Source organism: Paenibacillus tundrae (assembly GCF_030812775.1).
Classification (GTDB): domain Bacteria; phylum Bacillota; class Bacilli; order Paenibacillales; family Paenibacillaceae; genus Paenibacillus; species Paenibacillus tundrae_A.
Map to the genome: position 1 here is coordinate 1 of NZ_JAUSTI010000008.1, position 115,343 is coordinate 115,343.

General features: G+C 45.5%; 99 protein-coding genes (1 of these 99 running past the window's edge). 39 read left to right on the plus strand and 60 right to left on the minus strand.

Annotation, left to right across the window (positions count from 1 at the left end; all coding sequences use genetic code 11):
• From J2T19_RS15245 to J2T19_RS15280, 8 genes are all read right to left on the minus strand, one after another.
• Window positions 1-138: transposase (locus tag J2T19_RS15245; protein WP_307217648.1), on the minus strand; the 138-nt coding region annotated here is incomplete at its 3' end.
• Between the two features lie 521 nt (window positions 139-659).
• Window positions 660-1,148: a prolyl-tRNA synthetase associated domain-containing protein gene (locus J2T19_RS15250; protein ID WP_307217141.1), complete on the minus strand. Its 489-nt coding sequence runs from the start codon at window positions 1,146-1,148 to the stop codon at window positions 660-662.
• 37 nt (window positions 1,149-1,185) lie between these two features.
• Window positions 1,186-2,031, minus strand: a complete 846-nt coding sequence (locus tag J2T19_RS15255; protein ID WP_307217143.1) for an EcsC family protein — start codon at window positions 2,029-2,031, stop codon at window positions 1,186-1,188.
• 214 nt (window positions 2,032-2,245) lie between these two features.
• Window positions 2,246-3,229 (minus strand): glycoside hydrolase family 43 protein, encoded by a 984-nt coding sequence (locus tag J2T19_RS15260; RefSeq protein WP_307217144.1) that lies wholly within the window; start codon window positions 3,227-3,229, stop codon window positions 2,246-2,248.
• A gap of 481 nt (window positions 3,230-3,710) precedes the next feature.
• Entirely contained in the window at window positions 3,711-5,132 is a 1,422-nt protein-coding gene (locus tag J2T19_RS15265) for an arabinan endo-1,5-alpha-L-arabinosidase (RefSeq protein WP_307217146.1), read from the minus strand.
• 53 nt (window positions 5,133-5,185) lie between these two features.
• Entirely contained in the window at window positions 5,186-6,028 is an 843-nt protein-coding gene (locus tag J2T19_RS15270; RefSeq protein ID WP_307217148.1) for a carbohydrate ABC transporter permease, read from the minus strand.
• Between the two features lie 27 nt (window positions 6,029-6,055).
• Window positions 6,056-6,946 (minus strand): carbohydrate ABC transporter permease, encoded by an 891-nt coding sequence (locus tag J2T19_RS15275; protein WP_128100633.1) that lies wholly within the window; start codon window positions 6,944-6,946, stop codon window positions 6,056-6,058.
• A 183-nt stretch (window positions 6,947-7,129) separates the two neighbouring features.
• On the minus strand, window positions 7,130-8,473 hold the full coding sequence (locus J2T19_RS15280; RefSeq protein ID WP_307217151.1) for an ABC transporter substrate-binding protein: 1,344 nt from the start codon (window positions 8,471-8,473) through the stop codon (window positions 7,130-7,132).
• Between the two features lie 556 nt (window positions 8,474-9,029).
• Between J2T19_RS15280 and J2T19_RS15285 the strand changes: the two genes are divergently transcribed.
• From J2T19_RS15285 to J2T19_RS15300, 4 genes are all read left to right on the plus strand, one after another.
• Complete coding sequence (locus J2T19_RS15285) at window positions 9,030-9,947, plus strand: ArsR/SmtB family transcription factor (protein ID WP_307217153.1); 918 nt, start codon at window positions 9,030-9,032, stop codon at window positions 9,945-9,947.
• A gap of 288 nt (window positions 9,948-10,235) precedes the next feature.
• Window positions 10,236-11,177 (plus strand): helix-turn-helix transcriptional regulator, encoded by a 942-nt coding sequence (locus J2T19_RS15290; RefSeq protein WP_307217155.1) that lies wholly within the window; start codon window positions 10,236-10,238, stop codon window positions 11,175-11,177.
• Window positions 11,178-11,258: 81 nt separating this feature from the next.
• On the plus strand, window positions 11,259-11,768 hold the full coding sequence (locus tag J2T19_RS15295; protein WP_307217157.1) for a DinB family protein: 510 nt from the start codon (window positions 11,259-11,261) through the stop codon (window positions 11,766-11,768).
• Window positions 11,769-11,789: 21 nt separating this feature from the next.
• On the plus strand, window positions 11,790-11,978 hold the full coding sequence (locus J2T19_RS15300) for a YdeI/OmpD-associated family protein (protein WP_307217160.1): 189 nt from the start codon (window positions 11,790-11,792) through the stop codon (window positions 11,976-11,978).
• A gap of 145 nt (window positions 11,979-12,123) precedes the next feature.
• Here the strand turns inward: J2T19_RS15300 and J2T19_RS15305 are convergent, their stop codons facing one another.
• Complete coding sequence (locus J2T19_RS15305) at window positions 12,124-12,990, minus strand: helix-turn-helix domain-containing protein (RefSeq protein WP_307217162.1); 867 nt, start codon at window positions 12,988-12,990, stop codon at window positions 12,124-12,126.
• Between the two features lie 204 nt (window positions 12,991-13,194).
• Between J2T19_RS15305 and J2T19_RS15310 the strand changes: the two genes are divergently transcribed.
• Entirely contained in the window at window positions 13,195-14,715 is a 1,521-nt protein-coding gene (locus tag J2T19_RS15310) for a glycoside hydrolase family 43 protein (protein WP_307217164.1), read from the plus strand.
• Window positions 14,716-14,823: 108 nt separating this feature from the next.
• On the opposite strand, the gene J2T19_RS15315 is transcribed toward J2T19_RS15310, so the two are convergent.
• The 3 genes from J2T19_RS15315 to J2T19_RS15325 form a co-directional block, all read right to left on the minus strand.
• Window positions 14,824-16,599 carry a SulP family inorganic anion transporter gene (locus J2T19_RS15315; RefSeq protein WP_307217166.1) on the minus strand — a complete coding sequence of 592 codons (1,776 nt, stop codon included), beginning with the start codon at window positions 16,597-16,599 and terminating at the stop codon, window positions 14,824-14,826.
• A 196-nt stretch (window positions 16,600-16,795) separates the two neighbouring features.
• A complete protein-coding gene (locus J2T19_RS15320) occupies window positions 16,796-17,125 on the minus strand; it encodes an ArsR/SmtB family transcription factor (protein WP_307217168.1) in 330 nt (109 codons plus the stop codon).
• 199 nt (window positions 17,126-17,324) lie between these two features.
• Window positions 17,325-18,257, minus strand: a complete 933-nt coding sequence (locus J2T19_RS15325) for an S-layer homology domain-containing protein (RefSeq protein ID WP_307217170.1) — start codon at window positions 18,255-18,257, stop codon at window positions 17,325-17,327.
• 379 nt (window positions 18,258-18,636) lie between these two features.
• On the opposite strand from J2T19_RS15325, the gene J2T19_RS15330 reads away from it, so the two are divergent.
• The 3 genes from J2T19_RS15330 to J2T19_RS15340 all read left to right on the plus strand — a co-directional run bounded on the left by J2T19_RS15330 (window position 18,637) and on the right by J2T19_RS15340 (window position 22,806).
• The gene (locus tag J2T19_RS15330; protein WP_307217172.1) at window positions 18,637-20,379 is read left to right on the plus strand and encodes an ABC transporter ATP-binding protein; all 1,743 of its coding nucleotides are present in this window, start codon (window positions 18,637-18,639) and stop codon (window positions 20,377-20,379) included.
• A gap of 79 nt (window positions 20,380-20,458) precedes the next feature.
• A complete protein-coding gene (locus J2T19_RS15335) occupies window positions 20,459-22,207 on the plus strand; it encodes an ABC transporter ATP-binding protein (protein WP_307217650.1) in 1,749 nt (582 codons plus the stop codon).
• Between the two features lie 80 nt (window positions 22,208-22,287).
• Window positions 22,288-22,806 (plus strand): DUF5381 family protein, encoded by a 519-nt coding sequence (locus J2T19_RS15340; RefSeq protein WP_307217174.1) that lies wholly within the window; start codon window positions 22,288-22,290, stop codon window positions 22,804-22,806.
• Between the two features lie 66 nt (window positions 22,807-22,872).
• Here J2T19_RS15340 and J2T19_RS15345 read toward each other — a convergent pair whose 3' ends face one another.
• Window positions 22,873-23,298 carry an Lrp/AsnC family transcriptional regulator gene (locus J2T19_RS15345; protein ID WP_307217176.1) on the minus strand — a complete coding sequence of 142 codons (426 nt, stop codon included), beginning with the start codon at window positions 23,296-23,298 and terminating at the stop codon, window positions 22,873-22,875.
• Window positions 23,299-23,429: 131 nt separating this feature from the next.
• Between J2T19_RS15345 and J2T19_RS15350 the strand changes: the two genes are divergently transcribed.
• Window positions 23,430-24,182 carry an MBL fold metallo-hydrolase gene (locus J2T19_RS15350; protein WP_307217178.1) on the plus strand — a complete coding sequence of 251 codons (753 nt, stop codon included), beginning with the start codon at window positions 23,430-23,432 and terminating at the stop codon, window positions 24,180-24,182.
• A 779-nt stretch (window positions 24,183-24,961) separates the two neighbouring features.
• Here J2T19_RS15350 and arfA read toward each other — a convergent pair.
• A complete protein-coding gene (arfA, locus tag J2T19_RS15355) occupies window positions 24,962-26,467 on the minus strand; it encodes an arabinosylfuranosidase ArfA (RefSeq protein ID WP_307217180.1) in 1,506 nt (501 codons plus the stop codon).
• A gap of 179 nt (window positions 26,468-26,646) precedes the next feature.
• Between arfA and J2T19_RS15360 the strand changes: the two genes are divergently transcribed.
• A complete protein-coding gene (locus tag J2T19_RS15360; RefSeq protein ID WP_307217182.1) occupies window positions 26,647-27,555 on the plus strand; it encodes an ArsR/SmtB family transcription factor in 909 nt (302 codons plus the stop codon).
• A gap of 159 nt (window positions 27,556-27,714) precedes the next feature.
• Here the strand turns inward: J2T19_RS15360 and J2T19_RS15365 are convergent, their stop codons facing one another.
• From J2T19_RS15365 to J2T19_RS15385, 5 genes are all read right to left on the minus strand, one after another.
• Window positions 27,715-28,509, minus strand: a complete 795-nt coding sequence (locus J2T19_RS15365) for a C40 family peptidase (protein ID WP_307217184.1) — start codon at window positions 28,507-28,509, stop codon at window positions 27,715-27,717.
• A 477-nt stretch (window positions 28,510-28,986) separates the two neighbouring features.
• Window positions 28,987-32,262, minus strand: a complete 3,276-nt coding sequence (locus J2T19_RS15370) for a glycoside hydrolase family 48 protein (RefSeq protein ID WP_307217186.1) — start codon at window positions 32,260-32,262, stop codon at window positions 28,987-28,989.
• 73 nt (window positions 32,263-32,335) lie between these two features.
• Complete coding sequence (locus tag J2T19_RS15375) at window positions 32,336-35,329, minus strand: glycoside hydrolase family 9 protein (RefSeq protein ID WP_307217652.1); 2,994 nt, start codon at window positions 35,327-35,329, stop codon at window positions 32,336-32,338.
• 327 nt (window positions 35,330-35,656) lie between these two features.
• The gene (locus tag J2T19_RS15380) at window positions 35,657-37,396 is read right to left on the minus strand and encodes a methyl-accepting chemotaxis protein (RefSeq protein WP_307217188.1); all 1,740 of its coding nucleotides are present in this window, start codon (window positions 37,394-37,396) and stop codon (window positions 35,657-35,659) included.
• A gap of 251 nt (window positions 37,397-37,647) precedes the next feature.
• A complete protein-coding gene (locus tag J2T19_RS15385; protein ID WP_307217189.1) occupies window positions 37,648-38,199 on the minus strand; it encodes an undecaprenyl-diphosphatase in 552 nt (183 codons plus the stop codon).
• Between the two features lie 183 nt (window positions 38,200-38,382).
• On the opposite strand from J2T19_RS15385, the gene J2T19_RS15390 reads away from it, so the two are divergent.
• On the plus strand, window positions 38,383-39,387 hold the full coding sequence (locus J2T19_RS15390; RefSeq protein WP_307217191.1) for an LCP family protein: 1,005 nt from the start codon (window positions 38,383-38,385) through the stop codon (window positions 39,385-39,387).
• Between the two features lie 133 nt (window positions 39,388-39,520).
• Window positions 39,521-40,780 carry an acyltransferase gene (locus tag J2T19_RS15395; protein ID WP_307217193.1) on the plus strand — a complete coding sequence of 420 codons (1,260 nt, stop codon included), beginning with the start codon at window positions 39,521-39,523 and terminating at the stop codon, window positions 40,778-40,780.
• A gap of 133 nt (window positions 40,781-40,913) precedes the next feature.
• Here J2T19_RS15395 and J2T19_RS15400 read toward each other — a convergent pair whose 3' ends face one another.
• From J2T19_RS15400 to J2T19_RS15410, 3 genes are all read right to left on the minus strand, one after another.
• A complete protein-coding gene (locus tag J2T19_RS15400; protein ID WP_307217195.1) occupies window positions 40,914-41,648 on the minus strand; it encodes a hypothetical protein in 735 nt (244 codons plus the stop codon).
• Window positions 41,649-41,801: 153 nt separating this feature from the next.
• Entirely contained in the window at window positions 41,802-43,703 is a 1,902-nt protein-coding gene (locus J2T19_RS15405; RefSeq protein WP_307217197.1) for an ATP-binding protein, read from the minus strand.
• 173 nt (window positions 43,704-43,876) lie between these two features.
• A complete protein-coding gene (locus tag J2T19_RS15410; RefSeq protein WP_307217199.1) occupies window positions 43,877-44,158 on the minus strand; it encodes a hypothetical protein in 282 nt (93 codons plus the stop codon).
• 22 nt (window positions 44,159-44,180) lie between these two features.
• Between J2T19_RS15410 and J2T19_RS15415 the strand changes: the two genes are divergently transcribed.
• The 3 genes from J2T19_RS15415 to J2T19_RS15425 all read left to right on the plus strand — a co-directional run bounded on the left by J2T19_RS15415 (window position 44,181) and on the right by J2T19_RS15425 (window position 45,251).
• Complete coding sequence (locus J2T19_RS15415) at window positions 44,181-44,465, plus strand: hypothetical protein (RefSeq protein WP_307217680.1); 285 nt, start codon at window positions 44,181-44,183, stop codon at window positions 44,463-44,465.
• Between the two features lie 160 nt (window positions 44,466-44,625).
• Entirely contained in the window at window positions 44,626-45,000 is a 375-nt protein-coding gene (locus tag J2T19_RS15420) for a hypothetical protein (RefSeq protein ID WP_307217201.1), read from the plus strand.
• A gap of 62 nt (window positions 45,001-45,062) precedes the next feature.
• Window positions 45,063-45,251: a hypothetical protein gene (locus tag J2T19_RS15425; protein ID WP_307217203.1), complete on the plus strand. Its 189-nt coding sequence runs from the start codon at window positions 45,063-45,065 to the stop codon at window positions 45,249-45,251.
• A 188-nt stretch (window positions 45,252-45,439) separates the two neighbouring features.
• On the opposite strand, the gene J2T19_RS15430 is transcribed toward J2T19_RS15425, so the two are convergent.
• Window positions 45,440-46,660, minus strand: a complete 1,221-nt coding sequence (locus tag J2T19_RS15430) for an MFS transporter (RefSeq protein WP_307217205.1) — start codon at window positions 46,658-46,660, stop codon at window positions 45,440-45,442.
• Window positions 46,661-46,920: 260 nt separating this feature from the next.
• On the opposite strand from J2T19_RS15430, the gene J2T19_RS15435 reads away from it, so the two are divergent.
• From J2T19_RS15435 to J2T19_RS15445, 3 genes are all read left to right on the plus strand, one after another.
• Entirely contained in the window at window positions 46,921-47,562 is a 642-nt protein-coding gene (locus J2T19_RS15435; RefSeq protein WP_307217207.1) for a peptidylprolyl isomerase, read from the plus strand.
• A gap of 521 nt (window positions 47,563-48,083) precedes the next feature.
• On the plus strand, window positions 48,084-48,341 hold the full coding sequence (locus J2T19_RS15440) for a YqkE family protein (RefSeq protein WP_307217209.1): 258 nt from the start codon (window positions 48,084-48,086) through the stop codon (window positions 48,339-48,341).
• Between the two features lie 207 nt (window positions 48,342-48,548).
• On the plus strand, window positions 48,549-49,343 hold the full coding sequence (locus tag J2T19_RS15445; protein WP_307217212.1) for an SDR family oxidoreductase: 795 nt from the start codon (window positions 48,549-48,551) through the stop codon (window positions 49,341-49,343).
• Window positions 49,344-49,432: 89 nt separating this feature from the next.
• Here the strand turns inward: J2T19_RS15445 and J2T19_RS15450 are convergent, their stop codons facing one another.
• A complete protein-coding gene (locus J2T19_RS15450) occupies window positions 49,433-50,194 on the minus strand; it encodes a YwaF family protein (protein ID WP_307217214.1) in 762 nt (253 codons plus the stop codon).
• 301 nt (window positions 50,195-50,495) lie between these two features.
• Here J2T19_RS15450 and J2T19_RS15455 point away from each other — a divergent pair, with 301 nt between their 5' ends.
• Window positions 50,496-51,470 carry a ring-cleaving dioxygenase gene (locus tag J2T19_RS15455; RefSeq protein ID WP_307217216.1) on the plus strand — a complete coding sequence of 325 codons (975 nt, stop codon included), beginning with the start codon at window positions 50,496-50,498 and terminating at the stop codon, window positions 51,468-51,470.
• Between the two features lie 30 nt (window positions 51,471-51,500).
• Here J2T19_RS15455 and J2T19_RS15460 read toward each other — a convergent pair whose 3' ends face one another.
• The 3 genes from J2T19_RS15460 to J2T19_RS15470 form a co-directional block, all read right to left on the minus strand.
• Window positions 51,501-51,755 (minus strand): hypothetical protein, encoded by a 255-nt coding sequence (locus J2T19_RS15460; RefSeq protein ID WP_307217218.1) that lies wholly within the window; start codon window positions 51,753-51,755, stop codon window positions 51,501-51,503.
• A gap of 69 nt (window positions 51,756-51,824) precedes the next feature.
• Window positions 51,825-52,673 (minus strand): hypothetical protein, encoded by an 849-nt coding sequence (locus J2T19_RS15465; protein ID WP_307217220.1) that lies wholly within the window; start codon window positions 52,671-52,673, stop codon window positions 51,825-51,827.
• A gap of 200 nt (window positions 52,674-52,873) precedes the next feature.
• Entirely contained in the window at window positions 52,874-54,151 is a 1,278-nt protein-coding gene (locus J2T19_RS15470) for a methyl-accepting chemotaxis protein (RefSeq protein ID WP_307217222.1), read from the minus strand.
• A 362-nt stretch (window positions 54,152-54,513) separates the two neighbouring features.
• Here J2T19_RS15470 and J2T19_RS15475 point away from each other — a divergent pair, with 362 nt between their 5' ends.
• Entirely contained in the window at window positions 54,514-55,935 is a 1,422-nt protein-coding gene (locus tag J2T19_RS15475) for an aspartate ammonia-lyase (RefSeq protein WP_307217223.1), read from the plus strand.
• 174 nt (window positions 55,936-56,109) lie between these two features.
• Here the strand turns inward: J2T19_RS15475 and rpoN are convergent, their stop codons facing one another.
• Both rpoN and pruA read right to left on the minus strand, forming a co-directional pair.
• The gene (rpoN, locus tag J2T19_RS15480) at window positions 56,110-57,417 is read right to left on the minus strand and encodes an RNA polymerase factor sigma-54 (RefSeq protein WP_307217225.1); all 1,308 of its coding nucleotides are present in this window, start codon (window positions 57,415-57,417) and stop codon (window positions 56,110-56,112) included.
• 157 nt (window positions 57,418-57,574) lie between these two features.
• The gene (gene pruA / locus J2T19_RS15485) at window positions 57,575-59,122 is read right to left on the minus strand and encodes an L-glutamate gamma-semialdehyde dehydrogenase (protein WP_307217227.1); all 1,548 of its coding nucleotides are present in this window, start codon (window positions 59,120-59,122) and stop codon (window positions 57,575-57,577) included.
• A gap of 459 nt (window positions 59,123-59,581) precedes the next feature.
• On the opposite strand from pruA, the gene J2T19_RS15490 reads away from it, so the two are divergent.
• Complete coding sequence (locus J2T19_RS15490; RefSeq protein ID WP_307217230.1) at window positions 59,582-60,505, plus strand: proline dehydrogenase family protein; 924 nt, start codon at window positions 59,582-59,584, stop codon at window positions 60,503-60,505.
• 529 nt (window positions 60,506-61,034) lie between these two features.
• Window positions 61,035-62,885, plus strand: coding sequence for a sigma-54 interaction domain-containing protein (locus J2T19_RS15495; protein WP_307217232.1), 1,851 nt, complete (start codon window positions 61,035-61,037; stop codon window positions 62,883-62,885).
• Between the two features lie 306 nt (window positions 62,886-63,191).
• On the opposite strand, the gene J2T19_RS15500 is transcribed toward J2T19_RS15495, so the two are convergent.
• Window positions 63,192-65,261, minus strand: coding sequence for an nSTAND1 domain-containing NTPase (locus J2T19_RS15500; RefSeq protein ID WP_307217234.1), 2,070 nt, complete (start codon window positions 65,259-65,261; stop codon window positions 63,192-63,194).
• Between the two features lie 256 nt (window positions 65,262-65,517).
• Here J2T19_RS15500 and J2T19_RS15505 point away from each other — a divergent pair, with 256 nt between their 5' ends.
• Window positions 65,518-65,799: a hypothetical protein gene (locus tag J2T19_RS15505; protein ID WP_307217236.1), complete on the plus strand. Its 282-nt coding sequence runs from the start codon at window positions 65,518-65,520 to the stop codon at window positions 65,797-65,799.
• 53 nt (window positions 65,800-65,852) lie between these two features.
• Here the strand turns inward: J2T19_RS15505 and J2T19_RS15510 are convergent, their stop codons facing one another.
• Complete coding sequence (locus J2T19_RS15510; RefSeq protein ID WP_307217238.1) at window positions 65,853-67,523, minus strand: PucR family transcriptional regulator; 1,671 nt, start codon at window positions 67,521-67,523, stop codon at window positions 65,853-65,855.
• Window positions 67,524-67,712: 189 nt separating this feature from the next.
• On the opposite strand from J2T19_RS15510, the gene ald reads away from it, so the two are divergent.
• Window positions 67,713-68,846: an alanine dehydrogenase gene (gene ald / locus J2T19_RS15515; RefSeq protein WP_307217240.1), complete on the plus strand. Its 1,134-nt coding sequence runs from the start codon at window positions 67,713-67,715 to the stop codon at window positions 68,844-68,846.
• A gap of 11 nt (window positions 68,847-68,857) precedes the next feature.
• Here ald and J2T19_RS15520 read toward each other — a convergent pair whose 3' ends face one another.
• Together J2T19_RS15520 and J2T19_RS15525 are read right to left on the minus strand one after the other, a co-directional pair.
• Window positions 68,858-69,040, minus strand: coding sequence for a hypothetical protein (locus tag J2T19_RS15520; RefSeq protein WP_307217241.1), 183 nt, complete (start codon window positions 69,038-69,040; stop codon window positions 68,858-68,860).
• Window positions 69,024-69,941, minus strand: a complete 918-nt coding sequence (locus J2T19_RS15525; protein WP_307217243.1) for a PD-(D/E)XK nuclease family protein — start codon at window positions 69,939-69,941, stop codon at window positions 69,024-69,026. Before J2T19_RS15525 ends, J2T19_RS15520 begins: the two co-directional genes overlap by 17 nt.
• Window positions 69,942-70,757: 816 nt before the next feature.
• On the opposite strand from J2T19_RS15525, the gene J2T19_RS15530 reads away from it, so the two are divergent.
• Window positions 70,758-71,441 (plus strand): protein kinase family protein, encoded by a 684-nt coding sequence (locus tag J2T19_RS15530; RefSeq protein ID WP_307217245.1) that lies wholly within the window; start codon window positions 70,758-70,760, stop codon window positions 71,439-71,441.
• Between the two features lie 147 nt (window positions 71,442-71,588).
• Here the strand turns inward: J2T19_RS15530 and J2T19_RS15535 are convergent, their stop codons facing one another.
• Window positions 71,589-72,485, minus strand: coding sequence for a helix-turn-helix transcriptional regulator (locus J2T19_RS15535; RefSeq protein WP_307217247.1), 897 nt, complete (start codon window positions 72,483-72,485; stop codon window positions 71,589-71,591).
• A gap of 197 nt (window positions 72,486-72,682) precedes the next feature.
• Here J2T19_RS15535 and J2T19_RS15540 point away from each other — a divergent pair, with 197 nt between their 5' ends.
• Both J2T19_RS15540 and J2T19_RS15545 read left to right on the plus strand, forming a co-directional pair.
• Window positions 72,683-73,570 (plus strand): sugar phosphate isomerase/epimerase family protein, encoded by an 888-nt coding sequence (locus tag J2T19_RS15540; protein WP_307217249.1) that lies wholly within the window; start codon window positions 72,683-72,685, stop codon window positions 73,568-73,570.
• 90 nt (window positions 73,571-73,660) lie between these two features.
• Window positions 73,661-74,728, plus strand: coding sequence for a Gfo/Idh/MocA family protein (locus J2T19_RS15545; protein ID WP_307217251.1), 1,068 nt, complete (start codon window positions 73,661-73,663; stop codon window positions 74,726-74,728).
• Between the two features lie 271 nt (window positions 74,729-74,999).
• On the opposite strand, the gene J2T19_RS15550 is transcribed toward J2T19_RS15545, so the two are convergent.
• From J2T19_RS15550 to J2T19_RS15560, 3 genes are all read right to left on the minus strand, one after another.
• Entirely contained in the window at window positions 75,000-76,589 is a 1,590-nt protein-coding gene (locus J2T19_RS15550) for a DUF4179 domain-containing protein (protein WP_307217253.1), read from the minus strand.
• Window positions 76,570-77,142, minus strand: coding sequence for an RNA polymerase sigma factor (locus J2T19_RS15555; RefSeq protein ID WP_307217255.1), 573 nt, complete (start codon window positions 77,140-77,142; stop codon window positions 76,570-76,572). Before J2T19_RS15555 ends, J2T19_RS15550 begins: the two co-directional genes overlap by 20 nt.
• Window positions 77,143-77,285: 143 nt before the next feature.
• Complete coding sequence (locus tag J2T19_RS15560) at window positions 77,286-77,792, minus strand: mismatch-specific DNA-glycosylase (RefSeq protein WP_307217257.1); 507 nt, start codon at window positions 77,790-77,792, stop codon at window positions 77,286-77,288.
• A gap of 86 nt (window positions 77,793-77,878) precedes the next feature.
• Here J2T19_RS15560 and J2T19_RS15565 point away from each other — a divergent pair, with 86 nt between their 5' ends.
• The 6 genes from J2T19_RS15565 to J2T19_RS15590 all read left to right on the plus strand — a co-directional run bounded on the left by J2T19_RS15565 (window position 77,879) and on the right by J2T19_RS15590 (window position 83,817).
• Window positions 77,879-78,799, plus strand: a complete 921-nt coding sequence (locus tag J2T19_RS15565) for an AEC family transporter (RefSeq protein WP_056694398.1) — start codon at window positions 77,879-77,881, stop codon at window positions 78,797-78,799.
• Window positions 78,800-79,116: 317 nt separating this feature from the next.
• Window positions 79,117-80,184: a WXG100 family type VII secretion target gene (locus tag J2T19_RS15570; RefSeq protein WP_307217259.1), complete on the plus strand. Its 1,068-nt coding sequence runs from the start codon at window positions 79,117-79,119 to the stop codon at window positions 80,182-80,184.
• A gap of 16 nt (window positions 80,185-80,200) precedes the next feature.
• Window positions 80,201-80,683 carry a hypothetical protein gene (locus tag J2T19_RS15575; RefSeq protein ID WP_307217261.1) on the plus strand — a complete coding sequence of 161 codons (483 nt, stop codon included), beginning with the start codon at window positions 80,201-80,203 and terminating at the stop codon, window positions 80,681-80,683.
• Window positions 80,684-80,750: 67 nt separating this feature from the next.
• Window positions 80,751-81,230, plus strand: a complete 480-nt coding sequence (locus tag J2T19_RS15580) for a hypothetical protein (protein ID WP_307217263.1) — start codon at window positions 80,751-80,753, stop codon at window positions 81,228-81,230.
• Window positions 81,231-81,245: 15 nt separating this feature from the next.
• The gene (locus tag J2T19_RS15585) at window positions 81,246-81,710 is read left to right on the plus strand and encodes a DUF5381 family protein (protein ID WP_307217265.1); all 465 of its coding nucleotides are present in this window, start codon (window positions 81,246-81,248) and stop codon (window positions 81,708-81,710) included.
• 1,264 nt (window positions 81,711-82,974) lie between these two features.
• A complete protein-coding gene (locus tag J2T19_RS15590; RefSeq protein WP_307217267.1) occupies window positions 82,975-83,817 on the plus strand; it encodes a YfjC family protein in 843 nt (280 codons plus the stop codon).
• Window positions 83,818-83,956: 139 nt separating this feature from the next.
• On the opposite strand, the gene J2T19_RS15595 is transcribed toward J2T19_RS15590, so the two are convergent.
• The 6 genes from J2T19_RS15595 to J2T19_RS15620 form a co-directional block, all read right to left on the minus strand.
• The gene (locus J2T19_RS15595) at window positions 83,957-84,208 is read right to left on the minus strand and encodes an RNA-binding protein (protein ID WP_307217269.1); all 252 of its coding nucleotides are present in this window, start codon (window positions 84,206-84,208) and stop codon (window positions 83,957-83,959) included.
• A gap of 231 nt (window positions 84,209-84,439) precedes the next feature.
• Entirely contained in the window at window positions 84,440-85,924 is a 1,485-nt protein-coding gene (locus J2T19_RS15600; protein WP_307217272.1) for a methyl-accepting chemotaxis protein, read from the minus strand.
• 68 nt (window positions 85,925-85,992) lie between these two features.
• Window positions 85,993-86,571 carry a GNAT family N-acetyltransferase gene (locus tag J2T19_RS15605; protein ID WP_307217273.1) on the minus strand — a complete coding sequence of 193 codons (579 nt, stop codon included), beginning with the start codon at window positions 86,569-86,571 and terminating at the stop codon, window positions 85,993-85,995.
• Window positions 86,572-86,887: 316 nt separating this feature from the next.
• A complete protein-coding gene (locus tag J2T19_RS15610) occupies window positions 86,888-89,569 on the minus strand; it encodes a polynucleotide kinase-phosphatase (protein WP_307217275.1) in 2,682 nt (893 codons plus the stop codon).
• Window positions 89,566-91,056 carry a methyltransferase domain-containing protein gene (locus J2T19_RS15615; RefSeq protein ID WP_307217277.1) on the minus strand — a complete coding sequence of 497 codons (1,491 nt, stop codon included), beginning with the start codon at window positions 91,054-91,056 and terminating at the stop codon, window positions 89,566-89,568. The genes J2T19_RS15610 and J2T19_RS15615 overlap by 4 nt, the downstream gene beginning before the upstream one ends.
• Window positions 91,057-91,306: 250 nt before the next feature.
• Entirely contained in the window at window positions 91,307-92,098 is a 792-nt protein-coding gene (locus J2T19_RS15620) for a nucleotidyltransferase domain-containing protein (protein ID WP_307217278.1), read from the minus strand.
• A 237-nt stretch (window positions 92,099-92,335) separates the two neighbouring features.
• On the opposite strand from J2T19_RS15620, the gene J2T19_RS15625 reads away from it, so the two are divergent.
• Window positions 92,336-93,691, plus strand: coding sequence for a helix-turn-helix transcriptional regulator (locus J2T19_RS15625; RefSeq protein WP_307217280.1), 1,356 nt, complete (start codon window positions 92,336-92,338; stop codon window positions 93,689-93,691).
• Window positions 93,639-94,505 carry a WYL domain-containing protein gene (locus tag J2T19_RS15630; protein WP_307217282.1) on the plus strand — a complete coding sequence of 289 codons (867 nt, stop codon included), beginning with the start codon at window positions 93,639-93,641 and terminating at the stop codon, window positions 94,503-94,505. Before J2T19_RS15625 ends, J2T19_RS15630 begins: the two co-directional genes overlap by 53 nt.
• Before the next feature lie 258 nt (window positions 94,506-94,763).
• Here the strand turns inward: J2T19_RS15630 and J2T19_RS15635 are convergent, their stop codons facing one another.
• The 6 genes from J2T19_RS15635 to J2T19_RS15660 form a co-directional block, all read right to left on the minus strand.
• On the minus strand, window positions 94,764-95,255 hold the full coding sequence (locus tag J2T19_RS15635) for an LURP-one-related/scramblase family protein (RefSeq protein ID WP_307217284.1): 492 nt from the start codon (window positions 95,253-95,255) through the stop codon (window positions 94,764-94,766).
• Window positions 95,256-95,417: 162 nt separating this feature from the next.
• Window positions 95,418-96,158: a hypothetical protein gene (locus J2T19_RS15640; RefSeq protein ID WP_307217286.1), complete on the minus strand. Its 741-nt coding sequence runs from the start codon at window positions 96,156-96,158 to the stop codon at window positions 95,418-95,420.
• Complete coding sequence (locus J2T19_RS15645; RefSeq protein ID WP_307217289.1) at window positions 96,155-96,853, minus strand: ABC transporter ATP-binding protein; 699 nt, start codon at window positions 96,851-96,853, stop codon at window positions 96,155-96,157. Before J2T19_RS15645 ends, J2T19_RS15640 begins: the two co-directional genes overlap by 4 nt.
• Window positions 96,846-97,259, minus strand: coding sequence for a GntR family transcriptional regulator (locus J2T19_RS15650; protein WP_307217291.1), 414 nt, complete (start codon window positions 97,257-97,259; stop codon window positions 96,846-96,848). The genes J2T19_RS15645 and J2T19_RS15650 overlap by 8 nt, the downstream gene beginning before the upstream one ends.
• A gap of 231 nt (window positions 97,260-97,490) precedes the next feature.
• Window positions 97,491-98,357 carry an aldo/keto reductase gene (locus J2T19_RS15655; protein ID WP_307217293.1) on the minus strand — a complete coding sequence of 289 codons (867 nt, stop codon included), beginning with the start codon at window positions 98,355-98,357 and terminating at the stop codon, window positions 97,491-97,493.
• A gap of 37 nt (window positions 98,358-98,394) precedes the next feature.
• On the minus strand, window positions 98,395-98,958 hold the full coding sequence (locus tag J2T19_RS15660) for an STM3941 family protein (protein ID WP_307217295.1): 564 nt from the start codon (window positions 98,956-98,958) through the stop codon (window positions 98,395-98,397).
• A 318-nt stretch (window positions 98,959-99,276) separates the two neighbouring features.
• Here J2T19_RS15660 and J2T19_RS15665 point away from each other — a divergent pair, with 318 nt between their 5' ends.
• Window positions 99,277-101,280 (plus strand): S9 family peptidase, encoded by a 2,004-nt coding sequence (locus J2T19_RS15665; protein WP_307217297.1) that lies wholly within the window; start codon window positions 99,277-99,279, stop codon window positions 101,278-101,280.
• Between the two features lie 554 nt (window positions 101,281-101,834).
• Here the strand turns inward: J2T19_RS15665 and J2T19_RS15670 are convergent.
• Window positions 101,835-102,521 carry a stalk domain-containing protein gene (locus tag J2T19_RS15670; RefSeq protein WP_307217299.1) on the minus strand — a complete coding sequence of 229 codons (687 nt, stop codon included), beginning with the start codon at window positions 102,519-102,521 and terminating at the stop codon, window positions 101,835-101,837.
• Window positions 102,522-102,932: 411 nt separating this feature from the next.
• On the opposite strand from J2T19_RS15670, the gene J2T19_RS15675 reads away from it, so the two are divergent.
• On the plus strand, window positions 102,933-104,126 hold the full coding sequence (locus J2T19_RS15675; protein WP_307217302.1) for a MalY/PatB family protein: 1,194 nt from the start codon (window positions 102,933-102,935) through the stop codon (window positions 104,124-104,126).
• Between the two features lie 329 nt (window positions 104,127-104,455).
• Here the strand turns inward: J2T19_RS15675 and J2T19_RS15680 are convergent, their stop codons facing one another.
• From J2T19_RS15680 to J2T19_RS15695, 4 genes are all read right to left on the minus strand, one after another.
• Window positions 104,456-105,460 carry a hypothetical protein gene (locus J2T19_RS15680; RefSeq protein ID WP_307217304.1) on the minus strand — a complete coding sequence of 335 codons (1,005 nt, stop codon included), beginning with the start codon at window positions 105,458-105,460 and terminating at the stop codon, window positions 104,456-104,458.
• 352 nt (window positions 105,461-105,812) lie between these two features.
• Window positions 105,813-107,840, minus strand: a complete 2,028-nt coding sequence (locus J2T19_RS15685) for a hypothetical protein (RefSeq protein ID WP_307217306.1) — start codon at window positions 107,838-107,840, stop codon at window positions 105,813-105,815.
• Complete coding sequence (locus tag J2T19_RS15690; protein WP_307217308.1) at window positions 107,815-108,717, minus strand: ABC transporter ATP-binding protein; 903 nt, start codon at window positions 108,715-108,717, stop codon at window positions 107,815-107,817. The genes J2T19_RS15685 and J2T19_RS15690 overlap by 26 nt, the downstream gene beginning before the upstream one ends.
• Window positions 108,710-109,099, minus strand: a complete 390-nt coding sequence (locus J2T19_RS15695) for a GntR family transcriptional regulator (RefSeq protein ID WP_056694484.1) — start codon at window positions 109,097-109,099, stop codon at window positions 108,710-108,712. Before J2T19_RS15695 ends, J2T19_RS15690 begins: the two co-directional genes overlap by 8 nt.
• Window positions 109,100-109,417: 318 nt before the next feature.
• On the opposite strand from J2T19_RS15695, the gene J2T19_RS15700 reads away from it, so the two are divergent.
• Together J2T19_RS15700 and J2T19_RS15705 are read left to right on the plus strand one after the other, a co-directional pair.
• Window positions 109,418-110,290: a futalosine hydrolase gene (locus tag J2T19_RS15700; RefSeq protein ID WP_307217655.1), complete on the plus strand. Its 873-nt coding sequence runs from the start codon at window positions 109,418-109,420 to the stop codon at window positions 110,288-110,290.
• Window positions 110,287-111,129, plus strand: coding sequence for a 1,4-dihydroxy-6-naphtoate synthase (locus tag J2T19_RS15705; RefSeq protein WP_307217310.1), 843 nt, complete (start codon window positions 110,287-110,289; stop codon window positions 111,127-111,129). The genes J2T19_RS15700 and J2T19_RS15705 overlap by 4 nt, the downstream gene beginning before the upstream one ends.
• A gap of 198 nt (window positions 111,130-111,327) precedes the next feature.
• Here J2T19_RS15705 and pcp read toward each other — a convergent pair whose 3' ends face one another.
• The 6 genes from pcp to J2T19_RS15735 all read right to left on the minus strand — a co-directional run.
• On the minus strand, window positions 111,328-111,957 hold the full coding sequence (gene pcp / locus J2T19_RS15710; protein ID WP_307217312.1) for a pyroglutamyl-peptidase I: 630 nt from the start codon (window positions 111,955-111,957) through the stop codon (window positions 111,328-111,330).
• 73 nt (window positions 111,958-112,030) lie between these two features.
• The gene (locus tag J2T19_RS15715; protein ID WP_307217314.1) at window positions 112,031-113,032 is read right to left on the minus strand and encodes a Gfo/Idh/MocA family protein; all 1,002 of its coding nucleotides are present in this window, start codon (window positions 113,030-113,032) and stop codon (window positions 112,031-112,033) included.
• Between the two features lie 294 nt (window positions 113,033-113,326).
• Window positions 113,327-113,749 carry a macro domain-containing protein gene (locus J2T19_RS15720; RefSeq protein WP_307217316.1) on the minus strand — a complete coding sequence of 141 codons (423 nt, stop codon included), beginning with the start codon at window positions 113,747-113,749 and terminating at the stop codon, window positions 113,327-113,329.
• Window positions 113,750-113,776: 27 nt separating this feature from the next.
• Window positions 113,777-114,745, minus strand: a complete 969-nt coding sequence (locus tag J2T19_RS15725) for a TIGR02452 family protein (protein WP_307217317.1) — start codon at window positions 114,743-114,745, stop codon at window positions 113,777-113,779.
• Window positions 114,738-115,229: a riboflavin biosynthesis intermediates N-glycosidase gene (gene ybiA, locus J2T19_RS15730; protein ID WP_056694496.1), complete on the minus strand. Its 492-nt coding sequence runs from the start codon at window positions 115,227-115,229 to the stop codon at window positions 114,738-114,740. Before ybiA ends, J2T19_RS15725 begins: the two co-directional genes overlap by 8 nt.
• A gap of 108 nt (window positions 115,230-115,337) precedes the next feature.
• Window positions 115,338-115,343, minus strand: partial view of an NUDIX hydrolase gene (locus J2T19_RS15735; protein ID WP_307217658.1) — the 3' end only. It continues 867 nt past the right edge of the window; only the last 6 of its 873 coding nucleotides appear in the window; the start codon falls outside the window, past its right edge; the stop codon is at window positions 115,338-115,340.

The following is a 115,343-nucleotide window of genomic DNA, read 5'->3' on the forward strand; positions in this document are numbered from 1 at the left end:
GCCCATCCACTGGTGTAATGTACTTTTTGGAATGTTGAGTTCTTCTGCCAAGTCTCCGAGTGTCTTGGTCTGTTCTTGAATAAATTTTACCGTTTGTTTCTTAAATTCTTCATTGTATCGTTGCCGCTGTTCTCCCATGTGGACACACCTCCGTTAGCCTTATTATCCTTCTGTCCGTTAACGGGTGTCCACTTTTTATTCTAGTTCCAGGTCAACCACATTAATTGTCTCTAAATCCGTCCGTCCATGTTCTAACGAACTTGACAACTCTTATATTCACAATTACCGCTTATTTCCCGATCTAACGAACCTGAGTGTCGTTATTTCAGAATATCGAGTAGATAATCCTTCATAACAAGGTTCAATATGCACAATAAAGCCTCTGAGATTCGTTAGAATTCATAGATAGGTAGGGGATAGATAGAATGGTGGCTATTTAGTAATACCATTAGTAAAGGGTTCCTGCTACTCTGTACATACAGAGCGTTAGGAACCCTTTTCTTATGTTTGTTGGTTACGTTTGTTGTTTTGGTTAAGCTGGTTGGTTACTTCTTACGTTTTGCTTCCAACTTATTCATTATACTGCTTACCTTACTCCCCATGTGGCAACCACCCTTGTCATGAGTCAACGGGAAACAGCAGGCCGAACTTCATACATTCTAGTCAACATCACACATGACGATGCTACTGCCATGAGCTGTAATCAATGCTTTAACATCTTCAAATTCAAGGAATACAGTCGCTGTATTTTCCATGGGATGAATCCCCATTTTTTGACCGACTAAATCCTTGTCAAAGACTACGGTTACGTTTTGCTGAGTATTATTGAAGACTCCCATCGGATTTACATGTCCTTTTTCCAGTCTGAGAAGTTCCAACAAATCCTTCTCACTAGCAAAACTCAGTTTGCGGCTAGGAATCGTTTCGCTTAAACTCCTCAAGTCAACCGACTTCGTTCCAGCTATAATCACCAGATAATAGTTTCTTTTTTTATCATCACGTAGAAATAGATTTTTCACGATATGCTCTGTATGCGGAATTTGAAAAGAGAAGATTTCCTCCATCGTATATACTGCTGGATGTTCAATACTTTCGTAATTTATATTATGGCTATCTAATAACTGATAGAAGCCTTGTTTGTCTAACATATTTGTTCCTCTCTTTCAGGCAGACCATCTAACCATTTCACTTCAAACGTTGCAGAATCAGCCGTTTTTTGTACAGCATTTTACCCGTCTCAGCTACATCCCGAATCGTGTTTTTATTGCTCACTGAACCAAAGATCATACCTGCAATCGGAATGAGTTGAAATAACTTTTTCCATCCAAAGGATTCACGATAGGATTCAAACACTTCTCGCCAACCCTGCATTTGCGACATCACCTCAACCTGTTTATCAGGATTCTCGTAGTCTGCCAATTCATCAAGGATTGCCTTCTTGCCTACGATATCCGCCGATGTAAATTGCAGACACTTCACAATGAAAATCCGCTCCTGTGGCTCATCCGGATCATAACCGTAACATAACGCCATCTCTTGTAACACTTTCAAAGAAAGTCCCATCACCATCGGAATATCCGCTGCAATCGTCACAATTCCACCAATGCCTGTTGCCGCTCCTTGTGCTGCTGCAAACTTGGTACGACTCTCAGCGATATTATCAGCTACACGATCCAACACTTCAAGTGGCAGGTTCTCGACACTGTGAATTTTCGCTGTACTCTCTTCCTCAGCTTCCCGTTCGAGACGATCCGTATGACCTAACATCGAATAACCTGATCGCTGAGCTTCATCCTGTAGCAGCTTCGCTACCTTCTTCTTCTGAACGAGAAATTTACCACCATACTGTACATACTGTCCTACTTCATTAAGCGAGTTGCCGATCTTGTCTTTCAATGCCTTCGGCATAACTTTGTCCAACATAGCAAAGGGCAGACGACCAATTTTGTCCCAAATGAACAAGTCCTTCTGCTCTTTCTCCCATGTATGAATCTGTTGCAGTCCCTGATCCAAAGTTTCACGCGAATCCATATATTGTCCTCCTAGTATGATATCAATCGAACTATAGCAAGAGCTGTTCTATTTACATATTAACTTCATCTATACGTTGTATACGTGAAAGGTGCAAGAACGGATTCAATTCATGCGTTATGTTAGATCTGCCTATTCCTTCATTAACGAGAAAAGCCTTTAATCAGCTATTATACTGACTAAAGGCTATTTCTATCGTTCACATTCTATCTAATTATTGTTCCACTTCAGCTACAGCTTTACCATCCGGAACAGGAACACCAAAATCAGGTGTACCATCCTCTCTCCAATGGATTACTTGAGCACGGGCATGACGGTTAGGATCGTAGAGTGGATCTCCCTCGATCTCTTTGTAGTTACGAGCGTGATAAATGAGGATATCCGTCTGCCCATCTGGTGTTACGGTAAAGCTGTTGTGTCCCGGGCCATACTGGCCGTTCTCTTCACATGTCTGGAATACCGGTTCAGGCGATTTCACCCAGCTTGCTGGATCGAGCAGATCGGCATTCTCATCTGCCGTTAGTAATCCCATGCAATAGTTATAATCTGTGGCACTGGCTGAATAACCAATGAAAATACGTCCATTCCGGTTCAACACAGCCGCACCTTCATTGACCTTGAAGCCGATGATTTCCCAATCATACTCTGGTGTGGAGATCATGACCTGTTCACCGCGCAGTGTCCACGGATTCTCCATCTCGGAGATATATAGGTTAGAGTTACCTGGAATATCCGGATCTTTCTGTGCCCAGACGAGATAGCGGATGCCTCGATGCTCAAACGTCGTAGCGTCCAAAGCAAAGGTCTCCCAGCGTGTCCGCGTCTGCCCTTTCTCAACCCACTCACCCTCAAGTGGATTCGCAGATTCATTTTCCAGTACGTACATCCGGTGATCAAACAGACCCTCATTCGTCTCACTGGTATGTGCTGCGGCAAAATAGATATACCATTTCCCGTCGATATAATGAATCTCAGGCGCCCAGATGTTAGCGCTCATCGGTCCAGTGTCACGCTTGCGCCAAGCCGTCACAGGCTCGGCATCCTTCAGTTCCTCAATTGTGCGTGCACGTCGAATTTCGATCCGGTCGAATGCAGGCACAGAGGCGGAAAAATAATAGTAGCCATCCGTATGGCGGTACACCCACGGATCGGCACGCTGTTCCAGAATAGGATTAGTAAATGAAATGGATTGTGTCATAAGATTACTTCCTTTCTATTTGGCATTGGTGTAAAGAGAACGATATAAGCTGGTGTAAATGAACAAAGCAGATCGTGAGGGGTAGCGCGGACGTTTCGGGGAATGATGGGCCTGCGTCGCTTTCTTGTCCTCTGATTTCCCTCAACCTGCTCTCCAGCAGTTGAAATCCGATGACAAACACGCTCCTTCGGCTCCTTCCTTCCCCTTCACTGCTTGATGCCCCTTCAAGGTGCAGCTTTGCGCTTATTCATGCGCGCTTCTATAAGGTTCTCATCGAACCACTCGTGTGGCTCGATGTGGCACCGTCGACCAATTGCCTGGTCGACTGCATTTCAAGCACAGAGCAAATCTCAGGGCAGCGCGGACGTTTCGGGGAATGATGGGCCTGCGTCGCTTTCTTGTCCTCTGATTTCCCTCAACCTGCTCTCCAGCAGTTGAAATCAGAGGACAAACACGCTCCTTCGGCTCCTTCCTTCCCTTACTACTCCTGCTCTTCGCTCAGTTGTTTTCCCCATACGGCAATGCCGCGGTCATTCAGACCTGTGGCCACAAGAGCTGGCTTGCTCAGTTCCCAGTCCCACGACGGGAGCAGTTGTAGCTCCTCTGTGGATGCTCCATTTGAGTTACGTTCCTTCCACTCAATCGTGAGTGTGTGTTTTCCATCGAATGTCCACGTACCTGAATCGTTTTCGCTTGTGACTTTGCCGTTACGCTGTAAGGTGAATGGAGACGCTTGAACCTGTCCGTCAACGGATGGATCGAGCTCCATCCCTTCCCATTCCCCAGCAATCATAGACTTCGGAATGTCCTGTACCGTCTCGCCAGCGTAACGTTCGGGTGAGACGACTGGCCAGCCATCCTTCGTCCATAACATTTTGCGCACATGCAGATATGGCCAGTTTTTATCCGTCTCACCTCTTGCATGGTGAACGATGTAATAATTGTCACCGTCTTGCAAAACTGAATTATGACCTGGGGCAACCCAGCCTTCGCCCTCTGTAAAGCGATAACCACCTACTACCTTAGTTCCAATCTCGTATTGTGGTAGATGTTCTGTATCCAGCATGTTCATGCCGTTTATATCCGTGTATGGGCCTGTAATTGAATCAGCACGCGCGACCCTTACATTGTAATCCTCGAACAAAGAGTCATATGAGACAAACAGATAATACTTTTTGAATTCAGGATGGTAAACAATGTACGGCCCCTCTACTGCACCCTCTTCAGTTGCCCGATCACGTGCGGCAATGCGAGTACCATAACCCTCATCCTTGAACTTCCCCGTATCTGGATCAAGTGGCGCAATATAAATTCCATCGAAGAATGAACCGTACACCATCCACGGATTGCCGTCGGCATCCAACACAGGATTCGCATCAATGGCATTTAGCTTATCCTGTTCGTTCTCTGATGTGCGCACAACAAGTCCTTCATCTTTCCAAGGTCCCTCTGGAGAAGTGGATGTCTGCAAACCAATGGCTGACCGCGTGCTGCCAAAAGATGAAGCCGAGTAATACATGCGGTACGTATCTCCTACCTTCGTAACATCCGGTGCCCATAAATTCACGGCTCCTGTCCAATCCAATGCTTCCTTCGGAATGCCTGGTAGGGCTTGACCAACCCATGTCCAGTTGATGAGATCCTGTGATTTTCGCACCATCACACCAGGTTTAGGTTCTCCCGCAACACGAACGTCTGTGGAATATACATAGTAACCCTGATCTGTTTTGATAATCGCTGGATCGTGAGCATTATTTACTGTCCAACGAGACTCATCATCCAATATGGAAGTATCGTAAAGCACGGTATCTTGTGGTTCCTCAGGGAAGGTCGGGCGAGGCACCTCTGCCTCCGCCCCCTCTCCAGAACAACCCGTCGCACCAATCAACATAAGCAACAGCATTGAAGCAAACACTCCTCTCTTGTTTATGTTCCAGCCACGCCTTTTCAAGCTAATCATCCTTTTACTCCAGAGATCGCAACAGATTCAATAATCTGCTTCTGGAAGATCAAGAAGACAATGAGTACTGGGAGCAACGCAACGATAGACGCAGCCATAATAAGCGGATAATCAGTCTGTATCGCATAGGTCGCATTGAAATTGGCTATTACAAGCTGCAAGGTCTGCTTCTCTGGCGAGTTCAGATAGATGATTGGAGCCAGATAATCATTCCAGATCCCCATGAACCACAGAATTAACTGTGCTGCAATCGCAGGTTTGATCAATGGGAAGGTGATGCTAGAATAGAGCCGGAAATACGAGCTTCCATCAATTTTGGCTGCTTCTATAATTGCATCTGGAACACTAAGCAGATATTGCCGCAGGAAGAAAATCATAATGACGTTACCGAACAACCCAGGTACAATGAGCGGTAACAGCGTATCTACCCAACCAAGCTTCGAGAACATCATGAATTGTGGAATCATGACGGTTGGATAAGGAATCATCATGGATGCAAGTAGAGCAAGAAACAGTTTGTTTTTATGCGGAAATCTCAATTTAGCAAAAGCAAAAGCGGCGATACTGGACGTAAACGTACCTATCACAGTGACACTGACTGCCACGATCAAACTGTTTTTGATCCCGCTGAGCAGCGGACCAGCTTCCCAAATTTCTTTATACTTTTCAAATTGGAACACTTCTGGAATCCACACAGGAGGAAGTGCAAATACATCCTGTTTCTCCTTCAACGACGTGGACAGCATCCAGATCAATGGGGCAACCATCGCAATAGCGCCAATCGCGAGTACGATAAAAATAATAGAGTTCGTTACTTTCCTTCTTTGACTGTAAGACATCTCCGGTTCACTCCTTTCCCTTGACCATCAATCCCCATCATAGGCTGATCTTTCGTTTAATTTGAATTGCACCAAAGTAATGACAAAGATGAACACACCAAGAATCATGGCCATTGCTGAGGCGTAACCCATTTGCAGGTTGCTGAACGCTTTTTGCCAGATGTAGAAGACGATCGACGCCGATGAATACTCAGGACCACCCGTAGGGGTCATAATGTTCATCTCGGTAAAGATCTGGGAGCCACCAATAATATTGGTAACCACGAGGAAGAAGGTCACTGGCTTCACCATCGGCCAGGTGATGTTACGGAAGATCTGGAACCCGTTCGCTCCATCCAACTCAGCCGCCTCGTAGTATGTACGAGATACACTTTGTAGAGCAGCCAGATACAGTAACATCGTGTATCCTAGACCTTTCCACACCGTCATAATAATGAGAGCTGGTTTGACCGTGTCTTTGTTAGCCAGCCAGTTAGGCCCTTCAATACCGAAGAGCGCAAGGAACTGGTTAACCAATCCGTAATCTCCGTTGTACGCCCAGTTCCACATGATGGATACTGCCGCAAGCGAAGAAATAACCGGAATATAATAGATCACACGGAACGTTGTTGTACCGGGAATTTTGCGATTCAAGCCCATTGCGAGCAAGAGTGCAAGCAACAATCCAATTGGAATCCCCAGCATCAGATAAAAGGTGTTAAACATCGCTTTGTAAAACAGATCATCTGTAAGCAAATCCTTGAAATTGGCTAAACCGATAAAGTTCATCTGTCCCAAGCCATCCCAATCCGTGAACGAACCGTACAACGAATATAGGAAAGGGAACAGAACAAAGATCAGCAGACCGAGAATCGGAGGTGTAATAAACAAATATCCGTACAGCCTCTCTTTGCGATACAAGCTAGACTTTGTATTCACTGCGCTCACCCCTGTTTCTAATATCAAGTATGGAATCGAAAAATGATGCCAGCAGCGTGATAGCAGGCTGCTGGCATCGCTTTTCTATGCAATACGAAACTACTATCTTAACTCTGATCCACTTTGTGCAGGTCGCTTCTATGCTTCTTGTTCGAAACGCCTCACATTCTCTCGTTGATTAACTTATTTCTGAGATTTCTTCTCTTGCTCTATCGCTTTGTCTAACAGCTTCTGCATTTTCGGCTGTTGCTGTTTCACATAATCTGCGGCTGTAATCTTGCCATCGAGCACAGGCTGAATATCTGTGAAGAACAGATCATACCACTCTGCGTTATACGTGTAGTTTCCTGGAAGAGAGCGACCATAGTCTTCAACGATATCAATGAATTCCTGTTTATTAGCTGGCTTTGTTGATGTGTCTTCAGCCCATTCATCAGCCATATCGAGCAAGTTCGGAATCTGTACTTTGGCATCGACAAGCTGCTTCATTGCTTCCTTAGAAGCGGTAAGGTAATTCACCAGTTTAGCTGCTTCTTCAGGGTGTTTCGATTTAGCAGAAACCCCAATACCCAGGGAACCAATCCACGTTGCAGACTTACCACTGGAACCCGCCGGGAATGGCAGCAGATCATATTCAAAAGGTAGTGTTTCAAACGTACTCATATCCCACGGACCTACAGGGAAGAATGCCATTTCCCCTTTCATCCAACGTTGGTACGTATCCAGAGTTTGTGCCTCTTCAATTGAAGGTGTGATTTTGTATTTGTTCTGCATGTCTGCGAAAAATTGTAGCGCTTCCGCAAATTTCGGATCATCAATCGTTACTTTCGTTTTGCTCTCATCCAACCAGTCAGCACCATTACTCCATACGAAGGATTGAAGTGCCCAGTTCACGTTGAAACCTGTACCAAATACATCCGGTTTGCCGTCTCCGTTCGTATCCTTCGTTACTTGCTGATTCACTTGAATGAACTCATCCCACGTATATGGCTTGTCTTTGTCTGGGAGTGGAATGCCTTCTTTTTCAAATAGTGTTTTGTTATATCCAAGTGCGAATGGTCCCAAATCTTTCGGCATACCGTAAAGGTCTCCTTGTCCTGCCATTTGGCCATCATAACGATATAAATCCAAACCATATTTCCAGATATTATCCAAGTCTACATCCGGGTTATTTTCAACATAAGGAGTCAGATTCATCAATACATTACTGTTCACATACGCTTTCACGTCACCAGGGTTAAAATAAAAAATATCTGGCAAGCTATTGCCCGTGATCGCTGCTCTCAGCTTGGTAGCATATTGATCCGCAGCCGTTACAATCAATTTAACTTTGATGCCAGGATTCTCTTCTTCAAACTTTTTGACGACCGCTTGATAAGCCTTCTGTTCATCTGTACCGCCTCGGAACATAAATGTCAGTTCTTTATCACCACTTGCCCCTCCGCTATCTCCACCGCAACCTGCTAAGACAAGTGCAGTAACCAGCATAAGAAGCATAAACGTGACCCAACTCTTTTTCTTTAACATCTGAACCCCTCCTGATCTGAATTTGTAACCGTATTCAATTGCGTGAAATAAGATTTCTGTTGATAAATTTATCAAATAACAATCCCTTTAGTCAATACTTTATTAAAACATTTTATATTTTTTTAAAATAAAATGAGTTTTGGGGTATTCTTTAGGGTTTGTAATCGTGGATTCACCTGCGATTTTCTTCATTTGAAATTTGGACACCGGGGAGGTGATAGAGGGAAGTTTCGAACTTTTCTTAACCAAATGGTCAATTTGATTCATGAAGGATTAAATTATTTTAGGTATAATAGGATTATAAAAGCGGTTACAGTATTTTTCAACGGTTTATTTCAAAGATTAATGAAACAATTTAAATGTTTTTATGGAATACTATATTGAGAAATGTACCTTCATTTTAATAATGAATCGTACGATATTAAAGAAGATAGGCTCTCTGTCTCTGCCCTTCCCATCTATCTTATAATCATTTATACTTATCTAAAATAAAATATAGAAATGTGCACTAACTACTTAACAGTGCGTGTTCAGAACGGGGAAAGGACCAACACATATGATATATATTAAGGATCTGAAGTCGGGTGTGAACATCTTCAAAGCCCTCAGTTCGGAGATTCGGATACAGATCATTGAACTACTGGCGAAGAACCAGAGCCTTAATCTCAATGATCTTGCGACCAAGCTGGGACTTAGCAATGGAGCAATTACAATGCATATCAAAAAGCTGGAGGAGAGCGGTTTAATTGAAATAAATACGGCTGTGGGCAAGCACGGAATCCAGAAAATTTGCTATCTCAATGAGGAGAAGCTGATGGTGGATCTGCGTTCGCAGGAGATTAGCAACCGTTATGAGGTAGAGATTCAAGTGGGACATTACAGTGATTATCAGGCTGCTCCTACTTGTGGACTTGCGACGCGGGACAGTATCGTTGGGGAATTCGATGACCCACGTTATTTCGCAGATCCATTACGCATTGATGCGGAGATGATTTGGCTTGCGGAAGGTTATTTGGAGTATCGCATTCCTAATTATCTGAAACCGAATCAGTCATTTAGTGAGATTCAACTCTCTATGGAGCTTGGTTCGGAATCACCTGGCTATTGCGATAACTACCCTTCGGATATTTACTTTTACATCAACGGTATCGAGATTGGTTGCTGGACGAGTCCAGGTGATTTTGGCAATACACGCGGGACGTTTAATCCAGACTGGTGGCCGCCTCACCTTAATCAGTACGGCATGCTGAAGTTGATCCGTATCACGCAGGAAGGTAGCTATATCGACGGCTGTCGCATTTCGGATGTTACGTTAGATGATATTGGGCTGGACTACAAAAGCGACATCCTCTTCCGCATTGCGGTGACAGAAGAACCTGTCAACAAACGGGGTCTTACGATCTTTGGCAAACATTTCGGAAATTACGGCCAAGGTCTACTCGCCCGGGTGCTCTATAACGTACATGAAGACTAGCACAAGTTTGAAATAACGCTAATATTCTAAGCAACCAAGCTTCTTAACATCACTGCTAGGATATTACCGCTTCACATTACTGTTTGGCGTAATAATATCGCGGCTTAGAAAGAGTGCGGATCAGCACTCTTTTTTGTTTTTTCATCTCACGTTATAGCTGCGTAACTATAAGCACCATAATTAATGACTTACCTTGAGATATTTATAGGGCAATACCCTTGTTGTTCAATTCACTGTGATATAATATGGCCTGCACTAACAAAAATGAGGTACTGGGCGGGATACAAGATGAAATTGGAACGTTTAATCTCAATCATATTCAAGCTCTTGAACCATGAAGTATTGTCGGCTTCTACACTAGCGGAAGAGTTTCAAGTTTCTCCAAGAACGATCTACCGAGACATTGATGTGATCTGTGCAGCCGGCTTCCCCGTCGTCTCTCATCAAGGACTTAAAGGCGGGTATGGCATCATCGATGGATATAAAATGGATAAAAGCTTGCTTGGCTCATACGATGTGAATTCCCTCATTACCGTTCTCAGCAGTCTTTCCACTGTCTTTGATGACGGACGAGTACAGGGAACGATTGAGCGACTACAAACGATTGGGTCGGAGCATCAGTCCCCAAGTTTATCCATAGATTTGGAAACACGCCGCACGGAACCTGATGCCCTTCCCTATCTGCGAACAGGAATCACAGAATATCGGATTATCCAATTCGATTATATTAACACCAAGAATGAACGCACCTCTCGTCGCATAGAACCTATTAGACTCCACTTTAAATATCGCAATTGGTATGTATATGGATTCTGTCTGGCACGCCAGGATTATCGGGAGTTCCGACTGTCCCGGATGATGAACGTAAGCTTAAGTTCTGACACATTCCAACCCCATACCACTAGGATTGAACCGATAGTTGAATCAAGGATTCAATCGGACACCACACTTCACAGTCAGACAACCGAAGTTGTATTTAAGGTTAATCCGGAGGCACTTTCGGAAGCCATGGATCATTTCCAACAAGCCGATAAACAATTTCATAATGATGGAAGCATGACGATGCGAATCGCAGTTCATCAGCCATTGAAAGCCCGTTGGTTGTGTTCGTTTCTGTTAAGTTTAGGTAGTGGTGCAGAGGTGCTTGAACCTGTCGAGCTGCGAAATATCCTGCGAGAAGAGCTTCAGAACGCGCTTAAACCTTATCAAAAAACCATTGAAGAAGTATGACATGCTGTTGTCATACTTCTTTTTTTATAATCATCTCAGTAAGTTAGTTGCACTTCACGACTATTCTAAGGAGATGATCGCTTGAACCATCCAGAAGAAATGTATTCGTATCACACATGGGCTACACAAACCATTTTAGGGAGAATTCAAGAATTGCCAGACAGCGTTTTGCACCAAGAGGTGAATAGTTCTTTCCGCTCCATCGCTCACGCATTAAGTCATATGTATGCAGTTGATCAAATGTGGTATCTGGTATTAACGGGGGTTAGTATGCCTGAAGCGCTACAAATGTGCATGCCCCGCAATGAAGAGATTTATGATTCTGTGGAGGATTATAGCCGGCGATATATGGAGTTATCAAAACAATATGCAGCTTGGTTTCAAGAGCACACCGATCTGGAACAAACAATTCTGCTGGACAATCCATTCGCGGGAATTCGAAATACTAGTCTTGCGGAGATCATCTTCCATCTGATCAATCATGGAACGTACCATCGGGGGAATATTTCTACGATGCTACGTCAATTAGGCCATGCTTCTGTCATGAATGACTACAGTCTTTTCTGGTATACAAAACCTGCTATAGATTAGATGATGGTATGAACTGTGGAAATGAAAAATCATTTGGCTGTTACAACGAGAAAAGAATTAAGATTTTGGCTACATGAGCATGGTCGAACCGAGACGTGTTGCTGGGTAACCATTAGTCTCAAACCAAGCCCAGACACTCTGTTGTACTTGGATGCCGTAGAAGAGTCGTTATGTTATGGTTGGATTGATATTCCAGCACAGATTGGATAAATTGATCGCCCATACGGCAGCAAACCAGATGTACGGTCAGTGGCATGATCATGGACGGCTTTTCAATTATCACGATGAAAATTCCACCGATATCACGAAAATAGAATAAGAGGATCTCCCATGTGAGGGGGATCCTCTTATTCGCTCAGCTCAAATTTTGCCTGTAGTTCTTAGGGGACACACCGTAGGCTTTCTTAAACTGGCGCGTAAAATAATTACTGTCATTAAATCCGCAATCATATGAGATTTGAGTAATGGATAGATTGCTATTTTTCAGTAAATGACACGCCTTCTCCAGACGCAGCTTATGCACATAGGAAATAGGCGTCATCTGATAATAGGATCGAAAAATCCGATTGAGATGCCTGATCGATATATTCGATTTTCCCGCAATATCCTCCAGCGATAATGGCTTAAGATACTGATCTTCGATATAAGAGATGGCATTGGCTAGATGCAACAGATTATTCCCCCTACCGCCTTTCTCCCTGGTATCATACTGTCTCGACAAATACACTGCCATCTCTGTTAGACGTGCAATCAGCATCGTCTGATACCCTTGCTGCTTCGTCTCGTATTCTTTAACCATGAATGAAATCAGCGCTTCAATATACTCCAGGTTAGCAATGGATAGGGCAAGTACACTGGGGAACGAGTGAATATTACGATAAAACGGTTCCAACACAAACAATGCTTGAAACCCATTTGATTTCCTCAGATCAGGACCGGTCGATGAAAGCATGTCAGGTCTGAACATTATATTACATATTTTAAAATCATGAGGGTCGATATACGCATGATGTGTTTCGCCATTGATCACAAATACATTTCCCTTTTTGATAAAAAACTCCTCGTTATTCACAACATGAGTCGCATGACCATTCAAAACAATCACGAGCTCTGTAAAATCCATATGATTGTGAAGCTCCATATCTGTCTCATGCCCACCATATTGAATGAAAAACGGGAATTCCTCATCTGACGTAAACCATCTCAAATATGCATTACTCAAAAGCAGTCCCTCCGAACAATGTTGGGTTCGTATGTCTATATCATGCTACTCCAAGTCCGAAAAATCAAGGTAAAGGACGGTTGTAACCACTATACTTTCCCTTGTAACAAGGCACAGCGAATAAAGAGTGCACGCCAGACGGTAGCTCAAAATCGCAAATTCGCCTTAATTCATCCCTAACTTTCATATGAACAGGAGCCTAACATGACAAAATATACGAACCCCGTGATTCCAGGTTTTTACCCCGATCCGAGCATTTGCCGCGTAAACGAAGACTACTATCTGGTAACGAGTACGTTTGAATACTCTCCGGGTGTGCCTGTTTTCCATAGCAAAGACCTCGTACATTGGCAACAAATTGGACATTGTCTTACTTCCGAAACACAGCTTCCACTAAGTAAAGCCTCAAGTTCCGCCGGTATATATGCACCGACCATCCGTTACCATGAAGGCTGGTTCTATATGACAACGACTAATATCGGTGCGGGTGGAAACCTGATTGTTCGTACCCAAGATCCAGCAGGCTCATGGTCTGAACCGATTCTCATCGCACAGGGGGGCATAGATCCTTCTCTGCTCTTCGACGATGATGGACGTGTGTATTTCCAATCCGCTCAAAATGGCAATGAAGGCGAAGGAATATATCAGTGTGAGATTGACATTACTACCGGGAAGCAGCTTACAGATAGCAGACTCATCTGGCGTGGAACAGGCGGAGCTGCCCCAGAAGCACCCCATCTATACAAAATTAACGATCTGTATTATCTCATGATTGCCGAAGGTGGTACGGAGTACGGTCATATGGAAACCATCGCACGCAGCACCGATCCATACGGCCCATTTGAACCATGTCCTCACAATCCAATTCTATCCAACCGCAGTATGAAGAGCAGTATCCATGCCGCTGGGCACGCAGATCTGGTTCAGGCACAGGATGGAACGTGGTGGGCTGTCTGCCTTGGTATTCGCCCCCCTTCTTATCCGATGCGCCATCACTTGGGACGAGAAACATTTCTTGCACCTGTGACTTGGACGGATGAAGGCTGGCCGATTATTGGTGACAATGGGAATGTCAATCCTGTTATGGATGCGCCTAAGCTACCACCAGTACAATGGAATGCACCAAGCGTGCGGGATCATTTTGACGGAGCAACTCTTGGTTTGGAATGGATGTTCTTGCGTAACCCCGCACCCGGAAGCTGGTCGCTAGAGGAACAGCCAGGTCAGCTTGTACTGCGTGGAAACTCCGTTTCCCTTGATGACGTGAGTAATCCTGCTTTTGTTGGTCGCCGGTTGAAACATTTCACCGCCCGTATCGCAACCGAGTTAGCCTTTGAGCCACAGAAAGACGGAGAAGAAGCTGGCTTAACGCTGTATATGAATCCTAAATATCATTATGATCTGGCAATTAAGCAGGTCAATGGACGCAAAATGATCTTACTTCGTCGCACAGTTGGCTCCCTAAGAACCGAGCAATGGGTTGCTTGTGAAGCAGGGCCAGTAACCTTGAAAATTCATGCACAACCTGACCAGTTCCTTTTCTCCATTCAGCAAAATTCAGCTCCAGAACTGGAGGTTGGCTCAGGTGAGACTCATCTGCTCTCCACTGAAGTAGCAGGCGGATTCACAGGGGTCATTGCTGCAATGTATGCCACCAGTCCATCAGGAAGTGGCACACCTGCACGATTCGATTGGTTCGATTATGAACCATTGGATGAAGTATAATAGCCGTTAAATTCGTTAATCAAGTGCACAGTTTCAACTCAAAAAGCTGCCGTCTGTACAATGCAGACAGCAGCTTCAACGTGCCATAGCTTCCTCTAGCTTCAGGGATTACATGGAGCTATTTGCTTCGACTCGCTTTCCTGATTTCAGCATACTCATACGCTCTGAATCGGTTCCAGCGCTTGACAATGCAGCACATTCATGAAATGCAAAATGCTTGCAACCCTTGCATTTCTGATCATCTAGATGCGCTAATGCATAATTGATAGCTTCACCCGTGTGCTCAAACATATGATCAGGATTAATCCGTTCTATCAAGCCTGTTTTCTTCAGCATCTCCAATGGTTGTGCCTGAATACCCGAAAGTAAAACCGTCCCCCTAGATCTCTCCATATGTTTAACAACATGAGCCAGATTGGATTCACCTGTCGTATCCATAAAAGGCACCTTGCCCATGCGCAACAGCAAAATACCTGGTCGCCGATGAAGCGAATCCATGACTGACTTCTCGAATCGATCTGCTGCACCAAAGAATAACGGCCCTTCAATCGAATACAGGTTTATCTGTGGACAATCATGCCCTTCGCGAACCATGTAGTCCATGACTTTCTCATGTTTATGATTGGGATCAGGCAGCACTTTGGCAACCTTCAACATCTCACTCATCCGTTTAACAAATAAAAGGACAGCCATAATCAACCCAACCTCTACAGCCGTCGTTAAACTTGTAAATACGGTCAATAAAAAGGTAATGAGCAGAACGAGCGAATCACTCGTTTTGGTTTTCATAACATGCATGAACGATCTCCGTTCACTCATATTCCAGGCAACCATCATCAGAACGGGAGCCATACTGGCAAGTGGAATATGGGAAGCATAGGGTGCGAACAGAACAATTACCAGTAGGACTACTACGCCATGAATAACCCCAGACAATGGTGACACAGCTCCAGATTTAATATTCGTTGCCGTACGCGCAATTGCTCCTGTTGCAGGAATACCACCAAATAATGGCGTCACCATATTAGCAATCCCCTGCCCAATAAGCTCTCGATTGCTGTTATGTCGACTTCCGGTCATGCCATCGGCAACAACAGCAGACAATAACGATTCGATTCCACCTAACATGGCGATAACAAAAGCGGGTTGCAGCAAATTCATGATTCGCTCCCAAGTAATCTCAGGCACATGAAATTGAGGCAAGGAGCTTGGTATCGCACCAAAGGACGATCCAATCGTAGTCACCTGCCCTTCAAAAAACAACGCTGCGATTACTGTCGATAGAATCAGACCAACGAGTGACGCAGGCACCTTCGGCGCAAATCTCGGCACAAGCAGAATAACAGCCAGACAACTGCCTGCTGTCAGCAAACTATATATATTAACGGTTGAAATATGCATTACGATTTCTTTCATATTAGACCAAAAATCTTCATGTTTCTCGATCCCGCGTAGTCCTAGAAAATTAGCAATCTGCCCACTGAAAATAATGACAGCAATCCCCGCTGTAAATCCGATGGTCACCGGGCGCGGAATGAACTTGATTAACGCCCCAAGCTTAAATAATCCCATCAGTACAAGCATGAATCCGGCCATAATTCCGGCAATCAATAAATTTTCATATCCATACTGCATTACAATGGCGAAGAGGATCGGGATAAATGCCCCTGTTGGTCCGCCGATCTGGAACTTGGAGCCACCCAGCAAGGAAATGAGAATCCCCGCGATTACCGTTGTGTATAAGCCGTACTCCGGTTTGACTCCAGAAGCAATGGCAAATGCCATGCCCAGTGGTATCGCAATAATACCTACAATTAGTCCCGATAACAGATCCTTACGAAAAGAAGATCCATTATACCCTCTATATCTCCCCATCCATTTCATCTGACTTAACCTTCTTTTCTTTATATATTTGAATATTTGAATATAATAAGAAGACTACGCCGCTGCGAGCACGCTGTCAATCGTAATGCTCACACCTGAGACATTATTACATGCAGAAAAACAAGAAGTTCCCGAACTTACTTCAACTTCAGGTTCCTCTTGTTTACGCCGTATCTGAAAACCCGCCCTAGCATGTTTATGTTTCTTTGCGGATATCTTCCAACATCGAAATGGCATTGACCAGATGATTGTCAAAAATCTGTTTGGCAACCTCCAACAAGTCTTTAATCAATGGATCCCGTAGAGAGTATATGACTGTCGTTCCTTCTTTCATGCCTTGTACAACGTTTTTACTGCGTAATACAGCCAGCTGTTGGGAAACGGCGGAGCCTTCTGACCCCAGGATACTTTGCAGCTCGTTGACGTTCTTCGCTCCTTCGCTCAGCAATTCCAGAATCTGAATACGCATAGGATGAGCCAAAGCTTTAAAGAAATCCGTTTTAAACTGTTGTATGCTCTGATTCATACGTTATACCCCTTTATACTAACTTTTGAATATATAAAGATCATAACATAGATGGGATCATAAGTTTCACTCTATAAAATGACACAATACAACGATAATCGGAGCATTGGAATTAGAAAAAGCTGCCGCCTGTATAATACAGACAGCAGCTTCAATCAATAGCCTATTTTTTAATGTAGAATAGTCCTACCATATTTTCTTACTTACTTGATGGCTGTGCTTCTGCTGTGTAGCCTGTCGGAATGTCTGTTTCAGCAGTTACATTCGTAATAACCATGGGATACATCATGTCAGGATCAGGCTGAACAATAGTGTAATGCACGATTGCACGTCCATCTTTCTCCAGCTTCACATCATCAATCTTCAAGCCGTAACCGGGATGCGGCATTTCAGCTGTCAACTTAACTTTATTCGTTTTATCATCAACCTTGGTTGTAGTCACGCTTGGTACGATCCCCTGTTGACCCTCACCTGGATCGGCTGGATCGGTTGGAGCGGGTTCAGACGAACCATCCTCCCCATGCGATTCCACAAATTCAATTGCATTGAAGATCATGCTTGCAGCCTCCATACGAGTAAGTGACTGATCTGGACGGAAATTACCGTCCTTATCCAGTTCAATGATATTCATATTCAGCAGGTTCTGGACCGCAGACATAGCGTCCTTACCGATTTTATTTTCGTCATTAATAAAATTATACTTCAAGGTCACTGGATAGTTACCCGTTGTATTAATACCTTCGTGCAGTAAAATAACAAATTGTTCACGCGTCATTTCACCTTGCGGATTCAACTCCACCGGAATGGACAGACCATTCTGCGTTGCAGCCTGTACAGCATCAGCATACCATGTGTCAGGACTAATTTTATTTTGAGCCGCGGCAGCCGCGTATTCATTCTTCAAACCAAAAGCCTTCACGATCATCTGCACACCTTGTGGCTCAGACAATGCAGCATCTGGACGGAATAGATCTGCTGTTACGCCATTAACAATACCTTTGGACTTCAATGTATCTACAACTGTTTTTTGCCCTTCATCCTTCACATCCGAAAAAGCGAGTACCGAAGCACCTCCTGCCGTTAATGACACACACAGTGCAAGCGTTGCCGCCAATCCTTTTTTATGTTTCATGCCTTGGCACCTCCTGGTAGTAGTAAGCCCTATTTTTGAACTTCTCAATCCTACAGACGGGGCCCCCTTGGAAAATGTTTCACTTCATCGTCATTAAGATGAATAATGATAGAACGCACAATTTCTCTCGGGTTCATTCCAAAATCGTATATATATCCGCTATGACGACCTATTTTCCCGCCCCCATGCTTGCTTGCTTTGTTGACATCCGTAAGGAATAGAGCAAAAATAAGTATAGAGAAATTAATCGAATGACGGATAATTTACAAACTAGATTGCATACAGTAAGAGGGCACGGCGCGCTAATATCAGGTGTCGGCCCTTTTGCTGACTTCGCTTCCGAATTCACTTCTTATCTGAAAAAAGGAGAACCTATTTTATGTCTAAGACAGGATTATTACGAGGCTATGTGATCGCCAACTGGCCTGTATATCTGGTCGCTATTCTTCTCATCATTGCCTCCAACGTAGGTCAGGCATCTTTACCCCGAATTCTTGGGAGCTTCACGGATCAGTTAATGCAGCATACATTTCAAATGGACACCGTCGTTCGGTATAGCCTCTCCCTACTGGCAATCGCCATCGCATATAATTTACTTTTTGGTACGGGACAATTCATGATTATGAAGCTTGGCCGTCGATTTGAATTTATGACCCGTGAGCGAATATTTGGCAAATTTTCCGAACTCAGTGAGCACTATTTTTCCAAACAAGGTAATGGCAAACTTCTCAGCTATGTGATGAATGACGTCACATCTGTACGCGAAGCCATCTCCAATGGCGTCACAATGATGACCAATGCTACCTTCCTGTTACTGTCTTGCATCGTGATGATGGTTCTAAGCGGCATACCGCTCAGTCTCATTCTAATTAGCGTGATTCCACTGTTAGCCATCCCTTTTCTGGTCGTTTTTTTTGGCCCTCGGATTCGAAAGCGTTCCCGCGACGTACAGGAGGCTCTAGCCAGTATGACCGAAGCCGCGGAGGAACAGCTGGGTGGCATCCGTGTTACCAAAACATTTGCAATTGAAGACATCGCTCAGGAGAGATTCGGCACAACCGTCGATGCTATCAAAACCAGACAACTGCGTTTAGTACGCTTATCTTCCCTGTTCCAGGCTCTACTCCCGTTACTGGGGGCGATCTCTCTTGTTGTATCCCTGCTCGTGGGCGGCATATTAACGATGCAGAATTCCATCACACTTGGCAGTTTTGTCGCACTGACATTATATTTACGTATTATTATGGGGCCATTGCAGCAGATTGGTAACGTTATCAACACGATGCAACGCTCTGGAGCTTCACTTGAGAGAGTCAACGATCTGCTCCTGGAAGAGCCTGACGTGCGAGAACGGTCAGACGCTAAGATACTTGATAAGGTAAACGACATCACCATTGATCGCCTGTCTTTTACGTACCCAGGAAGTTCTTCTCCTTCACTGAGTAATATTAGACTGAACATTCGTGCAGGTCGAACGGTCGGCATCGTAGGCAGAACTGGTTCAGGCAAGAGCACCTTGGTCAAGCTGTTATTGCGTACATATGAACCACCAGAGGGCACGATTCGCATGAATGGTACGGATATTCGTGCTTTATCGCTAGAGAGCTTACGATCCCGCATCGCTTATGTACCACAGGATGGATTCTTATTCAGTACCACCATTCGAGACAATATTGCCTTCAGTGACCGTAATGCGTCGCTCGGTACCGTTGAACATAGCGCGAAGCAAGCGATGATCTACGATAACATCACACGTTTCCCAGACCGCTTTGATACTTTACTCGGCGAGCGCGGACTTACCCTATCTGGTGGACAGCGGCAACGTACTAGTTTGGCTCGGGGATTAATTAAGAAAGCCCAGTTGCTCATTCTCGACGACAGTATGAGTGCTGTGGATGCCGTTACCGAAAGCGGTATTTTGCGAAGCCTGCGTGAGATCGGTAAAGGCAAAACAACCTTAATCATTTCGCATCGGATCAGTGCAGTTCGCCATGCAGATGACATTATTGTGCTTGACCAGGGGCGTATTGCCGAACAAGGCACTCACTCCCAGTTGATGGCGGCGAATGGGTTATATGCCGCAACGTATCGTTTGCAGGAGGAGGGACTACATCTTGAGTGACCATAAACCTGATGCAGATGCAACAACTACAACAACCTCAACGGAACCAGATCAGAGTAAGCGTACTTCCTTCAAAGCCATGATGGCATATGCCAAACCGCATAAACTCACCTTTTTGGGAATCTTTTTATGCTCCTTACTTGGCATTTCTGCTGAGCTATTGCAACCGTATTTAGTGAAAATTGCGATCGATGATCATCTTGCGATAGGCCAAACAAGTGTCGCGTTTCTGGTTCAACTCGCAGCCATTTATTTAGGCTTAGCTGTCATCAGCTTTGTTTTTACTTATGTACAAAATAACCTGTTGCAACATGTCGGTCAGAACATCGTCTCTCGCATTCGCAAAGACCTATTCCGGCATATTTCCAAAATGTCGATGTCATTTTTTGATCGGTTTCATATTGGCAGCCTGGTTACGAATGTCTCCAGCGATACAGAAACAATCAGCAGTTTCTTCACGCAAGTGCTGCTCAGTCTGATTCGAGATGGCATGATGCTCGTTCTGATTATCTTTTTCATGTTTCAACTAGACCCGGTACTCGCAGGATATTCACTTCTTGTGTTACCGATTATCGCGATCGTTGCCGTGTTATTTCGGAGTAGACTACGAAAGGCTTATCAGAACGCACGCACACGTCTCTCTCGTCTGATCGCTTTTACTGCAGAGAACTTGTCCGGTATGTTCCTTATTCAAGCTTTTCATCAGGAGGAAGAACAGAAGAAACGGTTCTCGGAGAAAAATCAGGATCACCTTCAAGCCAACATTACTCAGGCTCGTTCTAATGTAATCTTTAACCGTACATTTGATATTCTGGGTAATGCCGCACTGGTCATGATGGTTTGGTTGGGGGGTCGCGCTGTCCTCGGGGAGTCATTACAGGTGGGTGTGCTCTATGCCTTTATCAGCTATATTCGCCAGTTCTTTCAGCCAATCAACCAGATTACGATGCAGTGGAACACGTTCCAATCCACCACGGTGTCGATGGATCGCATCTGGAAAATACTAAGTACCCGACCGGAAGTCGCTGATCCTAAGCCCCAAGATGCTAACAAACTTGAGCCACAGTTCGTGATGGGTCAGGTTGATTTTAATGATGTATCGTTCGGATATCATCCAGATCGTGCACTAATAGAACATCTGAATCTACATCTGTATCCCGGAGAAATGGTCGGCATTGTAGGCACAACGGGAGCTGGGAAAAGTACACTGATCTCTCTACTTAACCGCTTCTATGATGTTCAGGCAGGTCGGATTGAGATCGATGGCACGGATATCCGGCAGATTCCCCAAGCTAATCTTCATCGAATCGTTGGTTTGATTCAGCAGGAGCCCTTTTTGTTCTCCGGAACGATCATCGATAATGTGCGAATGTTCCGCGAGGATATTTCGCGGGAAAAGGCAATTGAAGCCTGCCGTTTTGTCGGAGCAGCAGCGATGATTGAGCGTCTGCCTGAAGGATACGATACACGTTTATCTGAACGAGGCAGCGGATTATCGGCTGGGCAGCGACAACTTATATCGTTTGCAAGAATTGTGGTATTCGAGCCTCGTGTACTCATTTTAGATGAGGCAACCGCCAATCTGGACTCCCATACTGAGCAACTGGTACAGCAAGCTCTTGAAACCGTATCTCAAGGGCGCACAACGATTGTCATTGCACATCGACTCTCCACTGTCATGCATGCTGACCGGATTCTCGTCATGGAGAATGGGGAGATTGTCGAGGAAGGATCACATCAGAATCTCATCGCCGCCAAAGGTGTATATGCGGATCTGTATAAGCATGCACGAGAAGCTGGAGAAGATCATACAGCCGTCTCGGGATAATTGAACATTAAATATGCCGCCTGCCTCGCAGAGCGGCATATTTCGTTATATGATGGTCATAGAGGAGGATTGAATTGAACATGGACTCAACAACATCTGATCAGCTTATTCATCATATTCGGTATCGAAGATTTACAGCTCTCTGGAAGGGAACACTGTGTCTTCTGTTCATCATCCTATGCATTCTACTCTTGTGGTTTATATATGATGGGCTATCTGGCAAACTAGAAACGTTATATTATTCGATTGCAGCCGTTCTTGGCATATGGTTCATCGGCCCGTTATGTCTTATGTTTGGCGCGCGATTCATCAAGCAGCCGCCAGTGTTATTGTCTTGGAATGATGAAGTAATCCTGTGCGGCTCACGAAAGATCCGCTGGGAACAAATTCGTAAAATCGAACTGTCGACTTATCACTTTAGTAAGTGGATCTTGTCATCTTCACCGATGATTGTTTTATTTCTAAATGACGGCACACGGCACCACATCGCAACAGATCATTTGCTTAGCAAAAAAGAACGAGATAACGCAATCAACCTGCTTCAGCAAACATTACGCGATAAGCATCCACGAGAAGAGAAATATACGTCATCAGTATGACGTGAATGAATGTAGCTCCATCAAGCGTTATCCGTTGTTTCATGACAAAAGTGGTCTATCGCAGCTTCATTTCTCCACATGGAGAGACAAATTCATCCTATAGTTCCCGTAAGGTAAGAGGGCTTCAAGCAACTGGTTCAGTTGTTCAGTCGTTCCTGTACGAACTCGCATGAGGTAACAGCCTTCTCCGCTAATACGATGGACTTCAACAATGTCTTCCCGTGTAGCAATAAACGCTCGAAATGCAGCATGCCGATCGCCGGAGTTCAAGAATACCGTAACAAATGCCTGAAGACCGAGGCCAAGACGCTCGGGGTTCCATTTTACTGTATACCCTTCGATCACGCCCAGGTCTTGTAGCTTGCGCACTCTTGCCCCTACAGCCTGTCCAGTCAGGTGAACGTCTTCTCCAACGTCTTTGTGAGAACGTTTGGCGTCCTGAATGAGGATCTGCAAAATACGCAGATCTGTGTCATCTATCGTTTCATTCATCTAGCTGTAGCCATCCTTTCATCTTGAAATGAGTTCGTTCGAATTCCGTTCATCATGTTATGTACGACGTTAATCGGGTTGTATAACATATAGGATAATACTATTCAACAATCCGAAGGAGTGCAAATATAATGAAAATTCAATTGATCCGTAATGCTACACTGTGGCTAGAATATGGCGGGCTGAACATCCTTGTTGATCCAATGTTAATGGATGCGGAGTCCATGCCTGGATTTCCGAACACACCGAATGACTTGCGCAACCCGAGAGTGAGTCTGCCGGAAACCGAAACTGATTATCTAAATCCCGATCTGTTGGTGGTCACTCACACCCATCCAGATCATTGGGATGAAGCTGCCGCGAAGCAGCTCCGTAAGGATATTCCGCTGTTATGCCAACCTGGAGATGAACATGTATTTACCAATGCGGGGTTCACCAATGTCACTGCTGTAGCGGATAAACATGAGCATCATTCGGTACGATTCGCTCGCACCTCTGGTCATCATGGTACGGGTGAGATTGGTAAACGTATGGGTAACGTATCCGGCTTCGTCCTAGAAACAGACGGTGAACCCATCACGTATATTGCCGGTGATACAATCTGGTGCGAGAAGCCTGCTGAGGCAATTCGTCAATATACACCAGAGGTTATTGTTGTGAATGCTGGGGGTGCACGCTTCAACGAAGGGGATCCCATTACGATGGACGAGCATGACGTTGTTGCTGTGAAGCAACATGCGCCATCCGCTCATGTGATCGCTGTGCATATGGATGCCATTAACCATTGCGTCGTATCCCGCGCTGATCTGGCCAACCATCTGGCATCCGAGCAATTGGATGGTCAGGTACTCATCCCGCTTGATGGGGAAAGTTTTGAGTTTTAAGTTTTAAGTTTTGAGGTAACGAACTCAGGACACGCTATTGAGCACTTTTGGGCTAATCTAAAATTCTAACAAATCCTACGCACGTTATTTCTGCTCTAGGCACACTTTTCCCGGCATTCATCCACCTTTTTGCTAGAATAGCGTGTCTCAGATTCGTTAAATTTCAACTATGGTGATAATCAGCACAATAACGTTTCCTAGGTTCGTTAGAACTCATGCGCCAGGACTGCGTATTCAATAATAGACTTACCAACAACCATGAATACGATAGGTTCATGAAGAGTTAATATAACGAATGATGATGCAATACTTTCTGCAATTTCAACGGACACTATTTCTTGCGTACTACCTTGTTTTCTTGATACCTACATGTTACCTTACATGCAATCTTGCGGATTATCCCACCCTATCTTCCCAGCATTCGATAGCCTGACCTGACCTGACCTAATTGTTGTATATAACATGAAAAAAGCTGGATGCGATAAATAACTCGCATCCAGCTTTTTGGGATTCAAGGAAGACGTTGACTCGCTAACGTCCCTCCTCACTTCCCTCTCGGTCGGGCATTTAACTTAAGTTAACCATAAGAATGATCGTGCCCAGTCCAGCTTAGGTCTGTGCGCTTACTGATTCCTCATCGGTGTTGCCTTTGACCTTACTGATTTTCAATCGGTGTAATCTGTATTATTCACTGCAGTTTCAGTCTGTGTTCTTACAGAATTTTCAATTAATATGTCTCTAGCTTACTGGAAAACTCTACATCAATGTAGCCTGTGCCCTTACTGAACTTTCAATCGAATCACGTTCCAAGACGCTTTAGCAAGACTTGCTGTAATCAACGTATCCGACACCTCTGCTCCCCCGCGGTTATGCGGAACTACACGGTTTGGCTGTGCTGCTGTATTGGTCGCTTTGAGATCATCATTCTCAAGCACGATATGCTCAATCAAGCTGCATTTTCCGAAGCTGCGCAAGTCCACTTCAAGCGGAAGGGATTCTTCTAGATGACGATTCACTGCAAATACAGTCACTTCTCCGCGCTCTTCGTTATGCACCGCAATCCCTTCCAGATAAGGAACATCCGTAATTTGTTTGGTGTCATATTTCGGAGATTGAATCAACGGCACCAATGCTGTTCCACGTCCGTATACGGAAGCGTGCATGAATGGATAGAAGATGGTCTGTCTCCATGAACCACCGCCTGTATCTGTCATAATTGGCGCGATCACGTTAACGAGCTGTGCCAGACATGCCATTTTGACCCGATCTGCATGTTTCAGCATGCTGATGAGCATACAACCTACGAGAAGTGCATCCTCATGGTTATAAATATCCTCCAGTTGCGGCGGAGCAATCTGCCATGGATCCATTTTCGAATCATTTTCATGGGAGTGATACCATACATTCCACTCGTCAAAGGAGAGATACATCGTCTTCTTACTGCGTTTCTTCGCTTTGATATAATCACAGGTTGCCTTCACCGTGTCAATGAAACGATCCATTTCAAGCGAGCGTGCAAGGAATGTCGGCGTATCGTTCTCCTGATTGCCATAATATTGGTGAAGGGAAAGATACTCGACATGATCATACGTATGATCCAGCACCGTCGCTTCCCAATCCGGGAACGTTTGCATATTCAAGCTAGAGCTTCCGCAAGCCACCAACTCAATCGTTGGATCCGTCCACTTCATCACTTTTGCGGCCTCTACTGCAGCACGCCCGTACTCCTCAGCCGTTTTGTGACCAATTTGCCAAGGACCGTCCATCTCGTTACCTAGACACCATGTTTTGACCGCATGCGGTTCTTTGTAACCATGCTTGATCCGAAGATCGCTATAATACGAACCTTCCGGATGGTTGCTGTACTCTACGATATTACGCGCAGCATCTGCTCCTCTTGTTCCCAGATTGACCGCCATCATCACTTCGGAATTCGCCTGCTTCGTCCAGTCTACGAATTCGTTGAAGCCAAATTCATTCGTCTCGATCGTTCTCCATGCGAGTTCCAGTCTACGCTTACGCTCAGACACTGGCCCAACGGAATCCTCCCAATTGTAACCGGATACAAAATTCCCCCCTGGATAACGTACAATCGGCACCTGCAGCTCCTTCACCATCTCCAGCACATCGGTACGGAAACCTTGCTCATTCGCTGAAGAATGTCCCGGTTCGTAAATTCCACCATATACAGCGCGTCCCAAGTGTTCAATAAAAGATCCGTACAATCGCTTATCAACTTCACCAATTTTAAAATCTTTGTCTACTGTCATTTTCGCTTTTTCCATTAAGGTTAACACTCCTTAAGATTAATATTAAAATTAATTCAAAATGTCTGGATAAACGTTTATATTTATATTAAAATCGATTATAACAATAATTTCAACCCGAATTTCGAAAAATGTTACTCTTTCCTTTGGATTTATGTTTAACTTAATTCTATAATTTATAGCTTGGAGGAACACATGTGATTAGAGCAACTACCGATGCAGAATGGCTGCCCCTCTATGAGGCGCTAGCCAGTGAAGTTCGTCTGCAAATTATCCGCCTCGTCGCGGATACCCCCATGAACGTCAAAGATATCGCCGCTTCGCTTGGTCTAAGCAGTGCCATTGTAACGATGCACGTTCGGAAGCTTCAGGACGTAGGCATTATTCAATCGAAGATGGTTCGTAAAGACGGCGGTACCCACAAAATGAACAGTTTAGCGGTGGATTGGATCGGAATCTCGATGCCTCAGGACACCGGATCATCCAATAAAGTTCATGAGGTTGCAATTCCGGTGGGGCACTACACCCATTTTGACGTTTATCCAACCTGTGGATTAGCTACCTCTACTCATGTGATCGGTCAGTATGATGACCCTCGTTACTTTTTAGACCCAGAGCGGATGCATGCTTTAATTCTCTGGATGGGGCGAGGATTTGTGGAATATAAAATTCCAAATTACATTCTATCCGGGCAACAGATTAATGCGATTGAGCTGTCTCTGGAGATCGGTTCAGAAGCGCCGTCCGTTAATCCAAACTGGCCTTCTGATATTACGTTTACGCTGAATGGGATAAGGCTCGGAGAATGGACAAGTCCCGGTGATTCTGGCAACGGACGCGGTGTGTTCACCCCGGAATGGTGGAGCGAGAGTGTTAATCAATACGGTATGTTAAAAGTGCTGCGGATAACCGATGAGGGAACATTTATTGATGGACAGCGTTTATCTGATGTGAAGCTCTCGGACATTCCGGTGGAGCGTAATCAGTGGACATTGCGTTTATCGGTTGAGGAAGATGCGCAACATGTCGGGGGTATGACCTTATATGGCGAAGGGTTCGGAAACTATAACCAGGATATCCTGTTCCGTCTCTACTATCAGGACTGAATTAGGATAGCAATTACAACAAATAACCTACCGTCTACCCTTTGTGGCGTAGATGGCAGGTTATTTGTTAATGAAGGTTGACCTACACTTAATCCCAAAGTTCATTTGGGTATCCGTAAAAATGCCTAGTTAACATCTAACTGAGAGAAAGAGGCTTTCCTACAACGCACTTCCACCGAACAAGAAGCGATATTCCCAATGCTTACCTGCAATATTACTGATTGTTACACCGCCACCGGCGTTGGAATACGTATGCAATACTTTACCGTCACCCAGATAAATACCAGTATGCGTAATTCTTGCTGTGGACTTGTTCACGCCAGCATACGAGGACGACTTAGTCCCTTTATAAGACATGAAATACATCAGATCGCCGCGTTTTAGATTTTTCCAATTGGTCTGAACAGCGCCCTTCGCTTTAACATAAGCACCTTGTTGGCGAGAATCGGCTGGCAGCTTGATTCCGAGTGCATCAATGAAGGCCTGGCGAATGAAGCTGGAGCAATCAAAGGTAGCCGTACTATTACGGCTTGCTCCGAATTCATATGGAGTACCCCAATATTTCATACCTGCAGCAATCACTTTCTCCACTGCCGCTTGATTCGTATTGGATGAGCTGCTACCAGAAGTTGAAGTGTTCGAACTTCCCCTCACAGCTTTTGTATATTTGGATGAAGAGGATATGTATCCTGTGCGTTTGTTAGCATCCTGTACTTTGTACCAGCTTGATCCAGACTGCCCAAGTACGGTAATTTGCTCACCTTTTGGTACCATGCGAACCACTTTTGCACTTGAAGATGCTGAAGTACGCATGTTAACGCCCCAGATCACTTCTAATTTCGAATTTTGGACTGCAACCGCTGATACCGGTGCTGTAAGTGCTCCTGTCGTCAGACTTCCCATCAGCATCGTTGCTGTTAGTGTTGCAGTAATCATTTTGCTTTTCCAGTTCATGATGTCATGTTCCCCCTGATGTTACAGAATTTTAACCTGGCTTGGTTCTCCCGGGCTTGCCCCATTGTAAACGGGCTTTCCATAACGATCATCAGACCAAAGTCCTGTATTCGAATCATATGATTTGAGCAATAAGAATCAGGGATACACCTGCCACACACAGAAAAAACGGCTTAAATACGGAGCTTTTTACAAAGGTTAAATTATTGTAACCATTTGATGTCACACGCTTTGTCCTGATAAGTACGTGTATACTTTATCCCACCTGCGTAATAGTTCTTAAGAACCACTAACGATTCACCTCATTCCATAAGTGGAAAACATTACCTCACCAATAAAAGCTATAAATACCCACATTTATACATAAATACGTTTAATTTAATATAGATCTGGGTATCCATGAACGCAAAAACGTAAAAACCGGGGATTGCTCCCCGGCTTAACTTATTCATTCACATTTTGTTGGACTCGCCTCGATTAAGGCTCGATTCCCCATACCTTTACACCATCTTGATAGGCAGTCACTTTGCTCCAGGCGCCAAAGGCAGTCTTCGTTGCATCAAATGAGTAATCATTCGTTTGATCAAAATTGCTCCAGTTGGTCTTCGAGAACCGACCTTGGATAACTCCTGTCTCTGCACCTACTGCCAAGGTTCCTGCTCCCGATTTGAATCCAATCTCCAGATACGTGTCTGCCGTTCCTGTCGCTGGGTCTACCGCGACAAAACGTGCCTCCACATTACTGCTACCAATCTGAGCATAATCACACCAGAAGCTCAGATCTGCTGCGCTATCCTTCGTGAAGTAATACCGTAACTTCACCTTGCTCAGATCTACTTCGGTTGTGCCTGTGTTCTTCACGTTAAACTGTGGCGTAATGGCGTTGCCTGAGGCTGCCGAACTCCCATTACGATACTGCACCTCTATACTGCCCGTTGTAGCAGGAGGTGCTGTAGGCGTCAATGCTACCACGTTCGACAATGTCTGTCCGCTGGCATTCACGGCCGCAATCCGGTAGCTGTACGTAGTGCCGTTGACTACCGCGCTGTCCGTATACGTCAACTCGGTTACATTGGTCGCCACGTCCGTGTACGGTGCTCCATTAACAGAACGCTGTACGTTATAACTGTCCGCCCCTGTGGATGCCGTCCATGTTAACTCCGTCTGAGCATTACCTGCTGTACCTATAAGCGTCAGTACGTCTGGTACAACTACGCCCGCTTGCGGCGTTGCAGATACCTGTGAAGATGGGGTAGATTCACCTACGGCATTGATCGCCGTGACGATGTAATAATAGGTCGTACCATTAGTCAATCCCGCGTCTGTAAAGGTTGTGCCTGTGACTCCAGTTGCAACCGAAGTGTATGGCCCACCGTCTACTTCAGCACGCTTCACTGTGTATGAAGCTGCACCTGGAGCTGTGTCCCATTTCAGTACAACTTGTTCACTAGCCCCTGTGGCTGTGACACCAGCAGGTGCTGCGGGCACTTCAACTACTGGAGTCTCTTCATCTCCAAGCAGACGATCATATTCGCCGTATGCGGTAGCCATGTCAACCTGTGACCAGAAACGGTGATAGGTAAAGGTTGGGGCTCCTTTTTCCCATGTTTTCGTTGTTGGATTGTATGACGTTTTGTACAAGTTATCCAAGTAAGCCCATGCTGGATCTTGCTTGATGGCCGGACGAAGATCGGAGTACCCGATGTAAACACCATTTCCGCCTTTCGCTGGATCAGAAGGAATACCAGCCGTTCCTGGAATGGTGTTCCCTTGACCAAACGTTCCCGACCAGTTTGCAGGAATGTAGATTTCTTTTGCAAAGAAGCGGAAATAGTCCTTGCGCACTTCCTCTGTTACAATTCCTACGCCGTCATTATATTCCCATGCTGTGTCCAGAAGCTTCTCAGCGAGATCTTTAGCTTCCTGCCCATCAGCACTTAACACACCTTCCTCTGCCTGAGTACCTGCCGCGAAGAAGGTAAGAGCTTTAATGTAACTGCCCAATACACCTGTATCCTGTGCTGGATCTTTCGTAACGACATGGAAGTTCGGATTCTCTGTAAAGGAGCTGAAACCATTCCATTTATCAGGTTGACCCTGCCATTCCTGTCCGCCTGGAATCCAGAATTCACCCGGAGCTGGTGTTGTTGCCACTTGCACATTGGTTCCGCCAAGTACACGCTGACCGGCTGCATTCAGGTAATAACCTTGAGCATCCGTTACCGGGCGTTCATCTACAAATACATAATCCTTCGTCCAATCAATCCATTTGGTAATGACTTTTTTGGCCATTTGGAAGTTCTCGGAGCTCAAATCGCCACTCTCAGCAAGAATATAATACATCTCTGCTACACGTTCGAGTGACCAAGCCTGGAATCCAAACCATGTGTTGGAGTCTGGGTCACGATATACTGGTGCTTCCTGATATGCCATATCATAAAAAGTACTTACTCCTGCCGGATAAGCTTTGTAAGAGCCATCCAGACTGTTGGTTGCTCCTCCGCCAATCGCACCTTCATGCGATTGCAGCCAGGTGTAGAACTCCAATTGACGCTTCAAGGAAGCATTCCAATCGTCCTTCGCTGTAGCCGATTTTGGAATCAAACCACCTGCCGGATCAGACAGCGCATAGGCTGCAACCGGATTTTGATAAGCCTGGTGCGTATGACTCGCGCCAATGCGCCATGCCCATTCTCCTCCTTGCCCTAAGCCACCTCCCCATGAGGTGTACCATGCCATCAGGTACATGTTGGAATCTTTACCTGTGCCCGGAGTCGGTGTCCCATTCTTCGCACTTCCGATCTTCTGGAAGTACTTATCATGCATACCATACCGCAGATAGTCTCCCATCTTCTTCGCTTTATCCAGATACTTTGTATTGGTATAACCCATTTCCTTGGCCCAGTATAGCACTTGTACTGCACGCGCATCTGCATCCGTCGCGTTGGTATAGCGCCACTGAGCTGCAGGTGCCTGATTTTCTTTCGTGAACAGACTCATGAAGCCTTCATTGGCTTTGCCGAACGTTTTATTATCTTGTGATGGATGAGGGATCGCCTCCCATACAGATTCTTGTTCACCACGCTGGAACGTATTCACATAAGCAGCCGTGTGTGATGGATTCAGCAAATTCCCGTATCCGTACCAATTATCTACATCAAGCAGCCAGTGCATCAGATAGGTCTGGTTATTGCCATACGAAGCCTTAAGTTCGGCATCGAGTGGATCTTTGCCTGCCGCATATTGTCCATTAATCGCCGAAGGATATTGATCCGGGAACGGTTTCTCGGCAGCGTACGTTGCTGGGCTATTCGGATTATAATAACTCATCGTAGGCTGCTCTTCCTTGCCATCACCTTCATTGACCGGAATAATGTATTTCTCCATGTTATCCCAGGCCGCTTCGAGTTTCGACCAATCTCCTGTGTAGTGACCATACATGGTCTCCAGCCATAACCAATAGCTGTATGCCTCCGAGGTTGTCATATGCCCATAGTCAGGCGCTTCACTCAGCAACGTTTCAATCGAATGATAAGGAATACCTTCTGGTGAAAAATATCCATTAGCCGGGTCTTTTAATTGATCATACAATTGCAGAAACCGCTGTTCATTTATACTCTCTACCTGAAGCTCAATAGCTGAATCCGCAGCATGTGCCTGACCAGGCCCCGCCCACAATCCAGTATATCCGGTCAACATCATTGTTCCTGCCAGCATGGCCGTCAAACTTTTCTTTGTAGCTGATTTCAACATGTACTTACCTCCCTAAATGAGTAGAATTATTAAGATCCACTGCGCTTGGAATATTCGGCGCTTCCACGGGTCATTATGGTTCAATCCCCCACACTTGTGTGCCGCCCTGATATCCAGTCACTTGATTCCAGGCGGTAAAAGCCGTCTTCGTTGCATCATAAGAATAGTCATTGCTCTGATCAAAATTGCTCCAGTTTGTCTTAGAGAAGCGTGCCTGAATGACACCTGTCTCCGCCCCAGGAGCTAGACTGCCTGCACCCGGTTTAAAACTAATCTCCAGATAGGTGTCTGCCGTACCCTTCGCCGGATTCACGTTTACGAATCGACCTTCAATATTGGCTGCACCGACCTGTGCATAGTCGCACCAGAAGCTCAGATCGGCTGAACCATCCTTCGTAAAATAGTAACGCAGCTTCACTGTACTCAGATCAACCGCCTGAGTTCCCGTGTTCTTCACATTGAATTGTGGCGTCACTGCATTACTGGACACGCCAGATCCTGTGGTCCGATACTGAAATTCCAATGTGCCCGTCGTTGCTGGCGGTGCACTTGGTGTCAGTGTCACAACATTGGACAGCGTCTGCCCCGCTGCGTTAACAGCCACAATTCGGTAGCTGTATGTCGTCCCATTCACTGCTGTTGCATCGGTATAGGTCAGTGTCGTTAAATCGGTTGCTACATCCGTGTAGGCTCCTCCTGCAAGCGCACGCTGTACCTTGTAACTTGCAGTTCCTGCGGATGATGTCCAAGATAAGTTCGTTTGAGCGTTACCCGCCGTTCCAGTTAACGCCAACGTACCAGGTACGACTGTAGCAGCCTGAGGTGTTGCCGAAACTTGAACAGAATTCCCTGATTCTCCTGCGGAGTTCACCGCAGTAACGACATAGTAATAGGTTGTTCCGTTCGTTAAGCCGGTATCTGTATGTGTTAGCCCGTTGATTCCAGTAGCTACAGAAATATATGGTCCACCTGTCACCGGAGCGCGTTTCACCGAGTAGGATGTGGCGCCTGGCACAGCCGTCCAGGTGAGCGCTACTTGGGTGCTTCCTGCTACGGCCTGCACGTTAGCAGGTACGCTTGGAGCCGTTACAAGAGCGATCCCTGGCTCCTGACCATATACGCGTATCCCAGCATCATAGACTGGTAGATAAGCACTCTTCGCCACATTACCAGTACCTAAATTCTGAAATGAGTGGTCGTTATTCGGATTCCATGCCCCTTGAGGGCCGGAAATGCGGAACTGTATTTCTTTGCGATAGTGCCCCTCTCCACCAGGATAGATTTTGGTTCCACTGAAGTCGGCGGTAATGGCATAAATATGTTGACTTGCATCTACGACTACAGGTTGCGAGATCGTTGCACCTTCCGCATAAGATGCAGTGACATTCACATCCGAGACTGTACGTCCTGCCGCGTATACCTCACTTAGATCAAGGAAGTATTTAAATGAGAGTTGATCCCCCATCCGTGCGGGCCAGGCTGAGCGATTGTTCAGCATTGCCCTGATCTCCGTGAAGTTTGAACCGGAAGCCTTAATGGCTGCCTCAACGAAAATTTCATCTCCTTTTACTTCAGGGGCAGGAAAGTTGGCAAGAGGCTGATGCCCTTGACCAAACAATAGATTCATCTTCGCGAGCGCTCCTGTGAATCCCGCATTATAGTCGGTTGCAACCTCGTTGCTAACATAGTCCCCAATATCATCCGTGTATTGATCCGATGCATTCGGGCCTCCCACCATGGCGCCATACAAAATATGACGGTGGCTTGTCGGGACACTTTCACTATTGGCCCATGAGCCATGAGCTGTACGATGATGTGGGTGCTGCGGAGCATTCTGCCCATAACCAACCACGTAACTGCTCTGACGTGGGTTATCCCCCAGGATGTAGTCCATTTGCGAAACGGCAAAGTCCTGATATCTTGCTTTTTTCACAGGATCACTGACCCAGTCCGAATATACAAAAGCAATAAAGGATGCGTTCGCTGCATAGCGGAGTGAACCCCATTGATCCAACCAAGCCAGACCTCCTGGTGTATATTTCACTCTGTGCCCATTCGTACCGACTGACCAATAATCGAGATTGCGCTCTGTAGACTGAATAAATCTTGCCGCTTCCGGCATATTCAAACTGGAAGTAATACGGGCTAGCAGAATCTGTGCCCCGTAGTTTTTGTTATCCCACCCCTGTGTCCAGGTGTAAGGCCAATTGCTAGAACCTCCGGATGCCCATTGGTCGGTAGCAGCTATTGCTTTGGACAAGTAAGCGCTATCATTAGTTGCTAAATAAAGCCATGCTCCACCCCAAGCCAGCTCATCGTAGTACCCTGACCATGAATTGTAAAAGGACTGGGCATCCGTGATACAATCCGAGTATTTACCACGATACGTATCTGCGAAGCTGTATAGCTCCTTCGCATGTCGAAGTAACTTCGCCGAATACTCTGGTTCATCGTCTGCAAATACAATGGAAGCTGCTGCCAGCGCTGCTGCCGTCTCGCCTGCAAGATCACTTCCTGGACAAGAAGCATCGATCTTGAATGACGGACGGTTCATCTGCATGACTTCCGCAGGCCCCCACCAAGCATGATCCGTATTCCCCGCTCCAACTTGTCCCCATAATTCGTTTGGTTTCGTATGCGCTTTCATAAAATAATCAGTTGCCCACTTGATATTGTCCTTGATCTCTTCCAGCTGTCCTGCATTCTCATAACCATCACGATATTCCACTACAGACCATGCCAGCATTGTCGCCGAATAAGCCATCGGCAAGCCAAATTTCACATGATCACCAGCGTCGTACCATCCACCTGTCAGATCAACGCCAACATCAGATCCGTCACGTAGTCCTGAATCTCCCCGCCATTCCACTCGGTTATCCGCCGGCAGTTTACCTGATCGTTGAGTTTCATAGAAATAGATGGCTTTCTGCAGAGCTTCTGCATAATTGTGAGTGCCAGCGGCCGCATCCGCCTTACCAATCAATCCTGTACCCACCGGTAAACTCCCTGCCAGTAGTCCTGCCGACAACGCAATGATTGCGATTCGTCTCCACCAGCTTTGTTTCATGTCCAATCATTCATCTCCTCTTCATCAATTCTGTTACGTATTGCCTTATATAAAACGATTCAAACCCGCTCCTCTCTATGGTGTGACTCCCTGTTAATTTCACCATTAATTTCCATTATAGTCTTTTGTCTAACTTGCAATATAAGCATTGGTGACTTCTGAAATAACATTGTTGTGACATATCCAGCTCCTTTTAGCACCATTGCAAAAAAAGCCGTTCCCTAATGGGGTATATCCCATCAGGTAACGACTTCTATACACAATGCATTTCTATAAACTCGCTACATACCGCACTGCTCCTTCCAAGCAAGGGAATGTTGGCGTAGACTATACCTTGAATTTATTGATCTGTTCTTGAAGCTCCTCTGCCATTTGGGACAATGAACTCGCTGATGAAGCAATCTCTTCCATGGAAGCTAACTGTTCCTCAGTTGCAGCAGATACGTTATGCGCTCCACCTGCAGCTTCCTCAGCAATATTGGAGATCTGATCTACATATCCCACAACTTCATTCGTACTCGCTGACATCTCTTCCGAGCCTGCAGATACTTCTTGAATTTCACCCGCTACCTTGTTCACGGCATCTGAGATCTGTTCGAAGGCTTGGCCTGCTGCAGTTACCATCTCGATTCCAGCTTCGGTTTCGCTGCTGTTCACTTTCACAGCTTGTACCGCATGGCCTGTATCATTTTGAATCAATTGCACCAGGTCAGTGATTCGCTGTGCAGAGATCGAGGATTCCTCGGCAAGCTTACGCACTTCACCAGCAACAACAGCGAAGCCTTTGCCATGTTCACCTGCACGCGCTGCTTCAATCGCTGCATTCAATGCAAGCAGGTTCGTCTGACGAGCAATATTGTTGATAACCTCTGTGATGTTACCGATCTCTGTAGAACGCTCTCCCAATCCTGTAACTAATGAAGATAGCGAAGCTATCGAATTACGTACAGAACCCATCTGTTCTACAGCCTGTTTGATGATCATATTTCCTTCGGAAGACTGGTTCGCTGCATCGACAGCCGATACGGATACACTCTGAGCAAGCTCTGCAATTTGTTCAGAACCTAGAGCCATCTCGCTCATTGCTTGGGATGAACGCTTAACGATATTTACTTGATCGGATGTACCTACCGCCAGCTCTTCCACTGTTTCCGAGATTTGTTTGGATGCACTTGTATTCTGCTCCGCACTCGCAAGCAGTTCTTCTGATGAAGCGGCTACCTGCTGCGAAGTCATGGATACCGATTGAATCATATTGCGCAAATTACCTGTCATAACGTTGAAGGATTCTGCAAGTGTTCCGAGTTCATCCTTGTTCTTAAGCGTAATTTTCTCGCCTGTCAGGTCTCCATTGGCAATAAGCATCGCTGCCGCATTCATTTTTTGAATTGGTCTGGAGATGATAATGGAGATAAAGATCGCAATAATCAACGCAAGCACGATCGCTGTAATACTCAGTGCAACAATAATGACGAAGGCTCTTTCGGCTGATTCAACCGATGAATTCGTAGCAGCGTCGGATCCATTGTTGCCAAGTTCAATCAATCTAGCAATGGTATCATTCGCTGTATACCATAGAGAATAAGCTTCACTATGTAGTCTACTCGCCTCACCATAATTGTTACTTCTGCCAAACTCAATGAATGCAGGCATCTTCTCCACATAGCCATCGTAGTTTGGACTAAAGCTCTCATTGTATAGCTTCATGGCTTCTTCATTGTTACCAATCAGATTAACGAGCTGTTTACGCTCATCCTCGATCTTGGTTAAGAGAAACTGCAAAGATTCATTGAGCTTGGAAATCTCCTCTTGGCTCGTTTCCACGATCACTGCCAAAGCAAGACGCTCCACATCGGATACATCCCCATTCATCTGGCCCAATAGCGTAACACTAGGCATCCATGTCTGATCAATGGCACTAGCCTTATTGGACATATCCTTGATCTGTGTTGCCGAATAGATGCTCACAAAAGCAAGCAATGCGACCACGATTGCAAAACCAAGTAATAATTTCATGCGAATCGTTAACCTAAATTTCCCCGCCACGTTTCCCCACGTGTTCTTCATAGTTCCCACTCCTTAGCATCGTACATATCAATACTATATCGACAAACTCCGTCGTAAATTGTAGATATATCCCATCCATCTTTCATAAATTTCATGTAACAATGAAAAATTTACAATCACTCTAGTAAAAGCCCAAAATATGTTTGGAAACTCACGGCTCAAAAAGCCTCATTTTCCTGGCAACGCCAAAAAATGAGGCTCTTTTATATTTGCTTTTACTATAGTTGAAGTAAATTTCTTAAACGGATGAATCAGCGAAAAATACGTCGATGAATCTGAATGAAAAAGTCAGGAACAGACTTCGTATATTGACGTGTACCAATCAGAATAACACTGACCAGACTACCCAGAATGAACCCACCGAGAATATCTCCCGGGTAATGAACCCCAACATAGACACGTGATACACCTGTTAGCACAGCCAGTAATAACATCCAGAAGCCGAAGCGACGGCCAATGAAAAATGATGCTGCAGCAAGCGCAAAGACAAAGGATGCATGCTTACTTGGAAAAGATGGATCAGGTACATGTGGAACGAGCTGGTTCACAGCACCTTCCATAAAAGGCCTAGGATGGCCTACGACAGGAGAAATGCCCCATTTTGCTAACACAAGTGCCACTATAGAAGACACGCACGCATAGAACACGATGCGCTGCTTGTGGGCATCCCCAACAAACCATACCAGGACAAGCAGAGCAATCATAAACCATACGGCATACTCAGCCGAGGTAATCATAAACCAGTCAAGCAGCGGAATTCGATCCGCGAACTGATTAATCCAGTTAAAAATAGATTGATTCATATTCGAAGCTTAATACCCCCATTACACAAACCTAGATTATTTTTTACATATTAAATATACACTAACTATTTGTCAAACAAACCACGAATCAACCGAACTTTCGAAATCAAACAGGACATTTGCCTTACTTTTTGTTAAAATGGTTTGGGGTTATGCTACAAAAAGATAAGAAAGGTGAAGATTATGCACAAAAAATGGTTATGGGGGACAGCCCTAACCTTGGCGCTTATTGTTACAGGCGTCATTGTATACTACGGATATTCAATCGTTCATTTTGCCAATAGTATCTCGACAGCAGCCGGCTCTTCATCCGAACCCTCATCCGAGACAGAAACGAATGAAACACCAACAACCACGATTCCCAAATGGGACGGCAAAGAGCGTGTTAACATTTTGTTGCTTGGAGGAGACTCCCGGGGAGATGACGCGGGGCGTTCGGACTCTGTTATGATCGCTTCGATCGATCCTGTCACCAAAAAGGCGCATCTCTTCTCTGTATTGCGGGACACGTACGTTAGCATTCCCGGACATGGTAAAAGCAGATTGAATGCAGCCTTCTCATATGGCGGTGCCGAACTGACGAAGGAAACGGTCAGCAACTTGCTTGGTATTCCGATTCAGCATTACGTTTACACTGATTTCACTGGCTTCATAGCCCTTGTAGACGCGGTCGGCGGTCTAGATATCGACGTGGAGAAAGACATGTACTACACCAGCAAAGCAGACAAGCATATGTATGATATCGATTTGAAAAAAGGGCTACAGCATATGGATGGCAAAACAGCTCTCCAATATGTCCGTTTCAGACATGACGCAACCTCCGACTTCACTCGAACGGAGCGTCAGCGAATCTTCATCACAGAGCTTGCTAAGAAGATGCAGAGCACCACATCGCTCTTCAAGATTCCAGACATTCTGGAAGCCGTTGCTCCTTATATCGAGACAGATCTCAGTCCAACCCAGATGCTCAAACTGGCAGCACTCGGCTTCGACATTAATGCGAATGAGATTGACAAGCAACAGATTCCACCAAATAAATTACTGACGAATGAGCTTGTAGGCTCCGCTCAGGTTCTTGGTGTGAACGAAGCTAGGCTCCAAGCCTATATTCAAGATCTATTCGCACAAGATGCAGAAACTCCAGAGGATGACGCAGCGAATCCAGAACAAAACAAAGATCTAAATTAGCATACACATATACATTCCGTTAAGGTGGCGATTCGCCACCTTTTTTTTATCCAATTGTCGCCATTTAATGCCCTCTTAATGTTAGAAAGGTACCCTTAGAGGTGAATGTTTATTTGCAAGGAGGCGGTGACATGTGAGCAAACCGCGTATTGAAGAATGGACACAGCTACGAGGTATGGCGTTTCTTGCCATCGTCATGCAACACAATATAGCAGAATATATCTATCGCGCAGATATTGCACAGCCGGATTCCATTATGTTAACGATGATTTACCACCTGACTCGTTTTGGTACACCTACATTTGTATTTCTAGCCGGCGTGCTGTTATTTTATCATCATAGTCATAAGAAGCCCGACTACCCACGTTTTATTCGTAAACGGTTTGGGGACATTTATGTGCCTTTTGTGCTGTGGACTCTCATCTACTGGCTGGCGGTACGCATTTTCACACCTGAGTTCTGGCAAGCAGGTACGTTTGATGTTCGAAGCTTCATCCGTGAGTTGTTCCTTCCTCAGACGGGATATCACCTTTGGTTTGTCCTTATGGTATTCCAGTTCTACGTACTGTTCCCGTTATTCCTTCGAGCAGCGCAGTTCGTACAGAGCAAACTAGGGAAGATGACCAGATTGACGGGAATACAGTCGGTTATCGCACTTGTTCTCATTGCGGCAGCATTATACACAATGCTGATGAAGTGGTCTTATTATGACATGGCAGACTGGTCAGCAGCTCTCTCTCCACCTTGGTCAACGTTGCTGGAGTATCGCTCCTACTCCTGGGTGATGTATTGGTTCTATTTCTTACTTGGAGCTGTATGTGCTTGGGGGATAGAACATTGGAGGCATTGGATGGTTCGGGCGTTACCTTGGTTGGTATGCCTCTTCATCGGTATGTATATCTGGCTAGGTTACGATGTGCTTAAGGGCTCTGGGGATATTGTGAATCTGAATATTTCCACCTATCTGAAGCCAACAACGTTCATCATTATCATGGCGCAGATGCTGATGTTATATGGATTCCTTGTCTTACTTCGCAGCAAAAACACTCGCTTCCAGCTACTTACGTGGATTGGCCGTTATTCGTTCGGCGGATACTTGGTACACGCCTTAATTATCTATTGCATTGCTTATGTGACTAGACCGTTACTATTAACAGGCTGGCACTTACCTGTCACACTACTTTCCTTCTTGGTAACGGTATCGATCTCACTTGCGATAAGCTGGGGACTATCGAAGTTGCCCGGCTCCCGGTTTACTGTTGGGCTGCAAAGGAGGAAACGTCCGAATTCACCGGTACGCAGCACGGATGAATCACTACCGAGGCAAAAGGCCGGGTACAGTACACCACTAGCAACCAAACAACAAACATTGGCTGAACCTGATGTTCATTAATTTACCATTGATGTTGATGTTTTTTCATTGACTCATTTCCGAGGAACTTTTGCTTTAACATATTTGCTTACAAATCTGTCAGGGCATCCATCGTATAGACATGGATGCCCTGATCTGTTTATTGAGCTCATTCTCATTCTGATTCAGTAGCAGCCGGATGTCCTGGAGCATGCTCATGTGGAGCAGCATGTGCCCCTCCCTTTCGATGAACCAATCGCTTCAGATCCCCCGTTAATTCCTCTTTCATCTTATTAATCAGTTGTGTTTCACTAATGCCATGAGCTTCCGCAATTTGGGCTAGTGACTTTCCCTGTCTCAGCTGCTCTTCAAGCTGATTCGGAGTAATGCCAATAAACTTCGCAATCGTCTTCTGATTCATAGCAGGATGTTTTCTGCCATGACCTGCAAATTCCCGTCGCAACTCCCTCAGTGGCGTGTTGATAACCTTCTTCAGCTTCTCATCCATACTTGCCTTGGCAGCTGCAGCTTGTTCTTTTGTTAAACAACCATCAGCTGTTGCTTGATCTAAGCGCTTCGTAAGAGAAGGCTTTAACTTCTGCAGCAATTGTTCCTCGCTAAGACCTTTTCTTTCCTTTGCGATCTGAGACAACGTTTTGCCAAGCTCCATCTGTTCCTTCAAATCTCGAAGGCCAATCCCCAGTAGATCTGCCGTCTCGCCAATCATAAACAGCCCATGTCCTGCTTGAATGCAAGGTAGTTTATTTGGAACGGATGTGGAGGATGAATTTTCCTTTGGCGTGCTGTTCGGTTCGGAGAACGAGTGTGCAGATACTGCATATCCATTGGAGGCTACTACGAATGTGGCAATGATCCCACTAGCCAACCATGTTTTCCATCTGAGTTTCATTTCTGTACCGCCTTTCCTATGTCAAGGTTCGTTTTCTCTAGTGTGAACCTAATCCTTGCTTTTTTATTCCAAGATTTTGCATCATTCGATAAATGATTACATGACAGACTAATCAACCACAGCAAAAAACCGCTGTACCCTTCTACTGATTCGTCACTCGACGAACTCAGTAAAAGTTACAACGGCTTCTGTTCCTACACCTTTGGTACTTGTAAACGTGATCTCACCATGCATGGCTTCTACAATCCTGAATGTCACCATCATGCCCAGTCCTGTGCCTTTGATTTTATTCGAGAAATAGGGCTCTCCAAGACGAACCAGCGCCTCTTCATCCATTCCTTCTCCATTATCCCGCACATGTACCTTGACGGTACCATCTTGAGCATATGCCCAAATTTCGATCTGACCGCTTCCTTGTAGAGCCTCAATGCTATTTTTAATAATATTAATAAAGGCTTGTTTGAACTTAGACGAATTACCTCTGATCCATAAATCTGGAGGAATATCTGTTGTGATCTTACCACCCTCTAGATTAGCCATCGGCACGAGAATGCCTTCAATGTGATTGAATTCATCCGCAATGTTGAGAGAGATGATATGATCAAACTCCGGTTTGGCAAATGTGAGGAAGTCCGTTATGATCCCTGATGCTCGATCAAGTTCTTCCAACGCAATCCGCACGTAACCTTTGTTTTTACTATCCTCCTGCTCTGTCATGAGCTGCAGAAAACCTCTTGTAACCTGTAGTGGATTACGAACCTCGTGAGCCACAGAAGCAGCAAGTTCACTAATAATCTCCATCTTCTCAGACCGTTGCAACTCGTTATTGAACAGCTCCAATTCCTTGGAATACTCGATGACCTTGGTATGTTTCGCTGCGAATCGATTACCGAGAATGGCAATAAGCGATACGATGAATATAACGATGGCCCACTTCCACCACAACAGATGATACATCCCATTACGTTGATAATAAAAGACCAACTCTGCAATGCTTACCAGCGCAAATGTCCCATAACCCGCTGCGAGCAATATGCCTTCCCGATCTCGCTGAAGCGCCTTAGTAACCGTACCAATCATTAATAAAGTTAATAAAATGACGAGAATAATACCGTTCCCTTTTTGAACCAACAGAACATAGAACAGATCCCACTCACCACTAGAAACAAAATATAAAATTAATGCTAAGATAGCTACCATAGAGTATATGAGTTGAAACTTGCGTAGCTTGGTGAAGATCCGATAAGGCCCACTTCCAATAACCTGTTCGAAGAAATAACATAAAGCAGGCATGCCTGTTAGCATGGATAGATCAAATAGAACTGAATACAAATTTCCATGTACTTGGTAGAAAGTGTACAAAAATGGCGAGTACGTAATAATCATCGTGCCAATGGAACTTATGACAATGATTAATGAAATCCATAATCCGGTATAAAATTTCCCAAGAAAGAAGGTGCAGCTTAACATCGCAAGAGCTGTGAATAGGAACGTTGCTCCCAATATCACATCCAATAAGCCGTTGCGCATAAACTCTCCCTGTAGGACACTATAAGGCCCTACCTCAACCGTCCCGTATATCCCCATTTGACCATCCGTATTCTCTGCCCATACATACAGCTTCTGGTTAGAGTTCTCCATCGTCAATGGCAATAGTACTGCATTGTTATCGTAATTATAATGATAGTTCTCGTATACCTTCTGGTCTTCCAAGTAAATGACAATATGTTGACCTTTGATATTTTCGAACCGAATTGCACCATTATCCTCTTGTATCTCAGGAATGGTCAAGCGAGTCCAAAGTGATCCGGAAGGCGGGCTAATTATACTATTCTCTAATTTATCTACCCCTTGCCGTTCCCACACTTCATCATAATGCTTCGCTTCACTTATAAATCCCCGATCGTGTGCATTCCCCCACTTGACTTCCCACGTCATAATCGTAACAGGCTTGTCGTTCTCTTGTATAGCCGCAGCATGAACCTCCAGAGGCCAGTACAGGAGCATCAATAAACCAATCCATAAGACGATGATAGCTTTGGGCACATTTTTCATTCACAGCACCTCAAAGTTCTTATTTTCTCCGCTTCTTTGACCCCGTTAACTCTACCATCTATTTCGCCAAAGTTTCACGTGTCACCTTCTAAATTTAAATGAAAAATCACATTTTAGTTTAAGTTTATATTTTTTTCCAATTAACTGTTAAGAAATCGAATGAGAACAATGATTCAATCCCGCAAATCTTCAAACTGGTTCACAATCATCTCTTGCTCTTTGCGTTCATACAAGTCGCGAAATGCCAACCACTGTTTCGTATCCTCATCCTCGTATATCGTCCAAATGTCTGAGAACAAAAAATCTCTTAGCTGTACAACCTGTCCCGCCCATATTCCGCCGACCCAAAACAAACCATCTGGCCGACGAATCACCGTACGGGAAAATCCCGGTGTAGAAGCCTTTTGTCCAATGCGAATCCGTGTAATCATATGACCAAGTGTGTACCATTCCAAGGGGTATCCCTCCTATGTGTTCATGCTCCATCATACCATAGCCAAATCATGTAATGCTGTAAAAACGGTGCTTACGATTCAATTCATGCTTCCTGGTGTAATGGTTCCTCAAAGTAAACCAAACATCCACGAGGAGATGATTCGAATGAACGAGCCACACAAAACGGTTGAGGTTGAGCACAAAGATATTCAACAAAAATCAGACTCTAGTATGGTTGCAGCCACATTTATTAAATATGCAGCATATGTTCTAATTTTCTTCGGTTTCCTGTACTTCTTGGTCAAATATGTATTTCCTAAATTTTAATTGACCCATTCATACTTGAAGAGTCTGAGGGGACAATATGGGTGGGAGAGCAAGATTACAATACCACCCCTTTGGGTAACTACGAAGTAAGACGACTTCACACATACGATCACAGATCACGTTCCACCTTAATAAATAGGACTGAAGGGAGTTGCTACTCATGTCAGATAAACCAATTAGCAATGGAGAAAGCGACCGTTACTTCGACCGTTATCAAAGGTCACGCGATATTCCGCCAGAAACCGAGGTTCCTGTAGGAGACATGGATACATTTGATGAAGTTTCGGGCAGGCGGATCGAAATGGAAGAAGAACCTGAAGTGTACCCTGTAGCGGCAACTGCTGAAGGAGATCAAGAATTGGAGTCCAGAACAGCAGAACCTTCGCTGGAATCCGTTCCAGATGCTGACCTTGTTCAGCCAGACAGCCCTGTTGACCCTGCTGCACCTGATCCAGATGCAATTCACGGCACAGACTTGTTGAACGGCTTTGGCGCGAATGCAAAACCTCAGGACGATATCCTGCCTGGGCGCTAATTGCAATCCATGATTTGCACAACTTGCATAACTGAGATTCTGAACTGAAGGGGCTGAGACTCATGAAGGACGAGCACACTCGACCTAAACCAGAACCAGATAATCTGGTTACAGAACGAGATATTGATCCAAACTTCGGGCTGTTTACGGAAGACTCATTCCCAGATGCACTTGAGGATGAAGATCAGCGTGATGCAGTGGAGCATGCCATTCCTAAGGAAAGAACAAGTTCGAAGGATGCTTCTAATTGATAGCTAATGTTATACAAATAAATGTACCTTATTGTAGGTGAAACCTCTTCTTACATTGGAAGAGGTTTCTTGACGTAGCGAAGATGAATGAACGCCTTCCCTGTTGGTGACATAGACAAACAAGGGGGAACTACCTCCCGCGCGCAGTCCCCCTTTGTCATCATGCATTCTGTATTTTTACAACATCATCACGTTTTGCCCTTCGTTGGAGCTTGGCTCGCACCAGGCAGCTTATGCTCCAGACCAGACCACTTAGCAACGATGGCGGTCGCAATCAACGCGACTCCATTAATGATGAAAATCCACCGAATCGGTAGCCAGCCACCGAGAATACCGCCAATAATCGGCCCTGCCATTGTGCCAATCTGAGCAGCAGACTGATTGAGGCTGAACGCTCTGCCACGAAAGCTCGAATCCGTTACTTGTACAATCATGGCATTGATCGCTGGGAAGACGGCTGCGAAGAACAGTCCATACACAAACCGAAGTATGCCAAAACCGATGTAACCTGTTGTGAAAAATTGCAACAAATTACCTACAGCTCCGCCAACCAATCCGATGATTAACACTTTGCCAAATCCGATACGTGAACCGATCTTGCCCCAACGAGGTGCCATGATGACTGTAGCCACACCCACCGCAGAGAATATAATGCCAGAGCTTAAAGAGGCTCGATCTGGCTGAACGCCCATCTCCATAACATATACCGTCAGTAAAGGCTCTAGGATCATTACGGAAAAAGTACATATGCCCATCATACCCAGCACTGTAATAAACACACGATTCGCTCTGGCTTCACGAATATCATCCATCACATGAGAGCGTGGTTTATTCCGATTAAAATTCTCTTCCCTCACCCAGAACGTTGCGATCAGTGCCGAGACTAATACAACAATCGCCGAAAATAAGAAAGCATTACGATTACCATAATAATGGCTGACGATCCCACCAATTAAGGGACCGATAATTCCACCGGTAGCCCCTGCCGTGGACATCACCCCAAGGGCATAGCCTGTCTTCTCTTCTGGTGTATTCGTACCTACAAGGGCAATCGCTGCCGGAACAAAACCAGCCAGCAATCCTTGAAACAGACGTACCACAATGAGAGAATAGGGATCCTGTACAAAATAATTGATTAAATACAATACCGCAAGGCTGTATCCCGACCGAATCAGCATGGGCTTACGCCCGTATTTGTCAGCTAGTGATCCCCAGAACGGAGACACCAGCGCACTTGCCAGAAAGGTAATGCCGAATGCAAGACCTGCCCAGAACTCCAAGTGATTTTGAACACCAAGATCGTTGCTCAGAAACAGTGGGAGAAACGGAATTGATATAGAGTATGCTGTACTGCAAAAAAATACACCGATCCACAAAATCGCCAGATTACGCTTCCACGAGAAGTTCATATCACCCGCACGCCCTTTCCATCATTGACGCCGGGACTGCCGTGTATTGGAGCGAACGGAACAGACCCGTACGTCCCTGTCTGAGGAAGCATTTTCCTTATTTTACACCCATACTTTATTGAAGACCATCCCTATAAGGTATAAACGGTGTCATAGATTGCTATAAAGGATGTAAAACAGGTATGATAGTTGATGGATTATCTTATCGTAATCAGAGGATGAATACTACGATAGCAAAAGAACCAAGGGGGAACTTGTTCATGATTAATCGTCGAAAAAAATCAATAGCTGCATCGCTGATTATGGCGTTACTGCTTATTGTAATTAGCGGTTGCGGGCGACCTACTAATAGTGCTGCACCGGCTCCAGTAGAGCCTGAAGGCCCTAACCCTGTCGCTACCATTGAAATGGAAGATGGGCAAAAAATCGTTATTGAGCTATACCCGGACGTCGCTCCGAATACGGTGAATAACTTTATTTCACTCGCGAACAAAGGCTTCTACGACGGCACGATCTTTCACCGCGTTATTCCAGGCTTCATGATCCAAGGTGGCGATCCAGACGGTAATGGTACAGGTGGCCCAGGTTATAGCATTAAAGGTGAATTTAATTCTAATGGTCACAAAAACACCCTGTTGCACACACGTGGAGTGATCTCTATGGCACGTGCAGATTCATTGGATTCAGCAGGATCACAATTTTTCATTATGCTCGGAAACGCAGAGCATCTAGATAACACCTTCGCTTCGTTCGGTAAAGTGACAGAAGGTATGGAATTTGTTGACGCGATTGCAGCTCAGGAACGAGATGACCAAAATAAACCTCTTACCAACCAAGTGATGAAAAAAGTAACGGTGGACACCCACGGACTGGAGTACCCAGAACCAGTGAAGATGCCTTAATTCCATCGAATAGAGCGACATCTCAGCGTCCAATATGGAATTCAGATGAACGAAGTAAATACTTATGAATTTTGTTTCATTCGAATGTGTTTCAGCCATACACAAACAAAAGCTCTGCCCTATGCGAAATCGCAAGGCAGAGCTTTAACTATTGGTAGCGCTTGCATAAATAGTGTTGTAAAAGGCACTGATCTCTTGCGCCGCTTCATTCAAAGAAGCCCACCTAACAATCGCAACCAACCGATGATGGCAATCCACAGTGGGCAGCTAAAGGCAATGCCCCATGCAAGCCCTTTCAATAAACTCCGATTCATTTCCACGAACAACGACTCCTTTCATCAGGGGGATAGTCGCAGTATCGGTATTATCATATGAATTGATACCCATTTTCATTCGTCAGAAGAGTATTCATTTCCTGCTTTTCTTCCGCATATTCATGGATTGGGGCTAAGTAACCTGATATACTATGACTACTGATTGATATAGGGAACCTGATTCACCGCACGAAAGGAGATTTTATGATGGCCAAATCGAAAAAAAACACACCTGCTCCCAAGGCAGCTCAGGATAAACCAACGACCTTGAAGGATCTGCTAAGCAGTGATGTGCTTGAGAAATTAAAGGCTCAGGCAGATGAAGCCAAAGCCGCAGAAGCTGAACGGAAAGAGCAAGAGCGCATCAAGGCAGACGAAGCACGCAAGGCCGAGCAGAAGCGCCGAGATAATGATTTTGAATATTTATTAAATAACAGCTCTCTGGATTGGAAAAAACATAAATAAGTTGCTTTTATGTAGGTACAGGCCTGGAATCGCACAGCGGTTCTGGGTCTTTTTCAATTTCGAGGGCACTAATCGCATGTTCTTCTTCCCTTCAACGGTATAAGTTGCCGAGTTCCTCTCCCCTTCTGATTCACTAGCTATGGGTCGGGTATGTAGAAATAGAGAAGATACTTAATATGCATATCTATTATAAACGGAGGGATCAGGATGACTGAACAACGTTTAGAAGGTAAAGTAGCTATTGTTACAGGAGGTGGATCAGGTATAGGTCAAGCAACTGCCATCCGATTTGCCGAGCACGGCGCTAAAGTGTATTTGCTGGATCGGACACCCGAGAATGCGGAAGAAACAAAAAACTCCATTGAAAATATCGGTGGCGAGGCACACGTTATCGAATGTGATATATCTAAGCCCGACCAGGTACAGCAGGCCATCACTCAGGTTGCAGAAAGCGCTGGCCAATTGGATATCGTCTTTGCTAATGCAGGTATCAATGGTTCAATGGCACCTATCGAAACGATGGAAATCGAAGACTGGGATCAGACCATGGAGATCAATATGCGGGGTACCTTTGCAACGATTAAATATGCGATCCCCCATATGAAGGAACATGGCGGCAGTATGATCATTACAAGTTCAATCAATGGTAATCGCGTGTTCTCTAATATCGGATTTTCTGCATACGCTTCCAGCAAAGCTGGACAAACTGCATTTACGAAGATGGCCGCACTCGAACTTGCGCAATATAAAATCCGCGTAAATGCCGTCTGTCCGGGCGCAATCGATACCAATATTGACGATAATACCTATCCATCCGATGACCTTAAGGAAGTTCAGATTCCTGTCGAGTTCCCTGAAGGGCATGAGCATCCATTGAAGGATGAGGCCGGTTCTTCTAAGCAGGTAGCCAACGTGGTGCTCTTCCTCGCTTCGGATGAGTCTTCCCATGTAACGGGTACACGCATCTATGTCGATGGTGCAGAATCCTTGTTACGCGGATAATAAGGATTTCTAATCCTAAACTTAATAATCCCGCTAGCGCCTGTGACAGGTTGCTACGGGATTATACTATACATATACCATGATGCTTCTCAGAACGTCGTACCTCTACCTCTCTTCATCCGGTTTTTTACTCGTTCTGGAATGGCAAAGAATAAACCATACATCAATGAGAACATCACCATGGCAAGAATCTCTTCTCCTAAAATATAGACAGGATAAGGCCCTAACAGGTCAAGCACTGAAGCCGTATCAGGCTTGTGTCGAAGAAACATATAATTCGCATCAAGGATTACATCCATAATATATACAACGAATGCCGCCACATTAACGAATACCATGGAAGCCACAACAGATCGCCAGGTTGGACGAAGCTGTTCTACCCAAGTCATATAGAGTAAAGCAAGAATAATACAGGCATGTGCAGTAAAAAATTGAATAAAACGAAAATGTGGATAAGCATATCCCAAGTTTGGTGTCACAATCGCCATAAGAGCTCCCGCAATGCCAGCAAAGAGCAACGCACTATGCAACAAGCGACTACGAGTTAACAAAACAATCCCGGATAGCAGCAACGAAATGCTACACAGTTCAAGAGGTAACGAGGTTCGTAGGCTCCATACACCTCCATAGATGTACCAGGCCTGCAGCACAATCTCACAGCCGAACATGAACAAAGCCAGATAGATACGTATGTTCCGCCTTGTGCGATCAGACGTTGCTCTCAATTCGTTTCGAAACAGATATGTTAATAAGAGTCCAATGGCTATACATGCCATGGCCCACAGATGTGATTTGGAAAAAAAGATAAAGGGTTCAGCGTCATACGGGTCGAGCCATGAGGAAAATGCCATACGTCTCTCCTTTCACTCCCGAATGAGCGAAGATCATTCTGGTATATTTTTCATTTTGCCATCGTTCTATCCGATTGTCCATTATCTCTTTTCCAGTTCATCCGGGCTGACAATAAGAAGCCTAACCGTCATCAACTTACCTGTTGCTTTGTTATTATCTTTATGTTAAGATAAATCCAAGAACAAAACAAACTAAAAGTTAGTAACTTAAATTAGTTCATGATAAAAATAAATTGACAAACATTTCTCATCTATAACACCGATCACTGTACTACATCCACACTACTTAGGAGGAATTCATATGTTAATCAAAGGACTTCACCACGTATCGGCTTTAACTGCACGTGCTTCTAATAACTATCAATTCTATACCAATGTCTTGGGTCTTCGCCTGATCAAAAAGACGGTCAATCAAGACGATGTATCTGTATACCACCTGTTCTATGGTGACGAAAAAGGGAACCCTGGCACAGAGCTTACCTTCTTCGAGATTCCAATGGCTGGTGAGACACGCGAAGGCGTGAACAGCATCTCAGCAACATCCCTGCGTGTTCCGAGCGACGCAGCACTCACGTACTGGCTACAACGTTTCGATGAGTACGAAGTACCTCACGGTGAAATTACGGAGCGGGGTGGCCGCTTGACCCTTTCATTTACCGACTTCGAGAAGCAGCGTTTGATTCTGGTCTCAGATGAACACAATACAGGTGTCCCTGGTGGAAAACCGTGGGATCGAAGCCCAGTGCCTGCTGAATTCGGTATTATTGGTCTTGGTCCAATTCATCTGACCGTTCAAGATGCGTCGCTGACAATTCCTGTTCTTACGGATCTACTCGGCTTCCGCTCTAAAGGTTCATACCCTGCTCTGGTTGCAGGCCAACCCGACATTCTGGTCTTTGAATCCGGTGACGGCGGAAGTGGTACTGAAGTGCATGTCGAAGAACGAAACGACTTGCCGATCGAACGTCCTGGTCGAGGAAGCGTTCACCATGTTGCCTTCCGTGTAGACAACGAAGAGGAATTGAAACAATGGGTAGACCGTGTAAGTAACTTCAAATTCCCGAACTCAGGTTTTGTAGATCGCTTCTACTTCCGTTCCCTGTATTTCAGAGAAGCCAATGGCATTCTGTTCGAGCTTGCCACGGACGGCCCTGGTTTTGATACAGACGAAGAACTTGAATTTCTCGGTGAATCTCTAGCCCTGCCGCCATTCTTGGAAGGCCGCCGCAAAGAGATTGAAGCACAACTCAAACCACTTGATACCGTTATTCGTTAATCTGATGGCGTAACTATGTTGAAAAAACGATTATCGTCTGTCTCCCATACCACTACTATCATGGGGTGTGGGAGGCGCGATAATCGTTTTTATTTGCATAATGGTTCGTTTTCTTATTAATCCATCCCCCGGTGCAACTTTGAACGATTTGAGCGTTGTATTATTATGGTCTATGATTCTGACTTCCTGCGAACCGCCGAGCTCAGCCAACTCAAGGTGCAGTTGAGGTTTGTTTTTAGACAGCACAAAATGAGGCTGAACTTTCCCGATTTTTTTCAGCCCCACTGTTCGTGTCGTGCAGTTCATTCATTTGAATTGGTCTATTGAAGCTCATAATCAACTTTGGAATAACTCTTAATCAAAGGACTCTTCATATCCATCTTCGTATTCTTCATTCGTATAGTGCACGTTCACAGCTTTCCACTCGCCATCCTCATAGCCATAAGCGAACTTCAATTCACCGCCATACACGGCAAAACCGTAGGCACCCGATACGGATACAACCAGCTGTCCGTTCTCCAAACCATAATAAATGACATCACCAAACAGAAGTTGATCATAGTATTGCAGCCCTGCTGTGTCTTCCTGTATTCGAATGGGATCACCCTTAACCCCATCAATGGACACGTCAATAGCCACCTGGCCTGTCGTAACATTAATATTTGATTCCACATGCTGCTTCACAATATCTTCTAACGATTGCATCTTCATGACTGCCAACGTTTCAGGATGAATAATGTATGCCTGGCCTAAATAAATCCCCGTTCCATGACCTTGCGTAAACATCACGACAATCTCTTTTTGCCCATCACCGTTCAGATCAATCTCATGTATTTCCGGTTTGTTGCTTCCACCCTCTGCTGTCCAATCACTGAACTCGCGAGTTTTACCGTTTACTTCAAGTACTAAGCCTTTATATATATATCCAGAACCCTCCACTTGCATTGGATATATCCGAATGGCATCATTTTCGGGAGCTACCGACACATACTCCTTGTTGCTTGGAGCAGATGTGTCCAGGCTCATTGCATGTTCTTTTGTTGTTTCGATATCAGAAGCCACGACCGCTTCGGTCTGGCTGGATTGCTCATCTATGTTAAGCTGTTTTTGTTGTACATTGGTTGTTTTGGCAGCGGAAGTTGTACTAATTGTAGCTACCGCCAAAATAATCATCAGCAGGATACCTGTCCAAGTCGTTTTCAATATACTGGGCTCCTTCTTTTTTCATGGAATATGACTATTATACCGTCATTTATCGCCCAAGCGTTGCGTTTTTGTTAATGTTTAATAAAAATATCTTTACAAACTTTTCATTTTACGAAAGAACGTTCGGGTTTAACCAATATAAGCAAAATCCTAGCGTTTTTTTAGCAAATAAAGTAAAAAAACACTCCAGACACAGCTCAAGGCTGCATCCGGAATGCTTTGGTCTTGTCCATCAAACGATCCGTTAATTGTCTCAGCTCTTCAGCAGAAGAAGAAATTTCTTCCATAATCGCTGTTTCCTCATGTGCAGCACTCATAATCCGCTGAGCTTCATCTGAGAATGAACCGGCTTTACCTTGGATCTGCTTTACCTGGCTATGTGTCAATTCTACGCGACCGGTCTGATCTGCAATTTTCAGACCAATATCGTGCGCGCCTCTCATAAACACTTCCACTGATCCCGTCAATTCCTGCAACGTTTGATCTACGTTAACCGTCCGCTGGGATTCATTCACGACAAGCCCATGCTGTTCATGAATCAATTGGGCGGTGTCTCTAATTCGTTGCTGAACTCGGCTAATTAGCTCATTAATCCGATGTACCGAATCTTTACTCTCGTCTGCGAGTTTGCGAATCTGCTGTGCTACAACAGCAAATCCAGCGCCATCTTCCCCTGCTCGTGCAGCCTCTATGGATGCATTAAGGGCAAGAAGTCCCGTTTCTTCTGCAATATTCTTAACGGATTGCGTGATTGCTTCAATATCCGAAGCTTCCTTCTCAAGTAGAACCATAATGTCACGGGAACGGTTATGCGATACAGCCAGCTCGTCCATCCCTTTCATCAAGGAAGAGAAGGTCTGTTTTGTATGCTCTACCGAACGTTCCATCTGCCCGGACATTTCGGCCATTCCCATCGACTGATTCTGCATGCGTTGAAAATCGCCTAGCATCTCATCAGCAGTCACTAATGAATGCTGAGATGTCACTTTCTGCTCCTCTACGCCGACAGCAATATGATCTACCGCATCTGACATCATCTCGATCTGCTCGGCTGCCTGTGTAATGGCTTCACTTAGGGACTGAGCATTCTGCGAGGTTGTCCGCGTACTGTCCGCAATATCATTTACAATGCCGCGTAAATTCGTAACCATCGTCCGGAAAGCATCGTACAGAACCGTGAGTTCATCAGCGGTATGTCGCTGTGGAATTTCCGTAGTCAAATCTCCTGATGAAACTTGCTGTGCTGCTTTGGCCAGTCGTACAATTGGACGTGTGAGCCACCGTGATGCAAAATAACCGAGGATGCCGTTCCAGCATACCCCCATCACCAGAACAACTGAAATGTATAACCAGCTTGGGATATTAAATGAGAACCAATCCTGGAGAAAAAATATAAAAAAGCCGCTAGTTCCATATGTAATAAGTGAAATCAATACCAGACCTGCGACTGTCTTTGCGCCTAAAGTCCATTTCATATTCGCACCTCGTAGTCCTTTTTTCCTATTTTACCAATCGTTATCTAAAATACATGTGATATTTATCACTGAAAACGCTATTGTGAATACCCTTCCATCCTTATAGCGCATAATTTATAAGAAAAGATTCCCCCTTCAACTTCGCGCACAAAACAGTTACATCAGTCCGTATCGAATTTTAATAACAATAAAATCATCTTATGTTGGCTTCAACGTCGGGTAATATTTTTAATTTAAATTATTTATCGGAATGTAGGCTCAAATGATTTAGCTTGGCATCCATTTTGCTTAAATGATATACTGAGTGCGCTTTGGCTATGCCAGAGTTGACCTATTTTTGGATGCCACTGGAGGCGAACGAAATGTCCACAAGGACTGAGAAAGACTTTATCGGTGAAAAAGAAATTCCTGACTATGCGTACTACGGAATACAGACGGTACGGGCAGTAGAAAACTTCCCCATTACCGGCGTTCCCGTGCATCGCGAACTGATCACGGCTCTGGCTGCTGTTAAAAAAGCAGCGGCAGTCACGAATATGGAATTAAAAATGCTGCCACGCAAAATTGGCGATGTCATCGTTATGGCGGCCGAAGAAATGATGAAGGGTCATCATATTGATCATTTTATTGTAGACTCCATTCAAGGTGGTGCAGGTACCTCCATGAATATGAATATGAACGAAATTCTTGCCAATCGTGGACTGGAGCTGCTGCTGCAGAACAAAGGAGACTACTTCCACTGTAATCCCAACAATCATGTCAATATGTCCCAATCAACGAATGATGTCATTCCTACAGCTCTTCGCATCGCTGCATATCATCTGTCGGAAACCTTACTGAAGACAATGCAACGGCTTCAGGACGCCTTCCGTAAGAAGGAGCAGGAATTCGACGATGTTGTCAAAGTAGGACGTACCCACCTTCAGGATGCGGTGCCGATTCGACTTGGACAAGAATTCGGCGCGTATGCTCGGGTGCTTGGTCGCGACATGGAACGTCTCGATTTTGCTAATCGTCGTCTGTTGACCATCAACCTTGGAGCAACGGCTGTAGGTACGGGTCTGAATGCCAAGCCGGAATACATCGTTAAGGTTACAGAGCATCTGGCGGATATTACGGGATTGAAGCTGCAAACGGCAGAGGATCTCGTAGATGCAACTCAGAATACAGATGCTTACATGGAACTGTCCGCTGCGCTAAAAGTATGTGCAGTGAATCTATCCAAAATCTGTAACGACATTCGTATGATGGCTTCAGGCCCGCGTGCAGGCTTCAACGAACTGCGTCTGCCACCGCGCCAACCAGGCTCATCCATTATGCCGGGTAAAGTGAATCCTGTCATGGCGGAAGTCATTAACCAGGTATCCTTCCAGGTGATGGGTAATGACCATACCATCTGCATGGCTTGTGAAGCAGGTCAATTCGAACTGAATGTCATGGGTCCTGTCATTGCCTTTAACTTGTTACAATCATTGAAAATCATGAATAATGGTATTGACGTGTTTACCCGTTATGCCGTCGAAGAGATGGAAGCAAACCGGGAACGCTGTGAAATCATTATGAATCAGAGCTTCAGTGTCATCACAGCTCTCAACCCACACCTCGGTTACGATGTGGCAGCCTCAATTGTAAAAGAAGCATTGAAGACAGGTGCTTCTCTGCAGGAAATCATTCTGGAGCGTGGTCTGTTGACCCCAGAAGAGCTTGAGGAAATTTTGCATCCAGAGCAGATGACAACACCAGGTATTGCTGGTGAGCGATTCCTGCTTAATATGGAGCAATAGTTCGTTATTTTGTTAATATCGTTCAAACGAACGACTCGCCATCTGGACACACCACATATAACAAAATAAAAAATAACATCCCCTCTAGACCCATAATACTCGGTCTAGAGGGGATGTTTATCGTCATTATTCAATTCAAGATAACGGATCACTGTGATAATGTCTGTTTCTTGTTTATCCCCACCGCTTACGTTCAAGCGAGGATAATATCTGGAGCTCTTCCCTGTACTTCGCGACCGTTCGACGCGAGAGGATGATGCCTTCCTTTTGCAGCAATGTAGCTAAGGCACTATCGGAGAACGGGCGATCTGCACGTTCCGTAGCAATCAATGCTTTTAACCTCAACTTTACTGCTGATGCCGAAACCAGGTCTCCCTGTGTTGTTGCAATGCCTGAAGTGAAGAAAGCCTTCAATTCAAATACGCCATGCGGCGTTTGAATATACTTTCCGTGGACGGCGCGACTTACTGTTGACTCATGCATGCCAATCTTGTCAGCAACGGCCGCCATGCTCAGTGATTTTAATCCAGACGGCCCCTCAGACATAAACCGTTCCTGCTCCTCCAGTACCGCTGCCACCACGCGTATTAATGTCCCCCGCCGTAAATATACACTTCGAATGATTGCCCTTGCTTCTGCTGTACGTGCCAGCCAAGACTCATCCGTAGAAGAATCTCTGAACCAATGTGCATACTCTTCGTTAATCGATACTCGCGGAATACCTGCTGAGCACAGCCGAATACAAGTCACTCCGTTTCGAACAGCTACAGCCACATCCGGAATGATATAGTGCGGATACTCCTTGGAGCCAATGGAGCGGCAAGGCTTAGGGTTCAAACTCGAAATGTAATCATAAGCCTTCTGCGCTTGTTGAGAAGTGATCGCTAACCGTGCACCTGCTCGGACTGGATGGAAAGGAACTAATGCTTCCAGCCCTGCTTCCACCATCTGTTCCGCATAAGGAGCAGCAGATGGATCACGCTTTATCTGGAGAAGCAGACACTCGCATAAACTACGTGCGCCAACCCCCGCCGGGTCGAGCGATTGCAGCACATCCAATCCTGCCATCGCCGTATCCACGGATATACCGAGTAACGAAGATACCTCGGTCAGATCAACTGTGAGATAACCATCTTCATTGACGCAACCAGCCAAATATATTGCAATTGCTCTCTGTTGTGCAGACAGTGCGAGCAACCGAATCTGTGATGCCAACAACTGTTCAAGCGTAGATTCAGCGCTTCTGATCTGGAGTAACGGATCATAGGAAGAGCTTCCTCCACCTTGATTCAGCCGCGAAGGGATCCGAGCTACTCGTGCTGTGGTTTCTTCAATCTCTAGAACGGGATTGTCTGCTGCTGCATCCTGAAGATAACGAGCCAAATCCTGGCTGGACAACGTTAATACATGAATGGATTGTTTCATCTCTGGTGTAATGGACAGTCGTACACGCTGCTCCTGCACCAACTGCATTCCAAGCATCCGTCTCCCTCCTTATCGGCAGTCTGAGAACTTGTATCGAAGCACGAACACATACATGTTGAACACACGGTGATTACATATTTTGAGCACATCATAACACAAGAATCTAGGGCATGTGCCCTTCGGCTGAATCCCATATCCGAGGCTTAGTACGTATTTAATATTTCTCCGATACCAGCTTCGCTTGGGTAAATAGCAATAGGTAGTCTCTTCCCCCTGCCTTGGAATCCGTACCCGACATATTGAATCCGCCAAAAGGATGAGTGCCCACCAACGCGCCAGTACATTTGCGGTTAAAATACAAATTACCTGCAAAAAACTCCTGTCTAGCCTGCTGTAAATGCTCACGATTCCGCGAGATTACCGCACCGGTCAGACCATAATCTGTATTGTTGGCAATATCCAGAGCATCCTGGAAGTCCTCTGCCTTAATAAAGGCAAGCACCGGGCCAAAAATCTCTTCCTGCGCAATGCGAGCCTGTGGATCAACATCCGCAATAATAGTCGGTTCGATAAAGTAACCTTCTGCACTGCCTGTTCCACCGCCCAGTACCAACCTTCCTTCGCTTTTACCTATTTCAATATATTCATTAATTTTGGCATATGCCTTGTCATCAATGACAGGGCCAACCTGGCTATTTACTTCGAGCGGACTTCCCATCGTCAACTGCTTCGTGCGCTCAATCACTTTTTGCAATACTACATCATATACATCCTTATGAATGATGGCACGGGAACACGCAGAGCACTTCTGACCTGAGAAACCAAACGCAGATGCGGTAATCGATTCTGCTGCAAGCTCCAGATCGCTATCATTATCCACCACAATGGAGTCTTTGCCGCCCATCTCGGCAATAACCCGTTTGATCCACTTCTGACCTGGTGCCGTGCGAGCCGCACGCTCATTGATACGCAGTCCAACATCTCTTGAGCCCGTGAAGCTAATGAATCGAGTCAACGCATGATCCACCAGATAATCACCGACCTCAATTCCTGGCCCTGGCAAATAATTGACGACTCCGTCTGGCAATCCTGCCTCAGCCAGCAACTCCATGAACTTCGCCGCTATTACTGGCGTTGTGCTAGCTGGCTTCAATACAACGGTGTTGCCCGATACAAGTGCTGCCGATGTCATGCCTGCCATAATGGCGAGTGGGAAATTCCATGGTGGGATGACAATCCCTACGCCAAGTGGAATATAGGTCAGCTCATTATCTTCTCCAGCAATGCGTGTCAGTGGCTGTGGCTGACTCAGCCGCTGCATATCACGGGCATAAAATTCCATAAAATCAATCGCTTCCGCTGTATCTGCATCTGCTTCTGGCCATGTCTTGCCTGACTCATATACAAGCCAAGCAGAGAATTCATGCTTCCGACGACGCATGATCGCTGCCGCTTTGTACAACAATCGTGCGCGTTCATTCGGATCTGTATGCTTCCACGAACGGAATGTCTCCGCCGCAGTCTGGATCGCTTGCTCTGCCAACTCCTGATCGGCTTGATAGATTGTGCCGATGATCTGCTCTTTATTGGCAGGATTCACGGAGGTTAATGTGCGGGAGCTGGTTACCTTTTGCCCACCTATGATCATAGAATATTGTTGACCTAACTCCGATTCCACCTGACGCAGTGCGTTCTCAAAAGCCTCTTGGTTGGCCGGGTTAGCAAAAGACGTAAAGGGTTCGTTCACAAAAGGGATATTCATAGATAATTCCTCCTTCAGGATGTGATATATGTTCAACAAAAGATTGTTTACACTGACCACTCCGATAACAGAACAACCTTCCGATCGCTGTTATCCCCTGATTCCTTTTAACTCTTTTTTCAAAGGGGGAATCCCGGGATAGCTTATGCTTTCGATGTAGCCTTCTTTCAGAAGGCTTTAAGGCGAACACTCCGCTTCTTCAGGTTATTTCTGTCCTCTCCGTTTTCGTGTAAACCGTCTAGTTGAACCTATATAGATTCGCTGGTTGGGTCTCACCCAAATATATGTAGCAAGATCCGTGCCAACTCCGGTTAAGGCGAGAATATTTTTCAACTTTTTATATGTGAAGTAGAGGATTTATAACTTTCATTGGTGATGCATACATCCAACGCTACAGATTGGCATGATTCTTGCTAGATATGTTGGTATCAGGAGCATGATTCATAAGGAGGAAGCAGGATGAGTATTGGAACGGAGATGTACCGCAAAACGCTGTTAACTGTTGCAGGCAACAAAGCTGTAGAGAATTTATCTATTAAATATGGTAAAAAGCTCGCTGGCAAGTTTATTGCCGGTAATACACTCGAGGAAGCCCTTGAAGAGATCCGGATACTCAACAATAAAGGCATCATGGCAACCCTAGATCATCTTGGAGAAGGGATTACTCGTTTGAGCGAAGCAGCATTGTATCGGGATGAATATCTACGCCTTGTCGACGGTATTGCTCGTCAGCAAGCGGATTCGAACGTATCACTTAAACCTACGCAGATGGGGCTTGCCCTTGACCCTGAAGAAGGTTATCAGAATATTCGCGCAGTTGCTGCGCAGGCGAAATCACATGATCTTTTTGTGAGAATCGATATGGAAGACAGTCCGTTTACCCAAGCGACGCTGGATATCGTTCGCCGTTTGCATGGTGAAGGACTGGTGAACACTGGTACGGTGCTACAGGCGTATTTGCATCGAACCGTAGAAGATACACGGGATATGATTCGGGAAGGGATTCGGCTTCGGCTGGTCAAAGGCGCTTATAAAGAACCTGCTGCAGTAGCCTATCAAAATACCTCGGAAGTCATTGAACAGTTCAAATTGATGATTCGGCATCATCTCGACCAAGGTGTCTATACCGCAATTGCCTCACATGATGACCACATCATCTCATGGACGAAGCAATACGCGAAAGATCGAGGAATTTCGCCAGATGCGTATGAATTTCAGATGCTGTACGGCTTACGCATGAGTGAGCAAGAGCGATTGGCGCAAGAGGGCTATCGGATTCGCTGTTACGTTCCCTATGGAACGATGTGGTACCCTTACTATACTCGCCGACTGGCGGAAAAACCGGCTAACCTCTGGATGGTTGTCAAAAATATGTTCAGATAATATGTGTTTACTTTCATCTCATGCCAACCTGCATCTCTCAAGGTTGGCATACTTTCTTCGCATTCCTTTGTGTTCCTTCGCCTTTCCTTATGTTCGCCATGTTCCTCCTATCTATCTCATTTCACATCCACTAACAATGTCTAAAAATTTAACATCCCCAAATTGAAGTGTACATATAATTAGACACCTGTCGGTAATCTCTTGCAAATCATCCTCAACATATCCGTATATTATATAAAAATCAAAACATTACGATGTCACATTTTATAACTTCTATATCACCTATTTTATCGCGAGAACAACGTCATATCAGCATTCGCACAATACATATCATTTTGCAAACGCATACTTTATCTGTTTTATATACGCCGCGACGCAACCCCTCTCATACCTAACCATTCGATGTCAAAAAATATATACATACATCATTTGGAAAGCTATAATATGTTTAACATTATGAATGTCCTAACCATCTGTTATAGAAGGACTACACATACTTCCTTTTAAATAACGCAATGTTCTAATTGAGGTGATCGCATTGAAACATTTACTTCCCAATCTGATGTCCTTATTACGCACTGACCTCATCATTCAGGGCGAGACCATTATGGAGTACACTCATCGAATAGCTTCACAACCAACTCAGCGTGAAACTTCTCAGGGACCTGTTTTTGTTCGCGATACGTCAGGATATTCATGGATACCCCAAACATCCGGAACCGATAAGGCTCCATCCCATAAACGAATCCCTATATCAACAGTCTATTCATCGACGGAGCTGGCAACTTGCCTGCCTCTCTTCTATGCCAGTCCATATGTATTAATTCAAGACGAAGCAGAACACATACTCGGTTATATTGCCGCAGCCGATCTACTGCAAGAGATGTATCATGCCCATCGCCTTTTGGAAGCTTACTTTGAAACTACACTGGAAACAGCAGGTACTGCACTCACTTTAATTAATGAGGAGGCAAAAGTAGCCTACTGGACATCCGATGCAGAGCATGTATTTTCAATTCGTAGAGAGGACATCATCGGCCAGCCCGCTGCGGATTTTTTCCCACTTGACCGACTTCAATCACTCAAAACACTCTACACCGGCGAAACCGTATATCGTAAACAGCATCAACCGAGACCTGATCTATTCGCTTTAATCAACGCACGTCCAGTGTATCTGGATGGCCGAATTGTTGGTGCTGTCGCAGCCGAAGTGGATATAACAACTGAAATCCGACTTCACCAGGAATTGCTGCACATGACCTCCAAGGTTCAACATCTAGAAAAAGCTGTCGCCAGGCTGCGTCCGGACGCAGATCCCTTCGCCAAAATCAAAGGCAGCAGCCCAGTCATCAAACAATGCCTGGAAACGATCCGCAAAATTAGCACCACTTCAGCGACAGTACTCATTCTCGGGGAGAGCGGTACAGGTAAAGAGCTATTTGCCAAAGCCATTCATGATCTACGCGAGCTACAAACTGCACCTTTTGTCGCCATAAACTGCGGTGCCATTCCTGCTTCTTTGTTCGAAAGTGAATTGTTCGGCTATGAGAAGGGAGCCTTCTCCGGGGCTGATCCGAAGGGCAAGAAGGGCAAAATCGAGCTTGCAGAAGGCGGAACATTATTTCTAGACGAGATCGGCGAGATGCCGCTGGAGCTACAAGTTAAGCTACTCCGTGTCTTGCAGGAGAAAAGCTACTTTGCCGTAGGTGGAACACGCATGAAGCAGGCGAATTGCCGGATTGTTGCAGCAACCAATCAGAATTTAAGGGACATGATCGCACGTGGTCAGTTTAGAGAGGATCTCTACTACCGGCTGAATGTCATTAATCTCATCATTCCTCCGTTACGTTTACGGAAGGAAGATATTTATGAATTAACACAGACCTTTCTACAAGAGTTTTCTTTGTTATATAGCCGGCATATTGAACTTGTACCTCCAGCTGTATTTAAGCTGTTATTCGAATATGACTGGCCGGGAAACGTAAGGGAATTAAGGAATGTCATCGAACGAATTACCATCCTCACCACGGATGGCGAGGTTAAGGCAGATTATCTACCCGAATCGCTACTTATATCGATGAACCAAGAACAGATCAACAATCAGCAGGCGCTATCTCTTCATTCGTATGCAAGTTCAGATGTTGTTCACTCACAGACACAAGTCAGCAGGCTTAACGCTACTGATGAAACTGATTCGGAGACGTTAGGGATGTCCAGCGAACTTTCATCTTCTTCCTATCAGGATCGGCTTGATGCATTCGAATCAGAGCTATTACTCCAATATCTACAAGACGTAGGAGGAAACAAACGCACCCTTGCACGTCAGCTCGGCATCTCAAGAGCAACGTTATACAATCGGATGAAGCGGCTTGGTCTATAATTCATTAGCAGATCTGGCTAAGGGCCGAAGGGCGACTAAGGGGTACCTGTTGAAGTCTTAAGTCTGAGGGCTCTGCTGCGCTACGAATGGCCATGTTAGACAACACCCCGCTATTCAAACCTGAATCGTTGTAAGTTCCATAGAAATCAATATGTGCTCACACCAAACACGCAGTAACGGTTCACCAGCCTCTACTGCGTGTCTTTTTGCATGTATTCATCTACTTTTTTCATGCATTCATTCTTCAACTATCCATCGATTCATTTTTTCAACTACTCATCGATTCATCCCTAATGCGTATCCGACTTACAACACCCGCGCTAACCGCTTCAGGGCAGCTCGTACATGACGATAAAAGGTCGCACGACTCATGGAGCATACCTGTGCCGCGGCAGTTGGATTGCCAGCATGTGTCCAATAGGTCGCATACAGCAGTATCTGATCCTGCTGACAGATCCCATGCGTTCTTCCCTCAAGCAAATCCAGCACATACATCTGAAATTGGATTCCATTCTCCATACCGTTCATTCGCTCTGCGTAAGGCTGCAATTCTCCAGGAGAATGCAATAGCGCCAGCATTTTGCGGACGTCCGTTTCCGTCCACGACATCCGTTCTTTAACCGCCGTTGAATGGGAGGTGCCATTAGCTAAAGTCTCTGTGTTCAGCAGAGACATGACCCAATCCCCAAATTTCTCTTTGCGCAGATCCAATTCCATCACGTCAGCCTGCTCGTCATACAAGTCACATACACGAGTACGGGTCTTTCGCATCTGAAAACCAATACTTTGCAGAAAGAGCTTCAGGTTCGGATTGGTGGCCACCAGCATTACTCTAGCTCCATCTCCCAGTAACGACAACCGATCCAGCGCCATATAACCGACAAGTTCTTCACGCTTATATCCGGGTACATCATCTCTAGCTGCGACCAAAACTGCATAATGTGTATCCGCCTGATCCGGTTCACACTTCATTTCATCAGACGTAAAACATTCCTGCATTTCATTGGGAAAATACTTGAGTAGAATCTCACTGCTCTCCCGGTGCAAAAAAACAGTAATGAACATCGCAATCGGTTCACCGCTCTTATCCCGCATGACCACAATACCTTCTGGGTATCGACGTGCCAATTCGTCCAGAAAATCACGATATAACGGTGCCTGCCACGGTTCTACGCTATATTGGCACCATTGCCAAAGCAGCTGCTGGAGTGCCGGCATGTCCTCGATCCTCATCGCCTCCATTGGCGAGAACAGGGAGTCAGCAGAAACATCTGCGTATTTCCGGTGCTGCAGCATGGACTCTTGGCATAATAACAGCATTTTTCTCGTGATTTGATTTCGCTCATGAGGCTCCGCTTTTTCGTGCAACGGTCTCAGGATACCTGCAATACGAACACGCATAGCTTGCACTCGTTGCGGTTCTCGTTGACGGAAATCCCGCAGCAAATGTAGTCGTGCTAGATCATGTAAGACTACACCGCTTGAGTCAGAGCGAATAAAAGACATCCGTTTCAGAACCTGATATTCCTGTAGTGTCACTTCTGTTTGCAGTACAGAGGATAACAATTCTTGATTCGCGGTCTCTAGTAGGGTTAACACCTCTACCATCGGTTGCAAGCTGGGCAATGTCAATTCATGCAACAGACGGGCACTAACCATATGTGATAATTCAGCCCATTCCCTCAGACGTATATTACAATGCTGATCTGCCGCTTCCACAGCCAGTGCAAGACCCAGCGGATGACCATCCGTCATACGAGCGATCTTGCCTGCCATATGGCGAGTCAACGTACCTACACCTGCAATATAATTCGTTACCTCTTCATCTGTGAAATGCTGCAACGGCATCTGAACTAGACACTGCTGTAGACGGGGATGTGTTCGCCAAGTTGAAGCAGGCTCTGGTCTGGATGCCAAAATAATAAGTACACCGTTAGCCGGAATTTTGTTAACAAATACCTCAAGAAACCAACTTTCTAGCAAAAAAAGTTCCTCGTAATTATCCACTGCAATAACGTATCGATTCCGAGCAGATGCAGTGCGCAGACGACTTAATGGCGGACAATCGCCCCCACTCTCCATCGTCTCGAGCCCTACCGCCGAAGATAGATAATCCAGGAAAACTGAAGGAGTCGAGCCACAGAATCGACCATCCATCCAGATTGCGGTAGCCCCCTGATGACGAGACACAGCCATCATTTCAGAGAGCAACGAGGATTTACCAATGCCCCCCATGCCCGTTACCGAGAAAATCGTGAGTGGTGCTACCGAATCCGCAAACCAATGATTCAACATATTCAATTCTCGAATACGTCCAACAAATCGTTTACCCAGACCTAAATAACTATCGTATCGTGATTCACCACTGTTTCCCATCTATGTCCTCCGTACTAGTACTAGTACTTTCAATATACTTTATTTTCCAATCAAATTGAGACTATATTGAGACGCATAATCAAGTAGAAAATGATAAAATCTCGATAAAAGCCAAATTATAGAAAAGACTTCGCAACCGACATGTAAACGTTTAACAACGTATTAATGAATGCATTCCACTGATCAACTGATTTCGAATTTCATGCTTCCCTTTCATCATCCATACTTCTCGAAATTCTTGGAAAGGCGGATTTGTGTGAGAAAAAATCTCGATATCTGTAATCTGAGCGGGCAAATCGGAATCAATGCAGAGCGATTAAACGAATGGATTCGCCAAATGAGGACTCTTTCCTCCAAAACGGAGGCTTCGGAAGCCAAACGCGCTTCATCCCTCTATCGTTTAGTGTCGCCCTCCTTCTTATCCCTTGCTTCTATCACCAATCAACCGAAATTAAAGCGCGGACGTCGTATGATACTTAACAAGCCCTTTCTGACTACAGAAATACAACACACATACCGCATCAACAAAAAGTGCTAAACCATCGCTTGGAACCAATGGAATGACACTCCCTAAGCTGTAATTCTTAGGTTCTAGCGATGGTGAAGCTGTTCATCCTCTATCATGGCATGGGCGAGAAGCGCCATCTCCAGACAGATTCTTCTCCCTTGCTCCATAAAGTCCGACCCTAGCAACTCCTCTAGCTTCTCCAGCCTGTTGTACAATGTCTGTCGATGAATAAATAATCGGGCAGCAGCATCCCGCTTGGAACCAAAACTGCGTAAATAAGCATCAAGCGTTACGACCAGTCGGAGATGATATGCCCGATCATGCTCGATCAGCACGCCTAAATGATCATTGACGAATGGTTGTAGGAAGGATTGAGGCAAAGCTTTTAACATTTGATATATACCCATACGTTCGTAGAAATGAACATGTTCCATCTGATCTACCGTTCGTGAAACTTCAATGACTTGATATGCTTCTTGAAGACTATCATGCATTTCAGTCAAGCGACTTCTTAACTTGCCAAAACCGACACGAATTGCAACTTGCTTCAGATTGCGACTCGCAAAGCGTGTAACATCCCCAACAATGCCTTCCAGTGCTCGAAGTAACTGGTCACGCGTGGACAGGTTAATCTCTTCCTTCGCACAGCACAAGTATACCTGATTATTCTTCAGCATAATTAAACTCGTTAAATTGTTCTTCTTGAGTAAGGAGCGGAGCAGTACAAGAATGTCCTGATGGTTAGCTTCCATTCGTTCCCGACCTGTTCCCTTCCATTGATGCTCAATCTCCATGACCCCTCCTGCGAACCAATACTGTCCCTTTACCAGCAAACGCAATCCCATCCGAGTCTGCGCCTGCTCCTCTTGATGAATATTGCCGTTCATCAGATCCTGGATTAGCTCATTTTGGTTCCGCACCATCTTTTCCTCTAAGAACTGGGATCGTAAGGTGAGCGTTGCTGCGGCTTTGGCTGTGTAATCCAGCAGCAGCTTGAGATATTCCACAGGTGCTGTGGGATGGACAAGCATCCCTACTGCAGAGAATACCTGACCGAAACAGACAACCGGATGGCAGAGCAGCACATTGTCCTCATCCAGATGGAACCATAGTTCTATATCAGAATCATTCAGATCCAAATGCTCCACCTCCTGTTCATACCACGTATAGATGGCCTGTTCAGACTCAGGTGGCAGATCGGGAACGAAGCTTCCCGGCTCCATCGAAGAGATGTATACCACTGGTTTGGCCGCATAGTTGTGTAATAGGTTCATGACTGCGGACATATCCGTACTTTGAAGAGTTAACTGCTGAAGCTTGCGAGAGTATGACTCCAAGCTTTTGAGTAACTGGTGTTGGTGATTAATAAGCAGTGAATGAATGTCTTGTGTAATCTCCACAAAACGTACCGGCTGTTCAAATACAATCAACGGAAATTGATGCCGGTCAGCTAATTCAATTAATTGTTCAGGAATGCTGTAGATACTTGTGCCAAACTCCACACATAGCCCTGCCGCCTCACTTCGAATCAATTGCAACAGGTATTCCTCACGACCTTCTGCCGATTGAAGCCATAGTCCAGTGGATAAAATAAGATCATGAGGGCTAACAAATGGAGAGACATTGGTAATCTCCAGCACATGAACCCATCCAACCTGCCGAGACAATCCCGCTTTACCTGCTGCAAGCCTTGCTCTGTCAAAAACAGGACGATCCAACATATCCTTTATCGTAAACACACGATCATTTCTCAATATCGGCTCTCCTATATGTCATTTTTTCTTACATTATAATCGAAAGACAAATGTCCTGAATAGACTTTCTCGACAATATGTTGATGTTTTCTCGAAAAACATAGACATTAAGCAAGGTGCAAAACGACGACCCAAGTCATAAACTTGTAGTATAAGCTAACAACCAATAAATGGACGAGGTGCATGGTGATGAGAATCGGAATTCCCAAAGAAATCAAAAACAATGAAAACCGAGTTGCAATAACCCCTGCTGGAACCGCTGATTTCGTCAGAGCCGGTCACCAGGTGATGATTGAACAAGGCGCTGGACTCGGCAGTGGCTTCACAGACCAAGAATATGTAGTGGCAGGTGGAGAAATTAAAGAGCAGGCTGCGTCGATCTGGGCCGAATCCGATATGATCATGAAGGTGAAGGAGCCTCTTCCAAATGAATACGACTACTTCAGACCGGGTCTCATCCTCTTCACCTACCTTCATCTTGCCGCAGAGCCTGCTCTGGCTAAAGCGCTAATAGAACGTCAGGTGACCGCTATCGCATATGAAACGCTGGAAGTAAACGGAACACTTCCTCTGCTTACACCCATGAGTGAAGTGGCTGGGCGCATGTCAGCCCAGATCGGAGCCCAGCTTCTAGAGAAAACCGAGGGTGGTAAAGGCATTCTGCTATCCGGCGTACCTGGTGTCAGTCGCGGCAAAGTTGTCATTATTGGCGGAGGAACGGTCGGAACCAATGCGGCCAAAATTGCCATTGGACTCGGAGCTGACGTTACTATCCTTGATCTGAATCTGAATCGGCTGCGCCAGTTAGATGATATCTTCGGCAACCAGATCCATACGCTGGTGTCGAGCCCATCCAACATCGCAGCAGCGGTAGCATCAGCCGATCTGCTCATCTGTGCCGTGCTGATCCCCGGTGCCAAAGCTCCTACCTTGGTCAGCGAGCAGATGGTTACGACCATGTCACCTGGCTCGGTCATTGTGGATGTAGCAATTGATCAGGGTGGAATTGTCGAAACCATTGATCATATTACAACCCATGATGAACCCACCTATGTGAAGCATGGAGTCGTGCATTACGCGGTCGCTAACATGCCTGGTGCAGTGCCGCGTACATCAACCGTGGCGCTCACTAACGCCACCATGCCTTATGCACTGCAACTCGCGAGCCATGGTGCAGCCGCAGCGATTCGCGGTAGCTCGTCCATTCGCAGCGCTGTTAACGCGCTGAATGGACATATCACATATGAGGCGGTTGCCCGGGATCTCGGGCATGCCTATGTTCCTGCAGGACAGGCGCTGGAGAATACAACCACTGTCCAGTAAGACATGACAGCTCACGGAGAACCCGTGGCGGTCAGATGATCTTGAACATTATCCGTTCCACAGGCTCTCTCCTTAAGCCTATGGAACGTAATAGAAGCGCCAGTCTGGGCAGTAGTGTCCAGACTGGCGCTTCTAATTTTATTTTGCAATATACCGTCCCAGAACTGCTCCCCGGCCTCAGACAGCACGCTCACTGCATACCTCTCGGAAGTTGCAATCCCGGCAGGCAACACGCGAAGGCATCGGTGTGAAATACGAGACGTCCTTCGGACGATTATAGTATTCATCCGCAACACAAGACCGCATCTCTTCAATATAACGACCAACGTTCTCTTCCACTTTCGCTATATCCTCTTCCGTTGCCGTATACTGTTTGTGTGTTCCTGTCAAAAGGTACTCCACTCTTAGCTCAATCTGCTCTAATGGAACTTGGTAATGCTCCTTGACATAGGATGCGTACAACATCAGCTGATCGGAGAAATCATCCTCTTTGCCTGTCTTCCAATCAACAATGACAATGTTGCCATTACGACGGCGGTACAACAAGTCCATCTTCACATATACACGGGTGTCGTGCAGCAACATGGTATCCCATTTCTCTATTTCCAGAATCGTTGTGCTAGCGCGTGATAAGTCCTCCCACGTCAGTGTCTGATAGAGATTACTCACACAAGCAGAGACACGTTCCTTAATCGTAGCAATTCGGTCGTCCAACGTATCGTCACCGTAATACATTTCCGATAACATCACACGATTCTTCGGATCTTGTCGCCACTGCTCTTGATCCATGGATTCCACATAGGCTTGATTGAGCAATTTGCGCATCATCTGCTCCAAGAAGTGCTCGCGCGGCTTATCCTTGCCTTCCTCTCTACTGCGTACAGCAGACTCACACATCCGGTGGGCTAAGTCACCAAACACCAAGTATAGATTGCTTAACTGCTTCAAGCGGTATAACCGCACTTGCATCTCATCCGCTGTTTCCGTTTTCCAGCCGTTATGCGCTCCGTAATAATGATAATAATATTTGCGCAGGCACTCATCGAACATGCTTGCCCGCGACTGCGAGTAAGACCACTGAGGGTATTGTGCCATAAGTTAATCTGCCTTTCTGTATAACAGGATCTGTGTTGCGTACGTTTTGTATGTTTTGTACGTTGTGTACGATCTGTACAAGATCCCTTAACGATTTTTTTCAAAAAATCCGCTTTTGATTAAGAGCAGACTTGGGAATAGATACGATAAATGAATTCATTTCATCATACCCGTGTCTAAAAATCCGATGAACCCCTATTATGCCGATTTTCGTTCTAAGCCAGGAAGTTTTCCGCAGGCGTGCCAGAGCACGTCAAGGGAAAGTGACGCAGCAGGAGGCGAAAAGGCAGTAAAAAATTTACTCTTCAGCGAGTTTTCAGAAATGTCCTAACGAACTCAGGTGAGCTTATCACCTATATTTGAGCCATATTGAAATTGTAACGAACTTCAGCAACCTTATTTCACGAAAAAGGTTAATAATGTGCTCTGATCTACTCCTTATAACTACAATAAGGTATCCTGAGTTCGCTAAATACCAGTTAAGTTCCATATCTGGGAAATAGCGTGTCTCATGTTCGTAAGATATAGGTTCGAGCTCATTTCATGCTACTCATGCCGCAGCAGAGCTGAAATTGTGAGCATGATGAAACCTTAACGTAACTCGCTGGTATTTTAATCTTACAACTTTTAATCTGCTGGCGCACTCGTTACATTTTTTCCGTTTTAGTGAGTTATGCCTTTCCGTTTTTTTCTTATACTCGCAACCGTTTCCGATGATATCCGTATCGTTTATATAATATCATCATGCTGAGCACAAGATGAGATGCATTCATTTGAACGAGGATTAGAGGCATATCCTTAAAGGAGGCACCACCCATGAATCGACCGGATTGGTTCCAGGCAGAAGAAGCGTTACAACAGATCCAAGTCATCGGAAGCGACCGGAATGAGCTTGTAGACATCATTGGCCAAGTGGAAGGCTTGCACTGCATCGGCACAGGTACAGATGCCGCCGTATTTACGTATGACGGCTTGCCACAATATGCCTTCAAAATGTACTCGGATCATGCCCTGGACAAGTTACAAAACGAAAAAAAAGTATACGAGCAGCTCAAAGGTCTACCTTATTTCCCCACCTATTATGGCAGCGGCAGAAATATTCTTGTTATTAGCTACGAGCCTGGGGACACCCTGCTGGAATGTCTAGAGAAGGGCATACCTGTTCCTGAGCAAGTCATGCTTGATGTGGACGCAGCTCGCGAGGCTGTCCGTAGTCGTGGACTCAATCCACGGGACATTCACTTGAAAAATGTGTTACTCCAAGAAGGACACGGCAAGGTTCTGGACGTATCTGAATACATTCAAGACGGTAACGATCATCGCTGGGAACACCTTGTCTGGGCGTATCACAATATCTATCCTCGGATTAAGGGGACACCACTGTCTCCACGCATGCTGCAAACCATTAAATGGGGATACAATCAACTGGATCAGGCCAACATTAAGCTGGACGACCTCTCCAGAAAAGCCAACCGGCTATTCTCCCGATTTATGAAGTAGTCTTATTACACGATTCCGACGGGCATTCGCAGATTGTTGCGAGCGTCCGTTTTTTTCTTTTTTCATCGGCTAGAGTAATGAATCCCCATCACTATTACCCATTACACCTCAGTACCTTAATTCATCCACTAATCAGCTCTAGAGCGCCTAACTTTCCTTCTCTAACCGCCCTTGTGACGGGGTCACTCCCTTATGCTTTTTATATAACTTAGTAAAATAATTGGCATTCTCGCATCCCACTCTAGCGGCAATCTCCGTAATCGTTAGACTGCTCTCACGCAGCAGCCGCTCCGCTTCTGTCATTCTGCATCCATTCACATATTCAACGAATGTCCGGCCGGTTAGTTTTTTGAACATTTTGCAAAAATGATATGTATTTAGCCCAACCTGAGCCGCCGCTTGGGTCACTGTGATTTTGGATGTTGGTGCCGCTTCGATCTGTTCAATTAATTCCTTGAATCGTTCGCGATTAGGAAAATAGGATCTCGAACTCCGCTCTGATCGTTGCTGTGGCAGAAACGTACGGGCAAGCATCGTGAACAGGGCATGCAATTTCGACTTGGCAACAAGCTGATAAGCTGGCGGCCGCAAGGACATCTCTTCGATTGCCTCATGCATCAAGGTGTAATAGGTAAGACAGACCCGATCCTGATCGGCAGGTTTTACCGGGAATCTCACCCTCCCCTCCAAATAGGGAGCCACATACTGTACATGTATTGGATCATGCAGATAATCCTGAAACAGGGCTGGATTCACCACAACCGAGTCGTATTCCACATCCCCCTCCTGGGCCGCGTATCCCACATGTAGCGTGCCGCCTGGAATAACAATAAGCTCGCCGGCCTGTGCCGTATAGGGTTTACTATCAATATGAAAAAGGACACTGCCCCTCCGCATCAAAATAAGTTCAAAATGCTCGTGCCAATGTAAATATAAAATACATTCGCCACCTTTCATCTGCTCGAAACGATTCTCAAACAGTTGAAATGGATGTGATTTATGGTCAATCCGAGTATTTTCGTGAAGCGCTTTCAGGTCTAACATCGTCATTAGCTCCTTCCCCACAAAATCGGACTAATATTGCACAAGATTGTATAGAGCGATCTGGGCAGATACCCGGCTATAATGAGTGTGTCAGTCAAGAACTGTACACGGTTGTTCAGAAGATCGGCTATGGATCACAAAGAACACCTTGATCATTTTGAACCTCACTATAAGCCAATATTGGAGTGATTACAACAATGAATAATCCATTACGCATAGGTACCCTAGTCGGTGGAGGAGATGCCGTTCGCGTCATCCCACAGATTATGCAGCACGGCTTCGAATCATTCAATCTGACCTTCTGGCAAACGACAGGAGACTTGGATCTAACGGAAACCGCCAAACGTGTTCGCGAGATTGTAGACGAAAATAATGTTGTCATTTCTGCGCTCAGCGTGTTCGGTAATCCACTTACTGGAGCCGGCGATAACGCAGACACCCTGGCGAGCTGGGAACGCGCTATCGATCATGCCCATCTGTTCGGCGCAGATATCGTCTCTGGATTCACAGGACGGTTGACCGATCAACCTATCGATCAATCGATTCCTAAATTCAAAGAGGTATTTGGAGAGTTAACACGCCGAGCGGCAGAACGCGGTGTACGCATCGCATTTGAAAACTGTGATATGGGTGGAACCTGGCAGACAGGGGATTGGAATATAGCACACAACCCAACGGCATGGGAGATGATGTTCAACGCTGTGCCGGAGGACAACATCGGACTAGAATGGGAGCCATGCCACCAGATGGTCAGCCTGATTGATCCGATTCCTCAACTGCGTAAATGGGCACCCAAAGTGTTCCATGTGCATGGTAAAGACGCCACCATTGCTTGGGATATTGTGAAGCAGCATGGCGTACATGGACCGCATGAATTTGTATGGCATCGCACACCGGGCTTCGGAGATAGCAATTGGTCGGATATTATCACGATTCTGCGGCAGCATGGATACCAAGGCACAATTGATATCGAAGGCTGGCATGATCCGGTCTATAAGGACGAATTAGAGATGACGGGACAAGTGCATGCTCTTCATTATCTGAAGCAATGTCGTGGCGGGGATTTTGTACCGAATCCAGTCTAGGCAGTAGGCGTATCGTATCTGAGGATAGACTTTGCCGATGCACAGATCATACATCAATGAAGATCATGAGAAGCAAGAGGAGATGATAAGGTGACTCAACAACATCGGGTCGTTATCGCCGGCTGCGGTGGCATGTCCAACACTTGGGTGGATTACGCTCTGGCTAGACCGAACACAGAGATTGTCGGGCTTGTCGATCTATACGAGCCTGTAGCAGCAGCACTTGCAGCTAAGCATGGTCTCACCTGTCCAACGTTCACCGATATTCGCGAAGCCATCCGGGCTACCGATGCTTCGATTGTATTCGATGTAACTATTCCAGCTAGCCACTACGGTATATCGATGGCTGCGTTACAAGAGGGCTGCCATGTGTTTGGCGAGAAACCACTGGCTGAATCATTCGCTGAGTGCGAGGACATTGTGCAAACTTCACGAAGCACAGGCCGTATTCAAGCGGTTATGCAGAATCGCCGCTTCGATCCACGTATACGTGCCTATCGGCAACTGATAGAGGATGGGCATATTGGTAAAGTTGGATTTGCCGGGGCTGATTTTTTCCTTGGGCCTCACTTCGGTGGATTTCGTGACGTAATGGATAGTCCTTTATTGCTGGATATGTCCATACATACCTTCGATCAAGCTAGATTAATTATGGGGGAAAACCCCGTATCCGTTTATTGTCATGAATTCAATCCTCCAGGCTCATGGTATGAAGGCAATGCGATGGCGCTGTGCATATTTGAAATGTCCGATGGCTCAATTTTCAACTATCGTGGTTCTTGGTGTGCCGAAGGTTCACCAACTTCATGGGAAGCGTCATGGCGTGTTACTGGGGAGAAAGGTACTGCCATCTGGGATGGTCATGACACAATCTATGCGGAGGTCGTTGCGGCGGAACAACGTGAGGCGGATGGCAAACTGTCGTTCTTGCAGCCTCATGAACGAATCGAAGGAACGTTGCCTGTGATGGAGAAGACCGGCCATCACGGCTGTCTCGAAAATATGTTCTCTGCGCTGGAGGCTGGTCACCTTCCCGAAACACACTGTAGCGACAATCAGTACAGTATGGCGATGGTACTTGCGTCTCTCGAAAGTGCCCGCACAGGTCAGAAGGTGCTGATTGGGGATCATCTGAAAAAACCTAATAATATCGACTGAATCGACGAAATAACGCCTCTGTGATTCGTTAAATATCAGATCCGGGAAAATGGGCACAAATAGCATGTGTCAGGTTCATTAGATCAAAATAACGCTAAACGGGATGTCCCTCGTCATGTTAATGACTTGTGGGACATCCCCTATGTGTATTTATAGAAGTAGCTCTAATCTGATTCTTGAATATGAGCATGAGACTTTAGAATGATCAGAACTTTTGGATTATCGAGAACTTGAGAACACAAGAAAACATTGAGTTCTACAGTTCCCTTCCTCATTTCTGCCAAGGCAAACTTCTGTAGGATGGTAAATCCACTGTCCAATCAACATCGTCAAAGTCTTGTTTGTAAATTGTTCGTTTTAGCGTAAATTTTGAACCCTTGCTTCGATCATAACCCCGAACCATAAACTTCCAATCATCCGTTATGCTTTGTCCCTTTTCATTCACTCTAATCTCAGTTCCTAAACCTTCAATTGTATGCTCATTCCCTACATCATCCACGATTAACCAATCTTCTCGCGTATGTTTGCCCGTTTGAATAGAGCTTGCTTTAAGCACAAGTTCATTTTCTTCCGTGTCCTTGTTGTCCTTCTCCAGAACATATGCCTCTTCGACAGGATCAAAGCTATAGCCATGAATAGTGTACTCAGTACCTTCTTGCTTAATTTTGACAGGCTTTCTGTAGAGCTGATTCAAATCAAATTCGACTTGCTTTTCTTCTTTTACAGGTAACGTGTAGCCATCCAGCACAAAGCGAATATGCTTCGCATCCAGCGTTACATATGCAGGATCCCACACCTCAGATAATTGAATATGCCCCTCTGTACCACTTAGCTGGCTGAGGTCTTTCAATCGAAATTTAGCTTGCCGCGCACCTGACCTGCTACCGTTAAAAATACGATACTCCTTCGTTTCAGGGATTTCGAGATGATAAAGAATCTCCAGCTCCTCGTCCCATCCTGCCTCGACTTTGGCTTGCAACTCATCACTCAGGCTCACATCGAGATCTAGACGAATTCCATTTGGTGTTCGAATCATTTGAGTTAATCCGATCTGTAAACCTTCTGGCGTTGTATACGTGTTCTTCAGTGGTGTTTGGATAGATAACGCTTTGGCCTTGGTCATATCCAAATTAAATTGAAAGCTCCAGTCGATCGTTTTCTTTTCAGATGGTTTATCCACCCCGATAGTGTATTCTTCTGCAGTTAGATGCCCCAGTTCACCTCGTACAACCACTTGATCGGGGATGTCATCATTCAACTGAAATATCCATCGCTGAAAACCGGCTCGATAAAGGCTTGTTTCTTTTACGATAGTGGCGACTTGACGCCCATTCTCATCTGTAATATGAATATTGCCTGAATACGGGGTAACAAGATACGCATTTGTCCCGTCCGGGGCTATTTGTTCGATCGTCATCACAATCTGCGAACGATCCACCAACACATGATGGATCTTGAGCGTGTAGCCCTCATTCTCAATCTCAATCTCCGGATTAACGTATAGACCAAGCGGCTGTAGACGTTTGTAATCATCAGTTAGTTTGAAATACCTCAAGCTTTCTGGAACAGGAATATTCGGAAGTGGTGGATTCACTGCGCTCACTCCAGGCTCTGTAGGTACGGCGTTCTGCTCCCAAGCGAACCACGCTCCCCCCAGCAGAAGAATTACAGCGGCAGCCATCCCGGTTCGACGGAACCATTTCTTTTTGCTGGCTCTCTTCGGTTGTAGCTCATCTTCTCCGCTCACCATTGATACATCTTCCAGCTTCTGCATCACTTCCAGCGTAAAATCAGCGTCTGGTTCTTCTCGGAACAAATGTTGCTCCAGCAACCGTTCTTCCTCATTTGGAATAGGCTTCATATGTCGCTAACCCTCCTCTACGTTCCAGCTTTTTCTTAAGTGATTTTTTGCCTCGGTGGAGGGCATTACGCACTTGCCCTGGGCTCATGCCAGTAATCTCTGCGATTTCTTCATAGCTCAGCTCATTTGTATACTTCAACAATAGGACAAGCCGATATGCCTCAGGCAGATCCTCCATTTGGCGATATATCTCACGCTGCATCTCCTTATGCAGCACTTGCTGTTCTGGTGTATTGTCATGACTGCGCTCTAGACCGTTGTCTACAGCCGTCATCATCGGTTTCTTTTCCCGTAGAAAATCCCGCATTCGATTCACTGCAATGGTGTACACCCACGAAGAGAAGCTACTCCCCGCTCGCCTTGTTGGCAAATATCGATAGATGCGAATAAACGTATCCTGAGCTAGATCCTGTGCATCCTGATGACTTGCACCCATTCCGCGCATAATGCCGAAGACTTTATTTTTATATCGATCCACAAGGACGGCAAACAGTTGTTTCTCTCCCCCAATAATGCGTTCAATGAGTTCCTCCTCCTGTAGCTGCTCTGCCATGTAATCCCCCTTCTCTACAGCTTCCATGCATGGTTCTGTACTATATAGACGGTGTCACTTCCCGAAACTTCTCACTTCATCCAAAAAAAAGAATTCGCACGTCCCGGTAGAAGCCGGATAAGCGAATCCTGCATAAGGTGTATTTACTTCTTCTCGGATACAAAATCACTGAGCTGCGTGTAGATTCCCACAATCTCATCCATTGACATTCGCACCAGACCACTGGATGAAGGAGCTACAAATTCATGAATTTCCGGAACAACTGGATCGTCTTGGAATCCCCAGTCTACTTTGGTACGTTTGCTATATTGGGTATACACCCCTTTGCCGACAAAACAAGCGATGTCTGGGCGGTATTGCTCTAACTTTTGCTTTAAAATCTCCCGTCCCTCGGCATACTCTTCACGTGTAATATCCTCTATACCTTTTGTCGGTCGCGCTACAATATTCGTAAACCCATATCCTAACTTCAGCAGCTCCCCGTCCTCTTCAGTTTGGTATAAACGCGGCGTCAACCCGGAACGTTCGAGGATGCGCCAGAAACGATTGCCCTTGTATGCATAATGATGACCTGTCTCGCCGGACGTGATACTTGGATTAAATCCGATAAACAGAATGGATAAACCTGGTTCTACATGATCTGGAATCATAGGACGTACACGCTCCTTTTAGTGCTATAATGATTGAAGGTTTTTCGAAATAGGCTGAAATTTTCATGAAAAAGGAAGTTGAACAGATGATTGCAGACATCATACTTGAAGTCGTCCTGCCCGTCTTTCTCTTAATTGCCGTCGGGTCCTGGATGCAAAAGGTGTTTAAGCTGGACTTGTACACCCTCGCCAAAATTAATTTCTATTGTATTACCCCGGCTGCTGTCTTTATGAGCATGTATCATTCCGATATGTCGGGTGAATTACTCGGTACGGTCACGCTATTCTATGCGATCTATGTCATTATTCTCTATATTATTGGTTCTGTTACGGCACGTACGCTTCGGATGAGCAAAGGTATGAAGGCTGCTTTTAATAACAGTATCATGCTCGACAATGCAGGCAATTACGGGTTACCGATCAATGCGCTCGTGTTCCGTGGCGATCCACTTGCCTCATCCATTCAAGCGCTCGTTATGTCGTTGCAGGCTTTGCTGACCTTTACTTATGGGGTACTCTCCATTCAAGGCGCCAAGCTTAAGGGGAATTACCGTGCAGTGATTATTGGATTTTTAAAAATGCCTGTGCCTTACGCGCTATTGCTCGGTATCTTGCTTCATATGTGGAATGTGCCGCTACCAACCTTCTTATCTATGCCGCTAACCTATGCGCAGCAAAGTATGGTTGCTGTTGCTTTGTTGACACTGGGTGCTCAAATTGTGAAATATCCGATTCGTTTATATCGCCTTGATGTGTATATTAGCACATTTCTACGGTTGCTGATTGGCCCAGCCATTGGGATCTCCATCGTATTGCTATTAGGTATGCAAGGTATTGCCGCTCAGGCACTTATCATTGCTTCTGGTATGCCGACTGGGGTGAATGCGTCGATTCTAGCCGAAGAGTACGACAATGAACCAGACTTTGCTGCTCAAACGGTACTCATCTCAACCTTGCTCAACATTATTACCATTACTGCACTCATCTCATATGCCAAAACATTCTGAAGTGAGAAGCTATATACATTGAACTAAAGCATAGCAATAGTAATCATATTAAAATTCTAAGTCCACAACCGCTTTAAGAAGGTTGGGGACTTTTTTCATTCTTCACCTTCATTCGTCCCGGTTACAGGAATAAAGTCTTAGCATGACTCCTCATTTAACCTGACTATAGAACTGTTTTGCGCGTCAAAAGCCTATTATCCGTTGCGGAAGCGAGTTTCGACCATTAAAATTATTGGGTAATTATCCCTTAGAGTTGAGTTATTTTCATATATACATATGTAGAATTACTTCATTATCATTTTCGTGAGGTGAATGTCGTGACAAGAATTGTTGTCCCTCCTGAGAAGCTTCAGGATATCTCCAACCAATTTGCGCAAGCTTCGGAACAAAGCAGAAATATGATTAGCAATCTGAGCAGACATATTAGTTCATTGCAGAGCCAGTGGTCCGGAATTACGCAGGAGCGTTTCTTTCAGAATTTTCAAGTGGCACATCGGCAAATGGCGAATTTCTCTACTTCGGTATCTTCCATCGGCACAGAGCTAAATACAATAGCCACTCGTTTCGCCCAAGCTGATCAGTCCCAAGGAGCAGGTGTGCAGGCAAATGGCGGTCAATCTCCCTCTGGCAAAGATGTTAAAACAACGTTATCGGACCTGTATGATCAAGGGAGTAAGTCTTGGGATAAGATTAGTGGGATTCACGGTAACGTGGGACTATTTGGTACGGCTATGTATTCTGCCATGGCTACATCCATGGTGCTTTCCAAATCGGTTCATTTTAAGGTAGATCCTCGCAACCCTACTCGTGCTAAAGTGCATAATGCTCCGTGGGTTAAGGGTAAGGGTAATTCCTTCTTAAGTAACATGGCACGTAAACTAGATAAGCAATTCCGCAACCCGGGTCTGGTCATGAAAGGACTGAAGGGTTTTGATAAATTGGCAGGCAAGCTAAAGGTTGGCGATATCGGGCTCGGTTTCAGTAAAGCCAACAGCTTTGGTCAATGGACCCGAAATGTTATCGCTGGCGTAACTAAAGGCCAATATGGCATGAAAACCTCTCAAATTCCTAAAATGATCAGTAAAAAGCTGTTCCCTATTAACGTTGGACTGAATGTGTGGGATGAAGGGGTCAAAACCGTTTCCAAGTTTAAGGAAGGTACTCTAACCAAAACAGACCTTGCCGTCTCCGCATCAAATGTTGTAATTAAGTCTGCCTCTGCGGGAGCTGGCGCAATCGTCGGTGGAACCTTATTATCATTTGCAGGGCCAGCCGGAACAGCAGTTGGGGCTTACGTAGGCGGAGCTATTGGTAGTTACGCCGGTAAACATATCGCCTCAGCGGCGGAAAAAGGAATTCGATGGGTTAGTAAACTTTTTAAATAATACCAAGGGGGTATCCATGCAGTACGTTACATACCAACGTAAGTTTGCTATACGTCACGCATTAATCTCTGCTCTATTTATTATTGCCGGTTTTGTCTTGATTGGTGACGTGATCTTTGGGGAGAACAGCCCCCTACAAACTTTTTATTTTAGTAGTGCTGCCTTCTTAAGCTTTTGGTTTATTGGACGGCTATTCGTGTGGAACATCATTAGAGCATTTGGCTCCAATGTATTGTTTGGCTTTGACGAGTCTGGTATTAAGACCGAATCTGGAGAACACCTGCCTTGGAAGGAGATTCAAACGATTCAATTGGTTGCGCCGGGAATCAATAAATGGATTCAACCTACCCCCTCCTACTATGACTTGAAAATGCATAACGGACAGCGTCATAAAATCTATACGTATAGTCTACTGAAACATCAGGAAAACGATATTCTTAAAATGCTTCGCAAAACCTGGAATGAACGTAAATCACTGTCCAAAAAGCAAATAAAATAATGCAGGAATTGGACGTAAGTTTCAAATGAATTACACCTTTGTCAAAGGGGAGTGAGTGCAGCAATCCATGGAGTCCATTACGTTTAGTCGATCAGTAGCACTGGGAAAAACCCTGATTGCTCTTTCTGCAGTACTATTTGGGATTTATCTTATTTTAGCTCCTGAACAAGGGGAACTTGGTTGGTTCGCCCCCTTCTATTACATTCTGATATTCGTTTTATCGATTTATTTTTTTGGACCTGCATTTTGCAAGCTTACTGTTCTTCTATTTTCCAAAACAACGATTATTTCATTCAACCAGTATTGCGTGACTGCTAGAGACGGTAGATTCATTCCCTGGTCTGATATCAAGCGTATTGAAGTGGTTGAAGATACAGTCAACAAATTAGGACAACCCGTATCTAGACTATACCGCTTCATTCTTTTAGATCGATCACATGTCGACATGTCTACTTATCACCTTCTAACGAATCAACAATTTACAGATGGTGCGAAAAAACTGCGTACAGCTTGGTCTCAAAATAAACATCGTAAGGTTGAGAAATAATCTATTGGAGGTACTATGGAACAATCCATAACCTATCAAAGAAAAACAGTTTTACTAAAATCTTCATGTGGTCTTATTATTATTTTAATTAGTTTGATATTAATCATCGCTTCATCCCGTGAAAATACAAGTATAAGCAAGGTTATTTACTACGGTTCATCTGCAATACTAGGATTTTGGTTTTTTGGACCTCTATTTATAAATATGGCTTTACTATTGTTCACTAAAAGAGTTTTAGTATCTTGGGATAAAACTAATATTCAATTAAGAAACGGTGAACTCATTCCCTGGACAGAAATAAGAAAAATAGACATTCATCGAACACAATTGAGTAAATGGGGTCAATCTGTTCCCCCATCGTATTCTCTAACTTTATCAAGGGATAAACAAGTGATGATCAACACCTATCATGCCCTTACTAATCGCGAATTTACTCATTATTTCAAGATCTTAAAATCATCCTGGAAAGCCAATAAGTAATTCTTCTCCATATGGACGGTATGGCCGTCTCTGTTAGTTGGAGTACCATTACAGGAATCGAATTCAAACAACTCCCAGTTCACTAAACACCCTTTATTTTAGTAGTGCAGCATTCTTAAGTTTTAAGGAGAACGCGATGGAATCCATAACTTATTCTAGAAAGACAGCTGTCTACAAGTCTTTTGTTTGTTTTGTGTTCATTTTAGTTGCTTTCATTCTTCTATATGAAGTTCTGACTGCTGATCTTAACTTCTTCCAATATGCATACTACGGTTCAGCTTCCCTTTTATGTTTCTGGTTCTTTGGGCCAGCTTGGTTTTCTTTAGCATGGATTGCAGTGGCTAACGAACCTATACTCGTTCGTTGGGACAAATCTCAAATCCTATTAAACAATGGAAAATCTGTTCCCTGGAGCATTATTACTAGAATCGAACTCAAACGACCTTTTCTACGTAAATGGGCACAGCATTCACCTCCCTTTTACAGGCTTCACTTACACCATAATAAGTTTGAAGATATAAGTACATTTCACATGCTCTCAAGCAAAGAACTCACCACATATCTGGGCATGTTACGACAACATTGGCACTTATACAAGAGCAAATAAGAGCCTTCCTATACTGCAGGACAACATATTCACGATGCTCCTCAAAACATGGAAAAAGAGAGTGAGTAGATCAATATTTATGGATGCAATCAAATTCAGTCGTTCAGTAGTCCTATTAAGAGCTGTGGGCACTCTAATTATCATGACTTTCGGAATCATTATAATATTGGATATTAAAAATATGCCGTTTGGTTGGTTTCGTCTTATTTTCTACGCTTTTATGTTCGTCTCATCCATTTGGTATGTTTTTCCCGCTTTTTATAAACTGACCCTTTTTCTCTTTTCGAGTACAACTCTTATCTCATTCGACCAATATGGGGTGACCACCAGAGACGGTAGATCACTTCCCTGGTCTGATATAAAGCGTATTGAGGTGGTGGAAGATACTATTAACAATATAGCGCAACCCGTCCCTAGGTTATACCGCTTCACTCTTTTAGATCGATCACATGTCGACATGTCTACTTATCACCTTCTAACGAATCAACAATTTACAGATGGTGTGAAAGAACTACGTACAGCTTGGTCTCAAAATAAACATCGTAAGATAGAGAACTAACGGGCTTTTATACAAAAACTGAAAGTAATCATGCACGCTTGTTTTCTCATCACAAACTCTCTACACACTTATCAAATCGAAAGAAGGCGATTAAACTCATGGCTAAACCTCTATTTACCCTATCTATCGAAGAATTCGGATTTGCCCTCGCCACGCTTGGCGCAGAAGACATTGCCGCTGGGCTTCTCAAACCAATGTATGGTGAACTATCTGAACAGCACTGGGAACTTATTCTGCGAGCTGCCTCTCATGGCCTGTTATCCAAAGGTCTCATTGTCCGCATGGAAGAAACGGAAATTGAGATCGAGCCTGAGTTCCTGAAGATGCTGATGCATTTTGCCCAAAGCCGCAGTATGATTCGTGCCTACTCCGACAGCCTTGAACAAGAAAAAGTATTAACCATCCACCAAGGTACAGATAACAACGATACATACTTATATCACTTAGCAGTGGATCAACGTGTTCACCTGTTCACACGGACAGAACCGAATGAATGGGAGGAAGAGCTATTCCGGTTCTACACAGGGCAACAGCAGCCATTCATTGAACAGCCTACTCAATTCAAGCTAACAGAGGAACAATGGAATGTTCTTGCCAATGAGGATAACCATACATCGCTCAACACCCTCATAAGTGGTTGGGACATTCCCACGGAATCGCATAAGTTACTAACGCGTTGGTATGAGTCCTTTGAAGCGTCTGGTCGTCAAGTGGATAACCTTAGTATTATTCGTTATACCAGTGACCAAACCGAGATCCCTTTGCCAGATCAAGCTCTGCTTATGCTTCATACTGAAGAAGGCTTCTGGAGCATTTCCAATGATAATGCTAGTAACGGAAGTGAAGCCAGCATCGAGATTATCCAACATTCCAGAGCGTCCTTTCGTAAACAATTACGGGCATGGATCGATCGCTTCGCAGCTCCTGTGTCCCATCCTTAAACCAATATCCAACACAAAGAAGTCCAAGTGCAAGTATGCTCCGTTGCGCTTGGACTTCTTCTATTTTGCACCTACTCAGTTGGTGCTTAATGCTATGCCAATGGTCCGCTCAGCCTTCTTACTAGAAGATCCAAGACGACTATGATTCAAACGATGTTCGCTCTGGAAACTTACCGCCTTCTCTGAACAAACATCGCACCAATCGCTGAGCGGCTCGAGTGAAGTAAAAACTTGAACTCATGCCGTCCACCTGAACAGGCTCCAGTTCCTTCACACTTTCCTTAACCTTGTTCATCTCAATGAGACCCATCTTCCGCTCATTCGGTCCGAATCGATAAATAACCTTTTCATCGTCCTCCGTCTGTTTCACCAGTAGAATCATTGACGCCATACAGGTTACCCCCTATCGTTACGTAGTGAGATTCCAATGCTACAAATTCATCATACATGTTCAAAAAGATGCCCTGAACATCCCTCGGAATCAAAAAGCTTTATTTTGAACTACATCTATAATTATTACCCAGATTGGAAGGAATGGATATAGGGCTTAGGTTAGTTATATTGATCCAAAACTCCCATTTTTCCAACATAAAAAGAGAGGCCCTTAAGGCCTCTCTCTCGATTATGAAGTAGCAACCAGTTTCTTCATACTTGTAATCAACTGATCGAGTTTAGCGTAATCACGAATCATCTCTGTCATTTTGGAATCCTGCGTTCGCATATTTTGATGCATATCCTCAACAGAAGCCATATTTTCCTGCGTGATCCCGGCAATGTGAGACATACTATCTACCATATCATTCTGCTGTACATGCAGATGATTCGACGATTCGCCTACATGATCCGTGTGCTCCTTCATCCGCTCCATATTTTCGTGGATCTGCTCAATAAGGACGCTCACTTCCTGTGAAACTGTTCTGCTGGTAGCTACAGCAGTCTGCCCATGAACAACCTGTCCATGTAGTCCACTGATCTGCGAACGAATGTTGGATAGAATGCCATCAATCTCAGCCGCCGCTTTTCTTGAGCTATCTGCTAACTTGCGTACCTCATCGGAGACAACGGCGAACCCTCTGCCATGCTCACCTGCTCGTGCTGCTTCAATCGCGGCATTTAATGCAAGTAGATTCGTCTGTTCTGCGAGCTCCTGAATGACACTAACGATGGAGCTGATTCGTTCATTATCACTGTTAAGCTTTTGCATCATCTCTACTGTACTGCCTATCATCTGATGTACGTTCTCCACGTCAGCAGATAACACACCCATCTGAGTGCTGCTCTGCTCGGTAAGTCTAGTATTCTCCGCTGCATAATTCTGTAGCTCACGTGTACCATCCAGCAGTGTACCTACCGTCTGATTGATCGTCTGTGTTGTCTCATTGACTCTCATGACGCTACCCGTCTGTGCTTCGATGGATGAAGTCATCTCTGTGAAGCTAAGCGTGACTTCTTTGCTGATCTCACCTGTTGTACGAACGCCTTCTTGCTGACTAGTACTGAACTGATCTAATGTCAGAACGGAGGCCTTCAATTGCTCAAGCAGATGATCCGCAACCTTCTTCGCTTCCAGCGTCTCCTGCTGTCTCTCCGTAACCTGCTTTTGTAACCGTTGACTAAAGTTCGCACCAAAAGCTAATGCAGCTGTCGCAAATCCAAGGTACAGATACAAGTACAAGAGCGAATCCCCTGCAAATAGTTGATCTCCATACTCCGGTATCATAAATATGTACGTGCTGACCCCTGCACCAAGCACTCCTGTAAATATGATCGTTTTATAGTCTGCATACAGCGCCATAATCGCCAAATTTACATAAACTAAGAAATACGTGCTAATGACCGGATTCGGATCGAATACGATCAGCATGACAACAATCAATGTTACGATACAAGCGATAAAATATTTAATCGATGTTACCCAGATTCGCTTGTATGTCATGAATGTAGCCACCGCACATGACGTACCTCCTATACCCACCAGCATCAAAATAATATTCATGCCCAGTCCAATCATCATATCCGTAACGATACTAAACGCAAGCATGATCCACAAAATTTTGATGAATAGCCGGTTACGTTTGTCTAGATCCGTCAGAGCTCCCTTAACCATGATGTTTCTCCCCTCTATAAAGTACTCCCATTGAAATACCATGAATAACCTATGTAAGATCTTATCAATTAAGTTTGCTGGGATAATTGTAGTCCCTGAGACACCAACGCTGAATCTGATTCCGATTGAATAATCCACGAATACCGTTCTTTATGCATATATACATCTCTCACATTCACAATCGAGGGAATAACGTCTTCGCCCTTATAGAACACCCTTCCCGCAACCTTATTAATCGGCAGATGATATGAGACTCGTAACGCACGCATCAGCGTGGGTTGAAGCAACATGACAAAATACGTCAAACCGTTCTTCTCCGCATAGTGAACGATTGCGGACAACAATTCGGCAATATATTGCCCCCGGAAGCTCGACAAAACCGCCATTTTATCAATTTCTGCAACCTTTTTCAGGTTCTCTTGAATCATGGGATGCGTGTGGAATGATCCAATTTCATTAATGGGGCTATCCTGAGAATACGGCTTGATCTCCGTTGTTCCTACATAGTATCCTTCCTCCGTAATCACCACGTATCTTTCCAGAATTTCCTCTGAAAATTCAAGCTCGAATCCTTTTTCTGTCCAGACAGTTGTCCATATCCCGTTGAACATGGCCAGTTCCACTTCACTCTCTACCCTTTTGAACAAGGTCTCCGCTTCCTTTCTGAGTCATTCACAATAAAATACATTCATACATATTATCGGAACCGATAGAGGAAATATTTAGGTGGCTAAAAGGCTCCCCCCTGCTTCAAACAAGCCAAAAGGGTTAAGTACCAACGGTTTGTGCCTCTGAAAAAAAAGAAAAAAGCAATGTAACTTGAATGAAAACATTCAAATCACATTACTTTATTTGGATTTAAATTACGAATAATCCCAGCTACTCAACCTAGTGTATGAGGCTATCCGATTCATTTACATCTCTACAATCGCACTCTATAAACACGTACTCAATAACCTCATTCTATAATCGTGGATCTATTCGATCTGATTCGAGGGACAATGTGGCAAGTACACATTCATGAATCCGCTCCACCGATTCGCCGCGTACGAAACGCTCGATTCCTTCCATTCCCAAAGCACTCTCCATGAGGGCATGTCTTTCTTTTTTGGACGTTTTGCGTTTCCGAAGGCGTGATAAGTTCTCAGGAGCAAGATAATCCATACCATAGATGATATGCAAATAGGCACGTCCTCTAACTTTGATGGCAGGCTGAATCATTTTGTTTCCGTTCCAGGTACGGAACGTCTCCGGTTTGATTACGATCCCTTCATGACCTTCTGCCGTCATTTCATCCCACCAACGAATAATCTCTGCCTCGTCCGTCTCGCTTGTTATGATACGGTACTCCGTCTCCATCATCAATGGGGAGATTCGGGCAAACTCACGATTCTGCTCCATGTGCCATTCATGCGTCTGCTTCCAGAATGTTCCCGTGCTGTGTGCTAACGTATGGAACGGGGCAATCCGAATGTCGCCAATATCATTCACATCCCAGCAATAGTACTGGAATACATCGCGAAATGTCTGGGCATTCGCAAGCTTAAGCTCAGTCTCCTGTAACCATTCGGTTACATCACGTCCCGCTTTCTCCGCTTCACGAAGTTTATCCACCAAAATATTACGATCCATTAGAGACGATTCAGACACATGCGCATACTGTGAAGCGATTAGCTCCCTTGCCTTTAGATTCCATGGCACAATCTCAGCGTCAAGTAATACAAATTCAGTTTGATGCCGCTCAAAATAACCATCTGCGCTCAAATCCGCATGTAGTCTGGACAATACCAATTGCTCTGTTGCTGAATCAAAAAAGGATCTGCCTGTACGAGTCACGATGTTCCCAAGCATCGGCCGACCTATTCGCTGCCGCGCTATCTCCTCATCACGGAAAATCAGCAGTATGGCGCGGCTACCCATATGTTTTTTCTCAGCAACCATACGGGTAACGCCTTGTGAGCGATAATACTGGAAGGCATCCTGTGGATGCTCCAGATAGCCTTCTACCGAAGAAGCTACCGGCGGTGGACTCATTGTTGGCGGAATGTATACAAGCTCTTCGAGAGGCACGGTGAAATGGGAGAACGTATCAATCGCCGTTTGTGCAACCTCACCATGTATCGTTACATCCATCCGCGAATTCGTTTGTACGGTGAAACCTTCCTTGAATTTACGCAAATTCGGTGGCGACAAACGTTTTCTTTCCCAACGTACTAATGGGCTGTTGCGATCCTCGGCATAATCCTTCCGGGCAGACACACTAACCGATTCCCGCTCAGGCATTCGCCAGGCTGTCAGCATGCCACCAAATACTACACCTTGGTCAATGTTGACGGTGTCGTTCACAATCGTAGGATATGGACGAGGGTCATGTCCCCAGACGATGCACTCACCAGAGGTATGGTCTACATACCAATCTTTGCGGATAGGACGCCCTTCCGCATCTGTCCCTTCTACATCACCATATCGGCAGTAATCCTGAATGCGCTTGGATTGTTTCCCGATAAAATGATCCCGTATCCCTGCATGAGCAACGACCACCTGCCGTACACCGTTCCGAGTGAACACCAGATGTGACGGGGCTTCGAGCAGAAAGTCTCGCAGTTCTGCTCGCACTTGCTGTGCCTGATCTGCACCTTGGGCTTGTTCCAGTTGAATTAGCTCAGCTTCTACAAGCTCATCTCCATGACTAAGCGTGACATCGCGGCCATCCAGATAACGTGCAATTTTCCATCCATGATTACTATCAATCATATAAGCAAGCCCTGCTGCGCAATGCTGCTGCCAGAATAACAAACACTTGAGAGATTCAGGCCCGCGACTCGATACATCCCCGACCGAAACAAGCTTACGTCCGTCTGGGTGCTGGTATAGCCCGGTCTCACCTCTCACATAGCCCAACTTAACGATTAATTCCATCATCTCTTCATAACAGCCGTGAATATCGCCGATGATGTCCACTCCTGCTCCCATATCCAGCAAAAGTGGGTTCGTTGTCCGAACAAATGTAATCTCATCCGGCTGTTTCAAGATATAATTCGCATCGAATCCTTCTTCACGAATAGAGCGTAATGAGCGCTTAAATTGCTGTACCTGCTGCTTCACCCGTTGCCGTCCACGCGGATACTCCCGCTGGCTGTCCCGTTCCAACAGCTCCTTCTCCGGAATATCAAGTACGATGGCGATTACAGGTACATGTGCTTTTCTTGCCAAACGAACAAGGCGTTCTCGATCTTCGGGATATAGATGCGTTGCATCTATCCACGTCAGCTTATTCAGGCGGCAACGCGTACTTACGATAGCTTCCATCGCCTCAAACGCCTTCGCGGATACCTGCTGATATTCGGCATATAACACATCTGCCTCGCTACGTGGACGGTTCTTCCACTCCATATATTCTTCATCGCCCACGAGCATCCGGAACTGATCTGACGAGACCGCTTCCGTCCGCCGGATGATGCCTTCCCTCGCTAAACGATCCAGCAATGTCGTTTTGCCACTGTTTGACGGTCCGACGAGTACCACAACTCCCGCATGTGGCAGCTTGATCTCCCGATTTTTTCGCTCTGTGCGAGGTACTTCTTGACCTTTCGGACGAGATACTTCTCCTGCTCTAGATGTTACCTGCTTCTTGTCGTCTCTCATTGTTGGTGTCCCTCCTCTCTGCGCCCAAAAATAATCATCTGTGTAGGCTGTCCATAACCTTCTACCTGTTCACCAATGCCTTGGATCGTATAGGTATAATTTGTACCTGCTGACCACTCCACACATCGTTCAGCCAGTTCAGCGCGTGTCCATTCGAAACGATGATCGTGGTGACGGAAACTTTCCTGCTCCATCGCATAGACCTCATTGTATTCCTTGTTTGGTGTGGTCACGATCAAGACTTCTGGCTGATATTCCTGAAGCAGCGTATTCATAATTCCATCTAGGCGGTACGCCTCAATATGCTCAATGACTTCGCACAGAATCATGACATCCTGATGCTGCAGCTGTTCATCAAAATAAAAGAGTGACCCGATGATCGGCTCTGGCATCGCAAAGACACCATGACGACCCTCCAGCTTCGCAAATCGTTCCATCGCACGTAGACGTGATTGACCAGAAGGTTCCACTGCCAAAATAGACTCTACGCCTGCAATGGTGGCCAATCTTGCCGATAACTTCCCTTCTCCAGCACCCATGTCTACGATTCTCTGTCTGTGCGGCAAACGAGCAACCATCTCTGTAATGGCACGATATCGTAACTCATTCAACCTTACTGGTGGGTCGTCTGTTATCACGTCTGTTTGTACACTAGGTTGTACATCTGTTGGCACGTCCGTTGGTACATCCGTTAATACCTCAGCTAATGAATCTCCACCATCTACCATTCCTTCTACATCCATCTTCCTGTTGTCTGGGATAGACAACACACCTTCCTTCGACTCATATTTCTTTATAAGTTCGGCGAATCGTAAGGTACGTTTAACGATAAGCTCCTTGTGCGGATGGGTCTCCAGCCAGCCGGCACCGTAACGTTTAATTTTATCAATCTCATCCTCGCTGATGAAATAGTGCTTATAGTTATCCAATACCGGAATCAATAGAAATAACTGGCGCAGTGCATTTTGCACGGTCTCTTGACCACGCAGAATGATGCGTCTTACACTGCTTTTCTTCTTCAGATCGAAGGAATAGGACAACTCTTCTCGTTCCAAAGTAACAGCATACCCTAAGTGGGAAAACAGCTCCTCCACCACACGATCAGGTAAATCCGAAGCGACCGGCCCAAAAGATAATTGCAGGTTAAAAGGATGATCCACCCATTTCGTATACTCTTCCTTCGGTTTACCGTTCAATGCTGTGCCAAGTGCGGAACGTATGTAGGAGCAGAATAGACTGCTTGTCACGAATTCCCGATCATTGATATATTGCGTAATATCGTAACCGTCAGGGCTACCTCTCACCAGATCGACTGGATCAGGCTCCGCATGAATTAACACTTCCGTCTCACTAGACGTTGCGCGGGTATAGACCATTCTGACGCGCACGCCTTTGTCTGTCCGATCGTATATATTGCCCGGGTTCTTCGCGAGCAGATGAGACACCACCGCAGCGTCTGCCCCACTTGCTTGTATAATTAGGTGCATGGATGCTTCCTCCTTCATTAATCCGTTCTATAAGTGCGTGTTCATAAAGAGGTTGTTCAAAAAGTCCGCTTTTGATTACGAAGGATGCCCTGAGGCATCTCAGCGTCGAATATGGGATTCAGCCGAAATGTCCGTTGCTCACGTAGTTTGCCTACGCTCCGCTACTCCATTTCTAGCTTCATCCCATCTTCTCGGTACTGAAAACCGCCCTTTTTGAACACGCAGTCGGTTTTCTGGCTCTTTCATCTATTCACCATACTTCTTGCAGTGCCAAACGGAAGATACGATCCAGTTCCTGAACCTGGACGGCATCCTCTCTTGCCATCTGAGAGGCAATCTGTTCATAGTGATCGATCTGTTCAGTCAAAAATGCTTGAATCGCAGGCAACTGCGGCTCCATATCAAGCTCATCTCCTGCTTTTTTACGGCGTAACAGGTCATGAATCTCTATAGATAATGGATCTGACGCAGGAATCAGCTCTTCAACTAAACGTTCAAATTCCATTGGCGGCATCGTCTCATATCGCTCAATCCAGCCACAGGCAAGCAGTGGACGCAGGACATAGAAATACTTCTTAATCTTCACCTGGTGTCCCTGCAAGTAATCCCGGAAATTTCCTTTTGCCATATTTAGATAATGATACATACAAGATTTAGACGAGAACGTTAGCGGCGACTGTGCCCGAATCTGCCCTGCTATACTAGACTTCTCCAAGTACTGGATCGGCGATTGCAACCACTCCAGCAGCGGGGGATTCGATTTACGGAATAACTTCAGCGCCTTACGCAAATCCCAGCCGTTAATATCAAGCTGGTCATTGATCGGTCGTTCAATCACATCTCGCCCCTCTTCAATAGAGAGATACCATTCGAGTGGTCTCACATAGATAAAGCGCACATCGTAATCACTATCCTGTGAGGGGAATCCCCAAGCACGACTGCCTGACTCGCAAGCATAGAGGATCTGAACCTGCTCTTTCCGTTCAATCTGCTCCAATTGCTGATGAATTATGGATCGCATTTCTTCACTAATTACGTTCATTGTACTTCCCTCCTTTGGCGAATACGCTGTATAGCTGATACAATGTATAGCTCCCGACTCTCTACGGGTTTGTTATCCTATCTGCTCTCGTGTCATCGTCTGCTCAAACCTATGGTTTGATTATGCCTCTTCTTGGACGTCAGGAACATGGTGAAAGTATGGCGACAGACACATATAAAATGAAAGCTGCCTATGTTCCTGTTACAATAAGAGGTAGGCCAACAAGGAGTGAGTATTATGGCAAAAGAGAGCTTTGACAAAGAAATTCAGTTTCTTCGTATGTTATCCCTAACAAGTGGTGCATATAATCGTAAGCAATATGCCGAGCGACTTGGCATTTCAATACATACCTTTGATAAGACGACACGGCGATTAAGAGAGATTATGCAGACTGTCTCAGAACAACGCACAGATTCAGAGCCAGGCAAAGAAATGAATGATCTGGCTCGCTTCCAATATGGTGAGTCGGCAGAGCCTATGCTGCTCTTCCTATTTCGCGCCAAGTCGATGAAAGAGACGGAGGTTAAGCGGCTTGTTCTTCTTTTACATGCGCTTCAGCAAACACCTCTAACCGCCATGGAACTGCTGGATGCCTGCTGTGAAGACCTGCCTGAGGACATGGCATTGCCTGATGAGAAAACGATTCGTTCGGATCTTAAATATCTGGAAGAGGTTGGGGTTATTCGCAAGGAACCTGGCGGCAGACCCTACCGGTATCTTCTGCAACAGGATGTCCTGACTGAGCTCACGGCTGAGGAACAACTGGAACTATATGATTTTGTGGATATCATGGCGAACACTCAGGTTCCTTCTGTTCAAGGATATTTACTGCGGGATAGCCTCAAAAAGGCAATTGCTCTAAGTTATCCGCAAGAAGAAGCAACCGAGCCTTTCATCTATAAATACCACTACTACTCACGCATCTTGGACGAAGCGCATTTATACACATTACTTGGTGCAATTCGGCAACGGAAATGGGTTCAGTTTATCTATTATTCCCCTAAGAAGCCATCTAGCTACAGCTCACAGAACACGAATCCATTATTTGAACGAGAAGCTGAGGGACGTCTGAACCGCATCCTTCCACTGGAGGTCGTTTACGACCATCAATATGGACGTTGGTATGTCGTGGGATATCAAGGACGTCGTGGTTTTGTGAAATTTCGAATGGAGGGCATTACCCAGATCGAAGAGCAAAACGCGGCGAATGAAGCATACATGGATCAATTAAAAAAACAATGGGCCGATCTTAGCCGATACAGCTGGCTTGTGGACACCGGAAATACCGTTACGGTGCAAGCACGTTTCTTCCACCCCACCGATGGTCAGCGCAACTTCATATTGGATCGTGTGAAGTTACAAGGGCAATGGGGTACGATCACGCCTGAAAGTAATGATACTTTCCTCTATGAGATTCGTGTGAACGGTACAACAGAGATCAAACCATGGCTGCGGAGTTTCGGCTCTAGCTGTGAAGTGCTTGCTCCCCGCAGGCTACGCCAAGAAATGATTAAGGAATGGAAGGAGATTGCTCAGTACTATGAACCTGTTCGAGAAGATGTTCAATTACCAGATCATGACGAGATTGAATGAGACAGGACTGTTCACTTGGACATCGCAAGAACGCGCTTGGCTGCGGTTGATGTTGAAGCATCCGGCGGCGTTCGAGGCACTACGTCCCTTGACCCTTAAGAAACTGCAGGAGATGTTGGAAGCAGAGCAGGACTTGAACCTTCAGGACTACCTGACGGAAAAAGCTAAAAGCGTAGAAAACAGCGTCTCTCACCCACTTCTTCAAACTTTAAGGCAGATGATATTACATCATCAGGGGTTTCGCTTAACTGGCCGTGTCCGCAATGGACGAATCAGCAACGACCAGTTCGGGTTTCCATACAAGCTGGAATACTCTATGGTCAAAAAAGAATGGTATGTGCTCTGGTATGCTCCGCGCTTTCACAAGCTTATGGCAACCAAGCTTCACAGTATCATTGCCGTAGAAGCCGAGCCCATTGAAGCAGCTCTCGCTTCCAAGTATGCACAACAGATTACCACATTAACTGAACACCGAAAGACAACTGTAACCATTGAAGTGTTGCCTGAGTTTAATCAGGAGCTGTCGCGGATCCTGTACGCATTCTCCTGCTTCGAGAAGCAGGTCGACTATGATGAAGGTGAACAGACCTACCGGATTATACTCACGATTCCACGGGGAGAAATGGATTATGTTCTATCCAAGATGCGCTTTCTGGGGAAAAGAGTTCGAATCACTGACAATGCTTCGCTCCGTATGCGTATGGCGGAGACGGCCTCTAAGGTGCTGGCGCGTTACGCGGAATCTGAAGCCGAGGGTGAATCAGAGTCTCAGCACGCACAGTATGATGCGAGCCATACCACAGGCACTTCTTAGGTGGAGTAAATGATGTGACATCCGCAGCAAAAAAGCTTACTTAAGAAACCGAAATATCCTATATGTCATAAGTAAAACAATCTAATTCTGTAATTAAACGATTGATATATGTGCCTGCAATAACAAGCCTGGACACATTGTCCAGGCTTGTTGTATGATACATCGCCCATGCTTTATATGTGCAATGTGGTGTTTAGTTTTGGATACATGGTGTTACGCATTATTCAATAAGCAACATCTGTTACCATCTTTATTTCCCTACGTACTGTTCGCCGAATTCCGTCGCTTATTAATCGCATGTACACCCATCACCACCGCGATCAACTCATAAGTACCGAGCTGTTCTGACTCATTGTGAAGCACAAAGGCTCCTGAGCTGAACCACCCACTTGTTCGTCTGAAGCTGGCTACCGTCCTGCCGCCCATACCGGTAATCTCATACTCCTGCGAGAAAGCCGGTGCGGACACCTCATATACACCACGAGACCCAGCATCATATTCATACTTTTTACTAAAGAAACTAAGTCTTGCTCTCAGTACACCCCAATGGCTTGCATCAGCAGCAGTTACATCCCATCGGTTCGTTAACATCCGGAATTTGCCGCTGCAGATTAAGCCTGACGGGGCAAATACATCGATCGATGATCCAAAGGCACTCTTTAGATCTAAATGCCCTACCTGTTCTTGGTCTTGATTCATAATTTCCGTATAACCAGCGTTGAAAAAATTATCCCTAAAGTACAGCTCCATGGAATCCCTCCTCCTTACAAGCCTATACCTAATCTACTATTATAACGTAATTCATCTATTTACGTCATAAAAGAGGCAGAGGCTTCAACACAAAAAAATGTTCTGCCTGCTTTACGAGCAACGACAGAACATCATTTATTACATGTCACATGTTACCTGTGACTACACTTCAACTTTTTTATTATTCAGATACACGGTTAAGGCAACTAATCCAATGGCTACAATCACTTCGAAGATCGTACTCCCCCACCTGTCGCCTGTCCATAAAACTCCATTAGAGGTGATCGTCATTCCAGTGCTTTCCTCTGTGAAGTTAAATACTTGTAATGGGCTAACCACACCTGAAAAAATAATATTCTCAATCCAGCTAATAACCGTAGTAATGACGAAATATGCAACGATGCCAATCCACGGCCCTGTTTTCCAGCGGAAGCTACCTGCAATTGAAATGGAGAGAAAGATGATTATAGACATAAACAAGATCACCCAAAGACCTAACAAAAAAACGGCTGCAATACTTGAGAGGTCAATTCCGGTATTGTTGAAAAAGTATATAATATCAATCCTTGTGTTCAATGCATCATAGATCAAAAAGTGAATCAAACCAATCACCGCCAACACCAGCCCACATATCGCTCCAAAGAGCAGTGGAGATAACACATGAGATAGCCCGGATACAGGAACGAGACGACGATTATAGGAGCGAATGTTAGACCAGTATGTCTTGATCACTTTGACAAAGGTTGCTATACCTGCCGCTGTATATGAGACAATCGCAAGAATGATTTCTCCACCGCTTGGTAAAAAGGGTGCTACCGCAATCTGCAAAACAATCAGAGTCACCAGATTGGCTAACAGGGTATTCCAGTTTCGTTTAAAGTCATACTTCAGTAATGTCATCATTCGGCATAGACCTCCTTGAACATCTCATCCACACTTTTTCCGTTTTGCAGACGCAGCGTTTCAACTTCTTCCCGCAGTACCATTTGGCCCTCACGAATAAAGATGACCTCGTCAAAGATTCGTTCAATATCATTCAATAGGTGCGTTGAAATGATAAGGCTGCTATCTTCATCATAGAATTTGACGATGGCATCCAAGATTTTGCCGCGAGCGACAGGGTCAACTCCCCCAATCGGTTCATCTAACAGATATAGACGAGCTTTACGGGATAAAGCGAGTGTTAGCTGTAGTCTTTCATTCATACCTTTCGAGAGATGTTTAACACGCTCCCCCTCTGCGAGCTTCATGAAATCCAGCATTTCCCGCGCCTTTTCTTGATCAAAATCGGCATAGAAATCACGGTAATAAGCAATCGCATCACGCACCTTCATCCAGCTCTCCGTTAATGGCTTATCTGGCATAAAAGATACAAGCGACTTCGTCTCTAGCCCAATCGGTATGCCAGCGACCTGAATGGAACCACTACTCGGATGCAGCAATCCGGCAACCAGCTTCATTAAGGTACTCTTGCCACTACCGTTACTGCCAAGCAGTCCGACAATTCGACCCGGAGCAATTTCAAGTGTCACGTCTTGCAATGCCTGCTTTTTGCCATAAGACTTACTAACTTGGTTCAACTCCAAAATGTTAGCCATGCTGCGTTCCTCCCTTTCCAGCCGGATTATTCTGTTGCGATTGTCCTTCGGCAACGGCTTCTGCCACAATCGAGACAATGTCCTGCTCCTCAATACCGAGTTCTTGCATACCTGTCAGGAAGCGCTCCAGTAATTCTCCAGCCATTTCTTTTTTAATCGTCATAATCTTCGACTCCTCACTTGTCACATATCTTCCAAGCCCGCGTCTCGTTTCCACCACTTCTTCTCGTTCCAGCTCTTGGAACGTACGTTGTACCGTGTTGGGATTGATCTGTAATTCAGCCGCTAGTTCCCGTACTGAAGGAATCTTATCTCCAGCTTGCAGTGTTCCGGTCACAATCTGCTTCTTGATGTACTGCATGATCTGTATATAGATTGGTAAATTATTATCAAATTCCATACTCACAAAGCTCTCGCTCCCCTCTGTATCTGTGTGTTAGTTAGATAGTACACTAGTGATCTGGTATTGTAAAGCCTATATTTTAAGTCGTTCTGTCCAGATATAAAAAACAAAAAAGAGCAGATCTATACGATCTGCTCTTCCTATAACAAGCTACCCTCAGCTACTTTTAGATAGGTCTAGCTATTTTCGGCGGATAACTTCAGCTATCTCCAACTCGGTGTAACAAACACAACATTATACAATGTCCAAAGGAACTTTCCGTTGTGGTGCAGGGAACACCTCATTCAGCCGCGCCTCTTCCTCTGGGGTCAAAACCAGATTCATTGCGGCCGCATTATCTGCCACATGTTCTAGTTGGACTGCTTTAGGTATCGCAATGACATCGCCTTCACGGATGACCCAAGATAATGCAATCTGGGAAGTCGTCACATTCCGTGCTTCTGCAATCTCTTGGATGACTGGATGTTCGAGTAATTCTTTACGCAGTCTGCCCCCTTGTGCAAGAGGACAATACGCCATCACAGGAACATGCCGTTCTCGTAACCAAGGCAATAGATCATATTCTATGCCCCGTGATGCAGCATGGTACAACACTTGATTCACTGCACAATGCTTACCGCCGGGCAGGTTCCATAACTCCTGCATATCGTCTGTATCCAGATTAGATACACCCCAGCGCAGAATCTTGCCCGCATGCTTCAATTGCTCCATAGCTTCGACGGTCTCTTCAAGTGGAACCCTTCCTCGCCAATGCAGCAAATAGAGATCTATCCGATCTGTACCTAGACGCTGGAGGCTGTTCTCGCAAGCTGTAATCATCTGTTGCCGGTCTGCATGATGTGGGTACACTTTCGACACCAGGAATACATCATCACGACAACCTTCGATCGCTTCACCCGTCACCTCTTCTGCCCCGCCTTCTGCATACATCTCTGCGGTATCTATAAGAGTCATTCCCAGTTCAATTCCATCTCGCAAGGCTCTAACTTCCTTCGTACGGCTCGAATCCTTTTCACCCATGTACCATGTACCTTGACCAATTGCAGGCAAGGTTGTACCATCCGGCAATTGAACTGTACGAGCGATCTGATCCTGATTCATTCGAATTACCTCCCATTAGATTACATTGTGGTGTCATCTATACTTGTTCAGGCGGTTGTTGGTTAGTAACGGACGGATTGGCCCGTTTCCAGCGTCCCACCATCATCACATATAATTGATCTAACGGTAATGTGAGACTATTCTGCGCTATGCTTATCGTGGCATCCACCATATTCGTATTCACGGTCATTAATTTGCGTTTAATGCCCATCTGGCGATCCAGAAAGGCCTTCTCATCCCGAAGCTTAATGCCAATCATCGGTTGTCCCATGAGCTCATACATAAAAATATTCTCTACATCTGTCCAGGCAATGGAACCACCTGACGTATACGAAGAAGAATCAACAAATCCCTTCTCATCCACCACAAATGAAGGCTCTTTCTTGATCATTTTCATCAGAATGTAGCATAGACAACAGCCAAAAAACAAAATAGAAACAACACCAACCACACATGAAACAGTAGAAGCACCAGAATCCTTCGAATCATTAAGAATTAAGAATAAACCGGCTGCAATAAAAATCGCTGACCCTGCTGTAAGCCACGCTAGACGTTTACGACTAGGGTATTCTACGTGTTGTTGTTCATAGGATGTGGACAATGTGGCCTTCCCCTTTCAATGCGACAAAAAAATAGTTGCTCGTTCATAGGTCGTATATCTATATCAAATGGCATAATTAGCATTGTTAATTAAACGTATTCTAGTCTGTCTAAACGGTAAGTTAGGACTTTTATTTGTCCGTTTCGTGACTATTCAACAGTAGAATTCGTCACAATTCTGACAATTCCTTTATACCGTCAAATAATAGGAAAAAAGTGAACTTCAATGGCTTATGGACATTGTCCTGCTCTACTGTTTCCGTTAATATAAATGGAAAGGTTAGGAAAATACATTTAAATTAGGGTGGGAGGACATAGAATGAATAATTTACGTGGCATGACTTCGGAAGACCTGTTTCAGATCACATGGGTTAACGATCCAACACCATCTCCTCAAGGTAGACAACTGGTGTATGTGAGTCGAAAAACGAATGACGGCCGAGATGGTTATTCATCCCACCTGAGACTCTTGGATCTCGTAAGCCATCAAGACCGTCCCTTTACTTCCGGGGAAAAGGATCACTCTCCTGTCTGGTCTCCCGACGGATCACAGCTTGCCTTTTTACGGGAACAGGATGGGAAGACCCAAGTTTGGCTCATCGCATCCGACGGTGGAGAGGCTAGAATTGCAAGTCATCTCAAGCATGGGGTTAGTTCGATGATCTGGTCACCAGACGGACAAGCCTTGCTCGTTAAATCCTCTGTGGATGAGCAAGCTGAGGACGATAAGGATACCCAAGATTCCGCAGAAAACAAATTACCACAAGAGCATATCGTGGATCGCATTCGGATGAAATCAGATCAAGGTGGATTATGGAACGGCAGACGCAATCATCTCTTCTATATCTCGCTTGAAGGTGGAGAAGCTACGCAAGTAACCTCAGGCCACTACGATGTTGGAGAGTATGCATGGTCACCGGATGGATCAAGCATCGCTTGGATTACCCAGATGCCAGAAGAAGGCCAAGATCATAACGATTACAGTCTAACCAACCATGTATACCGTGCGAAGCCTGACGGAACAACGCTTGAGCAGCTAACGCCGGAAGGATATTCATTCTACCGTCTTACCTATGCACCAGATGGACAATCCATTGCACTACTCGCCAGTGACCGTTCCTATCACAACGCTACGCTTATCAAATTATATTCACTCCCCCACACAGGCGGTGAGCTAGAATGCCTGAATTCAGATTGGGATGTGCAGTGTAGCCATAGTCTCGTTGGAGATATGCGCTCCCATTTAAATCCTACGGGACCTGTATTTAGCCGTGATGGTTCGTCAATCCTTTGCCTAGTAACAATCGAAGGTAGTGTTCGAATTGCCAAATTTGCAAGAGACGGCGGCGAGTCACGCTATATTTTACCGACCGAAAGAGAATTCTATCAATTCGCTGAACTTGCAAATGGACAGATTGTTGCAGCCGTGGCTGATGTTTTGAATCCGGGAGATCTCTTTCTCTATCGTGAGCCGGATGACATCGAAGCTCAGCCTGTTCAACTGACACATAGCAACCCACAGTTGACTGAACAGATCCAACTTAGTTCACCAGAGACATTCTGGTTTGACTCTTCGGATGGACTCAGACTACAAGGATGGATCATGAAACCACAGGGCGTGGTCGATGGGGTCAAAATCCCAACGATTCTTGAAATCCATGGTGGGCCACATATGATGTATGGCTTTACATTTATGCATGAATTCCAAATCCTTGCCGCACAAGGGTATGCCGTAATGTATCTCAACCCTCGTGGGGGTCTGGGATATGGGCAACAATTCGTCAATGCCTGCCGTGGAGATTATGGCGGCGGGGATTACCGTGATCTGATGGAAGCTGTCGATTATGCCCTTGGACAATATGACTTTATCGACGAGACTCGCCTAGGTGTTACTGGTGGCAGTTATGGTGGCTTCATGACCAACTGGATTGTTGGGCATACAGATCGATTCAAGGCAGCCGTCACACAACGCTCCATATCCAACTGGCTCTCTTTCTACGGCGTCAGCGACATCGGATATTTCTTCACAGAGGATCAGATTGGCGGCAACGCTTGGGATGATACGGAGAAGTTATGGAAGCACTCTCCACTAGCCTATGTAGGCAATGTAACAACCCCACTGCTTATTTTGCATGGAGAGCAGGATTTACGATGCCCGATCGAACAAGCTGAACAATTATATATTGCCTTGAAGCGACGCCGACAGACGACACGTCTCGTTCGTTTCCCAGGGGCTAATCATGAATTGTCCAGAGGAGGACATCCACATCTGAGAGTCCGCCGGCTTGAGCATATTGCGGGTTGGTTTAACGAGCACCTCTAAATAGTAAGTACGGAAACGAGCAACGAGTGATGCTACCTGTAAAAAAATACCCTCACCAAAAAACCACGTGAAGTCATCTGTGTGATGACCTCTACGTGGTTTTTCGATGTCGGCAGTATTCGACTACTCCGGGATAACAGAACTAACGAACGCTGGTGCTGTTGTCCCTATTAATCATCCTCTAACGAACTCAGTCGACCTTATTAGCTTATAAATAACACTTGGGGAGTTCTAACGAATTGTGGACACGCTAATACACCTTTTGGGCGTGAAAATTAGATGTATTCCGTCGTATTTGGTAGTATAGCGTTTCTCAGGTTCGTTACCATTTCCATTCGCCGTGATATGGTCGAATAAGCTTTCTCAGATTCGTTAAGAGCGGCAGTGTTGGGAGAAAGGCTATTTTATATGGAATATACTTTAGTTGCTCCGTTTCAAACGTCACCTTAACTTAATCCAAGCTAAAGTCTAAGCCTCCTCTAATGTTCTTTCGACACATCCCATCTGGCTATCTGCTTCTAACTCATACAGTTTCCAACGATTCTCTATTTCCTCTATTCTTCTCCCCACACTACCGTGACCTCGTTATACCCCTCGTTAATGCTGGAAGATGATCCTGAGATCGATACAGCAAATTTACCATCCGCACGTCCCACGATGCTGAAGTCATCAGCACCTAAGTCTTGGACGTTCTGCGTAAGATTTTGGTTCTGATAGTAGTCGCGATATGATGCTCCAAGGACAGTTAATGTCTCTTTTGTGCTATAGGTCAGACTAACCTTCTTCTTGCCGTCCATCACATTTTCCACAAGGGAGATGGTCTTTGCATCTTTAGGCAATGGAAAATCAGCCGGCAGGTATTTGGATTTCACACCTTGCGCCTGTGTATTTGCCCCTGTAGACGGAGCGGTTGTTCCACTGTTTCCTGTTGTTGGCGCACCAGATGAACTAGTTGAACCAATGCTTACTTTGTTGTTCTGCGAATCATACTTAACTTCTGTGTTCAATGCCTCAGCTATAGAGCGTACTGGTAAGTATGTACTCCCTTGGTAAGTGATCGGAGCCAGCTTCTTCCCCTGTTCTCCTGTCGGCGTAAACTTCTGCCCATTCACCTCAATGGCTAAACCATGATTCAGGTATGCTTTGATCGTTTCTAGTTGAGTACCTGCATATACTCCCGCTGAACCAGTCAGCACCATACCAAGTACCCCTGCTGTAACGATCCATTTTTTGCTTTTCATCCTGTGAGACCTCCTCAATGAGTATATTCATGCCATTACCCAATACATAGCGTTGATTGATGTCAATACGTTGTTAAACCAAAGAATGGAATCATAATACCATCTGATGACAGCTTTTGAACTCAATTATCACTAAAACAGGTCTCCGGGCGTACTAAAATAGTCTTTTCTAACAATATATACTCCCCTCGTTAGGCAAACATGTACCATGATAAAAGTCCCGAATTAGCAACTATACCCATGGTCGTACTAATTACACTGTGTGTCTTTCTTGCGCGAAGTAACGCTAATGTCCTACTATGTTGACCTACTAACAGAAGTATGGGTTCAAGTTGCAGAAATACTAATTTTATTAGATAATAGTCTGTCGAATGTGGTCGAACTGAACGGAACAAAAAGGGGGAACATGTAATGAAAAAATATAGCTTTGGTGAATCAATTCATCGTCTTGATACAGGCTCGGAAAAGTGGGACGCACTAGAGGAGGTTTTCGGTGTTACGGAGGCACTGCCGATGTGGGTAGCCGATATGGATTTTGCTGCCCCGCCATCGGTAATTCAGGCGCTGCAATCCCGTGTGGAACACGGTGTCTTCGGTTATACGGTACGTACGGATTCATATCATGAGGCCGTGATCGGATGGATGGAGAGCAGACACAACTGGAGCATCCAGAAGGATTGGATTGTGTTCACCCCCGGCATCGTGCCAGCCTTAAGCATTGCTGTACAACGCTTTACCGCACCAGGTGATGCAGTCGTTATTCAAACGCCGGTATATGCTCCTTTCTATGAAGTCGTACGTGGACAAGGCCGAGAGCTCATGACTAATCCACTCAAAGGAACGAATGGTCACTATACGATGGATCTAGAACATCTCGAATCCTGCTTCAAGACAGGTCGGGTCAAAATGCTAATTCTATGCAGCCCCCATAATCCATTAGGAACGGTATGGAGTCGTCATGAGTTGGAAGAGCTCGCTGCTCTATGTGTGAGATACGAGATACTGATCGTTTCCGATGAGATTCATGCTGACCTGGTACATCAGGCAGGTGCTCACACACCATTATCTATGATCTCGGATGCGATTGCTCAACAAAGCATCATATGCACGGCACCAAGCAAAACCTTCAATATTCCGGGGCTCTGCACATCCAATATTATTATTCCAAATGCCAAGGTGAGAGAATCATTTATACAGGGAGTCAAAATGATGGGACTGTCCAGCATCAGCACGTTAGGCGCTACAGCTGCCGAAGCAGCATACAGAGGTGGCGCAGACTGGTTGAATGAATGTCTCGCATATGTCCGCGGAAATATGGAGTATGTACAACGATATGCGGCAGAGCATCTTCCTCAACTTGGGGTTTATTTGCCAGACGCAACGTATCTGTTGTGGCTCGATTTCAATAAACTGAACATGACGCAAGATGAGCTGAGCAGTGCTCTATTGAACGAAGCGAAGATTGCTCTTAACGATGGTATTTTCTTCGGTACGGAAGGCACTGGATTTATGCGAATGAACGTTGCATGTCCACGCGCTACGGTTGAAGAAGCGATGCGCAGACTAACGGCTTGGGTCAATTCACTTAGCCAAGCATCCGTATAAGTTCATAGCTTGCATCTTAATTCATTGATGTTAATCAATTGAGGATCACATTGATAATGTTAGTGATGAAAATTCATGCTTATTCGTCGATAAATATGACGGGATACCAACTGAATAGACAAATTAAAACCGTTTTGATCTATATCTCGCCTTGATGTAAGCAGCTAAAGGTATTATGAAATTGATTCAACTATATAAATATTAATTATAGCCATCCTCTCTCTGCATGCTTGTGGAGAAGAAGATGGCTATTTGCATTTCATCCCAAGTCCACTTGCTGGTGCCACGTTGAACTTTACCTGAATTCTGCTCTACTCGAGCATTCCCCTTTACTTCCTCTTCGCCAACTCTTGATTGACTTTAGTATAGTGGTTGCTCACTTTCTGCTCCAACGTATACACATGCTGTTTCGTACTTGTCCACTTCTCTGTCGCCGAGACGAGTTGATTTAGCGAACTTAGCACACGTGAAGGTTGGGTTTGCTTGAGACTCTGCTTGAATTGTTTCAGTGCATTCGAGTAACGTTCTTTCGTTAACGAAACTTGTTTTTTGGCTGTTTGAATTTGCCTTTTCACCGAATCAGCACCTGATAACATACTACGCAAACGTTTGATTTCTGTATTTTTCCGTTTACGCGCTTCCGCAAGCTCGTTTTTCTTGAGTCGGATCTCTTCCCTAGCCAGTTGCACAGCCGGCTTCAATGTATCTGCTTGAGCACGGACAACTGCTGTCCATTCCTTGTTCTTTGTCGCTCTGGCTGCATCCAGCTGTTTATTCACCGCGGTGTACAGGGCAAATAGCGGTTCATATCGAGCTTGGGCACGTTTCAATGAATGCGTTAACGACGATATCTTCTTCTCATCGGTCTGCCGGATGCTGGCTTGCAGTCGCTTGAGCTCTGTCATGTTGGACGTATGGAGTGCTTTCGTTTTCTTCTCCCACGTCTCCCCCTGCCCCTTCAAACTTCCTACATTCTCATAGCCCCGCTGCAAGGATGTTTTCGTCTGGCGATCTGCTTTATTTAATACATCGTTCCAGGCCTTCTGTGCAGTGACCCCCAGTTCAATCCCTGCCGCCTCGGTTGCTGCGGGCAAGCTGAGGTTAAGGATCAAGCTAAACAAAATGACTAGTGGGACAAGTAAACGCAGGGAAGTTATACGCTTCGTCTGCGGACGACTATCTGTGCTCATGTTAGCGATCTCTCCCTTGGGGAGCTTGTCCATCTTTTCGCCAAACACCTTGTCCATCGCTAGATGACTTGCGCCATGACTTGCTGGTTCGTATCTAACTTCTCTTTTCAACCTTGATCTCGGTTCGTGCCTTTCTTCGTGCATTGCCTTTTCCCCCTTCGTTCTCTCCGACTTGAACCTATGCATCATCACATATGAACTCCTTTCGATGTGATCTCGGCTATATCCGTTGAATGAAAAAATATGACATTCAACCGATATATGCCTGGTATGAAACGGCTAAAACGACAAAAAAGCACCCGCAAGATAGGCAATCTGCCTATTCCTGCGGGTGCTTCCCACATCAGCCGTTCTCTGGGTTCGGTGAATGATACCATTCATTCTCGAACCCAACCCTTTTTCTAATATATTCCATCATTTCTGTCTGGTCAAGTCAGATTGAATGCTAATCACTAGCCTTGGGGAGAACCCTTCCCCTTTGCATCCCCGTCATTGTCTACAGATCAACGAGTATGGCTTGCATCGCTTCAGTCAAATCTTCTTCTTTCAGCATCATATAGATGTTCTCGCCACTCACCGTGTTGAGTTTAATCTGATAAACGGTGACTGCTTCTTTGGTATAAAAGCCGGATCGTTGACGTGCGAGGAGATCGCTAATGATTTCTTTATTTTGGGTAGCGACCTGTTTATGTTCACCTAGATTCGCATCGATATACTCTGAGTCAGCATAAATGCTTCTTCCGTTACCCACACCATCGAACTCCTGCTTCACGAACTGTGCTGACACAATATCATCTACTAATACATTCAGCTGATCATACAACTCTTGCTGCTTCAACCACGTCAACACGCGATCATAACTAGATTTAATCTCAAAATTCCATGATGTTCGTGGAAAATTAGGATCAAGATCCGACTCCTGATTAATCTGGGCATTAGCCCATGACTCCCATGGTGCCGTCTGTTCTTCATACGTCTGATCCAAAATATCCTGCTTCAACAAATCTAGAAATTCACGAATATGCTGTGGATTGCTAATGTATGTTTTACGCGCTCCACTTAAGTACGACCGTATGCCAATACTCAATACATCTTCATCTAGTTTGTATGTCTTGTATTGAACCGCCTTGTAATCCTTCATCTCCCTCAGTACCGATAATTCCTGAGCAAACTCCGATTGAGGAATCTGATATCTTCGTTTCATTACTTTGCCGTTAGCCAGCTCATAGTTCACGAAAATAAACTCACTATCATCCCATTGCATATAATTCAAATTGCCTAATAGATCCAGATCAGAATCTACGATCTTATGATGGAGTGCAAGGATAGCATCAATAAATTCCGGATTATTCGAATAAAGCTTACTGTCATCCGCCTTCACCATGATCCCGTTGTGATACACCCGTTCATCTCCACCAAGCTTAACTTGCACAACATCTTCCTTCGCTGGCACCCTTGCGGCATAACCATTCCAGTCCGCAACAGGGACATACAATACCAATCCCGCTACGATTCCGTACAGCGCCATCTGAGGTAGAAGCTTGCCATTCCAGATTAACCATGTCTTGCGAATCAGCATTTCGGCACCAATATAACCAACGATCGCTCCCACGACATAACCGATGATGCCCCAATCTGGAGACTCTCGTGGAGCAATCCTGGTGAAGTAAGCTCCACCAATCAACACAATGGTAAACATGAATCCAAATCGGAATATCGGTTTGACCACTCTGAACGTAACCGCCTCGGTAGCTGACTCAACTTTTCTTCTCTCATAGATAACATATGCTAACGCGATAAACACCACGGTAAGTACCGCATATATCACAAGCTCTGGCCACAGGATTGTACCCGAACCGATGGATTCCATTCGAGTAATCAATGATATGTCGGTACGAACACTACCCACTTGATTATAAGGAAATCCCAATAGATGCTGTTGTAAGTGAAGCTCGTATCCTCCCCAGAACACCATAGGTAGCAAAATGAGTGCATACACCGTGAGTCCTTGCAGGATCGATTGTCCTATACACATGCCGACAGCCACGGTCAACATGAACATAAACACCGAATAGATACTCATGCTGAATCCCCACATCCAGATCGCATCACCTGTGAAGATGTAGGCCGGTTCATCCAGTACACCCCATACCCAGCCAGTAATTGCGGTTGTCAGCCAGATCGGAATGAGAATTAACATAAATCCGGTGAACAAATGAGCAGTTAATAGATGTTTACGTTTAAGCGGCAAACTATGATATACATCCGAGGATGCTCCAGATTGCATATAACGGAATAGAAAGAGCCCTATTGCAACTGGAAATGCGAGCGCAAGCAAGAGATGCATCTGCCCATTCGTCTGGAACAAACTTGTAATCTCGTATGGTACTTCCCGATACTCCGTACCAATTGACAGTGGGAGGGAGAATAACAATACAATCAGAAACAAAATGCCTAGCCACCCATGCTGCCTGAAATTTTGGAACAGGATGCCTCGGTTAAAGTATAATCGGCTGAATGTCATACCCTGCGTCCTCCATTTCATAGATAAATATCTCTTCCAGCGTCAGTGGTAGTACGTCCAGCAGATAAGGATCTTGGGACTGGAACCGCTGTGTCACCGTCTCACGATTGCCTTTGACGATGAATAGCGATACACTGCCCCGCTTCTCTTCATGCAGAATGTCGATATGTTCTTCTATCGCTTGAGCATGATCAGGATGACGAAACGCAACTTGAATTTTATGTGTATCTGCCTTCAGGTCATCTAGATCCTTCTCTACAATGATTCGGCCTTTATGCATAATAGCTACGTGGTCACACAGATCCTCAATTTCCCTGAGATTATGAGAGGAGATGATAATCGTTACCTGACGATCTGCCGCTTCCTGAAACAATAGGTTTTTGATCTGTTGTCTCATGACGGGATCGAGGCCATCAATAGGCTCATCCATCAGTAATATTTCAGGCATACAGCTCAAGCCCAGCCATACGGCTGCCTGACGACGCATACCTTTGGACATACGATGAAGCTTACGTTTCATATCGAGTTTAAATACGTTGCCTAGTTGCACGAACCGTTCCTCATTCCACCGCGGATATACAGAACGATAGAAATTCGCCATTTGATGAATGGAAGACTGCGGGAAAAAATAAGGAGCATCTGCCATAAAAATGGTGCGACCTTTCAAGTCTAAATTCTCCACGATTTCAGCTCCGTCAATGCGAACTGTGCCGCTATCCTGACGATAAATGCCCGCCATAATTTTGAGCAAGGACGTTTTGCCTGCTCCGTTGGAGCCGAGTAACCCATAGATCGATCCTTTATGTACCTGCATCGTGACGCCATCTACTGCTTTTTCCTGTTGAAATGTTTTGACGACCTGCTTCAGCTCAATCATTCGGCTCCCCCTTTTCTATACGGGCCATCGCTTCCTGAAATAGAATCGTCATGTCGGCTTTGGTTAAGCCCGAATACGAAGCCTCTGCAATCAGCTTCACCAGAGCTGCTCTAATCTCATCTCTCATGGCTGCATTCGGATGTTCCACGGAAGATGATACGAAGCTCCCTTTTCCCTGTAATGAGTAGATGTAACCTTCCCGTTCCAGTTCTCGGTATGCCTTCTGAATGGTGTTGGGATTCACCGTCAGTTGCGCGGATAGGGTGCGAACGGAAGGAAGCTGCTCATCTGGTTGGAGAACACCGTATACGATCATTTCTTTGATTTTGTCTACTAGTTGTTCATAGATCGCCTTACGGCTGCGTACATCCAATTCGAACATCCCGCACCTCCTTTCTAACAGAATATTGTGATGTAACCATAATAAGGTGTATCAACTGTACTATCATTATTAATACAGTTAATACACCTTGTCAACACTTATTTTTGACATATAATCCTAGTCACGATACGATAATATGGATGTAGTGACATATTGAATATAGTTTCAAATGATCCTTCGTTACGACGGGAGTAGATACTCTAAGCTTGTCCTGCCCTTCACCCTTCCGTTAAGATAGACATATGACATATTCAACACTTCACAAGGGAGAAGACTTGAATGAATGAGCTTAATTCAGCATTAAACGATACAGAACATATGAATGTTCCCACTGCATCTCGAGTTCCGCGTGTATTAATTGTTACTGCTGTGGATGCGGAGAAAGAAGCTATTCTTCGCGGACTGGGTGACAAGGCCGCGGATATGTTTGACGTGATCGCTGCGGGTGTCGGCCCAGCCTCCGCAGCGGCAGGAACGGCTGCAGCGCTCGCCTTAGCGGCCGCGTCTGCAAGCCGTTTGAAGGCGCCGGCGGTTGCCTCGGCGCCTGATCTTGCTACGGCACCGCCATCCGATGCGGCTGCCGTAGATCCTGCTCTGGCGCAAGGTGCCACTGCGCCAGAGCAACCCGATGCGGCGCAGGCATCTGCCGCATCAACCACGCCGGGGCTGCTTGCCGGAACCGGCCTGACCTCAGCGTACACGCTGGTGGTCAGTGCCGGCATCGGCGGCGGCTTCCCCGGCGTGGCGGACGTCGGCTCCCTCGTGGTAGCCGACGCCATGGTTGCTGCCGATCTGGGCTCGCAAGCGCCAGACGGCTTCCTCTCTGTGGACGAGCTCGGATTCGGCTCGTCCCAGGTTGCGGCGGACGCAGCGCTTGCCGTCCGCCTGCGTGATGCGCTGAAGCGAGCTGGGCACGCTGTCAGCGGGGGCACTGCGGTCACCGTGTCCACGGCGACCGGCACAGCCGAGACGGCCGCGGAGCTATTGTGCCGCGTGCCGGATGCCGCCGCCGAAGGCATGGAAGGCTTCGGCGTGGCAACGGCTGCTCAGCAGTTCGGTGTGCCTGCACTCGAACTGCGCGGCATATCTAATGCGGTCGGCCCACGCGACCGCGACGCTTGGCGCATCAAGGATGCACTAGATGCGCTCCAGGCGGCAAGTTCCATTTTACGGGAGGTACTTACATCATGAAAATTGCATTTTCCCCGTGTCCCAATGACACGTTTATCTTTCACGCATGGGTGCATGGTCTAATTCCAGGAGCACCTGAACTGGATGTTCGTTACGCGGATATCGACATTACTAATGGTCTTGCTGCGAGCCCTATTGGCCCGGAGATCCCGGATGTAATGAAAATTTCCTATGCGGCTTTGCCGTATGTACTGGATAAATATGCACTGCTGCCTGCGGGCGGCGCACTGGGCAGAGGTTGTGGTCCGCTTGTGTTAACGGCGAGCGGCACGACAGATCCCGCGTATCTCTCAGGACGCCGAGTTGCTGTACCTAGTGAACGCTCAACCGCATATATGTTATTCCGACTCTGGGCTGCACAGAACGTTCCCGGTGGTGTCGGTGAGATCGTCGTGATGCCATTTGATCAGATTATGCCTGCTGTACGCGATGGCCTCATTGATGCAGGATTGGTCATTCATGAAGCACGCTTCACCTATCAAAACTATGACCTCAAACTGATGACCGATCTCGGCAATTGGTGGGAAGAAGATACAGGTCTGCCTATTCCACTTGGAGCGATCATCGCTCGTCGTGATCTGGACGCTCAAGCACTGGCTGGATGGGCGCGGGCGACAGTGGAGTACGCTTGGGCACACCCGGATGCATCCAGAGCCTATGTGATGGAACATGCTCAAGAAATGGATCCTGACGTAGCTGCACAGCATATTGATCTGTATGTGAATGAGTTCAGTGCGAGCCTCGGCGATGATGGATATGGTGCAATAACTGCACTGCTAGGAAGAGCGATGAAGGAAGGGCTTGTACCTGAATTCGACCTAAGTCTACTGCGGATCTAGAAAATGTCTCCAAGCTCGCTGAAGTTCATCATGAATTAAATCCATATGAACTGTGTACAGAATATTCTGTACCCACTCAGCAAAAAGGTTCCCAACTCTCACATCAAGCGTGAGAGCGGGAACCTTTTATTCGTTCTACGAATCCATGTTCATACATACGTCTAGTTGCTTCAATCAAGATAAATAAACTAAGACTCACTATCCTTTTGCAGTGTGCACCACGGTACGGATCATCACCCGCAACCCATCCAGCATCATATCTATCGGTAAAGAAGGCACAGAAAACTGCTGGACAGCCATCTCCGTTGAAGCAGGGAAATGAACAAATCCAGCACGGATCGGTAGTTGTTCCAGACGAATCCAATCCAGCACACGATACATCGTATTGTTACAAATGTAAGTTCCGGCTGTATTAGATACAGCCGCTGGGATACCTGCTGCGGTTAGCTCATTCACCATCGAACGGATCGGCAGGGTAGAAAATAATCCATCCGGGCTGTCTTCGCGAATTGGCTCGTCCACAGGGCGCTGTCCCTGATTATCAGCGTAAGAGCTTGACGGAATATCCTTAACGTTTACAGCGATGCGTTCTGGTGTAATCGCTGTTCTGCCTTTTGCCAGACCACAAGCAATGACTACATCCGGCTTATACGCCTGCATCTCCGCGATCAGAAGATCAGCACATTCGTCAAAGTGCACAGGCAGCAGCACCGTCTTCAGCTCCGCACCCTCCACCTTTTCCTGTGTAAGAGCTTCCATTAGTTCCGACGTTGGATTCACTGCATCGCCACCAAAAGGTTCAAATCCAGAAATTAAAATTTTCAGCATGATTCCTTCACTCCTATTCATTGTACGCTATATATCTGGTTCGAAACGTTTTCGATTCGTTCAACATCAACGATTATTCAAACTTATAACGCAGTCCCCACTGCGCACGAATCGTATCCATCAGTTTCATAATTTCCAGTGACTCGTCCAGCGGTATGGTTGGACTTTCGGTTTTGCCTTCCAAGATGCAACGTCCGGCTTCTTCTGCCTCGAACGCATAGCCAATACTTGTACGCTCATCGGTGAACTTCTCCGGCTCATCTTGTCCATTCACATGCAGATATGCTTCCTTCCCTGTGAGGAAGAACGGTAATCGGATGTATCCTTCTGTACCATAAATGACTGCTTCATTGCTTAGGTTCAAACGAATAGCTCCATGCAGTGAGGCTGAACGTCCCTCAGAATAAGACAGTAGTACAGAGAATTGCTCATCAACGCCGGTCTCTCCAATGTTCGCGGTACTCCACACATGCTGTGGCTGCTCGCCAAAGATCATTGAAGCGAATGAAATAGGATATACCCCTGCATCAAGCAGTGCTCCACCGCCCAGTTCTGGATTCAGCAATCTGCCCTCTGGCTCCCAGCCAATACGGAATCCGAAGTCTGCTTTTACCAGACGTACCTCACCGATTCGCCCCTCCACAATCCACTGTCTAGCCTGCACAATTGGTGGTAGAAAACGTGTCCACATGCCTTCCATTAAGAAAAGCTTGTTCTCGCGCGCTGTCTCAACAAGTTGCTCTAGCTGACGGCCATTCATAGTAAAAGGTTTCTCGCACAGCACGGCTTTCCCCGCTTCCAGACATGCAAGCACATTCTCCTTATGGAATGGATGCGGCGTAGCAACATAAACGATATCCAGCTCCGGATCTTGCAGCATCTCTTGGTAGGTGCCATAGCTGCGTTCAAAGCCATATTCCGCCGCAAACGATTCTGCGCTTTCCTGCGTCCGAGAACCCACTGCCGCCTTCACGGCATTGCCCGCATGATTCAGATCCTTCGCAAATTGCGATGCGATCCAGCCCGTGCCCATAATGCCCCACTTCACCTTGTCCGTTCCAGCAACTCCTGTCATATGAAAGCCTCCCTAATACTCTATTCGGTACAAATTGACCTTTTTCATGAATGGAAACGTTAACTCTCCTTTATTTTACCAAAAAGAATCCACTACGTCAGAACATGCTTCAATTTCCACGTTAGGATACTAATAACCTAAACAAAAAAACCTCAGCTAGGCACGGAAGACGTTCAATCAGAACGTGAACTCCGCCTACGTTAGCGAGGTTTTGTTTGTATTTTCCAGATAAATCTTCCATTTCCCTTCCAAACCACGATATACTTCAGTCCCCTATTTCGGATCATAAAATGATCATAACGTACACACTACAATCTCAATATCCGTCTCTGCAAATGTATCCTGAATGATGGTACGTACCTTCTCCCATTTCAATCGATCCAGTCCACAACCAATCTGTGGCATGGCTAGCTTGCGAATTCCCTGAGCGACACATACGCTATGCATGGATTCTACTACACGGGTAAAGGACTGATATGTCGGCTTATTCGAGAACTTCGCCTTTGTAACCAAGTTTAAAGTTCGCCCTACTGGATAACATGTTCCAATCTCTAGAGGTTCTTGCTTTGCTTGCTCCTGTAGTACCTCTAGTCCGAATCGTTGTCTAAACTGTACCGCAATCCCTGCCCCCATACGAGCATCGGCTGAAATACAATGTGCTAGCGAATAGTCTTCATCCATAGCGAATAAATCTTGCTGTAACTCCCTAAACTCCATACGGATTCTCTACCTCCCAATAACAGGTTATGCTCCAGCGAAACGTTGCTGAAATGCATTTAACGTCGACTGCTCTTTGGTTCGATCAAAGACAGCAAATACGATACGTTCAAACGCTTCTTGGTAATTCTCCTGTACCAATACATCATAGAAAAACTTCGCAACTTGCACCGGATCATTCCGAAATACGCCACAGCCAAATGCCCCCAGTACAATCGTTCGGTGTTCATGTGCAACCGCTACGTGCAAAATGTACCGAATCCGTTGCTTCATGACCGACTCGATCACTTGATCATCCGCTTCTTCTCGCGCTCTCACAACACCCGCATTGACGGCTGGAGCGGTAATAAAAGCTGTACAATACGGCTTATCCAACAATCGATCTTGATCATCACGAATCACTGGAACCGCCGGTGAATAGATCATATGATCCGAGTATAGACAGGTTCGCAGCTTCCGATTATGTTCGTACATCTCTGTCATCTGCGCAATGCATGGGTACAGCCCTGTTGCACGCGCCAGACTTTCCTCCTGAGCCTGACTTCCCCCAAGAAATCCACCGCCGGGGTTTTTGGCTGAAGCAAAGTTCAGGCAGACAACATCCTTCAACCGCTCATCAGTCACAAGACGCGCAGCAGCCGCAAGTGTAGTTTCTCCCGTAACTTCAATGATAGTGCTGGATGGTTTAGCTGATAGAGCCGACTGTTTCAGCGGATCCTTAAGCGATTGAAGCTCTGCTGGTCGGTATAATATTGAATGCTGGATGGCATATTGCATCTCCTCATCGATCCATACATTCCGATCATATGAATTGACATAGCTTCCCTGTTCCAGGATAGCTAACGTTTCATGGGCAATCCGCGATCTGCTTGCACGATGATTTGTTGTTTTGTTATTAGCTGTTCGGTTCGTAGTCGTTCTGTTCGTTCTGTTGTAATCTTGTTGACTAAGATTCGTTTGGCTGCTGGTACTCTGATTCTGTTTATGTTCACTCATGTGTATCACTTCCACTTTCTATGTTCTCTCTCAACTGGGTAAGAATCTCGCCTAACCAGTTCGTTCCTCTCCACGTTCTTCGATTCCGAATTCGTGGGTCTTCTTCCGCTAACCCTACTCCCCAGATTCGGTCATCTGGACTTGCTTCTACAAGGGTTGTGCCACGAGTAGCCAGCAATGCTTCCAGTAGAACGTCATTCTGCGTGAATTTCGCTTCATTTCCCTCATAAACGATGCGCTTGCACTCCGCTTCCCAGACTGTCTGGTTGAAGTTAGCAACCTGTCTACCCAGTTTTTTTTGCACAGATGCGGAGCTTGATTTCAGTATTTTATCTGCAATAGCCTGATCTCCGAACAATAGTGCTTTCTGGTGCATCATGTATTGCTCCGCGCTGGTATAAGGTACACCGTTCACTACAAAATCTGCGGGATGCCACTGGGAAAAGGGTGATGCTGTGCGCCAGAAAAATGTAAACTTCTCCAATGTAATCTCCTCCTTTCTCTCTTTCTTTCTTTCAGAATGCTCCAAGTTGATCTCCTTACATGCCCGTACCCTTCACATATTACAGAAAGGACTCAACTAACCTTCCGCTTATAT

Coding starts and splice junctions, on each gene's coding strand:
- J2T19_RS15250 (WP_307217141.1), bottom strand. CDS start 1,148: ATGTTAGACAAACAAGGCTTCTATCAGTTATTAGATAGCCATAATATA.
- J2T19_RS15255 (WP_307217143.1), bottom strand. CDS start 2,031: ATGGATTCGCGTGAAACTTTGGATCAGGGACTGCAACAGATTCATACA.
- J2T19_RS15260 (WP_307217144.1), bottom strand. CDS start 3,229: ATGACACAATCCATTTCATTTACTAATCCTATTCTGGAACAGCGTGCC.
- J2T19_RS15265 (WP_307217146.1), bottom strand. CDS start 5,132: ATGCTGTTGCTTATGTTGATTGGTGCGACGGGTTGTTCTGGAGAGGGG.
- J2T19_RS15270 (WP_307217148.1), bottom strand. CDS start 6,028: ATGTCTTACAGTCAAAGAAGGAAAGTAACGAACTCTATTATTTTTATC.
- J2T19_RS15280 (WP_307217151.1), bottom strand. CDS start 8,473: ATGTTAAAGAAAAAGAGTTGGGTCACGTTTATGCTTCTTATGCTGGTT.
- J2T19_RS15285 (WP_307217153.1), top strand. CDS start 9,030: ATGATATATATTAAGGATCTGAAGTCGGGTGTGAACATCTTCAAAGCC.
- J2T19_RS15290 (WP_307217155.1), top strand. CDS start 10,236: ATGAAATTGGAACGTTTAATCTCAATCATATTCAAGCTCTTGAACCAT.
- J2T19_RS15300 (WP_307217160.1), top strand. CDS start 11,790: ATGAAAAATCATTTGGCTGTTACAACGAGAAAAGAATTAAGATTTTGG.
- J2T19_RS15310 (WP_307217164.1), top strand. CDS start 13,195: ATGACAAAATATACGAACCCCGTGATTCCAGGTTTTTACCCCGATCCG.
- J2T19_RS15315 (WP_307217166.1), bottom strand. CDS start 16,599: ATGAAATGGATGGGGAGATATAGAGGGTATAATGGATCTTCTTTTCGT.
- J2T19_RS15320 (WP_307217168.1), bottom strand. CDS start 17,125: ATGAATCAGAGCATACAACAGTTTAAAACGGATTTCTTTAAAGCTTTG.
- J2T19_RS15325 (WP_307217170.1), bottom strand. CDS start 18,257: ATGAAACATAAAAAAGGATTGGCGGCAACGCTTGCACTGTGTGTGTCA.
- J2T19_RS15330 (WP_307217172.1), top strand. CDS start 18,637: ATGTCTAAGACAGGATTATTACGAGGCTATGTGATCGCCAACTGGCCT.
- J2T19_RS15335 (WP_307217650.1), top strand. CDS start 20,459: ATGATGGCATATGCCAAACCGCATAAACTCACCTTTTTGGGAATCTTT.
- J2T19_RS15340 (WP_307217174.1), top strand. CDS start 22,288: ATGGACTCAACAACATCTGATCAGCTTATTCATCATATTCGGTATCGA.
- J2T19_RS15345 (WP_307217176.1), bottom strand. CDS start 23,298: ATGAATGAAACGATAGATGACACAGATCTGCGTATTTTGCAGATCCTC.
- J2T19_RS15350 (WP_307217178.1), top strand. CDS start 23,430: ATGAAAATTCAATTGATCCGTAATGCTACACTGTGGCTAGAATATGGC.
- arfA (WP_307217180.1), bottom strand. CDS start 26,467: ATGGAAAAAGCGAAAATGACAGTAGACAAAGATTTTAAAATTGGTGAA.
- J2T19_RS15365 (WP_307217184.1), bottom strand. CDS start 28,509: ATGAACTGGAAAAGCAAAATGATTACTGCAACACTAACAGCAACGATG.
- J2T19_RS15370 (WP_307217186.1), bottom strand. CDS start 32,262: ATGTTGAAATCAGCTACAAAGAAAAGTTTGACGGCCATGCTGGCAGGA.
- J2T19_RS15375 (WP_307217652.1), bottom strand. CDS start 35,329: ATGAAACAAAGCTGGTGGAGACGAATCGCAATCATTGCGTTGTCGGCA.
- J2T19_RS15380 (WP_307217188.1), bottom strand. CDS start 37,396: ATGAAGAACACGTGGGGAAACGTGGCGGGGAAATTTAGGTTAACGATT.
- J2T19_RS15385 (WP_307217189.1), bottom strand. CDS start 38,199: ATGAATCAATCTATTTTTAACTGGATTAATCAGTTCGCGGATCGAATT.
- J2T19_RS15390 (WP_307217191.1), top strand. CDS start 38,383: ATGCACAAAAAATGGTTATGGGGGACAGCCCTAACCTTGGCGCTTATT.
- J2T19_RS15400 (WP_307217195.1), bottom strand. CDS start 41,648: ATGAAACTCAGATGGAAAACATGGTTGGCTAGTGGGATCATTGCCACA.
- J2T19_RS15405 (WP_307217197.1), bottom strand. CDS start 43,703: ATGAAAAATGTGCCCAAAGCTATCATCGTCTTATGGATTGGTTTATTG.
- J2T19_RS15415 (WP_307217680.1), top strand. CDS start 44,181: ATGCTCCATCATACCATAGCCAAATCATGTAATGCTGTAAAAACGGTG.
- J2T19_RS15420 (WP_307217201.1), top strand. CDS start 44,626: ATGTCAGATAAACCAATTAGCAATGGAGAAAGCGACCGTTACTTCGAC.
- J2T19_RS15425 (WP_307217203.1), top strand. CDS start 45,063: ATGAAGGACGAGCACACTCGACCTAAACCAGAACCAGATAATCTGGTT.
- J2T19_RS15430 (WP_307217205.1), bottom strand. CDS start 46,660: ATGAACTTCTCGTGGAAGCGTAATCTGGCGATTTTGTGGATCGGTGTA.
- J2T19_RS15435 (WP_307217207.1), top strand. CDS start 46,921: ATGATTAATCGTCGAAAAAAATCAATAGCTGCATCGCTGATTATGGCG.
- J2T19_RS15440 (WP_307217209.1), top strand. CDS start 48,084: ATGGCCAAATCGAAAAAAAACACACCTGCTCCCAAGGCAGCTCAGGAT.
- J2T19_RS15445 (WP_307217212.1), top strand. CDS start 48,549: ATGACTGAACAACGTTTAGAAGGTAAAGTAGCTATTGTTACAGGAGGT.
- J2T19_RS15450 (WP_307217214.1), bottom strand. CDS start 50,194: ATGGCATTTTCCTCATGGCTCGACCCGTATGACGCTGAACCCTTTATC.
- J2T19_RS15455 (WP_307217216.1), top strand. CDS start 50,496: ATGTTAATCAAAGGACTTCACCACGTATCGGCTTTAACTGCACGTGCT.
- J2T19_RS15470 (WP_307217222.1), bottom strand. CDS start 54,151: ATGAAATGGACTTTAGGCGCAAAGACAGTCGCAGGTCTGGTATTGATT.
- J2T19_RS15475 (WP_307217223.1), top strand. CDS start 54,514: ATGTCCACAAGGACTGAGAAAGACTTTATCGGTGAAAAAGAAATTCCT.
- rpoN (WP_307217225.1), bottom strand. CDS start 57,417: ATGCTTGGAATGCAGTTGGTGCAGGAGCAGCGTGTACGACTGTCCATT.
- pruA (WP_307217227.1), bottom strand. CDS start 59,122: ATGAATATCCCTTTTGTGAACGAACCCTTTACGTCTTTTGCTAACCCG.
- J2T19_RS15490 (WP_307217230.1), top strand. CDS start 59,582: ATGAGTATTGGAACGGAGATGTACCGCAAAACGCTGTTAACTGTTGCA.
- J2T19_RS15500 (WP_307217234.1), bottom strand. CDS start 65,261: ATGGGAAACAGTGGTGAATCACGATACGATAGTTATTTAGGTCTGGGT.
- ald (WP_307217240.1), top strand. CDS start 67,713: ATGAGAATCGGAATTCCCAAAGAAATCAAAAACAATGAAAACCGAGTT.
- J2T19_RS15525 (WP_307217243.1), bottom strand. CDS start 69,941: ATGGCACAATACCCTCAGTGGTCTTACTCGCAGTCGCGGGCAAGCATG.
- J2T19_RS15530 (WP_307217245.1), top strand. CDS start 70,758: ATGAATCGACCGGATTGGTTCCAGGCAGAAGAAGCGTTACAACAGATC.
- J2T19_RS15535 (WP_307217247.1), bottom strand. CDS start 72,485: ATGTTAGACCTGAAAGCGCTTCACGAAAATACTCGGATTGACCATAAA.
- J2T19_RS15540 (WP_307217249.1), top strand. CDS start 72,683: ATGAATAATCCATTACGCATAGGTACCCTAGTCGGTGGAGGAGATGCC.
- J2T19_RS15550 (WP_307217253.1), bottom strand. CDS start 76,589: ATGAAGCCTATTCCAAATGAGGAAGAACGGTTGCTGGAGCAACATTTG.
- J2T19_RS15555 (WP_307217255.1), bottom strand. CDS start 77,142: ATGGCAGAGCAGCTACAGGAGGAGGAACTCATTGAACGCATTATTGGG.
- J2T19_RS15560 (WP_307217257.1), bottom strand. CDS start 77,792: ATGATTCCAGATCATGTAGAACCAGGTTTATCCATTCTGTTTATCGGA.
- J2T19_RS15565 (WP_056694398.1), top strand. CDS start 77,879: ATGATTGCAGACATCATACTTGAAGTCGTCCTGCCCGTCTTTCTCTTA.
- J2T19_RS15575 (WP_307217261.1), top strand. CDS start 80,201: ATGCAGTACGTTACATACCAACGTAAGTTTGCTATACGTCACGCATTA.
- J2T19_RS15580 (WP_307217263.1), top strand. CDS start 80,751: ATGGAGTCCATTACGTTTAGTCGATCAGTAGCACTGGGAAAAACCCTG.
- J2T19_RS15585 (WP_307217265.1), top strand. CDS start 81,246: ATGGAACAATCCATAACCTATCAAAGAAAAACAGTTTTACTAAAATCT.
- J2T19_RS15590 (WP_307217267.1), top strand. CDS start 82,975: ATGGCTAAACCTCTATTTACCCTATCTATCGAAGAATTCGGATTTGCC.
- J2T19_RS15595 (WP_307217269.1), bottom strand. CDS start 84,208: ATGGCGTCAATGATTCTACTGGTGAAACAGACGGAGGACGATGAAAAG.
- J2T19_RS15600 (WP_307217272.1), bottom strand. CDS start 85,924: ATGGTTAAGGGAGCTCTGACGGATCTAGACAAACGTAACCGGCTATTC.
- J2T19_RS15610 (WP_307217275.1), bottom strand. CDS start 89,569: ATGAGAGACGACAAGAAGCAGGTAACATCTAGAGCAGGAGAAGTATCT.
- J2T19_RS15615 (WP_307217277.1), bottom strand. CDS start 91,056: ATGCACCTAATTATACAAGCAAGTGGGGCAGACGCTGCGGTGGTGTCT.
- J2T19_RS15620 (WP_307217278.1), bottom strand. CDS start 92,098: ATGAACGTAATTAGTGAAGAAATGCGATCCATAATTCATCAGCAATTG.
- J2T19_RS15625 (WP_307217280.1), top strand. CDS start 92,336: ATGGCAAAAGAGAGCTTTGACAAAGAAATTCAGTTTCTTCGTATGTTA.
- J2T19_RS15630 (WP_307217282.1), top strand. CDS start 93,639: ATGAACCTGTTCGAGAAGATGTTCAATTACCAGATCATGACGAGATTG.
- J2T19_RS15635 (WP_307217284.1), bottom strand. CDS start 95,255: ATGGAGCTGTACTTTAGGGATAATTTTTTCAACGCTGGTTATACGGAA.
- J2T19_RS15640 (WP_307217286.1), bottom strand. CDS start 96,158: ATGATGACATTACTGAAGTATGACTTTAAACGAAACTGGAATACCCTG.
- J2T19_RS15645 (WP_307217289.1), bottom strand. CDS start 96,853: ATGGCTAACATTTTGGAGTTGAACCAAGTTAGTAAGTCTTATGGCAAA.
- J2T19_RS15655 (WP_307217293.1), bottom strand. CDS start 98,357: ATGAATCAGGATCAGATCGCTCGTACAGTTCAATTGCCGGATGGTACA.
- J2T19_RS15665 (WP_307217297.1), top strand. CDS start 99,277: ATGAATAATTTACGTGGCATGACTTCGGAAGACCTGTTTCAGATCACA.
- J2T19_RS15670 (WP_307217299.1), bottom strand. CDS start 102,521: ATGAAAAGCAAAAAATGGATCGTTACAGCAGGGGTACTTGGTATGGTG.
- J2T19_RS15675 (WP_307217302.1), top strand. CDS start 102,933: ATGAAAAAATATAGCTTTGGTGAATCAATTCATCGTCTTGATACAGGC.
- J2T19_RS15680 (WP_307217304.1), bottom strand. CDS start 105,460: ATGCACGAAGAAAGGCACGAACCGAGATCAAGGTTGAAAAGAGAAGTT.
- J2T19_RS15685 (WP_307217306.1), bottom strand. CDS start 107,840: ATGACATTCAGCCGATTATACTTTAACCGAGGCATCCTGTTCCAAAAT.
- J2T19_RS15690 (WP_307217308.1), bottom strand. CDS start 108,717: ATGATTGAGCTGAAGCAGGTCGTCAAAACATTTCAACAGGAAAAAGCA.
- J2T19_RS15695 (WP_056694484.1), bottom strand. CDS start 109,099: ATGTTCGAATTGGATGTACGCAGCCGTAAGGCGATCTATGAACAACTA.
- J2T19_RS15700 (WP_307217655.1), top strand. CDS start 109,418: ATGAATGTTCCCACTGCATCTCGAGTTCCGCGTGTATTAATTGTTACT.
- J2T19_RS15705 (WP_307217310.1), top strand. CDS start 110,287: ATGAAAATTGCATTTTCCCCGTGTCCCAATGACACGTTTATCTTTCAC.
- pcp (WP_307217312.1), bottom strand. CDS start 111,957: ATGCTGAAAATTTTAATTTCTGGATTTGAACCTTTTGGTGGCGATGCA.
- J2T19_RS15715 (WP_307217314.1), bottom strand. CDS start 113,032: ATGACAGGAGTTGCTGGAACGGACAAGGTGAAGTGGGGCATTATGGGC.
- J2T19_RS15720 (WP_307217316.1), bottom strand. CDS start 113,749: ATGGAGTTTAGGGAGTTACAGCAAGATTTATTCGCTATGGATGAAGAC.
- J2T19_RS15725 (WP_307217317.1), bottom strand. CDS start 114,745: ATGAGTGAACATAAACAGAATCAGAGTACCAGCAGCCAAACGAATCTT.